87 protein-coding genes (2 of these 87 running past the window's edge) are annotated in these 115,343 nt (G+C 48.0%); 25 read left to right on the top strand and 62 right to left on the bottom strand.

Going from position 1 to position 115,343, the window contains the following annotated elements:
- Positions 1 to 482, top strand: partial view of a class I SAM-dependent methyltransferase gene (locus tag WBG78_RS08115; protein WP_337325901.1) — the 3' portion only. 328 nt of this gene lie to the left of the window's left edge; the window shows 482 of its 810 coding nt (coding positions 329-810); the start codon falls outside the window, past its left edge; the stop codon is at positions 480 to 482.
- Between the two features lie 151 nt (positions 483 to 633).
- On the opposite strand, the gene WBG78_RS08110 is transcribed toward WBG78_RS08115, so the two are convergent.
- The gene (locus WBG78_RS08110; protein WP_337325900.1) at positions 634 to 1,194 is read right to left on the bottom strand and encodes a DUF4142 domain-containing protein; all 561 of its coding nucleotides are present in this window, start codon (positions 1,192 to 1,194) and stop codon (positions 634 to 636) included.
- 206 nt (positions 1,195 to 1,400) lie between these two features.
- Complete coding sequence (locus tag WBG78_RS08105) at positions 1,401 to 2,141, bottom strand: NIPSNAP family protein (RefSeq protein WP_337325899.1); 741 nt, start codon at positions 2,139 to 2,141, stop codon at positions 1,401 to 1,403.
- A 489-nt stretch (positions 2,142 to 2,630) separates the two neighbouring features.
- Here WBG78_RS08105 and WBG78_RS08100 point away from each other — a divergent pair, with 489 nt between their 5' ends.
- Positions 2,631 to 2,930, top strand: a complete 300-nt coding sequence (locus tag WBG78_RS08100; protein WP_337325898.1) for a DUF983 domain-containing protein — start codon at positions 2,631 to 2,633, stop codon at positions 2,928 to 2,930.
- A 101-nt stretch (positions 2,931 to 3,031) separates the two neighbouring features.
- Here the strand turns inward: WBG78_RS08100 and WBG78_RS08095 are convergent, their stop codons facing one another.
- From WBG78_RS08095 to WBG78_RS08025, 15 genes are all read right to left on the bottom strand, one after another.
- Positions 3,032 to 3,916 carry a helix-turn-helix domain-containing protein gene (locus tag WBG78_RS08095; protein WP_337325897.1) on the bottom strand — a complete coding sequence of 295 codons (885 nt, stop codon included), beginning with the start codon at positions 3,914 to 3,916 and terminating at the stop codon, positions 3,032 to 3,034.
- 108 nt (positions 3,917 to 4,024) lie between these two features.
- Positions 4,025 to 4,738, bottom strand: a complete 714-nt coding sequence (locus tag WBG78_RS08090; RefSeq protein WP_337325896.1) for a 2OG-Fe(II) oxygenase — start codon at positions 4,736 to 4,738, stop codon at positions 4,025 to 4,027.
- Positions 4,739 to 4,911: 173 nt separating this feature from the next.
- Positions 4,912 to 6,669, bottom strand: a complete 1,758-nt coding sequence (locus WBG78_RS08085; protein ID WP_337325895.1) for a chloride channel protein — start codon at positions 6,667 to 6,669, stop codon at positions 4,912 to 4,914.
- 93 nt (positions 6,670 to 6,762) lie between these two features.
- Positions 6,763 to 7,164 carry a DoxX family protein gene (locus WBG78_RS08080; RefSeq protein WP_337325894.1) on the bottom strand — a complete coding sequence of 134 codons (402 nt, stop codon included), beginning with the start codon at positions 7,162 to 7,164 and terminating at the stop codon, positions 6,763 to 6,765.
- A 95-nt stretch (positions 7,165 to 7,259) separates the two neighbouring features.
- Positions 7,260 to 7,508 carry a hypothetical protein gene (locus WBG78_RS08075; protein WP_337325893.1) on the bottom strand — a complete coding sequence of 83 codons (249 nt, stop codon included), beginning with the start codon at positions 7,506 to 7,508 and terminating at the stop codon, positions 7,260 to 7,262.
- Positions 7,505 to 8,131, bottom strand: coding sequence for a sigma-70 family RNA polymerase sigma factor (locus tag WBG78_RS08070; protein WP_337325892.1), 627 nt, complete (start codon positions 8,129 to 8,131; stop codon positions 7,505 to 7,507). The genes WBG78_RS08075 and WBG78_RS08070 overlap by 4 nt, the downstream gene beginning before the upstream one ends.
- Entirely contained in the window at positions 8,128 to 8,592 is a 465-nt protein-coding gene (locus WBG78_RS08065; protein ID WP_337325891.1) for a YHS domain-containing (seleno)protein, read from the bottom strand. Before WBG78_RS08065 ends, WBG78_RS08070 begins: the two co-directional genes overlap by 4 nt.
- A gap of 586 nt (positions 8,593 to 9,178) precedes the next feature.
- Positions 9,179 to 11,440 carry a patatin-like phospholipase family protein gene (locus WBG78_RS08060; protein ID WP_337325890.1) on the bottom strand — a complete coding sequence of 754 codons (2,262 nt, stop codon included), beginning with the start codon at positions 11,438 to 11,440 and terminating at the stop codon, positions 9,179 to 9,181.
- Between the two features lie 71 nt (positions 11,441 to 11,511).
- Positions 11,512 to 13,965, bottom strand: coding sequence for a mechanosensitive ion channel family protein (locus WBG78_RS08055; RefSeq protein WP_337325889.1), 2,454 nt, complete (start codon positions 13,963 to 13,965; stop codon positions 11,512 to 11,514).
- A 9-nt stretch (positions 13,966 to 13,974) separates the two neighbouring features.
- Positions 13,975 to 14,322 carry a lipocalin-like domain-containing protein gene (locus WBG78_RS08050; RefSeq protein WP_337325888.1) on the bottom strand — a complete coding sequence of 116 codons (348 nt, stop codon included), beginning with the start codon at positions 14,320 to 14,322 and terminating at the stop codon, positions 13,975 to 13,977.
- 157 nt (positions 14,323 to 14,479) lie between these two features.
- Positions 14,480 to 15,541 carry a fatty acid desaturase family protein gene (locus WBG78_RS08045; protein ID WP_337325887.1) on the bottom strand — a complete coding sequence of 354 codons (1,062 nt, stop codon included), beginning with the start codon at positions 15,539 to 15,541 and terminating at the stop codon, positions 14,480 to 14,482.
- 164 nt (positions 15,542 to 15,705) lie between these two features.
- Positions 15,706 to 15,903 (bottom strand): cold-shock protein, encoded by a 198-nt coding sequence (locus tag WBG78_RS08040; RefSeq protein WP_337326249.1) that lies wholly within the window; start codon positions 15,901 to 15,903, stop codon positions 15,706 to 15,708.
- A 1,390-nt stretch (positions 15,904 to 17,293) separates the two neighbouring features.
- A complete protein-coding gene (locus WBG78_RS08035; protein WP_337325886.1) occupies positions 17,294 to 18,193 on the bottom strand; it encodes a hypothetical protein in 900 nt (299 codons plus the stop codon).
- A complete protein-coding gene (locus WBG78_RS08030; protein ID WP_337325885.1) occupies positions 18,190 to 19,416 on the bottom strand; it encodes a CHASE2 domain-containing protein in 1,227 nt (408 codons plus the stop codon). Before WBG78_RS08030 ends, WBG78_RS08035 begins: the two co-directional genes overlap by 4 nt.
- Positions 19,417 to 19,432: 16 nt before the next feature.
- Complete coding sequence (locus tag WBG78_RS08025; protein ID WP_337325884.1) at positions 19,433 to 20,308, bottom strand: hypothetical protein; 876 nt, start codon at positions 20,306 to 20,308, stop codon at positions 19,433 to 19,435.
- Positions 20,309 to 20,349: 41 nt separating this feature from the next.
- Here WBG78_RS08025 and WBG78_RS08020 point away from each other — a divergent pair, with 41 nt between their 5' ends.
- The gene (locus tag WBG78_RS08020) at positions 20,350 to 21,162 is read left to right on the top strand and encodes a caspase family protein (protein ID WP_337325883.1); all 813 of its coding nucleotides are present in this window, start codon (positions 20,350 to 20,352) and stop codon (positions 21,160 to 21,162) included.
- Between the two features lie 78 nt (positions 21,163 to 21,240).
- On the opposite strand, the gene WBG78_RS08015 is transcribed toward WBG78_RS08020, so the two are convergent.
- Positions 21,241 to 22,227 (bottom strand): hypothetical protein, encoded by a 987-nt coding sequence (locus WBG78_RS08015; RefSeq protein ID WP_337325882.1) that lies wholly within the window; start codon positions 22,225 to 22,227, stop codon positions 21,241 to 21,243.
- A 68-nt stretch (positions 22,228 to 22,295) separates the two neighbouring features.
- Positions 22,296 to 23,168 carry an alpha/beta fold hydrolase gene (locus WBG78_RS08010; protein WP_337325881.1) on the bottom strand — a complete coding sequence of 291 codons (873 nt, stop codon included), beginning with the start codon at positions 23,166 to 23,168 and terminating at the stop codon, positions 22,296 to 22,298.
- A 158-nt stretch (positions 23,169 to 23,326) separates the two neighbouring features.
- On the opposite strand from WBG78_RS08010, the gene WBG78_RS08005 reads away from it, so the two are divergent.
- Positions 23,327 to 23,782: an SRPBCC family protein gene (locus WBG78_RS08005; RefSeq protein ID WP_337325880.1), complete on the top strand. Its 456-nt coding sequence runs from the start codon at positions 23,327 to 23,329 to the stop codon at positions 23,780 to 23,782.
- A gap of 181 nt (positions 23,783 to 23,963) precedes the next feature.
- On the top strand, positions 23,964 to 24,827 hold the full coding sequence (locus tag WBG78_RS08000) for a glycoside hydrolase family 43 protein (protein ID WP_337325879.1): 864 nt from the start codon (positions 23,964 to 23,966) through the stop codon (positions 24,825 to 24,827).
- Positions 24,828 to 24,902: 75 nt separating this feature from the next.
- Here the strand turns inward: WBG78_RS08000 and WBG78_RS07995 are convergent, their stop codons facing one another.
- The 5 genes from WBG78_RS07995 to WBG78_RS07975 all read right to left on the bottom strand — a co-directional run bounded on the left by WBG78_RS07995 (position 24,903) and on the right by WBG78_RS07975 (position 32,316).
- Positions 24,903 to 25,907, bottom strand: coding sequence for a GRP family sugar transporter (locus tag WBG78_RS07995; RefSeq protein WP_337325878.1), 1,005 nt, complete (start codon positions 25,905 to 25,907; stop codon positions 24,903 to 24,905).
- A gap of 81 nt (positions 25,908 to 25,988) precedes the next feature.
- On the bottom strand, positions 25,989 to 27,635 hold the full coding sequence (locus WBG78_RS07990; RefSeq protein WP_337325877.1) for a sulfatase: 1,647 nt from the start codon (positions 27,633 to 27,635) through the stop codon (positions 25,989 to 25,991).
- Positions 27,636 to 27,647: 12 nt separating this feature from the next.
- Positions 27,648 to 29,219: an ADP-ribosylglycohydrolase family protein gene (locus WBG78_RS07985; RefSeq protein ID WP_337325876.1), complete on the bottom strand. Its 1,572-nt coding sequence runs from the start codon at positions 29,217 to 29,219 to the stop codon at positions 27,648 to 27,650.
- A 156-nt stretch (positions 29,220 to 29,375) separates the two neighbouring features.
- Positions 29,376 to 30,341: a ribokinase gene (gene rbsK / locus WBG78_RS07980; protein ID WP_337325875.1), complete on the bottom strand. Its 966-nt coding sequence runs from the start codon at positions 30,339 to 30,341 to the stop codon at positions 29,376 to 29,378.
- Between the two features lie 229 nt (positions 30,342 to 30,570).
- Positions 30,571 to 32,316, bottom strand: coding sequence for a glycoside hydrolase family 127 protein (locus WBG78_RS07975; RefSeq protein WP_337325874.1), 1,746 nt, complete (start codon positions 32,314 to 32,316; stop codon positions 30,571 to 30,573).
- Between the two features lies 1 nt (position 32,317).
- Here WBG78_RS07975 and WBG78_RS07970 point away from each other — a divergent pair, with 1 nt between their 5' ends.
- Complete coding sequence (locus tag WBG78_RS07970) at positions 32,318 to 32,614, top strand: hypothetical protein (RefSeq protein ID WP_337325873.1); 297 nt, start codon at positions 32,318 to 32,320, stop codon at positions 32,612 to 32,614.
- A gap of 123 nt (positions 32,615 to 32,737) precedes the next feature.
- Here WBG78_RS07970 and WBG78_RS07965 read toward each other — a convergent pair whose 3' ends face one another.
- Together WBG78_RS07965 and WBG78_RS07960 are read right to left on the bottom strand one after the other, a co-directional pair.
- Positions 32,738 to 34,312, bottom strand: a complete 1,575-nt coding sequence (locus WBG78_RS07965; RefSeq protein ID WP_337325872.1) for a RagB/SusD family nutrient uptake outer membrane protein — start codon at positions 34,310 to 34,312, stop codon at positions 32,738 to 32,740.
- 28 nt (positions 34,313 to 34,340) lie between these two features.
- Entirely contained in the window at positions 34,341 to 37,487 is a 3,147-nt protein-coding gene (locus WBG78_RS07960) for a SusC/RagA family TonB-linked outer membrane protein (protein WP_337325871.1), read from the bottom strand.
- A gap of 292 nt (positions 37,488 to 37,779) precedes the next feature.
- On the opposite strand from WBG78_RS07960, the gene WBG78_RS07955 reads away from it, so the two are divergent.
- Positions 37,780 to 38,796: a LacI family DNA-binding transcriptional regulator gene (locus WBG78_RS07955; RefSeq protein WP_337325870.1), complete on the top strand. Its 1,017-nt coding sequence runs from the start codon at positions 37,780 to 37,782 to the stop codon at positions 38,794 to 38,796.
- Between the two features lie 136 nt (positions 38,797 to 38,932).
- Here WBG78_RS07955 and WBG78_RS07950 read toward each other — a convergent pair whose 3' ends face one another.
- Positions 38,933 to 39,715: an acid phosphatase gene (locus tag WBG78_RS07950; protein WP_337325869.1), complete on the bottom strand. Its 783-nt coding sequence runs from the start codon at positions 39,713 to 39,715 to the stop codon at positions 38,933 to 38,935.
- A 314-nt stretch (positions 39,716 to 40,029) separates the two neighbouring features.
- On the opposite strand from WBG78_RS07950, the gene WBG78_RS07945 reads away from it, so the two are divergent.
- From WBG78_RS07945 to WBG78_RS07930, 4 genes are all read left to right on the top strand, one after another.
- Positions 40,030 to 40,527 carry a (2Fe-2S)-binding protein gene (locus WBG78_RS07945; protein WP_337325868.1) on the top strand — a complete coding sequence of 166 codons (498 nt, stop codon included), beginning with the start codon at positions 40,030 to 40,032 and terminating at the stop codon, positions 40,525 to 40,527.
- Positions 40,520 to 41,539, top strand: a complete 1,020-nt coding sequence (locus tag WBG78_RS07940; protein WP_337325867.1) for an FAD binding domain-containing protein — start codon at positions 40,520 to 40,522, stop codon at positions 41,537 to 41,539. The genes WBG78_RS07945 and WBG78_RS07940 overlap by 8 nt, the downstream gene beginning before the upstream one ends.
- A 45-nt stretch (positions 41,540 to 41,584) precedes the next feature.
- Positions 41,585 to 43,849: a xanthine dehydrogenase family protein molybdopterin-binding subunit gene (locus WBG78_RS07935; RefSeq protein WP_337325866.1), complete on the top strand. Its 2,265-nt coding sequence runs from the start codon at positions 41,585 to 41,587 to the stop codon at positions 43,847 to 43,849.
- Between the two features lie 678 nt (positions 43,850 to 44,527).
- Entirely contained in the window at positions 44,528 to 45,307 is a 780-nt protein-coding gene (locus WBG78_RS07930; protein ID WP_337325865.1) for an NAD(P)H-binding protein, read from the top strand.
- A 1,021-nt stretch (positions 45,308 to 46,328) separates the two neighbouring features.
- Here WBG78_RS07930 and WBG78_RS07925 read toward each other — a convergent pair.
- Positions 46,329 to 48,032 carry a serine hydrolase domain-containing protein gene (locus WBG78_RS07925; protein ID WP_337325864.1) on the bottom strand — a complete coding sequence of 568 codons (1,704 nt, stop codon included), beginning with the start codon at positions 48,030 to 48,032 and terminating at the stop codon, positions 46,329 to 46,331.
- A 162-nt stretch (positions 48,033 to 48,194) separates the two neighbouring features.
- Here WBG78_RS07925 and pbfA point away from each other — a divergent pair, with 162 nt between their 5' ends.
- Positions 48,195 to 49,559, top strand: coding sequence for a (R)-1-hydroxy-2-aminoethylphosphonate ammonia-lyase (gene pbfA / locus WBG78_RS07920; RefSeq protein WP_337325863.1), 1,365 nt, complete (start codon positions 48,195 to 48,197; stop codon positions 49,557 to 49,559).
- A 12-nt stretch (positions 49,560 to 49,571) separates the two neighbouring features.
- Here the strand turns inward: pbfA and WBG78_RS07915 are convergent, their stop codons facing one another.
- Both WBG78_RS07915 and WBG78_RS07910 read right to left on the bottom strand, forming a co-directional pair.
- The gene (locus tag WBG78_RS07915) at positions 49,572 to 51,422 is read right to left on the bottom strand and encodes a metallophosphoesterase (protein WP_337325862.1); all 1,851 of its coding nucleotides are present in this window, start codon (positions 51,420 to 51,422) and stop codon (positions 49,572 to 49,574) included.
- A 125-nt stretch (positions 51,423 to 51,547) separates the two neighbouring features.
- Complete coding sequence (locus WBG78_RS07910; protein ID WP_337325861.1) at positions 51,548 to 52,414, bottom strand: hypothetical protein; 867 nt, start codon at positions 52,412 to 52,414, stop codon at positions 51,548 to 51,550.
- Positions 52,415 to 52,913: 499 nt separating this feature from the next.
- Here WBG78_RS07910 and WBG78_RS07905 point away from each other — a divergent pair, with 499 nt between their 5' ends.
- The 3 genes from WBG78_RS07905 (at position 52,914) to WBG78_RS07895 (ending at position 59,178) form a co-directional block, all read left to right on the top strand.
- On the top strand, positions 52,914 to 56,210 hold the full coding sequence (locus WBG78_RS07905) for a SusC/RagA family TonB-linked outer membrane protein (RefSeq protein ID WP_337325860.1): 3,297 nt from the start codon (positions 52,914 to 52,916) through the stop codon (positions 56,208 to 56,210).
- A 14-nt stretch (positions 56,211 to 56,224) separates the two neighbouring features.
- Positions 56,225 to 57,757 carry a RagB/SusD family nutrient uptake outer membrane protein gene (locus WBG78_RS07900; RefSeq protein ID WP_337325859.1) on the top strand — a complete coding sequence of 511 codons (1,533 nt, stop codon included), beginning with the start codon at positions 56,225 to 56,227 and terminating at the stop codon, positions 57,755 to 57,757.
- Between the two features lie 167 nt (positions 57,758 to 57,924).
- Positions 57,925 to 59,178: a YdcF family protein gene (locus tag WBG78_RS07895; RefSeq protein ID WP_337325858.1), complete on the top strand. Its 1,254-nt coding sequence runs from the start codon at positions 57,925 to 57,927 to the stop codon at positions 59,176 to 59,178.
- Positions 59,179 to 59,268: 90 nt separating this feature from the next.
- Here WBG78_RS07895 and WBG78_RS07890 read toward each other — a convergent pair whose 3' ends face one another.
- The 7 genes from WBG78_RS07890 to WBG78_RS07860 form a co-directional block, all read right to left on the bottom strand.
- Positions 59,269 to 60,189 (bottom strand): helix-turn-helix domain-containing protein, encoded by a 921-nt coding sequence (locus WBG78_RS07890; RefSeq protein ID WP_337325857.1) that lies wholly within the window; start codon positions 60,187 to 60,189, stop codon positions 59,269 to 59,271.
- 50 nt (positions 60,190 to 60,239) lie between these two features.
- Complete coding sequence (locus WBG78_RS07885; RefSeq protein WP_337325856.1) at positions 60,240 to 61,097, bottom strand: SDR family NAD(P)-dependent oxidoreductase; 858 nt, start codon at positions 61,095 to 61,097, stop codon at positions 60,240 to 60,242.
- Positions 61,098 to 61,202: 105 nt separating this feature from the next.
- Positions 61,203 to 61,955: a DUF1835 domain-containing protein gene (locus WBG78_RS07880; protein WP_337325855.1), complete on the bottom strand. Its 753-nt coding sequence runs from the start codon at positions 61,953 to 61,955 to the stop codon at positions 61,203 to 61,205.
- A 57-nt stretch (positions 61,956 to 62,012) separates the two neighbouring features.
- Complete coding sequence (locus WBG78_RS07875; protein ID WP_337325854.1) at positions 62,013 to 62,885, bottom strand: DUF6929 family protein; 873 nt, start codon at positions 62,883 to 62,885, stop codon at positions 62,013 to 62,015.
- A gap of 316 nt (positions 62,886 to 63,201) precedes the next feature.
- Positions 63,202 to 65,832, bottom strand: coding sequence for an ABC transporter permease (locus tag WBG78_RS07870; RefSeq protein WP_337325853.1), 2,631 nt, complete (start codon positions 65,830 to 65,832; stop codon positions 63,202 to 63,204).
- A gap of 2 nt (positions 65,833 to 65,834) precedes the next feature.
- Positions 65,835 to 66,176 carry a PadR family transcriptional regulator gene (locus tag WBG78_RS07865; protein ID WP_337325852.1) on the bottom strand — a complete coding sequence of 114 codons (342 nt, stop codon included), beginning with the start codon at positions 66,174 to 66,176 and terminating at the stop codon, positions 65,835 to 65,837.
- Between the two features lie 215 nt (positions 66,177 to 66,391).
- Positions 66,392 to 67,510 (bottom strand): WD40/YVTN/BNR-like repeat-containing protein, encoded by a 1,119-nt coding sequence (locus WBG78_RS07860; RefSeq protein WP_337325851.1) that lies wholly within the window; start codon positions 67,508 to 67,510, stop codon positions 66,392 to 66,394.
- A 513-nt stretch (positions 67,511 to 68,023) separates the two neighbouring features.
- Here WBG78_RS07860 and WBG78_RS07855 point away from each other — a divergent pair.
- A complete protein-coding gene (locus WBG78_RS07855) occupies positions 68,024 to 69,040 on the top strand; it encodes a hypothetical protein (RefSeq protein WP_337325850.1) in 1,017 nt (338 codons plus the stop codon).
- A gap of 111 nt (positions 69,041 to 69,151) precedes the next feature.
- On the opposite strand, the gene WBG78_RS07850 is transcribed toward WBG78_RS07855, so the two are convergent.
- The 4 genes from WBG78_RS07850 to WBG78_RS07835 form a co-directional block, all read right to left on the bottom strand.
- Entirely contained in the window at positions 69,152 to 69,634 is a 483-nt protein-coding gene (locus WBG78_RS07850) for a hypothetical protein (protein WP_337325849.1), read from the bottom strand.
- 42 nt (positions 69,635 to 69,676) lie between these two features.
- Positions 69,677 to 72,991 carry a glycosyl hydrolase gene (locus WBG78_RS07845; protein WP_337325848.1) on the bottom strand — a complete coding sequence of 1,105 codons (3,315 nt, stop codon included), beginning with the start codon at positions 72,989 to 72,991 and terminating at the stop codon, positions 69,677 to 69,679.
- A gap of 288 nt (positions 72,992 to 73,279) precedes the next feature.
- Complete coding sequence (locus tag WBG78_RS07840) at positions 73,280 to 75,646, bottom strand: ABC transporter permease (protein ID WP_337325847.1); 2,367 nt, start codon at positions 75,644 to 75,646, stop codon at positions 73,280 to 73,282.
- Between the two features lie 115 nt (positions 75,647 to 75,761).
- Complete coding sequence (locus tag WBG78_RS07835; RefSeq protein ID WP_337325846.1) at positions 75,762 to 76,535, bottom strand: hypothetical protein; 774 nt, start codon at positions 76,533 to 76,535, stop codon at positions 75,762 to 75,764.
- Positions 76,536 to 76,715: 180 nt separating this feature from the next.
- Between WBG78_RS07835 and WBG78_RS07830 the strand changes: the two genes are divergently transcribed.
- Positions 76,716 to 78,053, top strand: coding sequence for a hypothetical protein (locus tag WBG78_RS07830; RefSeq protein ID WP_337325845.1), 1,338 nt, complete (start codon positions 76,716 to 76,718; stop codon positions 78,051 to 78,053).
- Between the two features lie 163 nt (positions 78,054 to 78,216).
- Here WBG78_RS07830 and WBG78_RS07825 read toward each other — a convergent pair whose 3' ends face one another.
- The 4 genes from WBG78_RS07825 to WBG78_RS07810 all read right to left on the bottom strand — a co-directional run bounded on the left by WBG78_RS07825 (position 78,217) and on the right by WBG78_RS07810 (position 85,257).
- On the bottom strand, positions 78,217 to 78,603 hold the full coding sequence (locus WBG78_RS07825; protein ID WP_337325844.1) for a hypothetical protein: 387 nt from the start codon (positions 78,601 to 78,603) through the stop codon (positions 78,217 to 78,219).
- Positions 78,604 to 78,790: 187 nt separating this feature from the next.
- Positions 78,791 to 79,345, bottom strand: coding sequence for a peroxiredoxin-like family protein (locus WBG78_RS07820; RefSeq protein WP_337325843.1), 555 nt, complete (start codon positions 79,343 to 79,345; stop codon positions 78,791 to 78,793).
- Positions 79,346 to 79,510: 165 nt separating this feature from the next.
- Positions 79,511 to 84,070 carry an RCC1 domain-containing protein gene (locus tag WBG78_RS07815; protein ID WP_337325842.1) on the bottom strand — a complete coding sequence of 1,520 codons (4,560 nt, stop codon included), beginning with the start codon at positions 84,068 to 84,070 and terminating at the stop codon, positions 79,511 to 79,513.
- A gap of 173 nt (positions 84,071 to 84,243) precedes the next feature.
- Positions 84,244 to 85,257: a hypothetical protein gene (locus WBG78_RS07810; protein WP_337325841.1), complete on the bottom strand. Its 1,014-nt coding sequence runs from the start codon at positions 85,255 to 85,257 to the stop codon at positions 84,244 to 84,246.
- Between the two features lie 197 nt (positions 85,258 to 85,454).
- Here WBG78_RS07810 and WBG78_RS07805 point away from each other — a divergent pair, with 197 nt between their 5' ends.
- Together WBG78_RS07805 and WBG78_RS07800 are read left to right on the top strand one after the other, a co-directional pair.
- Entirely contained in the window at positions 85,455 to 86,549 is a 1,095-nt protein-coding gene (locus tag WBG78_RS07805; protein WP_337325840.1) for a nickel-binding protein, read from the top strand.
- Positions 86,550 to 86,717: 168 nt separating this feature from the next.
- Positions 86,718 to 87,893: an acyl-CoA dehydrogenase family protein gene (locus WBG78_RS07800; RefSeq protein WP_337325839.1), complete on the top strand. Its 1,176-nt coding sequence runs from the start codon at positions 86,718 to 86,720 to the stop codon at positions 87,891 to 87,893.
- A 44-nt stretch (positions 87,894 to 87,937) separates the two neighbouring features.
- On the opposite strand, the gene WBG78_RS07795 is transcribed toward WBG78_RS07800, so the two are convergent.
- Together WBG78_RS07795 and WBG78_RS07790 are read right to left on the bottom strand one after the other, a co-directional pair.
- Positions 87,938 to 88,648 carry a pirin family protein gene (locus WBG78_RS07795; protein ID WP_337325838.1) on the bottom strand — a complete coding sequence of 237 codons (711 nt, stop codon included), beginning with the start codon at positions 88,646 to 88,648 and terminating at the stop codon, positions 87,938 to 87,940.
- Between the two features lie 40 nt (positions 88,649 to 88,688).
- The gene (locus WBG78_RS07790; RefSeq protein ID WP_337325837.1) at positions 88,689 to 89,234 is read right to left on the bottom strand and encodes a YceI family protein; all 546 of its coding nucleotides are present in this window, start codon (positions 89,232 to 89,234) and stop codon (positions 88,689 to 88,691) included.
- Positions 89,235 to 89,354: 120 nt separating this feature from the next.
- On the opposite strand from WBG78_RS07790, the gene WBG78_RS07785 reads away from it, so the two are divergent.
- Positions 89,355 to 91,835, top strand: a complete 2,481-nt coding sequence (locus WBG78_RS07785; protein ID WP_337325836.1) for an ABC transporter permease — start codon at positions 89,355 to 89,357, stop codon at positions 91,833 to 91,835.
- A 39-nt stretch (positions 91,836 to 91,874) separates the two neighbouring features.
- Here the strand turns inward: WBG78_RS07785 and WBG78_RS07780 are convergent, their stop codons facing one another.
- The 4 genes from WBG78_RS07780 to WBG78_RS07765 form a co-directional block, all read right to left on the bottom strand.
- On the bottom strand, positions 91,875 to 92,336 hold the full coding sequence (locus tag WBG78_RS07780) for a hypothetical protein (RefSeq protein ID WP_337325835.1): 462 nt from the start codon (positions 92,334 to 92,336) through the stop codon (positions 91,875 to 91,877).
- Positions 92,337 to 92,365: 29 nt separating this feature from the next.
- Positions 92,366 to 93,034, bottom strand: coding sequence for an SdpI family protein (locus WBG78_RS07775; protein ID WP_337325834.1), 669 nt, complete (start codon positions 93,032 to 93,034; stop codon positions 92,366 to 92,368).
- 21 nt (positions 93,035 to 93,055) lie between these two features.
- Complete coding sequence (locus tag WBG78_RS07770; RefSeq protein WP_337325833.1) at positions 93,056 to 93,319, bottom strand: autorepressor SdpR family transcription factor; 264 nt, start codon at positions 93,317 to 93,319, stop codon at positions 93,056 to 93,058.
- 210 nt (positions 93,320 to 93,529) lie between these two features.
- Positions 93,530 to 95,914 carry an ABC transporter permease gene (locus WBG78_RS07765; RefSeq protein WP_337325832.1) on the bottom strand — a complete coding sequence of 795 codons (2,385 nt, stop codon included), beginning with the start codon at positions 95,912 to 95,914 and terminating at the stop codon, positions 93,530 to 93,532.
- Positions 95,915 to 96,356: 442 nt separating this feature from the next.
- On the opposite strand from WBG78_RS07765, the gene WBG78_RS07760 reads away from it, so the two are divergent.
- Entirely contained in the window at positions 96,357 to 97,235 is an 879-nt protein-coding gene (locus tag WBG78_RS07760) for a glycoside hydrolase family 16 protein (protein ID WP_337325831.1), read from the top strand.
- A gap of 165 nt (positions 97,236 to 97,400) precedes the next feature.
- On the opposite strand, the gene WBG78_RS07755 is transcribed toward WBG78_RS07760, so the two are convergent.
- The gene (locus WBG78_RS07755) at positions 97,401 to 97,952 is read right to left on the bottom strand and encodes a YceI family protein (RefSeq protein WP_337325830.1); all 552 of its coding nucleotides are present in this window, start codon (positions 97,950 to 97,952) and stop codon (positions 97,401 to 97,403) included.
- Between the two features lie 111 nt (positions 97,953 to 98,063).
- On the opposite strand from WBG78_RS07755, the gene WBG78_RS07750 reads away from it, so the two are divergent.
- Positions 98,064 to 98,408 carry a winged helix-turn-helix transcriptional regulator gene (locus tag WBG78_RS07750; RefSeq protein WP_337325829.1) on the top strand — a complete coding sequence of 115 codons (345 nt, stop codon included), beginning with the start codon at positions 98,064 to 98,066 and terminating at the stop codon, positions 98,406 to 98,408.
- Positions 98,409 to 98,482: 74 nt separating this feature from the next.
- Here WBG78_RS07750 and WBG78_RS07745 read toward each other — a convergent pair whose 3' ends face one another.
- Complete coding sequence (locus WBG78_RS07745; RefSeq protein ID WP_337325828.1) at positions 98,483 to 99,358, bottom strand: DUF808 family protein; 876 nt, start codon at positions 99,356 to 99,358, stop codon at positions 98,483 to 98,485.
- A gap of 631 nt (positions 99,359 to 99,989) precedes the next feature.
- On the opposite strand from WBG78_RS07745, the gene WBG78_RS07740 reads away from it, so the two are divergent.
- Positions 99,990 to 100,751: a hypothetical protein gene (locus tag WBG78_RS07740; protein WP_337325827.1), complete on the top strand. Its 762-nt coding sequence runs from the start codon at positions 99,990 to 99,992 to the stop codon at positions 100,749 to 100,751.
- A 67-nt stretch (positions 100,752 to 100,818) separates the two neighbouring features.
- Here the strand turns inward: WBG78_RS07740 and WBG78_RS07735 are convergent, their stop codons facing one another.
- The 5 genes from WBG78_RS07735 to WBG78_RS07715 form a co-directional block, all read right to left on the bottom strand.
- Entirely contained in the window at positions 100,819 to 101,211 is a 393-nt protein-coding gene (locus WBG78_RS07735; RefSeq protein ID WP_337325826.1) for a hypothetical protein, read from the bottom strand.
- Between the two features lie 37 nt (positions 101,212 to 101,248).
- A complete protein-coding gene (locus WBG78_RS07730; protein ID WP_337325825.1) occupies positions 101,249 to 102,790 on the bottom strand; it encodes a family 43 glycosylhydrolase in 1,542 nt (513 codons plus the stop codon).
- A gap of 91 nt (positions 102,791 to 102,881) precedes the next feature.
- A complete protein-coding gene (locus WBG78_RS07725) occupies positions 102,882 to 104,183 on the bottom strand; it encodes an amidohydrolase family protein (RefSeq protein ID WP_337325824.1) in 1,302 nt (433 codons plus the stop codon).
- A gap of 345 nt (positions 104,184 to 104,528) precedes the next feature.
- The gene (locus WBG78_RS07720) at positions 104,529 to 104,867 is read right to left on the bottom strand and encodes a hypothetical protein (protein WP_337325823.1); all 339 of its coding nucleotides are present in this window, start codon (positions 104,865 to 104,867) and stop codon (positions 104,529 to 104,531) included.
- 89 nt (positions 104,868 to 104,956) lie between these two features.
- Entirely contained in the window at positions 104,957 to 106,303 is a 1,347-nt protein-coding gene (locus WBG78_RS07715) for a sulfatase family protein (RefSeq protein ID WP_337325822.1), read from the bottom strand.
- Between the two features lie 239 nt (positions 106,304 to 106,542).
- Between WBG78_RS07715 and WBG78_RS07710 the strand changes: the two genes are divergently transcribed.
- The gene (locus WBG78_RS07710) at positions 106,543 to 106,887 is read left to right on the top strand and encodes a hypothetical protein (RefSeq protein ID WP_337325821.1); all 345 of its coding nucleotides are present in this window, start codon (positions 106,543 to 106,545) and stop codon (positions 106,885 to 106,887) included.
- Between the two features lie 97 nt (positions 106,888 to 106,984).
- On the opposite strand, the gene WBG78_RS07705 is transcribed toward WBG78_RS07710, so the two are convergent.
- Positions 106,985 to 110,527, bottom strand: coding sequence for a BamA/TamA family outer membrane protein (locus WBG78_RS07705; protein WP_337325820.1), 3,543 nt, complete (start codon positions 110,525 to 110,527; stop codon positions 106,985 to 106,987).
- Positions 110,528 to 110,902: 375 nt separating this feature from the next.
- Positions 110,903 to 111,277 carry a hypothetical protein gene (locus WBG78_RS07700; protein WP_337325819.1) on the bottom strand — a complete coding sequence of 125 codons (375 nt, stop codon included), beginning with the start codon at positions 111,275 to 111,277 and terminating at the stop codon, positions 110,903 to 110,905.
- A gap of 288 nt (positions 111,278 to 111,565) precedes the next feature.
- Here WBG78_RS07700 and WBG78_RS07695 point away from each other — a divergent pair, with 288 nt between their 5' ends.
- The gene (locus WBG78_RS07695) at positions 111,566 to 113,041 is read left to right on the top strand and encodes a hypothetical protein (RefSeq protein WP_337325818.1); all 1,476 of its coding nucleotides are present in this window, start codon (positions 111,566 to 111,568) and stop codon (positions 113,039 to 113,041) included.
- Positions 113,042 to 113,130: 89 nt separating this feature from the next.
- Here the strand turns inward: WBG78_RS07695 and WBG78_RS07690 are convergent, their stop codons facing one another.
- Positions 113,131 to 114,243, bottom strand: a complete 1,113-nt coding sequence (locus tag WBG78_RS07690) for an acyltransferase family protein (protein ID WP_337325817.1) — start codon at positions 114,241 to 114,243, stop codon at positions 113,131 to 113,133.
- Between the two features lie 200 nt (positions 114,244 to 114,443).
- Positions 114,444 to 115,343, bottom strand: the 3' portion of a protein-coding gene (locus WBG78_RS07685; RefSeq protein ID WP_337325816.1) for an LLM class flavin-dependent oxidoreductase. It continues 123 nt past the right edge of the window; the window shows 900 of its 1,023 coding nt (coding positions 124-1,023); its start codon lies off the right edge, out of view; the stop codon is at positions 114,444 to 114,446.

Genomic DNA, 115,343 nt, shown 5'->3' with positions numbered 1-115,343 from the left:
CCAGCAATGCGGTAAAGCTTGCTAACAAGATTCACGTTGTACCTAATCTTAACTTCATTCAGGGGTCAGCCGAATCAATTCCTTTTGCCGACAATTCCGTTGACGTAGTGATCAACGTTGAATCGTGCCACGGCTATGGCTCCGTACCAAAATTCTTATCCGAAGCTCATCGTGTTCTTACTCCTGGTGGCCACCTGCTGCTTGTAGACTTTAGAAATTCCGAAGAGAACATGAGGATTTTTAAAGAACAACTTAAAGAGTCGGGGCTCGAGTGCATCGAAGAAGAGAATATCAGCGAAAATGTTGTGGCTGCAATTGAAGCAGAAGATCACTCCAAGAATGAAATGATTCGCAAACTCGTCCCTGAGCGCTGGCGTAATTTATTTTGTCAGTTCGCCGGCACGGTAGGGTCGCCATTTTATGAAACCCTCAGAAGCGGGAGCAGGAAATACTATCGGTTTGTACTGCGGAAGGCAGCATAAAAAATTAAGAATTAAGAGTTAAGAATTAAGAATTCGCTGTTACGATCATAGGTCGTGCAATTCAACAGCCGCAGGCTGGCTAACTAATTCTTAACTCTTAATTCTTAATTCAACTATCACGTACCGATTCTGGTCTGATACTACTACCGATTTACTTAATTGAATTTGCCGGCGCCTCGACCAGTTTTTGCGCCATTGAGAGGTGATGCTCAAGAGTCGGCAATTTTTCTTCTGCCCACTGCTTAAGTTCGGCATCCTTGCCGTTGGTTGCCTCTGATTTAAACAGTTCGACTGCCTCCTGATGATCGCGCACCATCGCCTCAGCATAGGCCTTGTCAAAGTCTACTCCGGATTTAGACGACAGAGACTTTAACTTCTGCTCACTGGCTGTAGAAAGATTCGAACGAGGCGTCATTGATTTTTTCTTTGCGATGGCCATCAATTCACCGTTTGCCATGCCGTGATCCTTGATCATTGCAGCAGCAAACGACTTTATTTCAGGATTAGAAGTGGTCTTCGAAGCCACCTCAGCCGCCTTGATTTCAAGAAGGCTCGCATCCGCGGCTTTCATTACAAATTCTTTATCGTCGATCGCTGAAGCCGAAGAACTGCGCGAAACCGGCATTGTCGGGACCTTTGGTGTAGTGCCTGGAAAGTTTGCCGATGTGACAGCGATCAGGATGATAATGAAACTAGATGTTACAGTTGCCATGATCTTGTTTTTTTGGTTCAGCATTAGCAACTGGAAATATTATGCCAAACGCAGCGGTGCTGGCGAGGACGGTAATCGCCCGTGATGATGAGAAATTAAGAATTAAGAATTAGCCACCACGACCTTTGGTCGTGTCATTGGCGGCCAAAGGCCGACAGCTTAATTCTTAATTCCTAACTCTTAATTCTTAATTTCCTCGGCCCTGCTTACTTGATCTTCGAGAATCCCGTCGGAGTAAGATAAACCGACTCAACCTTCTCAACAATCTTTCCGTCTTTCTCAGATGCATCTCTTGCCTCCACCCAAACCGGATCACTTCGGAAGGCGTCCCAGGATTTCTTAGCATCGTCCTTACTCTTGTGAGCGAGGAGATATACCAACTTAGGCTGAGATCCATCCTTTTCAACGGTAGTGAAGTAAACGATATTCTCCATACCATGCTTCTCAAAAAGCTTCACCGTATGATCCTTGAATCGTGTGATCAGATTCGGCAAGCGACCTGGCAAACACGTGTAGGTCCTTAACTCAAACACCCTGTTCTTGCCTGATCCTGGTTTGATCTTCGGCATGATGTCCGAAGCATTCATGAACACAGAAGCAACGGAGTCGACAATCTTGCCGCTTTCTTCTGATTTCGCCTGCACCTGTTTCCATTCAGGATCAGATGAAAACGCGGTCCATGACTTGTCACGAGCTTCCTTGTTCGGATACGCCAGAATATAATACAGCACTTCCTGATTGCCCTCTACCGGCAGCCAGTATCCGATATTCTCCATACCATGCTTTTCAAAGATCTTTGTCGTGTGATTTTCAAAGCGACTCAGCAGCGCATCCATCCGACCCGGATACGTGTAATAAATACGGAGTTCAAAATAGCGTTTGTCAACCTTTTGGGCCGACAAGGTTAACGCACAAAACAACATTGACAGGGCGAGTAATGATTTCATAGGTGTGTTTGAAAAGGTGGCTTTGACGGAAGCTACAGTTAAATGCTTAGGAACGTTAAATGCTTAAGAACGTCATAAGGTAGTTCGTTCTGGAGACTTCGACAACTGTTCACGTAATGAACGGCCGCCGGTCCGTTTCAGCTGCCGGACCAAATTGCCCAATTGAGGTCCTGCGCTGCTCACTAAATAAAGGCCGCCTGGGCGAGCGTCAGAATCCCTGTTTAGTCCTGTTTAATCATTAATCCGTCCGGAAATTGTGCGGCTTTTAACTGTTAGGTTTATGAAACCGAAAGATGAAGCAACCCGGCCGGCAAACGGTCAGGCGTCATATAGGGCAAACTGGGTGCGGTTGCAGGCAGCATCAAAATACAAGATTCAATAATTGCCATGAAAGAAAGATCAGCAATTAGCGGCATAATGAGCATGAGATGTCCCAAATGCCGTGAGGGAAGAATGTTCCCCGGGCATACACTATACACCGGCCGCTTCATGAAAATGAATGAACGTTGCTCCTGCTGCGGACAGTCATTTGAGCCGGAACCCGCGTACTACTTCGGAGCAATGTTTATCAGCTACGCATTAAATGCTGGCTATTTCATTGCTCTATGGGTAGCGTTGCTTACCCTGATGGATAACATACCTGATTCTCTGATGATCGGAGGCACTGCTGCATTGGTGATCGGCTTATTGCCTGTTACTTTCCGGCTTTCGAGGGTATTGTGGATCTATATCTTTATCCGATACCAGGGACCAACTGAAGCCAAAGCTGAGGCGATTCCCCAACACTAGGTCAGGCATAACATTGTCGCCTGCCAGCGGATACCAGGTGCTTCACGCATTATTTCGTCAATGCTATTACGGTGCTTCCAAAATTTCATCAGACTTGTTTCCTAAATTGTCTTCCTGAATTCTTCAGGCGTGCTTCCATTTTGTTTCTTAAACCATCGAACAAAATAAGATGCATCCTTGAAGTTGAGGGCTTCAGCAACTTCGTTAACGTTCTTATCCGAATAAGCAAACATGCGCTTCGCCTCCAGTGCGAGCCTTCCCTGAATCAGGTCCGATAAAGTCCTGCCAAGTGCATCCTTACATATGCTGTTCAGGTACGCCGGTGCAAGATTCATCAGCTCTCCGTAATCTGAGGGCTGTTTTAAGGTTAAAAAATTCTCCTCGATCAATTGTTCCAGTTTCCTTATCTTAAATGATAGCGTATGAGTTGTAGTCTGGCGTGAGTCGTTATAGTACCTCGCCGCCTCAAGCAAAAAGATCTCAAGATATGCCCTTAGGATCCTCGTGTTTGGCTTACTCGAAGCCTTGTATTGATCGTATAATTGGCGCACTGCAAACTTAAAGGCATCACCTTTCCCGGGCCTGACAACAGGTGTCGGGACGAGTGAATGATAGAAAGGAAACTCTAACAGGCTGTTTTGACTGAGGTGCATCTCATAAAATTCTCTGGTGAAGAAGATCACCCACCCCCGCGTATCAGGCGACATTGTCCATGAATGCACTTGCCCTGGTGTCATCAGAAAGATGCTGCCAGCCTCAATCGGATATTGTACAAAGTCTATTGTATGAGTACCTCTCCCCTTCTCGACAAAAAGAATGAGGTAAAAATCATGTTTGTGCGGCTTCTCCACAAAGGCATGTTCCTTAACATGGTCCCTGACATTCTCAATATAAAACTCAGACCACGTTGCCTTTTCGCTAAAGGCATGTAGTTCGAACACGGGGAGATTTTTTTCAATCGACTTTGAGGTGGTCTTCTTACTCATTTCCAGATGCAGCAAGTTAATCGTCAAAGTTAACAATACTGAATCAAGTCACGCCCAAAATTGCTGACATCTCAATGCTGTCCAGCGCACACCGAGTCAAAAGCAGGATCAACTGAGGGCGTCATGAAAGATGATCCCGAGACTGTGCCTGTTACCCGAGTGAAGTGGACTCACACCATGCTTCATACTGACGCGATAGTACCCCTTGCTTCCTTTGACCGGCCGGAAGTTGGTAGAGAAAATAATCATGTCGCCGCGGTCAGGCGTTAGGACATTTGCCTTAGACTGAGCTCTCGGTATTTGCTCTGTGATCACAAACTCACCACCCTTATAGTCCTCATTTACCTGGTCAAGCATAAAGACCATTTGCATCGGGAAATATACTTCACCGTAAAGATCCTGGTGCAAAGTATTGAAGCCACCCTCACCGTACTTGAGAATAAGAACAGTAGGTTTCAATTGTCCATGGTCTTCACATCGACGCCTCATCAGTTGATGTGTGGCAGGGAATCGTGTATCAACATTCAGTTCCTTCATCCACTGATTGGCTACCGGACTAATCTCGGCATAGACTTTTTCCCTCAGTGTAGCAATCAGCGTGGGCAAAGGATATTGAAAGTATTTATATTCACCTTTTCCAAAACGATAGCGTTCCATGCTGATTGTCTTCCTATACGTGTTATCAGCATCGTACTCCGCGATCAATGCATCGCATTGCTGTTTGTTCAAAACATCGGGAACAATTACGAAACCGACATCATGTAGTTTTTCCCTGGTCGCATTCCAGTCCCTGGAAGCTAAGCGCAATTCTATGCTTTCCACTAGTTGAATTTTGAGGTAAATTAGCAGACGGGTTGGCACAGGGAGAACCGAAACTTGCGCTTTTATCAAGTCAGTGCTAAATCAGACCGCTTGCCGTTTAGACGAGCGAACTGCTATAGTCAGCAACCGAGACCAAATCTGGATCTCTCCAAGTAGCCATACAATCTTTAGAGTCAGGAAACATCCATTAATTCCTTCCGGTATCGCGACAGAATTGTCGACTTTGAGAGAAAACCCATATACCTGCCGTTGTCAATAACAGGAAGGTTCCATTGGCCCGTCGATTCAAACCTGGACAGCACTTCGTAGATGTTGTCATTTAATTCGACAATGGCAGGAGGTTTCACCATAAGCTGCCGTACGGTGGTTGTCTCATATTTCGACTGGTCGAACATAATACGCCTGATCTGGTCAAGGTAAATCAGTCCTACAAGCTTGTGATCATCATCAATAACCGGAAACATGTTCCTCGAAGATGACGCAATCTGGCTAACGAGATCCTTCAATGATGCGTTCACATCTACAGGGGCGAAAGTCGTCTCGACAAGCTCATGCAGATCGATTCGGCTTAATAAGAGTTTGTCTTTCGTCTCAACGGTAAGCTTTAACAACGTGGACAATTTCTTACCCTCCATCGAAAGAGGTTCAAACAGGTGCACAGTTACCAGACTTAAGGACGACACGATCATCAACGGAATGATCAGACCATAGCCACCCGTGATTTCAGCGATAAGGAATATCGCCGTCAACGGTGCATAAAAAATTCCGCTAAGTATCCCTGCCATGGCAACGATGGTGAAATTGCTGACGGGCAAGGTTGTCAGCTTTGTCAGGTTGGCAATGCGTGAAAAAAGGAAGCCAAGATAAGATCCGATAACCAGTGATGGAGCGAAGCTCCCGCCGTTCCCTCCACTGCTCAGAGTTACGGCGGCCGCAACAGCTTTAAAGATAACCAGCAGGCCGACAAATGTAAGGATGGCTGGCTCTGACTTGATGAAGCCAGCTAGCAGGCTACCGTGGAGCATGCGTTCAGGATTACGAAGCTCCAGCAGCTTTACTCCTTCATAACCCTCACCAAACAGCGGTGGAAATATCATGATGAGCATAAAAAGGATCAGACCTCCGATAATTGCTTTAAGCCACCGGTTGTTTATCGTTTCAAACTGAACTTCAATACCATGAAATATTCGCCGATACACTATTGAGACGAGGCCACACACGATCCCAAGCAAGACATAGAAGGGCACGTTGTAGTAGTTGAAAGGCTGTTGAAGAGTAAAAGCCAGAGTGATTCCCTCGGAAAGAATGATCTTTGAAACAAGAGCGCCGCATGCGGCTGAAATAATCAACGGTATGAACGACGATGCCGATATATCAGTTAACAATACTTCGATCACAAATAAAACTCCTGCAACGGGCGAATTGAATGCGGCAGCTATTCCTGCCGCCGCTCCACATCCCAGCAACACCGTGCGTTCTTTGTAAGACAGCTGGTATGTCCGGGCATAGTTTGAACCGATTGCCGATCCCGTACTTACCATTGGAGACTCCAATCCGAGAGAGCCGCCTAACCCAACCGTTAGAGCGCTTGTGGCCAGGTGACCGTAACATTCCGTGAATCTGATCAAACTCGATTTCTTGAGAATGGCATAGACGATCGCAGCACTGCCCTTATTTAAGTACCCTTTCAAATAGCGACGTGTGAAATAAATTGCCAGTATGATGCCCACAAAGGGGAATACTGCGACAATCGCGAATTCGTCAGAGCCCTTTGCAATTGACGGCAAGCGTCCCATCAGGTGGACCGCGTACTTCAATACAACTGCCAGCAGGCCTGAAGTTAATCCCACAAGGATGCTGCTTGCAATAAGAAAATTCTTATCCGACAGGCGGCTCTTAAGCAGGAGAAGTGGCCGATGAATGAGTTGCATGTGTTTGGATAGTATCAACAATCATACTACTTAATCCGGGTAGTGACTTCGCACTCGTTCCGCGCGCCGCTGCAGGATAACTTTAGTTAAAATTCATCTTGAAAATGTTGAATGAATAACGGTCTGAACTTTCTCCCGCTCCATCAGCAATAAGATGAGGCAGCAGGCCGCTGTGATCAGCGCATAGATAAACAGTTGCCCTCCATCATTCATCACTTCGATCCCAAGGCTGGTGAGGTGGAAGAAGATTGCACCACTTATCGTTCCGAGCCCAAGAGCTGCACCGAGCCATGTGGTACGCGGTATGATCAGCAATACAGAAGCAATTAACTCAGCTACTCCCGTCCCAATTCTTCCCCAGGGCTCCATTCCAAGCTTTGAAAATATGTAGACCGACTCCTCGGCTCCGGAGAATTTGAAGAACAGACTTTGAACCATAATAAATGCCGCCGTCAGACGCAGCAGCCAACTAAGGATTACTTTGATGTTTGACATATTGAATTGTGTTTGCCCTTATGACGAACAAAGGGACATGACCTTACAGCTTCATTCAATAATATTTCGCCTTACGCCTCATCTCTTCCCTATCTTCATTTTACGCCATCGTCGTCCAGCACCTTTCGAATGATCTTCTCCTTGTCTTCAGCGGATAATGTGAGTTGGTCAGCACCCTTCCTGCTCATCGCACTATTTATGTGACTATTCTGTAATGAAAAGATACGACAGAGACTGCAGATCAGCAGGTGACGAGACAAACTGATCCGCTGAAAGAATGTTATCCTACCCTCCTCTTTCTTCAGAATCAACTCAACTGCTTCTTTGCACGATATGCGCTTCATACGCCTTTCAAGATATACCAATGCTTTTCCAGGCATGCCCTCAGCTGAACCTTGGCACGATGAAGTATCGTCCAGTAGTTATTGGAAGTGATAGACAATTGCATGCAGATATCGTCGCTCTCCAGATCGTCCATATATTTCATGAAGAACACTGCCTTTTGAACCCTGTTCAACTTTGCCGAACATCCCTCCAGAACTTTGTTTAGCTCCACCGCGTCCGACGAATCCGCGGGATCGATCGTTAGCTCTTTAGGATAAGCCCCCTTTGCCCAATGGTCAGCATCGTCGAAATGCGTATCGTACTCAGAAATGAATGTATTGACATGAGCGGCTGCCCTACGGTACGAATCTGTTATCTTGTTCTTGAGGATCACAAACAACCAGTTCTTAGCGGATGCTTTGCCCTCAAATCCATCCATGTTTTTCCAGGCTGAAAAGAACGTATCCTGTACCAGATCTCTTGCACTACTGCGATCAAACCCGCGTATCACTGCATGACTGAACAACATGTCCGAATAGTCTCTTACCCAGGTCCTGAACTGATCCTCCTTTTCGGCGTTTGACAACATCGAACTCATTGAACGAATAAGATATCGATTGGTGCTGTCAGAAACAAGAATCACTGATTGGTTAATTTAACCCAGTTTTTGTCGGCATTTGCTTTGAGTTCCGCTTCATTCTTATTCCACGTGTCAAGCGTATTGTTGAAGAACCTGTTGTAAAAAAGGTACAGTTTGCCGTCCAGTATTTTGAAAGTTTCAGGGTCGATTTCAACCTTCTCTCCTTTTGCACCCATGGCATAAGCACACCATCCGCCATATTGAGGTTCGAACAGTGCCGGAGACTTTTGAAACAGTTCTTTGTGTGCCGCCGAGGCAAACTGATATCGTACTCCTTCATACTCCGCTGCAATGGAGGCCTGGCCTTTCACCGCTTTGGCGTCTTTAAAATAAGCCACCGGATCATAGCCCGACAGTGCCAGGTGGCTTTTGGGATCGACGTTCCATTGAGCTGTTTGAGATTTGGACTGCGAGTAGGATGTCTCACACATCAGAAGAAATATCAGGGGAAGTATTCGTTTCATTTTTCCTTTAGAGACGGAGGCGAAATCAATTCCTTACGAATTACTCAAACTTTTTTATCGAAAACAGGCGCGTTGGAAGAATCCCTGTCATCGGCATGATTTGTGATCATCAATGCGAACCGGTGATCATTAAATGCAAATAGAATTACTGCGCTGCTTATATAGCAACGAATTCGTTAACTCAGCAGATCTTAGGTGTTACACTATTCAGGGCAATTTCAGGTACTTCACCTTCACTGCATAGACCCTGTGGGTTGCGTCATTTGAATCAGCAACGACCTTAGTCTGGTCCAGCTTGATAACGATTCGATAAGAATAGGCGTTATTGTCGACAACTTCGCTGCCTGGCCAATGGTGTATGCAACGACACCTGGATAGTTGGGGCAAGTAAAAGAAACCATCTGTTGTATCGAATAAGAAAAGACCATCTTCCTGAGGCGACTGCGGCATAGCCAGCGTTGAGCGGTCGTTAACTGCGGCACCAGCAGACCCTGATTCTTGCCCGGCGGACTCAGGAATAACAGAGCATTAGGCCGATCCACTTTCAAACCTATGATGACCGAACTCCCGGTTTGGGCAAGGTCCGTTAATAGTAGAAACCGATCGCCAATGATGCCTCCCAGGAGTTTCGGTCAGGGTCTTTCGCCAGGTACACCTTCAGAGGCCCGATCGGCGAGGCGTATCCTAAAGACGCGGCAAAGGCCTGGCGAAAATTCTTACCCGAGAACACAGGCTCGTCATCTTTTGGATTGGCGGAAAGAAAATTATAATGCAGCCCGGCAAATAACTTACTCAATATCTGATAGTGCAATCCAACGCGTCCATACAGATAAGATGCAGCGATAAACTCCTTCGGTTTGGCGCCGTAATACTCCTGCGAGTTTATAAGGTTAGGAATGAACCCTCCGATATAATCCTTATTGTCGAAATTGATGGCGTCGTCTGGCAGCGACGAAATTCTGTATCTCAATTTTGACAGGATTGTAAAGCGATGTGATAATGGAATGAATGGTTCAATGGTCGCTGCTGCAGAATATATGTCATCGGAGTAAAAAGCGTCGCCGAGATCTTTTAATTCCGCATGAATGCTATCGGCAAATTGAAACGAGCCATAGGCTCGAGGTGTGGCCGCCGCGCGAATATCAACACGCATGCCCTTCACGGGAAAATAGCGATCGTTGGTGTTATCAAATTTGTAGTACAGAGCAAACGTCAGATGGTTATAGTTTATCCAATTGATATCGCGATAAGGTACATCAGCTACCTTTGGTTTCAGATAAAGGTGTGTCAGCATGCCTTCAATGCCAAAAGTGCCATTTAGAAATGTTGCTGTCTGTAATCTGGCCGTTGCCGAGTAGTATCGCGAGCTAAAACTACCAAGTTCATCGCCTCTTTCGGTGAGGATGGGCAACTCGTTCACATTAAAAAAACCCGTGATCTGCGCCGCTAAGTTTTGCCGCTTTCCCAAATACTTGAAATAGTCCAGCATGACACGAGGGAACGTTGCAAGATCAGCCTCGGCAATCAGGCGACTTCGCTGAAGGAGCTTGTTGCGTATCGTGGCGTTAAGCACAATGCCACCTTTATTTTCAGAATCATAGTGATAACTGAATCTGAATTGTGTCTGCGGATTTTCTGTTGCGTGCACGAGCAGTATCCGGTGGTCTGCAGTTCCCAGGATCTCGTACCAGATCCGTTGGTAGTAACGGGTGGCATACAGTGTGGCGAAGCGATGTTCGAGCTCCGTAATGCTGATGGCGCGCTGAGGGGAGATATTCAGTTTGCCGGCAATGAAATTCTTTTGCTGGACATCGTCAACACCATCGACCTGTACTTCGGCAAACTGATAAGTTGGTTCACTTTTCGGATGGACCATCTCACGGGAAGGACCAAAACGGTTAAGTGAATCAGCAAGTCTTTTGAATTGTTGAACGTATTTCCTGCCTGCGTCGTCACCCCGATCCAGGATTTCAGCTGCCATATTAAAGCTTCCGGTAGAGAATCCTGTGAGGTCGGGTTGAATGAGTATATTGGCCTTCTTCGCTTCCAGCTCGGCTTCGTGTGCCGCGGTAATAAATGCCGTTTGGGTGATGATCGATATCGGTGTATTAAGCTGATCCTCGGCTTCGAGACCAAGGCTTACATTTACGGCAATAACAATGTCGGCACCCATTTCGAGCACGGTACTAACAGGCAGATTTTCCAGAACGCCACCATCAACGAGTAGTTTTCCGTCGATAGTGACAGGTGTGAAGATCGAAGGTATCGACATGCTTGCGCGCATCGCCATGGCAAGCGATCCCTTTCTCAGCACGACCGATTTTCCGTTTACAATATCGGTGGCGACGCAGGCAAATGGAATTGGGAGCTGATCGAAATCCAGCCCATGAACACCACGGGTGAGTTCGGAGAAGAGGCGAATCAAACGTTCGCCTTCGATAATACCTTTAGGAATGATCAGCTTGTTTTTTTGAAAGTAGAAGTCCAGCAGATAACGGTTAGCAAAATGCTTTTCTTCAAACACCACTTCATTCATCGGCACTTTGTTCGACAACAATGCGTCCCAATCCACGTCGGCAATGATGTCGTGTAATTCATCCGCCTTATAGCCAGCGGCGTACATGCCACCGATGATGCTTCCCATGCTGGTACCTGCGATGTAATCTGGCGTGAGACCTGCCTCTTCCAGGGCTTTTAAGATACCGATGTGTGCAATGCCTTTAGCACCTCCCCCACTTAGCACCAAACCTACTTTCGGCCTATGCTGCGCAAGCAATGACCTTTGCCCTGCACATGACAACACAAGGACGAGGATCAGAAGATAACAATGGGTACGTTTACAAAGCATTTCAAACTTCACTAATTATCGTCTGCCAATCATCGTATGGCCAGGTGCAATCACAGCGTATACCTTAACCTCTAGAGAAGGTTATACTGATCCGGTGCATCATCATTTTTAACACGAACGTCACGCCGCGGGACGGGGATAACAATTCCGTTCGACCGGAAAGCGGCATCCAGCGCTACAATTACACGGCTGCTCGTCCCTCCTCTTTCTCTGAAATGGCTTACCCAGAACAATATCAGCACGGCAATACCATTATCATTAAAGCCCTTGAACTGCACCACAGGTTCAGGATAGGCAATAACACCAGTGTCGTTTTTCAGCACCTCCCTAATCACCCTTTCAACTTTCGTGAGTTCGGATCCGTAAGCGACAGTCAAAGAAAGATCCATTCGACGTCGCGTATCACCGCCGGTCCAGTTGACGAGCTTACCCGACAACAAATCACCATTGGGCATGATGACGTCGGCACCTTCCCATGTAGATATACGGCTGCTTCGAAATCCAATTGCTTTCATCACACCCTCCTGTCCGTCGATCTCGACAATGTCGCCGACGTTTACCGGTCGTTCAAAAGCGATGATGAGACCGCTGACAAGATTATTAACAAGAGTTTGCAATCCGAAACCTATTCCAACGCTTAGTGCGCCCAGAATGATCGTCATTTTATCGACAGGTATTCCAGCGGCGGCAAAGGCAAGGAAAAGCCCGATGCTGAAGATGCCAATGCGTACCAGCAACAACAAACTACCCAGGCCAGAGCCTTCCGACTTGCTCTGAGGTCGGTCCGAAGCAAAGAATGAAACAACGCGCGAAATCACTGCTGCCGCAAACATGATCAGCACAAACGTCAGGATACTTCCGATACTAAATGTGTAGTCGCCTATTACGCGCGGTTGTAGTATAAAATCGCCCAACGGTTCGGATAACAGTCGATAGATATAAAAATTCCGAAACACCATAATGAGCCATCCTGCAATGAGAAGTACATAAAGCCACAGGGGAGCACGCGTTCCCACCTTTTCAAAGTTGATGCTAAAAAGTTGTCTGTCTTTCAGCGTGTACACATGAAATGACAGCTCTAAACCTTCGTTGATAAATCTCACGACCCATAAGAATACGACAGCAACTACTAAACTCAGGTAACCTGTTGTCAGCAGGTTTTTAGACAGGTTATATCTGCCCAGCGCATTAGTTCCAACGGAGAGCAACTCCATGATCATCACCAGGACCACAAAATACATCAGGCGTTTTTCCGTTAAATGACTTCGATCACTGAAGATCGAGTTAATTGCCACGACGATGCCCGCCACAGCCAGAAACAACATTATCCAACGCTCAAACAGCGAACCGACAAGCGTAAGATTTATTGCACTGGAAATGAGAAACAACAATAGAAACAGGATCCAGTTTCGCATCCACTTAGGATGGATCAGGTGCCGGAATATCGCGGTCAGTGCGAGTGCACTGATTGTGTTGCAGAGAAGTGTGAACACCATCGGCGGATCGGGAAAAATAAACTGTAATACGCTGACCGACAATATTACTGCAGACAGGACCGGATAACGAAGCACAAGCTGTCCGGTCAATGGTTCATGCAAGAGATGCTCTTCTTCGAGTATTCTTCTTAACGCACGGAGGAAGACAGACGATATCACGATGGCCGCAAACAATATCGCCAGCGCTCCCGCATGGTTACGCAGATAGAATTTCAATGCCAGCACGGCGCGTGCCGATGAGTAAGCGAACGTGTTATGCGATGGGTGATGATCTCCGAAAGTCTCCCAAAGAAATGGGACTTCCTTTGTCCAAGTCTCACCTGATAATAACTCTTCTCTGTTCAGCACGCGAATCAGATGAGACGAAACCGCAGCCTGCAGGAGATTAGTCCGGTTACGTAGTTCCTGTACACGAAGCGATACTTGTGAAAGCGCTGAATCCACGGGCAAGACAGTTGCAGCAAGGAGTTCTAATTTTCCTGCATGGGCAGCAACCGCCGCGGAGTCACCTGTCGGAAAAGTCAACAGGATTGAATCACTCCTCAGTGAATCGAGGTGATATTTCATTCCATCGATCTCTTCATTAAGACGGCGTACTGTTTCTCCTGTAACAGCAACGCGTTCATTTAAACCTTCCCACACCCTCGAGAGCGTGACCAGATTTCGGAAGGTCTTACTACCGGGTGGGCTACCCGGCATCTCTGCCTCAAGCAATGAGTCCCATGATTCATACTGCTCAAGCCTGACGCGAATTGAAACTGTATCAACACCTTCTCGAAGAAAACTTCTTGTATCCTCAAGGGTGTGCCGTATCCTTTCAAAGTGTCGCTGCTGTCTGAGAAGCAGGCGCTCGCGAATAAACTCGTCAACGTTCCTCCGGGAATGCAGCTCAGCCTCCCTGAGCACCCGTGAAACATAACTACTATCACCTGGTTTGGACGACGGATTAGCCTGCGAGTAGACCGTTAGTGGCAGCAAAAGGCCTAAAGCGACAGATCGTAAATAACAAATGATAGACGGGCTTAACATACTCCGAGGTCATTCGGGTACTTTTTCATACTCCAGCGTGCCGAGCTGATCGTTGCTGATCACTCGTTTTTGCGCATCAAAGTATTCTACCTTGAACTTTGCAGTGGCAATACCGATCTTAACTTTAAGTTCTTTGTTGTCCTCTGAAAGCGTCCACTTGCCCTTTCCTGTTTTACCCTCAGCGATACCTTCGAACTGACCGCCTTCTCTGAAAATCTGGTAAGTATTTTCGGGTTCTTTTACCACTCCCTTTTTGGTCTGCTTAACCAGCTTCCATTTACCGATAAGTTCGTTTGCCGTTTGTGCCTGAGCGGAGATAGCAATAGCGCACATGAAGATGATGAGGGTCAGTTTCATGGTGTTTTTCTTTTCAAGATAGGCAAAAATCGTATTCTGAATAAGAAATAAAAACCGCGTCCACCGAAGCTTGCTTATCAGTAGGAACAACAAATAAAAACGATTGTGATAATGATGACGACCAAGCTTCGTGTAGCGTCACGTTGTGACCTGGAGTTTATCCTCTCCCCAGCTTGTGCAGCAGCATAACATGCGAGACGATAGCGCCCATCATGGTGCGGTGTTCGTGATATGCGATTCCCGCCTTCTTACACGCCTCCCTCACGAATACGCTGATCGCGGGATAATGAATGTGACTGACACGGGGAAACAGGTGATGCTCGATTTGAAAGTTGAGTCCACCGAGGAACCAGTGAAGTAATCTACTGGAAGTCCCAAAGTTAGAAGTGGAAGCAAGCTGATGCACAGCCCACTCACAATCACTGGTACCACCTTCTGCTGAATGAAATGACGTGCCGCCTACCACGTGCGCCAGCTGAAATACAATGCTTATAGCCAGACCACAAACGAAAGTGACGATCAGAAAACCAACCAACCATGACGCCCATCCTACGAAGATTATTGGCACAACGATATAACAGAAGATATACATCAGCTTTGTAAACCAAAAGATGACATGCTCGCGCGGCGCCATCTTCTTAGCCTCACTGTTTGAGTTTATCTTCCCGCTCACGTATTTCTGAAAGTCTTCATAAAAGACCCACACGAGATATGAGATACCATAGAGAAAGACCCAGTATATGTGTTGGAAACGATGATACCAACGGTGCGGCTGGCCTTCGTGCAAACGCATCAGCGGTTTGACGTCAATGTCTGAATCCATCCCCTCGATATTGGTATAAGTATGATGGTTCTGATTGTGCTTAATTTTCCAATAATATTGGTTGCCGCCGAGTATGTTGAGAAAGTATGACGAAAGTTTATTGAGCCAGGCGTGCCTGGAAAAGCTTTGGTGTCCGCCTTCATGCATTACGTTAAAACCAATGAGGGAAAGTAGGATTCCGAGTACAACGCATAGGCCCACCGATATCCATGCCGGCGGCGTAAAAAAGACAAGCAGCACATACAAAGAAATGGCCATCCCTACCTGCAGCGACGCTTTTACATAAAGCTTCTGATTGCCTGCCGGATGTCGTACGCCGCTGAAGTACTCGTCGACCTTTTTTTTGAGGGGTGGAAACAGCTGCTGGTGACTATTATCGAACTTGTACTTGAGCATAACGCCGATCAGAGTTTAAAAGTGAAAATGAGTTTTATAAATAACGACCGGCCAAAGCGGTGCCATTTAGTGATCGAGAGATTTATTGTCTGCTTCAAAAAACTCCGAGGCTAACAAATAAAAAAGGCCACTCTTTCTAAGTGGCCTCTTGCACCGGGTGATGATTAGTTCAATAGTCGAACGTTCACCGCGTTAAGGCCTTTTTTGCCTTTCTGGACTTCATATTCGACTTCGTCGTTTTCGCGAATCTCGTCTGTAAGACCACTAACGTGAACAAAAATCTCTTGTTCGTTGGGGTTAGCGGGCTTGATGAAGCCAAAACCTTTGGCCTCGTTGAAGAATTTTACTGTTCCTTCCATGATAATATGTGATAAAAGCGCATCGGCTGATAAAATGCCTATTCTTAACTACTGCGGCGCCCTGGAATTCGTAAACGAAAAAAGGAAACTGTACAGGTGAGAATTATAGAAAGAAGTGGGCGCGATGCAATTGGCCCTCTTCTGCAATGGTACAAAGGTAGCGCCTAATTCCGGGGCAACCTAATTATCTCTGTTTAATGTTTTAAATCAGAACGCAGCAGGCATTTTGGTTCAGCACTTCGACATAAAAGAGCGCCAAATGCCCGGTTTGAGGCATTTTCTATGCACGTACGGTTGTTTCTACCGCTGATCGGGTAACGGCGGCTTTTGCTTCCCACGCGTAAAGTCGGTTGGGATTCTCAAGTAGTGCAGCTCGCAGGGCTGCCGGGGAAAATGCAGGATCGGGAGGAATGGGAGTTTTAGAGTTTTCGGGAGGTGCGTTGATTTGGAAGGTTCGTTCGTTTACTATGGTTTCATTTTGAACGCTCAGTGGTTGTTGCCGGGTTAATTCCGAGACAAGGGAGACTGCGCCTTTGCTTTCCCACGCTTTAAATTCGTTCGATGTCTTTTTCCAGTCAATGTGCAGTGGCGCCGTTGATATTCTGATGCGTTACAGTGTGTAGGACCGCCGCGAATAAAATGCAGGGTCGGGAGGAATGGGAGTTTTAGAGTTTTCGGGAGGTGCGTTGATTTGGAAGGTTCGTTCGTTTACTATGGTTTCATTTTGAACGCTCAGTGGTTGTAGCCGGGTTAATTCCGAGGCAGCGCGGAGCGCCGCAGGAACGGGAGACTGCAGCTTTGCTTTCCCACACTTTAAGCTCGTTTGCATTCTGAGATTAATTCTGCGTGTAGGGGTGCCGGGACGTTTTATAGTCGCGTGGGATTCTCAAGTAGTGCAGCTCGCAGGGCTGCCAGGGAAAATGCAGGATCGGGAGGAATGGGAGTTTTAGAGTTTTCGGGAGGTGCGTTGATTTGGAAGGTTCGTTCGTTTACTATGGTTTCATTTTGAACGCTCAGTGGTTGTTGCCGGGTTAATTCCGAGACAAGGGAGACTGCGCCTTTGCTTTCCCACGCTTTAAATTCGTTCGATGTCTTTTTCCAGTCAATGTGCAGTGGCGCCGTTGATATTCTGATGCGTTACAGTGTGTAGGACCGCCGCGAATAAAATGCAGGGTCGGGAGGAATGGGAGTTTTAGAGTTTTCGGGACGTGCGTTGATTTGGAAGGTTCGTTCGTTTACTATGGTTTCATTTTGAACACTCAGTGGTTGTAGCCGGGTTAATTCCGAGGCAGCGCGGAGCGCCACAGGAACGGGAGACTGCGGCTTTGCTTTCCCACACTTTAAGCTCGTTTGCATTCTGAGGTTAATTCTGCGTGTAGGGGTGCCGGGAAATTCAATTCTCAATCCTCAATTTCTCCATCAGGCGAGTCAAAGTATCACCATCGATGTTCCCGTAGTATTGCTCAACGTGAGACCTCATTTCATTTTTCATTCTGTCGCCGTCTCCTTTGGTGTATTCGACGAGGCCGTAACGAAGTGCGCGCAATTCCTCAAGTATTGCCGGACTGCCAAGAGATGTGATTGAAAGATTGATCAGTGTTCTGGTCATGTCAAACTGCGTGTCATGAAGGGCGATTGAGATGTCTCGTAAGTGCGACGGGTCCCAGTATGTTTTATCTACGGTAAAGGTTTCGCGATTAAATACGAGGAATGGATATGATCGTCTTGGAATATAGTCTTTTGCTACATCGCGGTTGCCTGCGTGGTAAGAGATCCTGAATGTCTGATCATCGTTCATGTAGGCAGCCGACAGCGGTACCACGAGCGAGTCCAGCATGACCCATCTGCCGTCGCGCAGGTAGTCACGAACGTCTTCTTCTATTCCGCGACTAAAAAGAGAATTTACTTTGGGACAGGGAACGAGGTTGTCCTTGACGAATAGCCAAAGATGATTGTCAGTGCTGGATTTTCTTGCCGTGGCGCTTCCCTGCGAGGGCGAAACAACACAGCGCCCCTTCTCGGCACTGATCAATACGACGTAGTCCTTTTCAGAGGCAAACTCAAAAGCGGTGGCATCTTTGAGCGGCACCTTGTCGCCGACTTTAAGTGGAACCTTATCGAGGTTGACGAGGCCCTGTACCTTACAGATGTACAAGTCCTGTGCAAAGGCGGCAATGTTCATTGCTACCAGGCACGCAGGCATCAGCCATTTAATCATTGTTATCAATGAGCTGCGTTTGCTTACTTTGTTCGTATTGATCACGGTGGTGTAAGATTGCTTGTACCTGGTCATTGATTTACTGCCTCTCCCACAACTTTACGCCTTTTGCGTACGATCTTCCTGAGCGGCGCCTGACCTTTACGACGGATCAGGGATACCATGCTTAGGTAGGTTGCCATTGGAAGAATGTCGGTATGAACGTTAAATACAAAATAACAAATAATCGAGACAATGTACAGGCCGAGTGAAAACCCCAGCATGCGCGAACCAACGCTTCCGACCAACGGGTAGGATATTCGCGTGATCCGCTCCTCAAGTGATCCGGGACCGCCCTCATAATACAGAACGAGATAGCTCAGCACGCCGTAACATGCCAGCAGATAAAATAGCATCAGATAGCTGAAGTTTACTTCGCCGGCGATGAGCGACTCCAGTACATTCACAATAATCAAGGCTCCGGGTATCTGATCGTAAATCGACGTGTGCATCTCTGTTTGAAAATCCCCTATGACCACGATCTTATTTGAAAAGAATTTGCCAGCAGCCTCATCGTTGTTCAGCACGAGTAAGTCTTCAAGTGGAATGATACGACTAAACTGCTCGTCCGACAGTTCTACAGGAAGGATCTTGATGTCAGGGATGACAGTATTCGACATCGGCCTCCCTCCTCCCCATAACAGCCCCGCGCGCTTCCTTAATTGTTTATGGCTGATCCATTCATAAGTGCGAAGAGGAATAGACTTCATTGTATCGCCCTCGATCAGGTGAAATTTCAGAAATGAATCTTTTAGTCCCACGCCCGACGAAGAGTAGTATGCAGAATAGGCGGACGGGATACCCGGTACTGCAGGAAGCACGACGCTGTCGCCACCGAAACTGTAGGGGAATACGATACCCGGAATCCTGTTGATGGACTTCTGCAGTTGCAAGTCCTGATCAGTAGCGCGGTCGAAGAATACGTCGCAGATTACGGCGTCCGGGCCTGGCGTTGCACGGCTGATGATCTGCAGCAAAGAGTCCAGTTGACGGCGATCCGTGATGGCGTCCTTACCAAGTCCGGCCGGTTGATCGGCAAGCATCCTGGCACCGCTGATGTCGACAAAGGTATAGGCCGATAACCTCCCGGGATCATGTGTTGAGGTGAAAGGAAGTATTCTTTTTACCAGTGATGTCCATCGAACGAGATTGTCTTCAAGCTCGAGATTGTAATTGAGACTTAGCCACCACCACGACAGCAGCAGCATGAAGAGCGCATGGCCCAGGCAAACAACATATACTAGCCACTTGCGCTTCATGATTGTACTCTGTGTCTTACTTTTCCAGCATTGTGGCTATTCGAGCATACCGACGCTGAAGTTCTATCAGTCGCTTGTCGAGTTCCGACGTATTGTATTCAACTGTCCGAAGAACTTTGTCGCGTGCCTCTTTTTCATTCTTACGACCGTTGATGTTACCGGTTCCCAGATCTCTCACTAACATGAGTGCTTCGTTCAACGCCAGCACATTTACACTGTGCAGGTCGCCGAGGGCGTAATCATCAATTCCCTGCACGGCAGTATGTGCCTCAGATCCCCAAAGAGTCAGCACCTGCTTCTCTATTGAAGTCCGGTTGGTATTTAGTCGCTCATAGACGTTGTTGTAGCGATATACTGACTCTGTAACTCTCTTTGCCGTGGCAGGGTCGTCGAATATCTGCTCGCGTGCCTGGCTGAATGCACGAACGAGATTACGCCCTTCATTGATATAATCATTCATTGTCGTGGAGAAGTCATGATAAACAATCGCCTTCTTCTCTTCAGGCGTTTGAGCGACGACAGCCGTCCTTCCGACAGAATTGGCAGGAGCCTCCGACAATATTGCCTTCACCGTAAACGAAACGTTGCCCACCAACTCCTTGCGGTCTCTGAGAACGTCCCAGACAATCGTCTTTTCGCCATTGCCGGCAATGTCGGGGCCTACACCGTTGCCCGAGACTGCAGTCAGAGATTTCTTGAACCCGTCGTCGGAGCAGAACAGAGCCACTTCCAGCCGTTGGTTGGAGGCGAGTCCCTGCACATCGTAGTTCACGATGATCTTCTGATAAAATGGTTCGTGCCGTACTTCACCGATAATTTGCGCCGACATATAATGAGCGCAGCCCAACTGAATCGCTAACAGGAGTGCCGTGGCTGCAAAAACATTTTTCATGCATGGGAGTTATTCACGTAATTTAGGTAAATATCCCCCGCATGAAAAGCGCGTTGGTCATAACTCTCATCCTATGTTTGTTTCAGGCGAAGGCACAACAGAAGCTTACTGCCACGAGTGAAATCGTCCGTTACGAGATCCGCCCGGGAAAGGCCGACAGCCTTAGGGAGTATTCATCAGAAAAGCGCGTGGCGCTGGTGATCGGCAATAAGAACTACGCAATTTCTCCTCTCACAAATCCGGAGCACGACGCGAGCGACATGAGCGATGTTTTGCGCCGCACGGGGTTCGATGTTGAAACGGTTGTGAATGGAACGTACCTCGAGATGCGCGATGCGGTAAAGCGCTTTGCAGAAAAGATAAAGGACGGTGGCGTCGGTCTCTTCTACTATAGCGGCCACGGCGTACAGGTTGACGGTGACAATTACATGATCCCGATCGATGCAGTGCTGGAGGAGAAAAGTGATGTTGCCAGCCGCTGTGTAAGAGTGAGCGCTGTGCTCAACTATATGGAGGCATCGAAGAACCGTCTTAACATATTGATCCTTGATGCCTGCCGAAGCAATCCGTTCAAAGCCTTTACGCGATCGGGAGAAAAGGGCATGGCAAGGGAAGACGCACCGACGGGGTCGATCATTGCCTTCTCAACGGCGCCCGGCCGTACCGCTTCTGACGGCACGGGAAGAAACGGCATTTACACGGCAAAGCTCATCAAATACATGAATGTGCCCGGACTGTCGATAGAACAGGTGCTGAAGAATGTGAGGCGCGAAGTGATGGAGGAGTCGAAGAACCAACAGGTTCCCTGGGAGAATACGGCGCTGGTGGGAGATTTTTATTTTACGCTGAATTGAGAGTGAGTTCAGAGTGAGGAACAAGAATCAGAGTGAGGAACAGTGTGAGAGTGAAGAACGGTGTGAGAGTGAAGGAGCTTAGAATAAATACCTGACCCCTACATTAAGCTGGTTCCATTTCGAGAAATTGTGTGCCAGCGCTACCGTTGTGTAGCTCACATTAGCGAAGAAACGCTTACTGAACGTTCGCTGATAACCGCCCCCCACTTCCAGAAAGTCTGTGTCAGCTCCTTCAAATAGAGTTCCGATATCCTTGTTTGATCTGCTATAGGAAACTATTCCAAAGAGGATGTTCTTCCGGATAGGAATGACGCTCAGGGTCACGCCAAAATTGTACAGGAACTCCGTGTCATTATCTTCAGCAGGTGTTGAAGCAGACGGCATCATTACCATGCCGCTTGCATTCGCCATGATGCCAACGCTTGGATTAAAATACTTGTACCAGAACAGTGTGTTGCCCCACACATATTTCGTCGTCCTTAGCTGCTGTTGCTTGTCCTTGCTGCCCAACGGCGCCCACAGGAAGGAATGCCAGGTGAAATTATACAATTGCCGAAACGGCTGAACGCGCACCCGTGCACCAGCGTACGTGAAGTTCTGCAAAGTTGTTGTGTCGTTTTGCAGGATAGAGAACATGTCTTTATCACCCTGGAAGTCGTAGCGATAGCGGCGATACATTCCTTCGAGACCAACGTTCACCCTTCGCTTCTTCGAGACGCCGATATTCACCTGAAGGAATGAATTGAATATGTGTGCCCTACCCTGGTAGTTGGCGCTGTTGCCGTCTTTGTCGAACTGGAAGTCGGTGGACTGAAAACTATTGGAACTGTACAATTCAACCTGTCCCAATTTCACAAGCGTTGCTGAAGCACGTGTGTTGGCGACGAGGAGGCGGTCGAGGGAGTCGAGCATTTTAAGCAGTCTGGCGTCGCTCAGGTGGCGGTTCTGTTGAGCGATGGAGTTGACAGGCGCTAAAACCCAGACGACAACAATCAAAGCAGCAATACGTGCAAGCCTGGAGCGCGAAGGGAGCTCAACACAACGAGCGGTATGGGGGCAGAACATGGTGGTGCGGGTAGTGGGATGATGAATTTATAAAATAGTTTGAGAATAAGTAATCAGGTGATTGATATTTATGTCGGAAGCCGTAACATGAACCCCCTGACGAGTTCCAGCACTTCGCTAAAGTTAGTCTCGAGCGCCATATGCCCGCCTTCCAGTATATGAACTCCCGCGTTCGGCAAGTCACGTTGATAGCAATAAGCTTCGGCCACGTCGAAGAATGCATCGTGCCGGCCCCAGATGATCAGCGCCGGACGCTGATGCCTTCGAAAGTACTCCTGGAAGGCTGGATACATTTCCAGATTGCTTTTGAACGTACAGTTCAGAGCGAATTGCATGTCGACGTTGCCGGGACGACTCATACGCTCCCAGTCGAGGATACGCAACTCCGGGCTGATGCGATCAAGCATTTCTCTCGGCAGGCCTTCCGTGTACTGTGCTGCGACGCCATCGGCACTTAAGAAAGCAGCAACCTTTATCTTTTTCTCGTCGGTGGGGCGCTCCCAGTAGTCGCGCGTTTCGTCCCACTGTGGTCCGATGCCCTCGATGTATGCATTGCCATTCTGAATGATCAAACGCTCAATCCGCTCCGGGTTCCTCACCGCCATGCGAAGTCCAATAGGGCAACCGTAGTCGTGGAGATAAACACTGAAAGTTTTCAAACCGATTGCCTCTGTAAACCGATTCATACAGACCGACAAGTTTTCAAACGAATAGTCAAAAGTATTTATTGATGGAAACGAGCTGAAGCCGAAACCCGGATAATCCGGCGCAACGACGTGGATACTGTCGGAGAGAGAAATCATCAGGCTCCTGAACATCACCGACGATGTGGGGAATCCATGCAACAGCAGTAATGAGGGATTTGATCTGTCTCTGGCCTCCCGGTAGAATATATCAATACCATCGACGGTAACGTTTCTGTTGAATATCTGGCAATCCACGGATTATGCATTAAGGAATCACTAGCAGCTATCCTCGCCAGTTTCGTGCCTGAGATTCATCGTGCGTGAGAAGCAAAAACGATGGAATTAATTGTTATCTTCCTCTGGCATGATATTTCGATGGAGATATTGTGATCAAACTTCAAATCATTCTGAACATGCATTCACTCAAGCGGAAGCAAATATTGAAGACTGATCTTGCGGGTGCGTGGCGATTCTTTTCCGACCCAACGAACCTTGCGACCATTACTCCTGCGTCGATGAACTTCAGGATCACGTCACCGCCGCATGAGGGAGAAATGTATGCAGGACAGATCATCCGTTATAAGGTGACCGTAGCACCCACGATAACTGTCCAATGGATAACGGAGATTACGCACGTCCGGAAACCTTACTTCTTTGTAGATGAACAACGCCGGGGTCCCTATGCCTTCTGGCATCATCAGCACCTATTCCGCGAGATCGATGGCGGCATTGAAATGACGGATGAAGTGAACTATGAAGTGCCGTTCGGTCCTCTGGGACGACTGGTGAATCGGCTTTTTGTGGGGCCGAAGCTCGAGGGAATATTTGAGCACAGAAACAAAGTGCTAAGTGGGATCTACCCCGTTTAGTTCTACATTTTACATTCAGAGTTTTACATTTTACGGTTACGAACTGGAATGCTGAATCTACTGCAGGATGAAAGACAGATGACAAGAATGCGGTTATGTTTGTGTGTTATGGGAGTTAACCGCAAAATGTAAAACTCTGAATGTAAAATGTAAAAGTAGCGAAACGAAAAAGGCACGACGCATGGGCAACCCAATCATACGACACAAGTTCACATCTGATCCGACGGCCATCTCTTACAACGGAAGAGTGTACGTCTATACCGGGCACGATGAGGCTCCGAGGCACTATCCCGGATATGTACTAACGGAGTGGCTATGCTTTTCATCTGACGATCTCATCAACTGGCAGGAGCACAATGTCAATCTTAAGCCGACGGACTTCGCCTGGGCTCACAAGGATGCGTATGCCTCGAAAATGATTGCGCGAAATGGAAAGTTCTACTTCTACTTTTCAACAACTCATAGCTCCATTGACGGTGAGGCGATCGGCGTTGCCGTTTCTGATTCTCCAACTGGTCCATTCTCTGATGCGAGCGGATCGGCACTCATTACCAGCCGCGACCTTACCAAAGGCGGGCGCAACTTCGATCCATCGGTTTTGATTGATGATGACGGACAATCGTATCTGTTCTGGGGGAAGAGTACGTGCTATTACGTGAAGCTAAAGGAGAACATGATCGAAACAGACGGCAGCATCAGACCTGTTGCTCTCCCCGACTTTCAGGAAGGCGTTCATCTGCACAAACGCAATGACTGGTACTATTTGTCATTCGGCTATGACTTTCCGGAAAAGTTTGCGTACGCCATGAGCAAAAGCATTCACGGGCCCTGGGACTTTAAAGGCATCCTGAATGAAGTTCCCGGCAACTGCGAAACCAACCGTGGCGCTATTGTCGACTTCAATGGTTCATCTTACTTCTTTTATCACAATGGCTGTCTTCCCGAGGGCGGCAGTCACAGACGATCTATTTGTGCTGACAGACTCTTCTACAACAACGACGGTACGATTCAGCGCGTCATTATGACGACGGAGGGTATTGGATAACAACACCCATACTGTGCTTTCCCTACTTCCATCGCCTTGGGATAATTTTATATCAGGACTCGTGTTGCTTTGCTTCTACAATCCTGCATAGATGATTGAAACAATCCCTGCAAGGAACAACAGCAGCATAATGCTAATCAGTTTCGACACACCTTGCGGCGCGTTCTTAAATTCCTTCCAGATAAATACGCCCCAAAGTGCTGCGACGAGTGTAGCGCCCTGTCCCAGACCGTAAGACACTGCCGCTCCTGCTTTTCCTGCTGCGATAAGATTCAATGAATTCCCAACACCCCAGACGATTCCACCGAACACACCAACCAGGTGTGTGCTAAAGCTTCCTTTGAAGTATTCTTTATAGCTCGTGGGCTCACCGCTGATTGGTCGACGGAGCAGGATCGTGTTGAATATAAAGTTGCTTATAAAGATCCCTAGCGAGAATACAACGACGGCGGTATACGGTGTCATCAGACCAGGCGCCGGGTCCTGGAAGTTTTCGAGATCCATGCTGGAGGCAATGAACCGGTAGAAGAACGACATCAGCACGCCGGCAAGAATCGACACGACAAGTCCTTTGGTAGAGACCTTCTGATTGGTACCTGTAGCGAGTCGCTTGTAGGCGATAGAGTTCACGATGATGGCAATGGTGATCAGGCCTACACCCACAAACAACCAAGTAGGATCGCCTTTCTGCGAAGCCGCATAGTTGATGATCACACCAAGCACCAGCGCGATACCAATGCCAACGGGAAAGGCCACTGACATGCCTGCAATAGCAATTGCTGTAGAGAGCAAAATGTTCGCGGCGTTAAATACAACGCCCCCTATAAACGCACTGATGATATTGGCCCCTTCGGCCTGAGCCAGATCGTTGAGGAAAGGTCGCCCGTTTTCTCCGAAGCTCCCCAGCGTAAACGCAAATATCAGTGAGAGCAGGAGAATGCCGATGACATAGTCCCAGTAAAACAACTCATAGCGCCAGGTCTTGCCTGCAAGCTTCTGGGTGTTGCCCCAGGAGCCCCAGCAGATCATGGTGATGATGCAAAAGAAAACAGCGGCGGAATAACTCCCTACGATATACACGATAATTATGAATTAAGAATTAAGAATTAAGAATTTTGAGTACTCAGGGCAATCAGAGTGGTTAGTGTGATAATAAAGTTACTAGTGGTTGCCGCTTTTTGCGCCGGCGGGGATGTCGTACTTGAAACCTTTCCAGGGTTCGCGGCCGGCAACGTAGTCAGGGTTAGGTGCCATCATTTTAGCACCAACACTTTGTCTCCAGGCGTGTAGCATTGCCGTTAGCTCTTTCGTCTTCGCGGGATTCTGCTTCGAGATATCATTCAACTCACCGAGGTCCTTTTCGAGATCGTACAGCTGTACCGTTCCGTTCTCATAGTATTCGATCAGCTTGTATTTGCCGGCGCGCACTGCGCCACCGGGACTCTGCATGCCGTGATTTGAGTAATGCGGGAAGTGCCAGTAGATCGCCTCTCTCTCAAGCTTCTTTTTGCCCTGCAGCAATGGCTTGATGCTCACGCCATCGACGTGCTGCTGCGGAAGCAGCGGCAATCCGGCCATGTCGAGCAGCGATGGAAAAAAGTCCATCGATACGACGGGAACGGTACAAGTTGATCCCGGCGACTTCACTCCTGACCACTTCACGATCATCGGAACCCGGATTCCTCCTTCATACATCCAGCCCTTTGCTCCGCGCAATGGCAGGTTGGAAGTCGAGAAATGTTTATCGGGTGTGCGAGGATCGAGTACCTTACTCGGTCTTCCAAAGTTTCCGGCAGACATGCCTCCGTTGTCGGAGACGAAGACCACGATAGTGTTCTCTTCAATTCCCAGCTGCTTTAGTTTTTCCATGACGCGACCGAGGCTTTCATCCATCGCTTCAACCATGGCGGCGAATTGAACATTGTCCTGGCGCTGCTTCACTTTCACGGTGCCGCGTGGCAGCTGACTGAAGCCTTTGTAGGCGCTGTCTGTTAACAGGGTAACCCGTTCTTCGATTGTAAGGGGATCGCTATCGGGATTTCCTTCCAGGATGTAGGGAGGCCGCTTGTCGGCCGATTTGGCAGCAAGCTTCTTCTTATACTTTTCGACGAGGTCCTTGCGGCCTTCAATAGGATCATGTACGGCAAAGTGAGAGAAGTAAAGAAAGAACGGCTGATCGCGGTGATCTTCGATGTACTGCAGCGCATCCGTTGTAAGACGATCAGTAAGGTACTCGCCCGGCTTGCCGTCGTAGTTTGGAAGCTTAAAAGGAGCATCATAAGCGAGTGGCCAGCCTTTGGACCAGCCGGCTGGAATGTGCATGTCGAAGCCGTGCTTCGTTGGATCAGAAGGTGCTTCACCGAGGTGCCACTTGCCGACGATTGCCGTGCTGTAGCCTTTCGCCTTCAGCGCTTCGGCAAGAGTAGTTTCCTCATACGGGATCTGCTGATTCACTTCTACATTCTGAAGCTTCTGATAAGCGAAGTCATTTCTGCCCGGTAGCCAATCCGTTAGATTGATACGAGCAGGATACTTTCCGCTCAGGAGGCTTGCCCGTGTAGGCGAGCAGACGTGACAGGCGGAATAAGAGTTTGTGAACTTCACGCCATTTTTAGCAAGCTTGTCGATGTTGGGGGTTTCGTAGAATTCACTTCCGAAGCAACCGACGTCGCGCCAGCCGAGATCGTCTACCAGAAAGAATACGATGTTTGGCGGCTTGCTGGCCGTCGGCTTCTTTACCTGGGCGATGCTCACTGTTGCAGTGACGGCCACTGCCAGGAGCGTTGATAGGATTCTTTTAATGGTCATGTCTGCGGCTGATTAAAATGATACTGTAGAGGGTGTGTCGTTGTAAACAATTCCATAGTTGATCTCCGGTTGCGCAAAGTCTACCGGATTCAGTATACGGATCTCGACGCTGTGCTTTCCTTTGGGAAGCTGATACTTCCAGAAGGGCGTGAAGCGGCGACCGTTTTCGGTTGTGGGGAGCTTTACCTTATCAGTAAGTTTCCCATCGATATAGACTTCGGTGTCGAACACGTGGCTCCTGTCACCAAGGTCTTTCAGGTTCGGAGGACTTACCAGCGCAAAACCTATTCCTTCAAATGAGAAGGTGATCGTATTGCGTGTAACCACGGGGTTAATTCGCTGAACGGGGTAATGTCCCTGGAAGCTTACCTCCAGTGGCACCGTGGTAACCGCCTGGCGTTTGATCACAACGTTGTCACCCTTGAGTTCCCCTCCGTTCTTAGTTATTATTTTCTCTGCGTGCTTAAATGAGATGTCGTATGCCTGATTGAGTGAGATGGAGGTGCCCATGAAGCTGATATCGGACACTTTGTCAAGCCCCTTCTTCCAGAAGTCGGGGATTGCATCAAATCCGACGATTGCCGCGAGGATGCCACCCGCAGAGGCAGGGTTGCAGTCTGCATCGTCGCCGCAGCGCGTGGTGATCTCGAAGGTGCGTGTAAAGTCACCGTTGCCATACAGCAGGCCAAGTACTACCCAGGCTGAGTTGATCTTCGCGTCGATGTTGAATGGCTTGAAGATTCCGAGTGGTGAACCGGTATCGGTGCTCCACTTGCGATTGACTCTATACCACGTCGACTTCCAGTCGTCCGGGGCTTCCTTGTGCCAGGCAATAACGTCCGAAATACATTGCGAGAAACGGCTCTCTGCAGGTATAGCTTTAAGGGCTCGTTCAATGATCGCGGGGAGTTCGGCTGATGATTTTGACACAAGCGCTTCTGCGTACATGGCAGCAACGAACACTCCACCGTAATAACCATCGCCGTAGTTCATGATGTGACCTACGCGATCACAGATCTCAATTGCTGCATTGGGCATACCCGGTGACATCAACCCGGCGAAGTCGGCTTCGATCTGAAAGTCGATGTCGTCGGCGCAGGGATTGTTCAGCCAGTGACCTGAGGCTGGCGGCTCGAGGCCGTTCTGTACGTTGTACCGGGCCATCTGATTGGCAAACCAGAGTTTGTATTTGGAGCGACCGATTGCCGCGGCGTATTGCGCGGACGTTGCGTCAATGCCGTTGTCTTCGATCACCTGCATGAACGTGAGGTCCATGTAAATGTCGTCGTAGAGTCCGGGCTTGTGGGCAAATGCGCTGGAGAGTGTTGAGTCTGACCATTCGATCACCTGGTTGTCCTGCACCATGGTTGAGTTGTACTGAAACTCGATCGGTCCGCCGAACGTGACGCCGATCGTTTGTGCAGCCCAGGCTCCTTTGATCTTGTCGCGGAGTGTAGTTTGTTTCATCACAACTGTATCCTGCAGCCTTTGTTCAGAAACAGGAGTTGAAGGTGAGCTGCAGGAAAATAGTAACAGCGATGCTGTAACGTGAAAGGCGTTGAGGATGTAAACAGTGTGCTTCAAGGTCTGAACTGATAATGTTTTTTAATTATTGATGCACCCCACTTTAGCCGGGCGCATGAGCTTGCCTCGTCCGATACTCCCACTAATCTTCACCCGCGCTCCGGACTTCGTTGTTTTGTTCCGGACTTCGTTGTTAGCTATAGTTGAAATCACAAATCAAAAGATGGAACGTGAACCGGACTTTCGCTTCAGCGCAGGCATGCCATTGCTTTCGGCCTGCAAGAATTCCTTTACCTCGTTTTCGAAAGGAATGGATGGCTGAGCCCCTAGTCTCGTTACACAAATCGCTGCCGCGGCTGTCGCAAAACGAATGGCGTTCTCCAGTGTCTCGCCTTTGCTGAGTTGTGCCACCAGCGCACCACAAAATGTATCACCGGCCGCAGTAGTGTCAACTGTTTCCACCTGGAAGGCATGAATCTCGTGACGGAAGGTGCTGCTCTTCACGATGCATCCGCGACTCCCAAGCGTGAGGATGACCGTTTTCGCGCCCATACTCAGGAGGTGATCGATAACTTCATCTTCTGCGTGTTTGTCGAGTGAAAGCTTAGTGATGGATTCAATTTCCGTTTCGTTCACGACGATGTAGCTGATCCTGCTTACGAGAGATTCACTGATCTCGCGTGCAGGCGCCACGTTGAGCATAACGGGTACGTTGTGTTCATTGGCCAGCTCGCATATGCGTATAACCGTCTCCAGCGGGATCTCCATCTGAAGCATCACGATAGATGCGTCACGAATCGTTTCCGACAGGCGGGAAACGTCGGCCGGATGAAGCTGATGGTTTGCGCCTGGGTTCAGTACGATGATGTTCTCCCCTTCTTCGTTCACGAGGATCACGGCAGTGCCTGTAGGGGCGTGATCCACCTGCAACGCGCGGGATATATCAAGGCCCTCCTGTGCATAATATTGCAAAGCACTGCGTCCATTTGCGTCACTACCCAAACAGGTTACAAAACTAACGTCGCCTCCCGACCGGCGTGCAGCGAGGGCCTGATTAGCTCCCTTCCCTCCCATTGCCTGTGTATAAAGCTGACCCGTTATTGTTTCTCCCGCCAAAGGAAACCGCTTCACCTTGGTGATCAGATCTGTATTTGAACTTCCTATTACCAGAATTTTACTCATTCAATTCCTGCGCTCCGTTTTATCTTATACTTCATTCTGCTCATCAATCGACAAATCATTGAGTCATTTAGCCTCCGGGTCATTGAATTGCCGACCCGCTAACCATTGAATCACTTTCATCGATTGGCTCATTGAGTATTAGGTTAGGTTAAACTGGAAATACAATGAACAAACCTGTAAACCATATTCAACCGCACTCACCCAATTCATAATTCTTAATTCTTAACTCTTAATTACTTATTGTTCCCATCAACCACGTCAATCTCCACCCACCCTTCGTCATTCCTCCAGCTGCGTAATACGGAACAAATTTCAATTCCCGCTTTCCGTCCGGTTTCCACACGTAGGCGGGAGCTCCGGGAACAGGCGATGATGGCAATACGCCAAGTTGTGTTACGTCCTTAAGTGTAGTGTTGAGGTTTACCTCACGTTGGGTTCCGTCGATAAGTCCATCTACTGCGTACACCAGAGGGCCGCGAGTCAGGGCAAACCAGCCCGCGTGATAGATCTCACCCGCGTTCTGAGGACCATCGAGCTCTTCCAACCTTGTGGCTACGCGCAACTCCACAGGAAATGAGATCTCCACCACATCCTTACTGGTCCACATACGATCGATGGTGGTATACGTTCCGGCCGTCAGTACCTGTTGAATTTTCTGACCATTCACGCTGATGGTTGCACCCGTGGCCCACTCGGGAATCCGGATCATAAGCGGAAAGGCTTCCTTCTTCGAAGAGGCAACAGTAACATGCACGTTGCCATCGAATGGATACTGAGTCTTCTGCGCTACCTTCACCGTGTTCTTGCCGCGTTTGATCGTCGCTTCGCTTTCACCAAAGAGGTTGAGCGCGATTCCATTGTTGCGCTTGCTGTACATGATGTCCGGCAATTCTTCCAGCGCCATCGCACCGCTCGACGGGCAACAGTCGTTAAAGTTGGCAACGGACCAGTTGCCGTTGTTAAAGGAGTGATATGACCAGTCGACCCCGTTAGAGAACCTTGCTCCAGGCAGTGCGTTGTATGCCGAGCGCTCCAGCTCCTGTGCGTACTTTGCTTCGCCCGTGAGACGAAGCAGCTCTTTGTTCAGCTGGATCCACGACATCGTGCTGCAGGTCTCCACCATGCCATAGGGGCTCCAATAGTTCTTGCGGTTGAAACACTCCATATGCTTGCCTACGCCGCCCCATGGCCCGCCCGTGATGTTCAGGTGCTGCTCGACGATGTTCTGCCAGATGTTCGTGGCCGCCTTCAGATAACTGGCGTTGCCCGTAACTTCGTACAGCTTTACTACGCCCGTTACGTTCCAGATGATCTGATAGATCTTGCCGTCGCCCACAAACTCCATGTCGACGTTGTTCAACCCGGCCGTTATTATCCGGTGATCGGGATTCGCTTCAGCTTCTTTGATGACGCGCTCCGCCAGCTGAAGATACCGTGTGTCGGCCGTTGCCTTATACAATTCCACCAGCGGATCGAGGATCACCGTTGCCGACGTGCCTCGCCTTGTGCCGTAATCGATGATGTTTCTTTGTCCATCGCCAAACTGTTTCACGAACAGGTCACCGATCGACTTTGCTGCCTTCAGGTAGGCAGGTTCAGGATAGTACTTGTTGGTTTGCAAGAGACCGAGTACCATGTAGCTCAGGTTCCAGGTGTCCCATGAGCGCTTGTGATTGATGGCGTCGTTGGTGATCCTTACGGTCGGACCGTAGTTGCCGAGATAACCATCGGCGTCCTGCTGCTGAACGAAGTAGTTAGCTATCCGCAGCACTTCCGCTTCCAGCTCTTTGTTGCCGCTGTGCTTTGCCGCATGAGATGCCATGTACAGCCATTTGCCACCGTGTTCACCGTACCAGTCCATCTTGTCGTGGTGGTCTTTGGCTTCCTTGCCAAACATGGTGATGAGCTGGCCATTCCTCCACTTCGGAAGCTCAGTGATGCGGCCGGCGCGATCTGAGGTGATGAATTGCCCCAACGTGCCCCCTACTGTAATTTCTCCGGGCTCCAGCCAGGTCGTAGATGTCGGTACCTTTGTGACTGATGAGGATGCTGATGAAGTCGAGCCCGATGAAGGAGATGCTGATGAAGAAGTCACTGCAGACGCAGGAGTTGATGAACTCTTAACTGACTGGCCACTTGCCGTGGCACTCATCATCAGGGCCGTTGCAAATGCAAGTGCCGTCAGCCTGAAAGCGCTTTCTGATAGGGTAAACTTTGAGTCGGTCTTTGTTATAAACATTACAGCTGAAGGAAGAAAGGTTATATCAGGTTGAATTAATTGATTACTTGACGGCCAGGTCAGGTATCAGGTTTGGCTATTCCAGCCTGGAATGCTCCCATCGAACATTTCCAGGCTGGCTTGGCTATGTGATCCTGCCAGTTTACCAAAGGAGTTATTACCAGTTGGGATTCTGTCCAAGTTGATCGTTGAGATCGCGCTCCTGCTGCGGCACGGGCCACAGATAGTTACGATCGTTCCATGTGTTCGTCCAGGCAGGCACCTCTACAGTCTGAAGGTTGCCCTGAGCATTCTTGTAAGTCATACCGTACACTTTGCCCGGCATCACGTCACCGGCAATCTCCCAGCGGCGGATATCGAAGAAGCGCTGACCTTCGAAGGCCAGTTCAACCATGCGTTCGTGACGAACGATGGCCGTCATCTCCTCCTGTGATTTGCCAGAAGCAATCGCTGGCATGTTCACATCGGTGCGCTGACGTACTGAGTTGATGGCATCATACACTGACTGGTCGATCTGATTCTGCGCGATCTTTGCCTCAGCATAGATCAGCTTCACCTCGGCATAACGCAAGAGGATAAAGTTGATACCTGCGTTGGTAGGCGCTGCAAGATCTTCTGCGCTGATATACTTCTTCACGTTGTATCCTGTAGGAGAAACGAGAAACGTTGAGCCGACTGCATCGCCCGTCGTACTCGAAGGTTTCGGATCGAACACCTTGCCGTTCGGCAGGATATCGCCCTCGACATACACCGAGTACTTCAATCGCGGATCGCGGCCTGCATAGGGGTTCATCGGGTCGAATCCGCTGGCGGCATCGCCAATAGGCAGACCGTTGGTCATCTCGTATGAGTCAACCAGAACTTTTGTAGGCACGAAAAGGTTTTTACCATTTACGCTGCGCTGCGCCAGCACGCTGAACACGTCGTTAGGTAAAGTACCCTTTATGAATTGAATGTCGAGAATGACTTCAGCATTGTTTTCTCCATTATAGGTGAAGAGGTCTTTGTACGAAGGAATGATCGAGTACACGTTGAGGTCCATCACCGCTTTGGCTGCATCAGCAGCCTCCTGGTAACGCTTCGCATAAAGCGCGGCGCGTGCCTTCAGTGCGAGGGCCGTTCCTTTAGTTATGCGTCCCTTCTCCGTTTGCGTATTGGGCAACAATGTTGCCGCCTCAGTAAGTTCTGAAGAAATGAAATCCCAAACCTGAGAAACAGGAGTACGGGTAAGCACCTTGCTTTCTTCCAGCGTAACTTCGCTTGTTAACAGCGGAACATCACCATAAAGGAAAGCCAGCGAGATGTAATAGTTCGCGCGCAGTGTACGCACCTCACCCTTGAGGCGATTGATCAGCGCGGTGTTGCTGGTTTGTACTTTGTCGACGTTGTCGAGGAAGGCATTCGCAGAGCGAATACCCGAGTAATAACCTTTCCAGTCGCTGGCTACGCGACTGTTCAGCTGATCAAACGTTCCCTGGAGAATGAACGACTCCGGCGATTGAGGAAGGTTCGTATAACCGATGTCGGTCATGCCATCCCAGCTCGCGTAGTGCGTAGCCGTTTCAGTCAGGTGCGTGTACACAGCATTCGCAGCAAGCTGCGCATCCTTTTCCGTCTTCCAGAAAATCTCGGTCGATATGCGGTCGGTTGGGGTTGTGTCCAGGAGATCTTCACAAGCTCCAAAGGTCAGTCCCAGCACGATCAGCAGAAGGGGTTTATATATTATTTTCATTTTGTTGCGTCGTTAATTTCAAACATCATCAGAATTGCAGGTTCACGCCAAGTGTGTACATGGACGTTTGCGGATAGTAGTTCTGCCATCCTGAAGTAGATTCAGGATCGAGATGCCACTCATTCAGTTTAGAGAACGTCAGCAGGTTTGTTCCCGACACATAAACACTTGCGTGCTGGATGAACGCCTTTTGTGTAAGCGCAGTCGGAATCTGATAAGAAAGCTGAATGTTCTTCACCCGCAGGTAAGAAGCGTCGACCAGCATACGGTCCGTTGATGCCTGGTTGCGCAGGTCCTGCTTTGTAGGACGGGGAAAACGCGCATCGGTATGCTCAGGAGTCCAGTAGTTGTTCGTATAGATGTCCGGAGTAAAACCTTCGTAGTTGCCCTGCTCGCCTAACGCTCTGGCTATTCGCATGTAGTAGTCGGCAGCGCCCTGCAACATGATGTTCAATGAGAACGCCTTGTATCCGAGGTTGATTGAACCACCGTAAGTATACTTCGGCAGAGAATTGCCGAGGAAGGTCATGTCGTTTGGATCAATGTCGCCGTCGCCATCGCGGTCTACCATGCGTACGTCGCCGGCCTTCGCTGCTCTCATGAATATAGGATCAGCAGAAGCCTCGTCGTTGGTTTGATAGAGACCATCGGTCTTGTATCCCCAGTAGCCGTTCATAGGAAGACCCTCCTGGATGATGAAGCGGGGGTCGATGTCGTTACCGGTAATAAATGGTCCGGTGCCCGCAAGGTCGACCACCTTGTTGTTGTTCAGTGCGAAGTTGAGGTTCGTGCGAAGTGTGAAAGCGTTCCAGGTATGATTGTTTCCTACTGCGAATTCCCATCCTTTGTTCTGAACTACGCCGGCGTTCTGTGTTCCGGCCTGAAGACCTAACGCACCGGGTACCGGAAGCGCGAGAAGAATGTCGCGGTTCGTCTTGTCGTAATAGTCCATCGTGAAAGTGAATCTTCCTTCGAAGAATTCTGCATCAAGACCGATGTCTGTTTGTGTTGCTGTCTCCCACGTAATGTTTGGATCGGCAATCTTTTGCTGTTCATATCCCTGTACTACGGTAGAGCCAAACACGTAAGTCACAGGATTCAGCTGAGGATAGAAGCTGTAGAGTCCTACGTTCGTGTTGTTACCTGTACGGCCCCATGAACCACGAAGTTTCAAATCAGATACGATGTTCTTTGCATTGGTGAAGAACGATTCCTCGGACAAACGCCATCCGGCAGAGAACGAAGGGAAGAAGCTGTATTGATTATCACCGGTAAAGCGTGAAGAGCCATCAAAGCGCCCGTTGGCTTCGAACATATACTTGTCTTTAAACGAGTATCCCACTCTTGCGAAATACGAACGAAGTCCCCATTCAGAATCACTACCGCCGTTGTCTTTTGTGGCATCGTTCTGCCCCTGACCGATCGACGTAACATCGTTGTTGTAGAAGCCCTGTCTTGAAGCCCAAAGCGTAGAGTACTGGTTAGCGATCTGCGAATATCCAAGCAAAGCCTTCAGGCTATGATCGCCGAACGTCTTTGAGTAGTTCAATAAGCTGTTGACAGTTACTTCGCGAAGGGACGAACGTGTTTCGGTGTCCTTGTTGATGAGGTTCGACTTCTTCACGACCGTTGAGTCGCGCGCCTCCCATGTATTAACGAAATTCTTACCAACCACATCGTTGGTACGGAACGCTACCTGCGTGCTGAACTTAAGGTCCTTCACAATTTCCCATGAACCGGTAAGGCTACCCGTCAGGTAATTGCTGATCACACGGTTGATTCCTCCTTTCTCTGCGAGGAGAAGGGGGTTGTTACCCTGTGTACCTCCTCCATAGTCACCGTTGGGATATTTAGGCACAGCCCAGATGGAGTTCTGCATCAGCTGTCTGAAGATCTCGTTGATGCCGTTCGTAGAGAAAGGCGCCTGTACCGTACCCGTTGGTTCGGTGGTGTTCTGGTTGCGATAGTTCAGGTCGGCGGCAAAGCCGATCTTCTTCGATGCTTTGAAGTCGGTGTTGATCCTGAAATCGTTCAACACTGAATTTGTATTGGCGATGATACCGTCCTGGTTCTGGTTGCGGTAGCTCATGCGGGCCTTAAAGTTTTCAGAACCACCGCTTACCGACAAGGTGTTGTTAAACATCGGTGCGTTCTTAAACATCGCATTGTGCCAGTCGAAAGGCAGTGGATACTTCAGTGGGTTAGTCTTTGAACCTTCCACATAAGTGTCGATCTGTTGCTGCGTGTATAAAGGGGCAGTTCCCATGTTGGTGCGTGCGATGTTCTGCAGCTCCATATAACTTCTGAGGTCCATATGCTCAGGCTGATTTGTTGCCTGCTGGATAGCATAGTAGCCGCTATAGTTCACCGCGACACGTCCTTCTTTAGCACGCTTTGTGGTGATGAGAATAACGCCGTTGTTGGCGCGTGAACCATAAATAGCAGAAGAGCTCGCGTCCTTTAAGACGGAGATCGATTCGATGTCTGTGGGATTGATCGTATTGAGTGGCTGCTCGATACCATCCACGATGACCAGGGGCTGGTTGTTGCCGATATCGGAAACACCGACTGACTGCTGGCCGGGAGGAGTATAAAGAGTATTTGCACCACGAATCACCATTTGCTGGTTAGGTGAGCCGGGGCTACCACCCGCATCCAATACCGTGAGTCCCGGTACCGTTCCCTGCATTGCCTGCTGCAACGTAGTGACTGGGCGACGCGTGAGTTCTTCAGGACGCACCTGCCCTACCGCGCTTGTTACGCTCACCTTTTGCTGGGTGCCATAACCTACGACGACAACCTCCTGCAGGGAGGTTAGGCTGGATTTCAGCACCAGGTCTATGCTTGTCTGGCCACCGACGATAACCTCCTGGGTTTCGTATCCAATGGATGTGAAAACGAGGACAGACTCAGGGCCGGGTACTTCGAGAGTGTACTTGCCGTTGTAGTCTGTAACGGTACCCATACTGGTTCCTTTTACCAGGATGCTCACGCCGGGAAGTCCACCTTGTTCTTCCTCAGACGTAATAGTACCGGAGACAACGATTGACTGAAGCGGCGCGGCCGTGGCAGCGAGGCTCACAGTTCCGGACAGTATAAGGAGTGCCGCCAATAATAGAGGCAACCCCTGGGATACTGGCGGGACAATGCGTTTGATTAGTAAATGTCCTTTCATGGGGAAATCTTGTTGTAAAGTTGTTCGTGCAATACTAGGCAAAAGGGTCAATGATGAACAAACGTTTGTCCTATAAATCATAGAAGAGGACATTTCAATAAGTTACTATACTGATTATTAATCACTTAACTGTGTTCGTTTGTCGTTGAGCGGCGAAAAAAGCGCAAACCGTTTAAATAAACGTTTGCGCAATCCATCAAAAGTATCTGATTTATTACATGTGTGACTCGCACGTGATACAAGCATGAACTATTTTTGAGTATCTTTAAGATAAACGTTTGTTCTACCCCCAATGGCCACCAACCACAAAGTGAGCATCGTAGATATCGCCGAAAAGGCAGGTGTCTCCATTACCACTGTCTCGCGCGTGCTAAATGGCAAAGGCGAGGAGTACCGGATCAGCGAAAAGGCACAGCAAAAGATCCGGGAGACGGCGCGCAAGCTGAACTATGTTCCTAACCAGTTTGCTGCCTCGCTCAAATCCGGAAAGACCAACACTATCGCGCTCATCATACCATCCTTAAGCAACCCCTTCTTTGCCGACATCGCCAGCGAGATCAACGTCGAGGTGCGCAACCGCGGGTATGCGACCATCATCGGCGATAGCGACGAGAAGATAGACATCGAAAATGAAGAGCTGCGGCAGATGGTGTCGCGCAACATTGAAGGACTTATCATCGTGCCTTGTACCCAGGACTGGGCATCGATCAAGAAGATGTACGACCAGGGACGACCAATTGTCTGCATCGACAGATACTTCGAAGATGCAGATATCCCATACGTTTCAACCGACAACTACGAAGGCGCTGTGATGGCTACACGCCACCTTATCGACAATGGTCATAAACACATTGCCTGCATACAGGGTGTGCATGAGTCTGTTCCGAACAAACTCCGGATACAAGGTTACAAAGATGCTATGATCGCTGCAGGACTCAACAAGTATGTGATTGTTGGTGATGAGTTCAGCATTAGGAATGGTTATAAAGAAACAAAGCTACTCCTCCAGTCGAAGCAGCGACCGACGGCTCTATTCACCCTCAGCAATACGATAGCGATGGGAAGCATGAAGGCATTGCGGGAGGATAACGTTAGCATACCTGACGACATGTCGCTGGTGACTTTTGATGATCACCCTTACCTGGAGTATCTATCCACCCCGTTGACGTGCGTTACCCAGCCCACCCGTGAGATCTGCCAGCTGGCAGTGAAGCATTTATTCTTTATGCTGGGGAACAAGGAGATTAAGTCTAAGCAGGTACTGCTCAGGCCGGAGCTGACCTATAGAAAGTCGGTTAAAAAATTATGAATTAAGAATTAAGAATTAAGAATTAAGAATTAAGAATTAAGAATTAAGAATTAAGAATTAAGAATTAAGAATTGGCAGTCACGACCTACGGTCGTGATTAACATTCTTAATTCATAACTCTTAATTCTTAATTTCTCTACTGGCCTGCAGCGTGCTCACTATTTATCTTGACGATTTCCTTTCTCACTGCCTCCATGTCGCGCTGGAAGTCCTTATTAGCGTGAAGGCGTGCAACCGTTGCAGCTCCGACTACCCTACCCGCTTCAACGTCGCTATGCCAGTGGACATTACAGATGACGCGGCTTTCACCAAACTCGTATCCGCGCTTCAGAATATCATTCGTCTTTGCAGGAAACAATTCCGTGAACACCAGTGACCACGCCCAGCCGATGGCAGTGTGACCCGACGGATAGGAACCATCCTTTCGTAACACTTCCTCATCAGCGGGAGTACACGTGGGCGTGTTGTTCACCATGAAGGGACGCTTACGCTTATAGTGGTGCTTGGCTGCAGAAGTGGAGAGCGCGGCGTCGGTCAATACGCGACGCATGAGCATGTACAGATGCGGCGTCTTTGTCTCGCTTATCTCCACTCCTACCGTCGACTGAAACGACGACGCTGCTTCCGGGAAGTACAGATAAGCATCGCGCGTGGCGAGGCTCAGTCGGGTGGTGTCTGTAGTTCTGGATGCTACGGCCTTTGAGGCGAAGTCCTGATCGAGCGCATAGCCAGGTGTTCCTTCCTCCGGCGGTGGTGGCACAAGGGTAAGGCTATTGGGAATCTCATCCTTCGACAAGTAACCCTGAAGAAGTCCCGGGGCAATCTCCTTTACTTCGGTCTTTGATTGGTTGGCTGTCTGGCAACCGGTGATGAAAACTACCGACAGGATGACAGCGAGTTGAAAGGGGCGGATAATCATAGGGAGAGGGATTTAATGAAAGATAGTCGGTCAGATTGAAATTAAGAATTAAGAGTTAAGAATTATGAATTGGCTGTCACGACCTGCGGTCGTGGAATTGGCAATTAATGAGTGGGCACTTTTTTAATGGTTGCATTCAATTCTTATTTCTTAACTCTTAATTCCTCATTTCTGATTTGCACTCAATTCCCCACCACAGAATAGTTAATGCGGAATTACTGTGGACAATAGTCGGCAATACCGGGCTACAAGGTCATTAATCGCATGGCATGATTTTTTGAACTCATTGCAAGAGCCCAAAAAATACTAGCCTTATGCTTATCAATCTAATCGTAAATGAAGAACGACGCACGCTGGAAGTGATGCCGTGGGTGTCGCTGCTGGATGCACTTCGTGACAGACTTCAACTCACCGGAACAAAAAAGGGTTGTGACCATGGACAATGTGGCGCCTGTACAGTGCTCTGCGATGGCAAGCGCATACTCAGTTGCCTTGCGCTGGCTGTAATGAAAGATGGATCATCTGTTACGACTATCGAGGGTATTGGCAGCGAGGGAAATCTGCATCCTATTCAAACAGCGTTCATTGAACACGATGCGTTTCAATGCGGCTATTGTACGCCAGGACAGATATGCAGCGTAATAGGAATGCTTGAAGAAGGAAAGGCAAACACCCGTGATGAAGTTAAGGAACTGATGAGCGGAAACCTCTGCAGGTGCGGCGCGAATGTGGGGATTATTGATGCCATCATGGACGTAAAGGGCAGTACGACTCAGACGACAAAGTCTCACACGACGAAATCTTATGAATAACTTCATCTACCAGAAAGTGCATAATATCGCGGAAGCTACTGCGTGTTGCATGAATACGCCCGGTAGTCAGTACGTAGGAGGAGGCACCAATCTCATCGACCTCTGGAAGTACAATCTCATTCATCCGACTTCGCTTATCGATCTCACCCATATCGATGTCGGGCATGACGTTCGCGAACGCGATGACGGAGGTTTAAGAATCGGTGCATTTGTCACAAATGCCGACACTGCTTATCATCCATTGATTGAGCAGCGTTATCCTTTACTGTCAAGAGCAATACTTGCCGGCGCTTCAGGACAGATCAGGAACATGGCCACCAACGGAGGAAACCTGCTGCAGCGGACAAGATGCTACTATTTCTATGATCACGATCTCCCCTGCAATAAACGCAATCCCGGTTCGGGATGCCCGGCTATCGAAGGATATAATCGCATGCACGCCATTCTTGGCACCAGTGATGATTGCATCGCCGTGTATCCATCGGATATGAGTGTCGCGCTGGCGGCACTCGAGGCGTGGGTAAATGTGACTGGGCCAAACGGTGAACGAAGCATTGCCTTTGAACAGTTTCACCGACTGCCTGGAAATACACCGCATATTGAGAACGATTTACAGGCTGGCGAGATCATCACCTCGATCGATCTGCCCAGTGAAGGGTTCGCTGCAAACTATTCGTACTTGAAGATCCGGGACCGGAATTCATATGCCTTTGCGCTTCTTTCGGTCGCAACAGGATTGACGCTTAGGGATGGCGTTGTAACCTCCGCGCGAATCGCCTTAGGAGGCGTGGCGCACAAGCCGTGGCGAAAAGTGGATGCCGAACAATTTCTGCTGGGTAAAACGCCGGATGAAGACAACTTTCGGAAAGCGGCCACCATTCTGCTGGAAGGCGCAAGAGCCTTTAAGCATAACGGTTTCAAAATAGAACTGGCCCATCGGGCTATCGTACGCAATGGACTGATGGCGTTGCAACCATCATCGCAGTTGCCCGGAGCACAACCCTCGGTGTAGGTATAATACATACGTGATAACGCGTGATCATAAACCAATTGAATCATGACTAAAGAACCAACGGGCAGACTACCTGTAAACACCGACAAAAAGGGACAACCCATAAGTCGTCTGGAAGGAAAAGAGAAGGTGACCGGTGCGGCAAAGTATGCCGGGGAGTACAACGTGCCCGATTTGTTGTATGGTTATGTCGTGGGCAGCACCATTACAAAAGGAAGGATCCGCAGACTTGATGTCAGTGATGCAATGGCGTTTCCCGGGGTGAAACAGGTTTTCACTTATGAGAATCGTCCACGCCTGGCGTGGTTTGATATGCAATACGCTGACATGGATGCGCCCCCTGGTTCCGTCTACAAGCCTTTGCACCATGCAGAAGTTAAGTTCAACGGCGAGCCAATAGCGCTGGTGGTGGCTGACGATTTTGAAACGGCGAGATACGCATCTACGCTTGTGTACGTGGAATACGAAGAAGAACCGTCAAAGACCACACTTGAATCCAATCTGGGGGATGCGCGCGACCCAAAGAAAGGAATGGCGACCATCCTCAGGCCACCGCCACCGAAACCGACCGGCGACTTTGAAAGCGCTTACGACAGAGCGTCTGCAAAGACATCGGGAACGTTTAAACATGGAACTGAGCATCACAATCCCATCGAGTTGTTTGCCACCACGACGGTTTATGAAGGTGACGGCAAGCTCACCATCTACGACAAGACACAGGGAACAGTTAACAACCAACTGTATGTTGCCAACGTCTTCGGACTTAAATACAGGAACGTGCGTGTAGTGGCACCGTTTGTAGGCGGCGCGTTTGGATCAGGATTGCGTCCGCAGTATCAGCTATTCCTCTGCGTAATGGCCGCGCTGGAGCTCAAGCGCAATGTACGTGTGACTTTGGAACGAAAACAAATGTTCTCCTTTTGTCATCGTCCACAAACCATTCAGACCACCAGGTTTTGCGCCGAAACAGACGGACATATCACCGGACTCAATCATTCCGCAGTGTCGGAGACCTCAACGTATGAGGACTACACAGAGACCGTATCGAACTGGAGTCACCGCTTATATCCATCGCCTAACACGCTATTTGAATATCAGGTCGTGCCGCTGGATGTTCACTCGCCAATCGACATGCGTGCGCCCGGAGGCAGTACCGGCATGCACGCCATTGAATGCACCATGGACCAGCTCGCCTATGCGCTGGGCATTGATCCGCTCGAGTTCCGGCTCCTGAACTACTCCGACAATGACCCATCCGAGCAGAAGCCATTTACCAGCAAAGCGCTCAAAGCTTGTTACGAACAGGCAGCCGCGAAGATCGGATGGGATCAGCGGAATCCACAGCCCGGCAGCATGAAGACTGGCAACAAGCTCATTGGCTACGGTATGGCTACCGGCATCTGGGACGCGTACCAGTTTCCCTCGCGTGTCGAGGCATATATCGACAAAGAAGGCAAGCTCCACGTGAACAACGCCACTACAGATATTGGGACCGGTACCCTTACCGTGATGACGCAGATCGCTGCTGACACGCTTGGCCTGCGGCTCGAAGAAGTGAACTTCAGCTACGGTGACAGTAAGAAACCGTTTTCCATGTTCCAGGGCGGATCGTCGACGACCGCATCTACGGGCGTAGCGATCGTTACGGCAGTGAATGCATTAAAACAAAAACTGATTAAAGCAGCGAAAGCCATGAAAGGGTCAGTCCTGACGGACGCAGATGAAACCAACATTATTTTCCGCGATGGCTTAATGACAATGAAGGACAATCCTTCGATAAGTATTCCCTTAAAAGACATTGTTGCTGCCAACAAGGGTCGCGCCATCAAAACCACCAACCTCGCGAAGCCCAAGGCCATCAAGCTGCGCAAGTACGCGAAGGCCACGCATAGTGCCGCGTTTGTGAAGGTCGAAGTCGATGTCTCCCTACGCACCATCAACGTTGTCCATGCCGTGACTGCAGTAGCCGCAGGCCGCATCATAAATCCCAAGACGGCCCGCAGCCAGATCCTGGGCTCCATGGTGTGGAGCATCAGCAAGGCGCTGCGGGAAGAGGCCATTATCGATGAACGATTCGGCAAATACATCAATCCGAACCTCGCCGAATATCATATACCAGTCCACGCCGACATTCATGATCTCGATGTCATCTTTGTGGAAGAAGAAGATGCCCTGATCAACGAACTTGGAGTGAAGGGCGTGGGAGAAATCGGAATGATTGCCATGCCTGCCGCGATATCCAATGCGATCTTTCACGCGACGGGCAAGAGAGTGAATGATCTGCCGATTCATTTTGAGCGGCTGCTTTGAGGAGAATTAAGAATAAGAATTAAGAATTGTGCCCAGTCCAAATTCAAAAAGACTGTATAGTTAAATCCGGATCGGACAGTGACACACATTCATCAGAAAGTGTGGAAAAATATAGGACGGATATAGGAAAAGTATAGGACGGGTATAGGAAAAGTATAGAGCGGATATAGAAAAAGTATGGGACGAGTATGGAAAAGTCGTCAACCGATCGTCTAAAAGTATAGGGCTACTATAGTGCTACTATAGTCCTTCTATAGGAGAACCCGAGCACGATTTAACACGTGTATCCGCTACAATTATTAGTGATCAATACAAAAACGCTTAGACAGGAGTTTCGGGAAGGTCGGAAAAGTTGCTAAAAGACATGGGGACACCTTTCTGAGTCCGGTCTAATTGCCCGGCAGGCGAAATATCTTTCCCCCCAACCCCTCCCAACGATCACCCTTTGGAGCAAAATCAAATGGGTTGAGAACCTGGAAACTCATGATCGTCAGATAGTCCGGATCAGCGAAAAGTATTTAGCACGCTCACCAATTTATGGGTAAGTAAAACGCGTTGAACTTTTCTAATTGTTTACGGTGATCCAAATGATCTTGAAATATTCGTGCAGCGGTTCGCTTCGTTGGAGTAAATTGGCACTGAAACTTGTCGCGGCGAAGCAACACGCAAACGTATCTAATGGTAAATCGAACGATCAGCATTTTGGGGTGCGGGTGGCTGGGAAAACAATTGGGCGCATCACTGGTAAATGAAGGTTATACGGTGCTCGGATCGACGACTAAGGTTGAGAACGTGGACGGACTCAAAAGCACCGGAATCATCCCGTTCGTTTTCAGCGCAGGGAATGTTCCGGATGAAGCGCGAGCGTTCTTCCATGCCGATGTACTCATCATCAGTCTGCCCCAACGAATACGGGCTCAGAAGGGCGAAGAGTATGTTATGCAGGTCAGCGATGTCGTGAGTGCTGCACGTAGCGGCAACGTCGGAAAAATAATCCTATTCAGCACAACGTCAGTCTATCCCGATCTTAATCGCGTTGTCACCGAGGACGACGCGGATGCTGTTCATTCTGTAGTGCGCGCAGAGCGAATTGTACAGCTATCGGGAATTGAGTCCACCATCGTGCGCTTCGCGGGATTGTTTGGCCCAGGACGAGAGCCTGGCAGATTCCTGGCGGCTAAGAAGGATGTGCCCGGAGCGATGGCACCCGTGAACCTTATACATGCCGATGACTGCATCGGTATCGTGAAGCGTATTATTGAAGGCAATGCGTGGGGCCATGTGCTGAACGCGTGTGCGGATGAACATCCTACAAGAAAAGACTTTTACACTAAGGCAGCGATCGCCTTAGGCATGGAACCTCCTGTGTTTTCAGATACGACAGGGGATTATAAGATTGTGAGCAATGCGCATCTTAAAACAGTGCTCAATTACAGAATGACCCATCGCTTAAACTGATCGGTCGTTTGCTGCCTTTTAAAATCAGCCGCGCCCGAAGGCACTGAATATTCCAAAAAAGGCTCCATTCTCTGGGGTTCTCACTTTCCATCCACACGGCTAAGCTAGATGCTGCTTTTTAACAAACGAGTAGTCGGCTAAGCGCAAGTGTGGGAAAGACTGGGAGAAGTGCGGCAAGAGAGCGTTGAAAGAGCGTAGCGAGAGCGTTGAAAGAGCGACAAGAGTGCGGAGCGAGAGCGTTGCAACAGCGTTGGCACTGCGTAATAAGTCTTACCTCTGGTAAGTCCCTGGTAAGTCTCTGGTAAGTCGAGCACTTGTAATGAGCGAGTGGCAGAACATCTAATGAATGCCCAGCACTGAAGCACCCAATTTTATAAAGTAAATGGGTCATAGCGCGTCGCGCTGACGTGTGGCCAGGTCTCTTTCCTTGTTCGGGGCGAACCTGCTGTAGCGATTTAACAGAATTTGACAGTAATTAATAATAGCAACGCGAGTTTGCAACGATTGTGAACATTCGCAAACAAACAGAAAAGTGATCATTTACCCCGTTGCACCTTTGTCGTTAGGAATTGGTTGTGAAATGTGGAGCAGTAAGCCAAGTGTACAGCAAGTGTACGCCAAGTGTGATGGATTAAGCATAAAAGTGTGGAGCGGGTGTTAACAACGTTTCAAGACTGTACTTAGAATATTAGCAGGGCAGCGTCGTTTTGGCATATTCTGCTTCTCTGAAGCCTTACGCTACTCATGACTATCTAACTAAACGCAGGATATTGACTGGATATTGTCGAACTATTGTGGTTAAAGGACGCTGCATGGAGAAAATGCCAACGTTAAGGACAACAGCAAGCGACAGTGAAAATCATTGGTCATACAAATACTAACGTATCACTGCCAGTCAAGACGAATAACCAAAAAAGAATCTGCCAAACATGTCGAAAAGCCAGGCTGAGTTGTTTTTCATCTATAAGGGCCAAAGTAGAAAAAGATTTTGCAAGTGGAGTATATAACGGGGTAAGTAGAATCAGGGACAAGCCCGGTGCTGCTCCACTTTACGAACAAGCTCGTGAACATTCAGATCATACTCATCCATAAATCTGAACGCAATAACATCATTTGGTAAAAAAATTATATAGTTTCCGCCATAGCCCCACATATAGGTTGCATTTACAGTGCAATTGCCATTGTGAACCGTGGTCGACCAAAATGAGTGTCGATAGTTTTCTCCCGAATCATTGCCGGTAGAGTGGCCAACCCATTGTGTTCTTCCCAGCGCTTCCCGTGTTTTTTGCCTGTGAAGCAATTGCTGCCCGTTGTAATTTCCTTCGCTGTAAAACAACATGGCAATCTTCGCCGCCTCATCCAGGGTCGGAAAGGCGCCATATGCCAGCACAGGAATACCTAATGAATTGTCTTCTTCGACAGTCCGTCGCAGTGTAAGGTCTTCGGCACCGATTGGCACCAATACATTTTCGCGGACCAGATCCCAATAGTCAGCTTTGGTACCCTCCTTACCGTTCACATAGTTCTGCAATGCGTATGATAAAACGAAAAAATTTGTGGACGCGTAGTTGAATTCCTGTCCGGGTAGACTTGGCGCATCACCCAGCTTAGCAATAACATTGATTGATTCTTCCGCTGTTCGTGCCTTAATAAAATCAAGGATGTGCTCCATGTCCTCGCTTCCCACCGTACCAGTAACCATGTTGAGTGCATGAGAAAATGTTACACCTTTCCAGCCTGCATGGTTGGCTAAAGCGGGTACATGGTCTGTGATAAGTTCATCAAAGATATCCGGGCTATACCGCTGCGCAAAGTACATCAGAGCCAGCGCGCCTGCCATACTTTTTGTTACCGAATATACTCCATGACGCATGTCAGCAGGATAGGGATACAGACCATGACGCGTCTTCGGTGGATGCAAATACAGTTTGCCACCTGCCAATACCGCGCCGATACTCGTTGGAGAATTAGTTGACATGGTTCTATCGAAATATTCGGCAACCTCCTGGTGGGCGTCAATGTCACGTAACGGATAAACCGGAAGTCTCCGTTCCCCGGATTGATGATGTTGTTGTATTACCTGAGCTGAGTCAACATAACGTTTGGGTTGGTAGTTGGCTTTTAACATCACCCGTATATCGCCTACACGATGATCCTCCAGGCTGGCGGTCTCCTGACTACACTGAACACAAACATTACTCACTGTGATGGAATTGTAGACAAAGGTAGCTACACAATTTCTGGCTTGTCCAACATACCTGTCTGTCAGCGTCAGGGGAAAGGATGCACGACTCCATCCATTATCTCCGTCTTCGTTCCAAACGGCTCCCGTGCCTATAATCACATCCCAAAAGCTATTGGTATGTTTTGTGGCAACGACCAAACCTTTTTGAACTGGTATTAGTTGTGTTCCATCGGCAATGAAGTCCATGGTTATTGCTGGAAAAGTATCCTCCCCATCATATGGTTCACCTCCCCTGGGATAGTTCAGTTGGGTATCACCAACGACAATTGAACCGGAAAAATGATAGCCTGCGTTGCCTGCCCAATCGGGTCTGGCATAGTAACTCAAATCCACTAAGGCAAGTGTATTATCAGTTTGTAACTGTGCAACGGTTATCTGATCACGCTTCCTGCTGAGCCGTTTACCATTCCATTGTTCTGGTATTTTATTACAGGAATTGCCGATCAAAAGGATAAACGGAAATATCAGAAAAACTTTCATTGATCAAATATATAATAAGTAAGTATGGTGGTTAAATCTAAGTTCATCTACCAGAGGTCCTGATCTTCATAAAAATGAGGAAAACAATTTTCACAATTCACATCCGTGTATCACCTTTATGAACATCGGGCCGCTGGTGCCACATAGAACATTATCATATTCATGGAACGAAATCAAAACAACGTCTCCCTGGAACAGGGGGACGTAAACATAAGCGAACAAAGGACAGCTTTCATCAATGCACTTGGACCGGAGACAAGAGATCTTATTGAAGAAGACGCGCGCTATTTTCTTCACCAGGCATTGTCAACACCTGTGATGAATGCGCTACGGAAAACAGAAGGTGCATGGATCGAGGATTTTGATGGAAATCGGTATATTGATCTGCATGGCAACGGTGTCCACAATGCTGGATTCTCAAACCCGGAAGTTATTCAGGCTGTCATTGCCCAGCTTCAGGCAGGTCTGGCATTTACGCCACGGCGCTATACAAATATTCCAACGATAGAACTTGCCAGGAAACTAGTGCAGATTACACCAAAAGATCTGACGCGCGTTTTGTTTTGCCCTGGTGGATCCGAGGCTATAGAAATGGCAGTGTCCCTGGCAAAACATATTACCGGAAATTGGAAGACAATATCCTATTGGGACTCTTATCACGGCAATGGCTTTCAATCTTCATCTCTTGGAGGTGAAGAACATTTCTCTACAGGACTTGGTCCGATGATGCCCGGCGCCTTTCATATTGAATTTCCAAACTATTACAGGAACCCGTGGCGATTGACCAACGAAGAAGAGATTGACCATTTGTATTTACGACAGCTGGATCTGATTCTTCAACGAAACCCGGATATCGCGGCCATTGTCGCCGAGCCCATATCCGCGACACCTGTGATACCGTCCAGGACCTACTGGGAGCAAATCCGATACACTTGCGATAAGCATGGAATATTTCTCATTTTCGACGAGATCATTGAAGGGTTTGGCCGAACAGGAAAGTGGTTCGCCACTGAGCATTTCGTGACACCAGATGTGTTGGTGCTGGGTAAGTCACTTGGCGGCGGTATTCTTCCCGCGGCAGGCATTGTTACCCACGAAAAATATAACGTCCTGCAACATCGGTCGATCGGTCACTTTACTCATGAGAAAAATCCCATGAGTGCTGCGGCAGGTCTTGCAGCAATAAACTACATCGAAAAAAACGGATTGGTTCAAAACTCGGAAGTATTAGGCAAATATCTGGCAGACCAATTGTCTACGTTGAAAGAACAATTTCCTGTAATTGGCAACGTGGCTGGTAAAGGACTTCACCTTGGGATCGATCTGGTACTTGATCCAACAACGAAACAGCGTGCCGTTCAATACGCTGAGCAAGTAATGTATGCGTGCATGAAGCAAGGCGTAGCGTTGAAAACTATCGAAGGCAATATCCTCACCATCCGACCTTCGCTCGTGATCACAAAAGATGATTGCGATTTCATTGTCAGTACGCTATCGAAAGTGCTTTCCAGTCATACTCCGCGTTGAATTTCAACTCAACTATTTAGTGAGATCCAGATAATCCTTCAGTCGCCCTTCCGTATCATACATTTTAAAATTGAGTGATTGATAGTGGATGGTGACAACGAAATAATGGTGCCCCCGATAAGTCTTTGCGCTAAACCAGGCGCGAGAAGGTGCGAAGTCTTCAAGGTTCCCTCCACCGCCACCGCCCTGTACATAGATAACACCTCCCTGCTTAACCACTTTATTGTTGGCAATGGGCAGCGTGCGTTGATAAGTATGGAGGTGACCAAAGAATACCATATCTACATGATACTTCTCATACAGATGAACAATCTTTCTAATTCGCAGATCGCCCAGATCACCCTGGCCTTTCCATGAATCGCCGTAGTCATCCTCGTCGGCAGAATACGGCGCGTGGTGATGAGCAACAAACTTCCATTTTGCAGTCGACTTCTTCAATTGCTCTTCAAGCCACACATACTGTGCTCCCCCTTCGGCAAAGTCTTCCGCCTTGTTGCTGTTCAACATGAAAAATTCCGCATTCCCATATTTGAAATTATAGTATCCTTTTGATGGATAGGTATGGTATTGGTTATACCAGAAGAGATCCTCCTCCCCATTGCCCGGAACAGGAAATACTGCCACCCTGCTGGCCAATTGATTCACGCCCTGAAAATATTCATAATTCCATTCGAACTTATGGTCTTTCATACCTCCATCGGTAAGGTCACCGACATTCAACACAATATTGGGGCGCTCATCCCAAATCAGTTTCGAGATCCGGTCATTGATATGCGGCCTTGCTTCGGTATCACCCATAACGGCAAAGCTATACGAACTTGAATCTTTAACGGCAGTGCTAAATGTAAGCACACCCGTTTCAATAGATTTGCCGTCACGGGCAATTGCTTTAATGTTGTAGAAGTATGGAGTTTCGGGATTGAGGTCGCGCAAGGTGGTCTTATAGATGTGCGTCTGTTTGCTGCCTGACTCACTGGTTACTTCCTGTGTAATCAAATCCTGCTTCTCAGTCAATGGCACGGACGTTCCGTACTCGATGACAAAATCCGCCTTCTGATCAGTCTCCCACACAATGTCGACACTATTTCGAGTAGCATTGTTCAGGTAAGGACCTGCGTTGAAATGAAACAGATCCGGAAAAAGCTTTCCTTCCTCAACCATGGACTGTAGTTCCTGAAACCTGCGCTGCACCGACCGTTCATCCAGTGAGTGGTCATACAAATGAAACATCTTCACCAGGTTGCCCAATACCATATACGGCTCCTTTGACGTATATGCTGCCGCCTCGATTTCGATCGCTGAAGGCTGACTAAGTTCCATAGGAGACGCAGACCGCTCACCAACCTTCTGTCCATTAATATAAAGTTTCATCGATTGATCGTCTGTTACGGCAACAATGTGCAACCAGTAGTTCCTCCAGCCACGCTTTGTCAGGTCGTGCGACAGCAATTTTGAAAAGCTGACGTCCTGAGGTTTCATGCTGAAAATCACATTGCGTTGATAAACCCCTAGAAGCCACAGCGGCTCAGATCCACCGAATTTTTTTTTCACTGTAACAAGCGCTCCTACGGGCTGGTTAACATGGTTGACGATCCATAGTTCGGCGCTGAAGGTCTTCGATGGCAACTTATCAGCTGGAACGAAGTCGGTGATGCGTTGTGTGGGATCCTCACCATGAAACAGGATTGGTGTGCTTTGCGACTTAAAATCAGCGGCCGGCGCTGTTGGTGCGTCGATACGGGGGCCGGGATAATTTGCTGCCTTTTGTCCCAGAGTATACTTAGGCCAAAACCAGAACTCCTGTGCTAGTAGTGAAAACGTCGTTACTAAAAAACAAAACGTGAGGAAAAGGCGTGGGATCATAAAGACAGGGCTTAATCTGAACGGACCCGGCAAAGTTCACAACAGAAGTGAACTCAAAGGTCGTTGAAAATTATGGTTGTGTTATGAACTGACCCGGCGGAATGAAGGTAGACGGCATCTAAACTCTACCAGTCAATCTTAAGCAGATGCCCGTTCGAGGTACGTGATGAAGTCACGGCAATGGCCTGTTCATCATTTTCAGTAAATGAAAAACCCTCGAGTTCATCGGACTTGTCGAAATCCTTAGTGTAACGTACAACGGAAGTGCCCGTCTCGACCGAATTTTCCAGGTCAATAAAACTGAGTCTCCATCGACGGCCTTCGATTTGATTCTGAACGAGCACCAGCATGCCTGACTTGTTATGCCAGCAGAGGTTTTGCACCCACGGCCCACAGTTGAACTTATAAACGAGAACACCTTCATCGGATGTCCGGTTGGCAGTGGCAAGCTTCTGCGGTTCATAAAGTCGTACTTCGTTGCGCACGCCACCATAGTCAGCGGTAGCTACATACCACTTGCCCTTGTACCTGACATACTCAGGACGCGTTCCCTGAACGGCGGCGTCATCGTCTATTGTTTTAATAAGATTCCCATCAAGTGTTCTACTATTAAGCAGTCCCTTCCAGTCGATACAATAGATCACAGCCTTCCATTGCGTGCCTTCCGGATTAAGGCGTACGCTGTTTCCCATGAAAAACGGTAATCCTTTCTGATGGGCAAACCCGGTGGGATGGTTAATAACATCCTTGTTATTAATGGAAAGCTTCCACTGTCTGTTCTGATAATTCAGCGAACCCTTATTCCACGAATACTCACGCACGACACCAGTCTCTGCATCCCCGTATGCGTAGTGCCTGCCGTCGATCAGGGAGATGCCCTGACAGGCACCCAGTGAGTCGAGCGTAAACGATTTGGTGATTTGAATGTCCTTAACCGAAGCCACGTACAGGGAGGAAAGAATAAAGGTGGCTATACTCAGGATACGTATCATATGCAGACTTTATTTGGAATAATCGATTTAAAATGTTCCCGAAATGGCAGATTGTCACTTATACTCCAGCCATTCCGTTAATAGATTTGCTTCTCAAAATGTGTTTTCATCTGATAAAAAGCATCTAACGCAAACAGCGGATCCCGAACCACTCTCCTGCTCCAATTAAAATTGTAAGCAGCAATTCACGCATGTTAACCAATTGTGAAGAACATGTCATCACTCCGAGTAATGTACGTTCCGCTAACGTTTTACAGGCTATGAAACAAACATTGAGTGCTGTTGAATCAATGGCTTTACAGCGAATATGAATTGTGTTGAGTGGTCAAAAAGCGAGATGCGTGACGTGGGGTTGTTGCAAAGTCTATAAACGGCACTGTCATTTTTAACCAACACTTAACAGAGCCGTGCAGGTACCCGTGCCGTGATTTTTTCAATTTCGCCCCGAAATACAAAACATCTAAGCGCTATTGAATGAATCTACAAACAAACTCTGGGCATGAATAAAACATCTACTCGCAAATTTATTAACGCTACCCTATGCCTGTTCCTGGGCGTATGGTGTTGCCTGTCGGCCAACGTGGCTGTTGCTGGTTCTCCTGACTTTAATCAGCAACAGAAGGAAGTATCCGGTAAAATCACTGAGGCATCGACCGGCGAACCGCTGCCGGGCGCTACGGTACAAATCAAAGGAACAACGTTGGGAACGATTACCGATGCGGAAGGCGCGTTCAGCCTGACCGTTGCGGACAACGCTACGACGCTTGTGGTCTCTTTTCTTGGCTATAAGACAGTTGAGCTGGCGATTGGCGCCAATACGACTTTCAATGTGGCACTTGAAAACGATGCAACGTCACTCGAAGAAGTTGTGGTCGTGGGATACCAGACGATGCGCAAAAGCGACGTCACCGGAGCGATCGCCAGCGTAAAGGCGAGCGAACTCAACCGCACTACCCCGACCGTTGGGCAGGCACTCGTCGGTAAGGTTGCCGGTGTACAGATCTCACAGGTAACGGGTGCTCCCTATAAGAGTACCAAGATCCGGGTGCGTGGTACCAGTTCTATCAATGCGAGCTCCGATCCTCTATACGTGATCGACGGCTATCCGCAGAATGGTGACCTCTTTATTAACATGGAAGATGTTGAGTCTATCGAGGTATTAAAGGATGCGGCATCGGCGGCCATCTACGGGTCACGCGCATCGGGCGGTGTTATTCTCATCACTACGAAGAGAGGAAAAGAAGGCAAGCCCACCGTTACCTATGATTACCAGTTTGGTGTGAACCAGCTGTCGCGCAAAGTTGATCTGCTGAACGCACACCAGTTTTATAACCTGTTTGTGGATGCACACAACAAAACCTATAAAGACCTTGTTACCTCACAGGGCAAACCGTGGAACGACAACATGGTGCATGACGATAACGCTACCCGAACAGCGTATACGAATAACACCAACGCCAACACCATCAGGATCCCCGAGTACATGTACGATTTTGCTTCAGGCACTATCAAGGAACCTGAGTTCGACACCGACTGGCAGGACGAGCTGTATCGCAACGGTATCAACAATCGTCACAATCTTAGTGTGATTGGTGGCCGTGATGGTGTGCGCTATGCGGTATCGGGAGGATTTCAGGACCAGCAGGGAATTGTGCGGAACACTGGGTTGAAAAAATATAACCTTCGTTCGAATGTCGACATCGACTTATCTAAGAAAATCGCGGTTGGTGCAAGTCTTGCGTATACCGATACTGAATCCAGGGAGGTTACGGAAGGACGCTTTCAGCAGAGTCCTGTTATGGCGGCGATGATTTATCTTCCGTTCCTGAGAGCATACAACGATGATGGCACTCCAACACAATATGGAATGTCGTCGCAATCGGCAGATTACGCTTTCCAAAGCGACATCGAAAATCCCGTAGCGTACGTGCAGCAGGTAAAGAACTACCGCGAGACCACGCGTGCGACCTATAATGTTTATGGCCAGTACAAAATCATTGATCCATTGGTAGCCAAACTATCTTTTGGTACTTACAACTACACTGATAACTGGGAGTATTATCGTCCAACGAGCATTACCTCAGGTACATTTGCGCCTTATTCACCGCAGGCCATCACCGCAGCGAATGCGCGTAACGTGAGAACGGATGAAAGGGATTACCTCACGGAGTTTACGCTGAACTACAACAAAAAGATCAATGCGTTCGGTCTCAGCGGAGTTATCGGTGCATCGACGCAATCACATAAGATAGATGTGATGGATGTAACGGCGAATGGATTCACCGATGACAAAGTGCCTTATGTATTCGGTGGCGGTGCTGACCCCAGCAACTTCACACGTAATCCTTATGTGAGCAGCACCAATGGTACCGGAATTACCGAGTATGCCATGGCATCAGCTTTCGGTCGTGTTAACGTAAGCTATCTGGATCGCTACCACATCACGGCAACGTTCCGCGGTGATGGCAGCTCGCTGTTCGGACCTGAAAACCGCTGGGCATACTTTCCATCAGTATCAGGCGGATGGACTGCATCCGATGAACAGTTCTACAAGAGTCTGTTTGGCGAGCGTAGCACACTGAAGCTACGTGCGAGCTGGGGCCGGAGCGGGAACAACGGAATTGGTGCCTACAACTATCAGCAGGTTATGGGTAAGACCGGCGTCGTGATCGGCAATAGTGTTGTTACGGCAACTTATCCCGGTGCCTTTCGCGACAATACCCTTGGATGGGAATCAACATCACAGACGAACGTCGGTATTGACCTCGGCCTTTTCGATGGTCGTTTGTCACTGATCGCGAACTGGTACGACAGCTATACGTTCAACCTGCTGTTCTCGAGGCCGATTACCGCGGTGTCAGGCTCTACAACCATGCTGACTAACCTGCCTGATTCACGAATCAACAACCGTGGTTTTGATATCCAGTTGGACGGTGTGATCGCTTCAGCGAAAGACTACGAGGTTAAAGCCAGTGGAAACTTCTCGGTAAACCGAAATGAAGTACTTGATCTCGGCGGAGCATCGACCATTATCACCAACGGTGCCGAGCGTTCTTACCTGACGCACATTACGCAAGAGGGACAACCTATCGGTATGTTCTATGGATTTAAGGTTGCAGGCATGGTGCAGACGCAAGAGGAGGCCGACGCTATGAATGCTGGTACCGGTCATGCGCCTTCGGCTGCTCAGAGCACCAAGGTTCAACCCGGTGACCTTTACTTCGAAGATACCGATGGCAATGGCATTGTTAACGACAATGACAAGACGGTGATCGGCAACCCATATCCGAAATTTATCTATGCGCTTAATCTTTCTGCGCGTTACAAGAACTTCGACATCTCTGCTTCTGCCAATGGCGTGCAGGGAAACAAAGTACTCGACGGGCAAAACTATTACAACCTGAACATGGAAGGTTCAGGAAACCAGTATGCTGTAGTAGACGAACGGTTCCGCACTCCCGACGATCCGGGCAACGGAGACATCTACCGCGCCGCGCGCGGAGGTACTCAAAGTAACAGCACGCGTCTTTCAACTTTCTATCTGAACGACGGATCGTTCCTCAGAATTACCAATGTAACTCTTGGCTACAACTGGAATACGGCCGCGATTACCAATAACACAATAGCAAACATCCGTTTCTATGTATCCACTGATAACCTCTACACCTTCCAGAAGTACAGAGGATATAATCCGGAAGTCGATTATAACAATGGCGCGAACCTTACACCCGGTGTGGACTACGGGAAGTATCCGCTGATGAGGTCTTTTAACGCAGGTGTAAGAGTTCAATTCTAAAACAGTCTGAAGCAATGAAAAAGATAGCAATACAACTTATAGCCCTGGCGTTGCTGGTTTCCTCCTGCAGTGATTACCTGGATGTCCCCAACCCGAATGCCATACCCAGCGACAGCTACTTCGCCTCCGAGACGGATGTAAACAATGCGGTGGCGGGCATTTACAATGCCATCAGAAGCAACAACTGTCTCGGTGAGACGAGTGATCTTTTCAGTGAAGAGCGCTCTGACAATGCAGGTCGTCTCGACAATCAATCGAACGCCGGCGAGCCGTTCCAGTTCACGAACTTCTCACTGCTGCCAAGCAACACTTATCTGAAGACTCACTGGAGTGCGTTGTACGTTTCAGTGTCACGCGCCAACTATGTGTTGTCGTACATCGACGATCCCGCGATCAAGTTTTCGAACGAAGCAAACCGCGCTATCTATAAGTCTGAAGCGTTGTTCCTTCGGGCCCTCACCTACTTTCACCTGGTGCGTAAATGGGGTGATGTTCCATTGGTAACTGAAAACCTCGTCTCTTACGATCAAATTGTCGAGAGTACTTACCGTTCGCCGAAGGAACAGGTGTATAACCAGATCGTTGCCGATCTTAAGGAAGCACTAAACTCTACAATTCCCAACCTGCAGGCGGCATCTGGTAAAGGGCGTGCGTGCAAGGCGGCCATCAACGGCCTGCTCGGACAGGTATATCTTACGATGGCTGAAGTACTGTCGAGCGGCAACTCAGATAACCTGGCCAGTGCAAAGACTTATCTGGAAGCCGCATATGCAATGCGTACATTCGGACAACTATCGGATGTACCATACGCAGATGTATTCGATGTTACGAAAAAGAATACGTGTCCCGAGATCATCTTTCAGATTGTTTACAAACAAGGCGATCAGAACTACTTTTCAAACGTCGCTGCACGGAATCAATCCATCGGTGAAACGATCAACTCGCTGAAGCCGGCTGCTGGTCAGGGTACCTATGTTAATCCTGATCTCGTGAATGACTACGAGACCGGCGACATCCGCAAAGACCTTTCCATCAAGTTTGCAAACAACGCCAAAGCACAGGCATGGTTTATCACCAAGTACCGTGATGCCAGCAGCACTGCGGGAACCAACGGCTGGGGAGGAAACGATTTTATCCTGATGCGCTTTGCAGACATCATCCTGTTGCTTGCCGAAGTAAACGAAAGGATAGGCAATCAAGCCGAGGCTATTGGCTATCTCGATCAGGCCCGCAAGCGCGCGGGACTCCCTGACTATGCCACCTCGAACGCAAATGCCGCTTATCATGACAAGTACAACACCCTGCGTGCGGCCATACTTCATGAGCGCAGAGTTGAGCTTGCTTTTGAAAATCACCGCCTGTTTGATTTGCTGCGCACCTTCGGTTCCAATCCCCAGGAGTTCGTCAACTATATCACCAGCAAGAAGCAGGCTGACTACGGAATCTCAGATCTGCACAATGTAGGCACGAAGGATATCTATTATCCGATACCGTTTGATGAATATAAGCTTGATCCCGAGAAGATGTATCAGAACCCCGGATACTAGCACGTCTATAAGGCACGCAATTGCAAGTCGATAACAGACATTGAATGATCAGAGGGATGGATCTATCTGTGCCCTCTGATCTTCATAAACGTTATAACACGTCAGCATTAGTGCTGATGCTTTCAGAATAGTATCACCCATTACATCTGGTCTTTTAATATCCAATCTTGAAATATTTATACACCATCGCCTTTTCCGTATTCGTGTTCTTTCACCTTGCAGGACAGGGATACGACAAAAACTATCAACGTGTCTCGTCAGGTGACCTTACCGTTGACAAGAACTTCTACCTTCTTGCGGTGATTGATAAGGCGCCTGAGGTAAAGTCGATACTCTCTGACAATGCGTTGCTTAAAGGTTTCCTGCAGAAGAAATTGAACATCCTGAAAGCACATGTTACGGATACCTGCTCATTGCCTGTCACTCTCGTGAGTGACTTCATCTGGAAGGATGACACTGCCGCGCTGGCAAAAGAATTGGGTCAGGTGTATCTCGCCAACAAGAAGGCATTCGATAAAGTAATTGACGGTCATCTACGGCCATCCGGCTATTATCAGCGCTTTGCAGGGATGTCCAATAGTGTGCTGCTTGCTAAGGCGTGGAACCAGTGTTTCTATGGCATGGACTATATCGTTAACCAATATGGTTTAGGAAAGAGAATGCGCTATCCGCATATCGACTCCGTTAGCTATGTGGTGACCTCTCGCGTTTATCGGATAGTTTTGAAAGATATTATGGCTTCGCTGGACGAGGTCAATGCGGGTTTCGATGTATTCTATAAACCGTCGCTGGCCGTGGCCATGCAGCTCATGCAGGCGAATGATCGCGATGAGCCTGCACGTCTCGAGCCTTTGGAGAAGGGCATCAACAAAATGGCCTTTGATCAGATTAAGAAAACCGACTGGAAGAAATACCGCTACGCAGTCATTGTGCTACCCGGAGCGGGACCTTCGTTATCAACAACTCCCGTAAGTCCTGATGGAAAAATACACTGCGATGTAGCCGCGCGCCGGTACCTGGCAGGCGATGCACCGTTTATCATTCCGACGGGAGGATATTGCTATCCGTTTCAGGGACCATATAACGAGGCTGTTGAAATGAAGAAGTACCTGATGGAGAAGTATGACATTCCCGCCAGCGCGATCATCGTAGAACCACAGGCAAGACATACGACGACCAATATCCGTAACAGCATTAGATTGATGGTGAGATATGGCATTCCTATCGACGGGCCCTCGCTGTTCGTTACGTCGATGTCGCAGACGAAATACTCAGCTGCGGATGCGTTTGATGCCCGCAACAAGCGCGAGCTCGGATATGTGCCGTATACGCGCAAGAAGCAATTAAGCAATCATGTGATTGAGTTCTATCCTATGATGGAGAGTTTGCATATGGACCCCTATGATCCGCTTGATCCGTAGGTAAGGACTGTTTGTGCGTAGTTGAGGTGGTGAATTAACCGCAAAATGTAAAACTCTGAATGTAAAATGTAAAAGGATGTCTCGCCATAATTAATTGAAGCTTCTTCGGAATTCCAGTGGTGACAGATTCGTTTTTGTTTTGAATAACTTGCTGAAAGACTGCGCGTGTTCAAAGCCCAGTCCGTAGGCGACTTCACTTACCGACAAGCTGGTAGTTGATAATTTTTCCTTTGCCTTTTCGATCAGCTTGTCGTGGATATGTTGCTGCGCGCTTTGTCCGGTAAGGGAACGAAGCATGTCGCTCAAATAGCCCGGTGTGAGATTCAGTTGGTCCGCAAGATATCCTACGGTTGGCAGGCCACCGTCGACGGCGGCCTCATTGCTGAAATAGTCATCCAACAACAACTCCAGTTTCCCGAGCAATTCATTGTTAACAGCTTTCCGTGTAATGAATTGTCGTTTATAAAAGCGGTTGGAATAATTTAACAGGAGCTCAAGTTGCGCGATCACTACATGCTGACTGAATTCATCGATACGACTGTTTAGTTCGGTTTCGATCATTCTGAAGATAGAGATAACCGTATCTCTTTCGTCATCCGACAAATGCAATGTTTCATTGGCAGAGTATGAGAAGAAGCCATATTTTCTGATTTCCTTGGACAACGGAGAGCCTAACAGGAAGTCCGGATGAATCAACAGGGTATATGCGGAGCAAACACTGCCGTCGTTGTCATTGCTTCCGATAATCTGTCCAGGTGCGGCGAATAACAAACCGCCGCCATCAAAGTCGTAATAGCTTTGGCCGTATTTTAGTTTGCCACTAAGTTTCGGCTTATATGAGATCTTATAAAAGCTTAACACATGGTTCTGGCGAAATCCATGCATATCGACCTGGTTATGCGCACCATTGATAACCGTGATCAGCGGATGCTTCGGTTTTGGCAAGCCAAAGACCTCGTGAGCATCAGATATCGATTCAAATTTGAGCGGAGGATTTTCTTCCTTTTTCATCCGGTTGTGATAATGGTTATTCGTCCTTTTGTTTTACCAAAACAGCATTCTCAATGATAACGTTCGGCAACAGTTCCCTGTGCAGCATTCGAGGCTGATTCCCAGGCTTCCCAAGTTGCCAGGCGTTCAGCATACGCCGAGCGAACGCCCGGGAGTGAATGACTTCCCAGGAAGAATCGCAGCGGAGGATTCTCCGCATCGACAACTTTAAAGAGTGACTGTGGTGTCGCCTTCGGATCGCCGCGTTCAAGGTTCTTTAAGGTGTCAAAGAATTCAGCCTTATAATCGTTGTAGATCTCCATTCCGGCTGCAAACTTCAATGACTGCGCACTACCAAACTCTGTTGCGTATGCACCTGGTTCTATGATCGTCACCTTAATACCAAACTGCTTTACCTCCAGTGCAAGACTTTCATGAATAGCTTCGAATGCCCACTTGGACGAACTGTAATACCCGATGACAGGCAATGTTACATGGCCAAGATTACTTGATACACCCAGAATATGCCCATTGCCCTGTTTGCGCATGATGGGTAATACAGCCTGAATAACCGCGAGTGTCCCGAAAATATTCGTTTCATACATTGCGCGAACATCATCGGCCGTCGATTCTTCGATCGTGCCAACCAGTGAATAGGCGGCATTGTTAATAACGATGTCGAGTCTTCCAAAGTAGGCATGTGCCTGGGCCACTGCATTTTTAACCTGGTCCAGTTTCGTGACGTCGAGTTGAAGTGTCAGCAGATTATCTTTATACTGTTCCCTGAGCTCTGCAAGGCTTTCGGGATTGCGTGCCGTAGCAGCAACTTTATCTCCGCGCTTAAGTACGGCCTCGGTCCATACGCGTCCGAATCCTCTCGAAGTGCCCGTGATAAACCATACCTTATTGGTTTCTTTTTGATGTGCCATTGTTCTGTTATTGTTTGTTAACAGAACAAAGGTCTATGGATGAGATTATTGGGATGTAGGCAAATGAAGGCTTTTCGTAGCCGAAACCCGGATTTGAGGAGCCTCCTAGCGCTCTCGCATCACTTTATCATACAGGCTTTTTAATTGTGTGTCGCCGAAACCATAAATGCTTTCACGACTCCAGAATTCTCTGAACACCTTATTAAAATCCGTAGAGATATTAACTGTGATGTCCTCAATAACTTTTTCAGGCCTTCCTTTTGTGCCGTCTTTTGGGAAACGGTCAACATGTGCCTTTACGACTTCCCGCAGATACGGGAATGCAACAGATTGATTTTTTGCAAGCCGGATTAATGCATCAGTCTTGTTATCTTTATAGGCAGCCCATAGTTCCTGCGCCAATTGTAAGTCAGCATCACTTAGAATAATTCTATCAGCATAACTGACCTTAAGCTGATCTGAGTTCGCTGGTCCGAAACCATTCCAGAAGTGTTTGCTATCCCTGTTCAGGTAGGAAGAATAAACCACATAAACTTTCTTCCTGGCCGGCACACTTTTGATGATTGAAATAACAAACCACATGTTTACCTGACAGAACAAGTCATACTCAAACCAAAGATTGAATACAGAGTCGTCGGGCGAATTTATTATCTTATTGAATTCATCTACAATCTTATCCTTATACTCATTGTCAGTTACTTTCAAATACTTAGCTCTGGAATGCCAGAAGTCCCGCAGTTCGTCGCCAGACAAATCTCCATCAATTAGCGCTTCTCTTATAACGATTAATTCACCTTCAATCTCCGCTTCCGGGAAACTGTAAGCGAGCGAGTCACCATTCAAAACATTGTAGATCATAACCGTAATGTTAGCGTTACCACCAGATAGCCCGGGCGTAATCCCTGCCCTGCCCTGTCACTTCGATTTCACGACAACCTTAAAAATCTTAGTTCCGCCGGAATCGTTGTCTGCAACCAGATGCAGCAGCAGTTTGTCGTCTTCCGACGCCTCTGCGCAGACACCTTCTATCTTCTGACCTTTAAAGTCAGGATGAACGTCGGACAAATTCACCATGGTAGTTAACTTGTTCATTGGATTGTTTGATGGCGATATAATCCAGCCGATGTAACTGTCACCAATCGTACCATCATCAATCGGGTTGGATGTCGCTTCGGTTGTGAAGGTAAACAGCAACAGATCTTCTGAAGGAACAAAATGGATCTCAGAAGCGCCTTTAAAGAGCTCTTCATTGTTTGGAAGTACTATTTCCGCAACCACTATTGAACATTCTTCCTGGTTCTTCCAAAAATCCTTAGTGGTTGTGATCAGGTGATTCTTCCTGTACGAATTATTTCCACGGTTAATGAGCGACAAACGATCTCCAATCAGCGTGGCTCCCTCTATATTGACTTGTTCTATTCCCCTTTCCCGGAGGCGTCGAACAAAAACACTATAGTCAATGATCGTCGGTCTTTTGGATCCATCTGCAGGCAATGTGATGATGACCTTCCGTTTCACGTCGGAAGCTGATCCAAAGGCCATCAAATGAGTTTCATTATTGATATTCATCATGACTGAGGCCTCCAGATCGGTCTTTTCGCTCTTAGGAATCCGATCGCCGGGATAGTCAAACATTTTTATCCGATCAATCTCACGATACTCCTTATCCAGCACCAGAATGTCGCTGGCATCGTCTCCCACAAGATAGAGCTTATTGTTATCAAAGAGAATCGAAGAAGCGGATGAAAAATCAGGGAAGGAATGAGAACGGATAAGTTCGAATTGCAATGCTGAAATGTTGATTAGGATTGAGACTAAAAGGTTGTTATAAAAAGTCATCACGACTAAAGATAGGGATTAATCGCTTAGCATTGGGGGCAAGAACTATGAGGTTTTGTGGTCGAAAGCTGATATCATTAGTCTGCAGAATATCAGAACAATTCGATCGATGGGATTGCGTGCGTTGCGCGCGGCGAGAAAATGCATTTCATTGAAGATCCTACGCGTCGCGCACAGCGATAAAACATCGCTCAGTGCTATTAATCAATGATCCCTAACGGGATCAAATGCTCAATTAACGGGATCGAATGCCAAATGCCAGCACCTACTCGTTCCTCAAACTATCCACCGGATTGGCCAACGCAGCTTTGATTGTCTGGTAGCCGACTGTGATCATGGCAACGGCAAAGGTCGTCACAATAGCCGTGGCGAAAATTTCCGTTCCGATCTCAATCCGATACTGGAAGTTTGCCAGCCAATTGTTCATCAGCCACCAGGCCAACGGGGCGGCTAACATGAAAGCCACGATGATCAACCGCGTAAATTCACGACCAAACAGCCACAGGATACTCTGTGCGCTTGCCCCTAGCACCTTGCGCACACCTACTTCCTTTGTTTTTTGCGCGGCCATGAACGACACGAGTCCGTACAGACCGAGGCAGCAAATGAAAATGGCAATGGCAGCAGACACCTGTATGAGACGCAGGATCATGCTATCCATTTCATAAAACCTGCCGATCTGATCATCAAGGAACTCGTATTCATATACCTGCTCCGGGAAAGTTCTCTTCCATAAGTCGCCGATTGCCTCTATAGAAGACGGCAACCTTGCCGCATTTAACTTAACTGCGAAATCGGAATACCATTCATTCGACGACACGATACAAAGCGGCTCAATTGCCTCATGAAACGACTGGTTGTGAAAATCTTTAACTACTCCTACGACAATTCCCTTGCGATTATTGAGGCCAATCTCAATCTTCTTTCCGAGGGCGTCGTCAGGAGTCTTTAAACCGAGCTTCGTTACTGCTGTTTCGTTGATGAGAAAATCGCGCACGGTATCAGAATGGTCGATGTTGCGTCCCGCGATGACCTGCAGGTTGAACGTTGGTACGTACTGATCGTCTGCGGCCTTCACAACAATATCGAAAGTCTCCTTCTCAGGCCGTGAATCGAAACCGAAACTTACGCTGGCCCAGTTGACCGACGCCGGGGCACGACTGCAAAACGTAACGGCCTCTATACCCGCAATGCGCGATAGTTCATTACGAAGTGAATTGATGACTGCCGTCTCGCGTTCAGGTACAGGAAACATCACTATGGCATCTTTCGTGAATCCCATGTCAGCTTGCCTGGCATAACGCATCTGACTTGCAATTACGATAGTTCCGATGATCAGCAACTGAGAGATGGCGAACTGCCCGACGACCAATCCTCTTCTCATTGTAAAGCCACCTGTGTGTTTTTGCGACAGTTTCCCTTTTAAGGCGAGCACGGGTTGAAATCCTGCCAGCACTAGCGCAGGATAGAAACCCGCGAAGAACGTCACGACCAGGAGCAGAACAGGCAGAAAGATCAGCAGCTCAGTGTCTTGAAGAATGTTATCGAATCCAGGAGGAAGTTTGAGCAGGCTGATCACGTAGGGTATGGCGAGTTGAGCAATCGCATAACCCGTCACGAGCGCCATGGCTGTAATCGTAATCGTCTCCGTCATGAACTGCCAGAAGACCTGGCTGCGCTGACTTCCCAATACCTTTCGCACTCCGATCTCTTTGGACCTCTTAAGCGCCTGAGCAGTCGCCAAATTTGTAAAGTTCACACACGCGGTAACAATCAGGAAGAGGCCAATCAATGCCAGCGCCCACAGATTTCCCTTTGATATATAGCCTCCCATCTCCGTATTGAAATGGAAGTCGGAAAGATGCTGAAGTTTAAACTGGAACATCTTTGCGTCGCGTTCATCATAATACTTTTCCGATAGTGCGGGAAACACTTTATCGACGTCGGACGCTGTGATGTTTGGCTTCAACAGAATAAAACAGTTCATTCCTCCGGCAAGTCCGGTCCAGCTGTCGCCAGCCAGCCAGTTGCTGTAATCTTTAAGGTTTCTATACGAAAGATAGATCTCATCGGTGCGGTCCGTATTGACAGGCATATCCTTGAGGACACCGACTACTTTATAGTCCCACTTGTTACTAACGCGAACCACCTGATTGATAGGATTCTCCTCTCCAAAAAACTTCCGGGCTACGCGCTGAGTGATGATGGCAGTATTGGGTTGTGCAAGCAGAGAATCTTTGCTGCCCTCGACCAATGGAAAGTCCATGATATCAAAGAAAGCTCCTTCTGCATAAGCGACATGCTCTTCAAATCGTCGGTTGTCTTCGGATGACGGGATAGAAACGAGCGTTTCGTCATCACTAAACACCATCGCTACCTTCTCGGCAAACGTGTAGTCGTTGCTGAACGCCTTGCCCATGGGTTGTGGCACGTTGGCTTCAACAGTCACTCCATCCTGATGAAACTCCGTAGTGATGCGATAGATACGGTCCTTCTTCGTATGGAACGTGTCAAAGCTCAAATGATGCTTCACGATGGCGAAAATGAGGATAGCACAAGCCAGACCCAGCCCCAGTCCCGTAACGTTTATTAATGAATATGTTTTGTTCCGATAGAGACTTCGTCTTGCGATTTTGAAATTGTTGCGTAGCATGTCGGTAAGGGCTGGTTGGGTGAATGGAGAAGGTTGCCGTTGAAACACTACCGTCCGGAGATACCGAAGCACCTCCCAGCTATACTGTCTCCTGGCTTTTGGTTCGCCGTCTCGTTGAACGCGCATACTGTATCGTTCATGCAGATCACCGAGGACTTCTTCCAGCAAGTGCGGCGGACAGTACTTCGTGATCAAACGATCCAACCAACGGGGAGGCTGAGGGCCTGGCGTATTCAACGACATAGCTATGCGATGTTTACGTTGGGCAATGAATGAGGAGCGATGCGGTCCCATAAGTTATTCCTCACGTCGCGGGCTTCACGCAGAACACGACTACCGGCAATCGTCACGGTGAAGATTCGTTTTCGCCGCCCGCCACGCTCGGCGGTAGCGTCGCCCATCTGTGAGGAGACGAGCCCTTTCTGTTCGAGTCGTTGCAGGGCAGCATGAACTGCTCCGGTGGTGATGGTCTTACCCGTTTGTTGTTCGAGTTCTTCGGCGATGACTACACTGTATGCCTGCGGGGTGAGCACGGCAACGGCAAGCAGCACCACTTCTTCAAACTCTCCAAGGTCGCTTCTTCTCATAGGTTTAACGGAACTAATTGTGGGATGACAGTATTACTTCCGTTTCTGTATGACAAATGGCTTGCCACTCTTAAAAAGCCCTAATTCGCCTGAAATTGGGGCTTTTGTTCTTCCTTTCTTAATGAGTGGTCTTTCGATTACGAACAGGAACGTCCGTTTTCAAACAGGTGAAAAAAGTCAGCTGAAATAACAGTTAATAAAAAGCCGACCCGTAATCAGCATCCGGCACGTCTCGCAACAGCGTAAACTACATTTCCGGAAACATAGATAGCAAACACTCTCGGATTTTGATTTGAAGAGCCAATAGTCAAAGGCATAATCGATGCTGTCATTGAATTGTCAACGCTGCCGTGAACCTTAACCCACGTTCTACCCATGTCAGATGACCTGAATATGCCATCCGGATGACCAACTATTAGATAGTTTCCAATTTGTTTGATGGATGAAATGTTGGGCGAAGGTAGAAGACCCGCATCAATGCGGTTCCATGTCTTCCCGGTGTCAAACGAGACATGTATACTTCTCGATTTGGTTTTTGTGTTGTAGGATATAGTGGCAAACCCACCATCGATACGTTCTACTGCGATACCAACACCACCTTCTCTGATCGCCCAATACCAATGTTCACCGTTGTCGGTGGAACGAATAATGCCACCTGAACTTGTTGCTATAAGCACGCCTTCCGATTCCACCAAATTTGAAACCCAGCCGTGCTCCATAACATGTTTCCAGCCTTTTCCTTTGTCGGCTGATTTGTAAAGTCCGCCTCCGCCACCCACGAGTATTGTACCATCAGATGTTTCAAAAACGGTTCCGATCCAGTTGCGTCTACTCTCACTCATTACCTCCCGAAAACCTGGATATACCGGCGACCACACTTCTCCCTCTGCAGGGTTCATCTTTTGATAAACCTGCACATTCCAACCGAACGCAGTGACGCCAGAAGGATTGAAGGCAACTGAACCATCAAAGGGATGATCTCCGGTGTATTGCGGATCAACATCGTTCTCTTTTTCCCAAACAGGAGTTTTAAGATTGCTTTTGCTGTAATACAGCTTATCGTTATAACGGAGATAGAGACCAGACTCGCCGGCGAAAAGTGCCGGCTCTTCATTTTCAGGCAAAGTATAACTGATGTCCTGCCACGTCTTTCCTCCGTCCATAGATTGGTACATAAGGTTCGTTGCTGCGGGCGTGGCATTAGGTTTATCCGAATGGCTTGCTGTGCTTGATTTTACATCCTTTGCCGGTGTTACCCGCGAATTTTCCGGGGTGGGTTCACCTGAAAAGAAGATCAGCAAAAAAGGTAGAAATGTCAGATGATGTAGATGCATAGTTTTCAGCTTTTGGTGAGCCGGCAGAACAAAAATATCGGTGCATCGGATCAGTTTTGTAATACGATTGTAAAACGATGTTAACGATTTGTAAAAAGATTGGGGGCTGGCAGCGGTGCGCTTTCACAAAATCTTAAACGCCATGTGCCCGTCGTTATCGTCATCAGTTTACGACTCCGGGAAGTAGCTTACTCTCCTTCTGAAGATTCTTTACCCTGGCCAATACCAGTCTTTTCAAGCCACTGTATGTGCATGTAGAAAGTTTTTACCGTTGAAGGCAATTGCTATCTTTAAGTCTGAACATGTTTTACAAAAGACTGTTGAGGTATTTAGGTTATGAATAGTGGACTATTGGGGGTAAGAATTGTTCTGTTAATACTTGGCAACTTGTCAGTATGATTCGGGCACTGAAGTACCAGGATAGCTTGAGATACTTCCACAAAAAAGCATGAGTATGATACTGAGAATGTGCTCATGGGCAGCATGATTCGCCAGGAAGCCAATCAATCTTAGATGAAGAAGAGTAATCAAAGCCCTTTTAAAGGAAATCCCCTGAGGAGTCATTTGGCTGGGATGACCTTTAAACTGCTGTTGTGCATAAGTCTTCTGCCTTCCTCTCGGTGCAGCAGTCCAATTGCTTCGGAGCAAGAAATTCCATATCAGGTTGACTCGTTAATTAATGTCTTCAAGCTGGAGGCGCTTAAGCGCGGAATAGTTTTAAATACTTCCCGCGAAGAGCTGAAGGTCGTCTTTGGAGAGTTAGGTACCAAAGGAGGAAGTTGCAGGCCAAATGACCGCCCGAAACTTGTTACACTAGACGCTTTGGCATGGAAGCTTGTTTCAATTCAGGCAAAGGAAATGCTACTCTTTCATGAGCTTGCTCATTGTCTCATTGGACGGCATCATGATAACGAGCGCCTGTCAACTGGTGAGTGCAAGAGTTGGATGCGAGAAAGCGATAAGGTGTGCATGATAAATGTGGTCAACCGGGATTGGCGAGACTACTATCTGAATGAGTTGTTTTCAAAATCGAAGAATGTCCCGGCCTGGTTCAATCCTGACCATCCGCCAGCTGCTGCCTGTGAATTGCTGTCGTCCGTTCCGTTGAAAGGCAATAGAGTTCACTTGCCAGATAGCTTAATGTTTTTGCAAACGTCGACCTGGAGGGCCGTCCTTGATTTGCCAGATATCGGGCCCAATGGCTACCTCTCCTTGCAAATCAACGAGTACTCTCTTGAGTTCTCCTACATCCATGCGTGGCCCGGCCATCCCGCAACAAGGCATGAGACTATAATGCTAAACCAATTTAAAACTCCAGAACATAATACCTTTACGAAGGACGAGTATCAAAGAACAGGTTGTGGCCGTCGGATCGTTATAGAAAAACTAAACTCTGCTGTTTATGTATTTTTTGATGAAACGCTGAAGCTTTGCATACCTATTCAACCTGGAAAATTCAGGTTGCAAGCATTCACAAACTTTCCAGATAACGAGCTAATGATTGAATTTTACCGGGTTAAAGAAATCTGAGCTGCGGAAATCTTCAGCCAGTTATAAGTTGGGAACGACTCGGTAAACAGGCGCGGTCGGTCAGCTCACTACCTTCGTGAAGGAATGATTAGCGCGTGACCATCCGCGACTTTAATTCATCGACGTTTGGAGGCTACGGAACTGAGCAATGATCTCCAGCAGGTCTTTCTTAACAATGAATACATCTTCACTCTTCGACGAGTTGTCCTGAAAAGTGAATTCAAGCCGGTAGATGCCTGGGGCAGGCACCAATAAACCAAAAACGCTTGGTGCACGGGATAGAGACGAGAATCCGACACGCTTGATTGAGTTGATTGGATAAGTTTTCGTGCTATTGAGAATTGAGAACAATGACCGCTTTATGAAATGCATTCCACTTTGATCCAGGGCAAGATCGTCAACTGGCAAGCCGATGAAGAAAAGTAGAAGTGGAATGATACATACAAGTAAAAGGTTAAACCCGTTTTGCATTTCGTGCAAATCAACGAGGTACAATACAAATACCGCTATCGAAAACTGAAGACATCGAAATGTCCATGTTTTTGTCTGCTCGAAATAGTTTGTTCGCGCAATAGATTTTGAGGTATTGTTCATAGGCAAAACGGCAAAGATGAATATACGACATTAAGCTCAATTTTAAAAGAGCCTCACCCTCACCGGACCCAACAGACCAGAAGGTAACAACGGACTGTCCGGACGATAGAACGGCATCGTTGTGTAGGTAGTCTTTGTGGCGCCGGGCTGTGCGTCACCGATCAAACGGTTAACCCATAGATTGGTTACCCGGATCTCGAGCGTGTTTTCACCCTTCTTAAGATCCTTAATTCGTAAAGAAAAGGGCGTCTTCCACGCGATCCCCTGCGACTTACCGTTCACCAACACTTCTGCTATATTCTTTACATCACCAAGATCGATGTATCCGCCACCAGCCTCAGGAGAAACAAAGGTGGTCTTGTAGGTTGCAGTGCCTGAGAAATATTTGATTCCGGGATCATTATTATCTGTAAGTGACTTCAGGTCCTTTAACTCGGCCTTTGCAGGTGCTCCTTTGCCGGCTGGGAAGCTGACCTGCCAGCTTCCATTGACTTCGATGCTGTGACGTTCCTTTACTTCCGGCTTTTTGTAAGACAGGCTGGTAGTTGGTGCACCGAAGACAATAAACATCGCATCCCATGACTCAAACCTCAACGGTACCACTGTACGTCCGTCTTTGATCTCATAGGAAACTTTGGAAGTTTCTCCCGTCATTGGATTCCACAGTTCAGGTTCTTTTCCTGTAACCCGAAAGCTGAGGGTTGCAGTGGTGGGTTGTGCGCTCCGGCTATTGAGCCAATAGATTTCCTGGTCGGCCGTGCGCCGGTGGACGTACAAAACTTCTGATGATGCCCCATCAACAATTACATCCTGGGGAATTTTTAACCGCTGCAACGTCTGCTCTATGGGCCCGGACGAAACATTGGGAAGAGACCACACCTCCGCAGCCATCGACTGAAAATCGGCATCGCTATCGGACAGGCTGGGCGAGCCAACCGGCTTCGCTCCTATCACGCTCACGCCGGCCCTAGCCAGGTCGCGGACCTTCTTTAATATGGGAAGCGTCATCAGCCTGGCGCTCGGGTCGAGGGCCAGCACGTTGTAAGTCATTCCCGACGGGGTCACCAGTTTTCCTTCCTTAACAACAATAACTTCTTTGAGCGCCGTGGCGTTTACAAAATCAAACTCATACCCACGCGGGATAACGGGTAACTTTTCGCTGCAAAGCTGCGTGATGTTGTTATTCTCGCCATAGTAGTAAAGTATATCGGCAACGCATTTGCCCTGCTGCAGCATCTGCGAACTTCGCGACAGGTAGTCGATCCATGGCTTCGCTTGTCCGGCCCAGGTCTCATGGCGTGTGAACCATTGTCCGAAGGGACCGAGCCCTAGTCCCGGTTGTTTATCATCCAGCGGTTGATGCACCGAAGTGTGTATGATGAAGCGATTGACGCCTGACGCCAGCTCCATGTCGGCGGTCCGCTTCAATTGTTCGGGTGAATAGCCAAATGTGTTCCTGATTGCCGTTAGAGACTCCGCTGCTACAATATTTTGTCCGTAGATGTGCGCGACCGATGCTGATTCCCGAATGTCAGCACGACTTCTCACCTCTTCATCGGGACCTTCTGCGAGACTTCCCGGTGTCCACATAGCCGACATAGGAATATCGGCATTGCGTTTTACGTCCATCCCATCGGCGAGGTAAATACGTTTGTCTTCGTGTGACTCCGTATACCGTTTCATGCCGCGACTATGAAGTATGTCTCCTATGGCATCGTAATGATTTTGAGCAATTAATTCACCGATGGTTTTTCTAAAATCCCAAAGAAACTTTTCGCTCTCAGCACCGCTCTTCACTACTCTGCCTGTTAAGACCGGTAGCCATGTCGTGATATCATAGCCGCGTCTCTTTTTGAATTCCTCTGGTAATGTTTTAGTCCAGGTCATGTGACCCGCTTCATAACTATCGAGCACCATATGGGTTAGTCCTTTCGTTCCCATCATGCCGCCGGAAGCGTCCTTGTACATGTCCAGATACGTCTCCATGTAACGTGTCACCGCTGGCTTATCCAGCTTGTCAACCTCCAGTCCCGTTGCCTCAGGTGAGGCCGGATGATTTTGGCGGCCGGTCAACGAGTATCCGAATCTCAGTATACACCAGTTGCCCGGAGGAGCGTCCCACGTCAGTGTACCATCGCTTTTCATTTTGCCCGTAAGATCAGTTACTACCATGATGTTCTCTTTGTCGGAATAGTTAGCGGTATTGATCATACCATTTTCCTTCCAGGGGGAAAAACCTGCTTTGTCTTCGAACTGATCAATCCGGTCTGTCAGATATATAACAAATTCAGAAACCTGTACCCCTTCCGGTTTCGGAGGAGTTGTTGTGCCACCCATCATGGCAGCAAACGGGTTGGGAGCGCTCATCAGCGTTTTATACACCAACCGAAAATACTTTGACGTTGTCGGCTGGATGCTCACCGTATTTTGTGAGACGATGCTCCCAGACACCTTAGCCACTTCTTTGAAATTAACGCCATCATCACTTGCCTGAAGTGAGCGGTTTAAAGGTCCGCCACGGAAATCTTCGAGAGGCATGTGATAAGCACCTGACACCGTAAATGCCTTCACGGTTTGTGGCGTATCAAACGTGTATTGAATCCAGATTTCCTCGCCGTCCTTACCCGGCGGCAGCTCGTGACTATTTATCAGATTGCCATCAGTGAGATCCTGCAAAGAAAACGAGCCACCACTCGAAGTGATCTTCGGATTCAAACTGGTTATGAGTTTGTCATTGGCTGTTAGTTTGAACGCGATCACTGCAGCATCTTCATAAAACGTTGGAAGTGGTCCACCTGATCCACCGAGGATAGTAGAAGCAGTAGCTTCATAATTTTGAATTTTGCCGGTCGTGTGTGATGGCTCCGGCAATTTATTATTGAATGTTTTACCACCGTGTACGTAGGTTTCCGTCCACACGTACTTCTTCATGCCGTCCGCCGGCTTGACCCAGGGTCCGCCCGTCACGCTCCATCCAGGCGATCCGGCAATCGCCAATTCCAGCTGGAGCGAATCGGCAACTTTAACGGCGTAACGAAATGCGTCTTTCCAGGCCGGCGTCATGAATGTGAGCCTGTCTTTAACAATCTGAGGTGTGGCGAGGCTTGCATCAAAATTCTGTGCTCCTGCCACGCCGATCTGCTTCAACCAGGAGAGATCTTTTCTGATACCATCCTTCGTGATGTTGCCATTCATCCAATGCCACCATACGCGAGGTCTCGCCGTGGATGGCGGACTGACAAATCCATCGATCAATGACTGTTGATTTACGGTCTGACTATGCGCGTCAGCAAAGAGAAAGATCGCATAAATACATAGCAGATACCGAAGAGGTGTTGGTCGAAGCGGGAGGCTCATTTATGAAATGGTTGTGAGTAAGTGCCCTTTGTGTCTAATGGTTTCGGAAGAGTTTTACTTCCGATTCCATGAACAAGATTCCGAACTGCATGAGCAAAACTGTCCTGATCCGTGCTGCGCGGGGGAATAAATATCGATCGATCTCGTTGCGTGCTTTGCGCGTCGGGGATGAATTGTGTTTCATCGTTGACGTCAGCGCGAAGCGCGGGAATATCGAAAACAATCTGTGCTAATGATCTGTGATCCCTACGGGATCAATTGCTACGGGATCAATTACTACCGGATCAATTACTCGTTAGCAAGATTCTCTACCGGGTTTTCCAGGGCCGTTCTCAAGACCTGAGACATAATAATCGATAACCCGAGCAGAAAAAGTCCGGCGAAGGACAGCAATGGAATCAGCACGCCGAGCTGAATGCGATTGGCAAAGTTCATCAGGAACAGCTCCGATCCTATCCAGGCGATAGGAATAGCAATTCCTCCGGCAATGATGAGCAACGATGCAAATCCCTTTGACAAAATATATAACAGATGACGAACACTAGCTCCGATTACTTTTCTGATACTGATTTCCTTTCGTCTGGTCTCTACGTTATAAACCACCAGACCCAGCAGTCCCAGACAAGTAATTGAAATGGCCATAAAAGTAATCACGCCAAGCATGCTGACCGATCCCATCTCTCCGTATCGTTGCTGATGTCGTTCCTTTAACCAAAAGATATCCGGTACCGCTTCTGGTGAAATACGTTTAAGTATTTGCCTGACACTGGTCTCTGTGTTTGCCCGCGCCTGTTTGTCGACCACAAGGTTGACGACTCTATTTGAATTCATCCGATGTCTCAGCACGAGTGGCCGATAGGAAATTCCCACGCCTTCACTGTAAAAATTCTTTATCACGGCCGAGATCGTAACCTTTATCGAATCGTCGAGCACGACCCGCTCGCCGACAGCCTGCTGAATATCCCTTATTCCAAAAAGATTAACGGCTGCCTCGTTCACAATTATTTCACGTTCAGCAACGGGTTCGATGACGTCGAAATTTCTTCCGGATAAGATCTTCAAATTCGAAACTTCGACAATACCTTCGTCGACGAAGAAGTAATTTATAGTAAACGGAGATTTTTCTCTGACGTTTACCTGTACCCTACCCGTTGCGTGACCTCCAAAGTTATCAGACGCGGCGGCGACAGCCTTTACTCCATTAATCCTCACAAATTCCGACTTCAGAGCAACATAATCTTTTCTGTTTGTCGCTACGCTGAGCACGTCGTCCATCCTGAAGCCCGGGTCAACGCTTTCCATAAATGAAAACTGCGAGTGAAAGACCATCATAAAAATCAGTACGATCAGCGAGATGCAGAACTGGAAAACGATCAAGCCTTTCCTCAACGACATGGAACCCATGATTTTCTCAGTCGTCAGCTTACGCAACATTTCTATTGCCTTAAATGATGAGAGTATCAGTGCCGGCAGTAATCCACCCAGGACTCCCACGAAGGTTGTAAACGTTACAACAAAAATAATTTCGGTCACATCCAACGGATCTTCAGGTGAGCTAAAGATGGCAGCGTCGTATAACAGGCTTTCAATGATCAGTGCAAATCCCAGCGCCAGGTATGAAACCAAAAGTGCTTCGGCTATTTGTTGTGTAAATACCTGCTTTCGGCTTGCGCCATTAATTTTCCGGACGCCAATTTCTTTGGTTCGTGATAGTGACCGTGCCAGCGTAAGGTTTGTATAGTTAAAGCAGGCTGCAACTACGATAACCAGTCCGACTGCAATTTCCGCCATCAGTTTTCCCCAGGTGGTTGGAGATCCTATATCGTTCCCAATTTCATCCGAACCAGGAGAGACCGATGTCAGCGGCTGAGTCTCAAATGATAGTGTTCCGTTGTTTGAAGAGCTATTGATTTTCTTGCCAATGGATTCCAGGACTGAGTTCAGCTGCGAGATATGTGCGTTCGGGCCGAGCAATACGTAAGTGTACGCCGATTGAAATGTGTTCCAGCTAGTAAGATTTTGCGGTAGCAAATGGACGTTCTCCAGCATTGCAATTGTGGCTTCTGACAGGAAAACGTCAAATCGAATATGCGTACCGTAGTCCGGCTGTTTGATTACACCCGATACGATAAAAGATCCCAATGTTTCGAAGGTTAACGTCTGGCCTACCGGATCGATGTCGCCAAAAAACTTCTTTGCCGTTTCGCCGGAAATAATGGCTGACCTCGCTTCAGAGAGCGCTGCTTCATTAACACCAGATTGTAAAGACAACCCCATTGTCGACAGAAATGAAGGGCCTGTAAAGGCAGTGGATACGGTTATTCTTTTCCCCGCTGCTGAGGCCTCCTCTGTTACTGAAGGGTACAGGCGAACAACTCTTTCAATGCCTAACTGGCCCTCGAGTGATTCTTTAAGAGGTAGCGGAGTGCTCGCCAGTGTCCAGTTGCCCTTTTCGCCGGATTGTATGTGTGATAGTAACCTGTAAATGTCATGCCGGTTGGGATTGAATGTTTCAAAGCGCAAGACGCCAATAACATGTCGCATAATCACAAGTCCCAGGGCAATGCTCAGACTCAGACCAAACACGTTGATAAATGAGAACAATCTATGGCGCACAATGGATCGCCAGGCAACGAGGAAGTAGCTTCGAATCATGTTGGCAGGGACAATGAAAATATCGTTCCAAGATAACGCTTCGTAATGAGCAATTTTACGGCATTGTGTAAGAAGCCCATCCCACATTTGAACATAAGCGGCCGTTGGTGGACAGTTATGTTTTTGTCTTCTCCTGAGAAATAGCCAAAGCTGTCCCACAGAAACACATACAAGTGAGCGAGCCAACGAAGTTTCCACCCTCGTTCCATTCCGGATAGAGGATCGTGTAATACAGGTGAAGCATCAGCAACCAGATGAAAAGATTTAAGGATAGCAGCAGCATGATCGTCCTTACTTTGAATCCGCTGAAAATACTGATCGCGGAACCCATCAGTGCAACGCCGCCGATATAGGTCCAGAATTGCGGAAACGGAATATACTTTGGAACGATGTTGCTGATCCCTTGCAGGTTGTTGTAATGACCGATCGCGAAATTGTATAGCATGATTGCGAAAAGATATTTGCCAAGCGGGGCCAGCCTTTCCAGCCATTGCATCAGCCTGTTATTGTTATTGTATGGTGGTGAATTGATTGTGGAGATCACCAGGAACCCGCCAGCCAGGGCGATCATTTTATTGGTGTCGACCCAGTAATTATTGAAAGAGCCACTAGTTAAAGACCACGGCAAATGCCCGAAGACGAATAGTCCGGCAAACACCACTCCCATCACCAGCGACAGGGTATTAAACTTCCTTCCGATTGTTATCAGCACACCCGACGCTGTCAGCATCAGACCGGTTGCGTATCCGATAAATGAAAGGCCTGGCGGAATGTCTGTTAGTTCGGGAAGAATAATTGGGCGGATTCCGGGGAAAAAGAAGTGCATGATTCCGAGTCCCGCTATGCCGACTCCGAAAAAAACGCGACCGATGGTAAGGTATGTATTCATGTGATTGTGATTTAACATTCGTAAAGAAGTTGTGGCGAGGCTGGAATGCACGGACAAAAGCCAGGCAAAAGCCAACAAAGTCCAGCAAGTGTGCATCCTTCGCGCGTCTTTCACTGTCTATGGAAAAGGTTGACGTAACTTTCTTTTGTACGAAGTCGCTGATTAGTTTTAATGGTAACTATGGACGAGCAGGGTTTAATAAAGGCAGGGATCCTCGAGATTTTCGGCGACAACGGATTCGCGGATGTTACCACCATGACGCAACGGGATTTCGATCACATCAGCGAGCAGCTGAGGCAGAAATCGGGGATCCTGATCAGTGGAACGACCATCAAGCGACTCGCCTACGGAGAGTTCAGCAGGTTGCCACAAATAGCTACTCTCAATGCGATCGCGAGCTACTTTGATTACAAGACCTGGCAGGATTATAAGTCAGACAAAATCAGAAATGAGCAGGTGAACACGCCTGCAAGGGAGGCGGTAGATGAACCAGCGGAGGCCGTCAGCACAAGTCGACAAAGTATAACGAGAAACAAGGCGGGCAAGGCAAGGGCCTTAATGTTTTTAAAATATTTGCCGGCCTTTCTTTCTGTCATCGTCATTGCCGGCCTTTATTTTTTCGGGGCCACGAAAGCACCTGTTGAGCATGCTGAGAAGGCGACATTTTCGTTTAAGAAGAACACCTCGAACGATATTCCCAATTCAGTAGTATTCACATATAACATTGATTCGGTTAAGGCCGACAGCTTTTTTATTCAGCAATCATGGGATATAAATCGCAGGGTACGAATTTACAAAAACAAATACACGATCACCGATATCTACTACGAACCAGGTTATCACGTTGCAAAACTTATTGCTAACGACTCGGCTATACGGGAAGTCGATGTCAGTATTCCGACGGATCGCTGGTTTCTTTATGCAATAGATAACGTGGCAAAGTATACACCCGAGTATGTCAGGACAGAACGTTTTGCAGATCATGGCACCCTTGGTCTTGAGATCAGCCAGCTGCTGGAGAACAAAATTGATATCACCAAAGACAAACGGTACCATTACGTCTACTTCCCCAGTCACGTTGATATACCAAGCGATAATTTCAGTTTCAAGACCAGAGTTCGTATGCGGGACGTGAGACCAACGACTTGTCCATACATAGAACTGGAACTCTTCTGTCAGAGGTCGTTTATGGTTTTGAGGAGCACGACAAAGGGGTGTGCGCACGAGGCATTCATGACGTTTGGCGAGCAGGTGGTTCGGGGAAAGGATACTGATCTGGTGCCTATAGCGTTTGACGTGAGTCAATGGACGGACATAGAAATATTGGTGAACAATAAAGTAGTAACTATCAAGATAAATGACAAGATCGCGTATTCGACGCACTTCACAACCGACACAAGGTATCTTACCGGTCTCGGCTATATTTCAAATGGCTTAGTAGAAGTAGACGCCACGGAATTGGCAGGCCACGACGGAAAAGTGTTGTATGAAAGCACCTTTGAAAACACAGAACCTTAAACAGGTCAGCCAGGCACCGCGTGGACGCCAGGTCACGTTGGTCACCGGCATTTTAAGTCAATGTGACGGACCATCATATAGAGGTCATGATTGGGGAGAATGAAAACTGAAAAAGGGACCATTTCGGTCCCTTTCCCTCACGCCCAGGTGTTGTATTCTTACATTATCTATTGTCGCGCGGATTGGTGCCGCCATGAGGATCCTTCATTGCTTTACCATCTTTATCGAAATAGTAATTCTTAGTCGACGTACCAGTACCGGTACTCAGGTAATAACCGTTGCCATTGTTCTGGCGATAGAGTTTGCCATTTTCCCAACCTTTGTATTGGTCGCCCTGGAGCGTGGTCCGAAGCGATGCAGGAAGATCTGATGACTGCACCTGCGAATAGTCTTTTACATTGAACTGATCGCTGGGTTGCTGATTCGGAGATTGAGGCTGCTGGCTCTGTGATTGAGGTTGTTGTTTTGTGCTCGTTGTATCCTGCTGAGCGAAAGCAGCGGCAGAAGCACTTACTATAAGTGCTGCCGTGAATAGATGTTTGAATTCCATGGTTAGTCTTTTTATACAACTAACCAAAAGGTATGCCCTGGATTTCAAAGGCCTTGCCATTAGGCATGGGTCGTAATGCAAGGATAAATTAACATGCTAAGCCAAATGTCGTGGTAGAATTGGGGAATTAACAAACTATGGTGCCGGTATTGTTCTACAGGGCGACTGCATCATCCACACCTGGATTTCAATCACGCGTATCGGCAAACGATCGTATCGCCTCGACACTTAACCTGTCGTTCAGGCGTTCAGAATAGTGAACACTATCGATTATCAGTCCTTCACGGATGAGAAACTCTGCCGGCATCGTGCTGAATGATTCTCCCGACTTCATCATGTGTATCGGCACGCCCGCCGATGATGCCTTCATCGCTGTCTGCACGAAAGTAGTCAAATGACTTAGAGCCGATTTTCCTATTGACGGCTCTAACCCGTACGTTTTATACCATTTCTTCTCCGGATCGGCAATTAATGGGATTGGCGACACCTCCTGATGGAAGGTGCTTCTCAATAGCTGACTGCTCTTCGATTCAAAGAAGAATATCATCTTCAATCCTTTGCCGAGCATCTCAGCGTGGACCTTAGTGAGTGCGTGTACCCTCAAGTTGCAAAAAGGACACCCAGCATGCCGAAAGAAACCAATCAGGATTTTGTTGTTCCGATACTGCTCCAGGTCGATTGTCCGGCCATAGATGTCAGGCAGGTTGAACAACGGCGCCGGAAGATTCTGTTGTAGCCTCATGGATCGTTACTATGAATTGTTAATATCGATGTTCCCAGAGAGTGCCTGATCTGTGTTCCTCACTTCTGGTTACAAAGACCATAATACTCTGCAAGATAGCTGGCACCTCGCGCTTTTAGCTGGACAAATCGATGACTGACCTAAGTAACGGACAAAGGATATCCGCTAGTTGTTGATCACAATCCTCAAACCCGAGGTCTTACCTGTTCCCGAAACAACTAGCATGTACACGCCATTGTTAAAATTACTGGTGGTTATCGACATCTCAGACGAGTGCGTGTACTCCTGATAGATAATCCGTCCATCCTGTGCGATGATTTTGATATCGGCGCCATCGGAAAAGTCAGGAGGCAATTTAAGCATGAAGTTCTCTTTCGCCGGATTCGGATAAAGCTTCAGGGCGTGCTCGCTTTCGTCACCAATGGCCGTTATGGAACCGATTTCTAACGTACGGCTTACTGGCAACGCAGCGCTGTACGTTGAATTCCCATTCTGCGCGGCAGTGATGGTTGTCGTTCCTGCTCCAACGATGATCACCCGGGAGCCATCAACTTCAGCAACATCTTCATTACTGCTCGTAAATACAACGGGCAATCCTGAACTGGCTGACGCATTCAGTTGAAATGAAGGATCGCCTACCATTTTCGAAGGAAGGTTTTCGAAGGTTATTGTTTGCGCTGACTTTACAAGTTCAACGGTAACGTCCAACCTGGCTGTCGACTCGCATCCATCCACAGCCTGAGTTGCAAAGTAATGAGCACCATTGATGAGCACTGCCGATGTCACTAGTACCGAGCCCTCTGTAGCTGCATCGTACCAGACAATTTGATTTCCGGTGGCCTTAAGGCTTGCCACGGTGGCACCGACGGGTAGCTGTTGCGTTGCATTTCCTGTTGGTGGCTCAGTTGCACAGATCACAACGGCGGGCCTTGTCGAGAACAACCAGCTTTTGTCGGAGATGCCTGGAACAGCGTTACCGGAAAGGTCCACAAACGTTCCATTATCGAGTTGTACGTACAAAGAAGTATTGGGTGGTAATGCTGAGGGCAGCGTGATCGTTACCGGTGCGTCAGTTACCGAGGTGTTGTCGGCGGTGAGTTGTAGCGAGGTAATTTCTGCGTCTGTCGTGGCATTAAAGATTCGAAAAGTACCGGTATTCAGCAGTACAGCCTCTGAAAAAACAAAGCCGAATGTTGTTCCGGTGCTGACTTCCGATGCTCCATTCGCGGGAACTGTTGATATCAATACGGGTTCTTCGACATCCGGAGTGGTCAGCTCTACCATAACAGCCAGCCGACTACCTGACACGCACGCTCCCACTGTCTGAGTGGCATAGTAAATCTTGCCATCGACCAACTCGTGGCCTACAGGCAGAGGCAATCCGCCATTATCTTCTTCAAACCAGGAAATTCCAGGACCTGACGGAACCAGATCTTCGACCTTAGCTCCAGTTGCAAGTATCTGCAAGGCATCGCCCGCCGGTGGTCCCGGATCGGTTAAGTTAACAACTACGCTTAAGCTGGTGGATTCGCAATCTCCCACCAACAACGAAGCAAAGTATTGCTTGCCGTCGATCAGGCGATCGCTGATATTTAAAGGTGCTCCACCGGAAGAAGACTCATACCAGGACACTCCATCAAATGATGGTTTCAGGTCTTCAACCGTTGCACCGATACAAAATGTTTGCTGTTGACTTCCTGCCATCGTCGCCGACCCTGATTCACCCACGACTTCGGCTCTCTTACACGACTCCACACCATTGATCGTCTGTGTAGCATAAAAGCGTGAACCGTCGTTCAACAGATACGACGAAGGTACCTGTTCACCCGTAGTCCAGCTGTACCATTTGATGTTTATGCCTTGCATAGGCAATTCAGCCAACGTCAACTTTCGGCCGCATGTGAATTGCTTTGCGGGAAGCGGAAGCGGATCATACTCGATGGGCAGTATTTTGTTGATGCCTAACTCGCCCCGGTCGTTGGAACCCCAGAGCCATAACCTTCCGTCCTGCGCCAGCGCGACGCTGTGACCTCCTCCTCCATGAACGCTCTTCCAGTTGGCTGCAGAGCCTGCCTGTTTGGGTGTTAAAATATTACCGCCAATATAACGTCCGGCGCCTGTGGCACCCGTTGCGTCATAGCCCCAGCCCCAAAGAGTACCATCCTGCCGGATCGCCAGGGTGTGCATTCCTCCTACGGCCGCTGTCTGCCACAATGATGTACCAATCTTTACAGGCCGGTTTTTTGAAATAGTGGTACCGTCACCCAATTGTCCAAAGGCGTTATCACCCCAGGTCCACAGCGAGCCATCGTTCTTAATAGCGACAGAACTTGAACCCCCCGAAGAAACGAAGGCCCAGTCTGTGTCAGACCCGACCCGCGTCGGAACGCGCGTATTGTTGTTAGTGCCATTTCCCAACTGCCCCTTATCATTCAGACCCCAGGCCCACAGCGAACCATCGGTCTTGATAGCTATTGTAAAACGATACCCGTTCGAAACGGATTTCCAGTCCGAATCCGTACCCACGCGAGTGGGTGCAGACATCGCCGTGAACGTACCGTTACCTTGCTGGCCTACACTGTTATCGGATCCCCACATCCAAAGTGTGCCATCATTTTTGATTGCTCCCGAGTGGTACGTTGCTGCATAACCGTAGGTCGTGATCGACGCCCAATCCTGAGCCGTACCAATTTTTACGGCAGGCAATTGCCCCGTGTTCCAGTAGTACATTTCACCGTCGCGCTGCAAACCCATACTCCACTCACCTCCGGTTACAACTGTAAGCCAGTCGTCGGCGATCTCGGTACGCCGGGGCACGTAGCGATATGTAGGACTCGAAGGATTGACGTACTCGTCGCCCCACACCCAGAGTGTTCCGTCTGAGCGTATAGCCATGGTGTTGCCACTTCCCGCGCTCGCGGACAGCCAGGATTCACCAAGCAGCGGAACCGGCGCAGGCGTAGTTTTAACGGTGAGTACCACTGGCGTACGAACCGTAGATTCCCCACATGCAGCGAGCTGGGACGCATAGTAAGTAGTGCCACTGATGATCGTTGTATTGAGAGGTAGCTTCGTACCTCCGCTGGGAGCTGAATACCAATTGACGTTGGCCACCAGATAGCCAATGGGGGTTCCCTCACAAACGGGAAAATCATTGAGTGCCGGAGCGGGTATTACAATTTGTGAAAAGGTCACCTTCAACCGATCTGAAGACTCACACGAACTTGCAGTCTGTGACGCGTAATAATGCATGCCGTCGACAAGCACCACGTTCGGGTTCAACAGCGCGCCGCCAACGGCCGCGCTGTACCATTTGATGTCTGTGCCATCCACGATCAACGCGCTAAGCTTGCTGCCTGCGCACAGCGTCTGCACTGCATCGCCTAAAGGTGCAGGCGTAATGGTGGTATTAATTGAAACGTTGACATCGAGCCTTACGAAAGACTCGCATCCTGCGATTGTCTGGCTGGCGTAATAATGTGTTCCGTTGGTCAATGCCATATTTTGGGGAACGGGTGTGCCGCCTGATGGGGTAAGATACCATTGGACTGATGTGCCGGTTACATCAAGGTTAGCAACGGTAGCGGTACTGCAAAATGACTGGTCCGAAGCGCCTGCGGGCGCAACCGTCGTCACACTCTTCGGAACGTCTATTGCGCCCAGCTCGCCATTGCCCACCTCACCCCAGTTATTGTCTCCGAAGCCCCATAGGGTCCCGTCTGTTTTGAAAGCAAAGGAGTGGCGTTCTCCAGAAGCAACACTTGTCCAGTCTGACGCGAGCCCGATACGCGTGGGAAGAGAGCGGCTATTGTCACTGGGACCGAAGCCGAATTTTCCGATAATCCAACCCCAGGCCCACATGGTGTTGTCGGATTTTATGGCCACCATGTTGTCGATACCAGTGTCGACAGACTTCCAGTTGTTTCCCGTGCCGACCTGCGTAGGTATATGGCGTTCGTTATAGTCGCCGAGACCGAGTTGACCCATCTGATTGTTACCCCATACCCACAGGGTTCCGTCTGTCTTGATGGCCGCAGAAAAATCGTAGCCTGCATACACGAGTGCCCAATTGGTATCAGTACCTATCCTTGCCGGCGTACTTTTATTGTCGATCGTGCCGTCGCCCAGCTCGCCATAAAGGTTGGAACCCCATGCCCAGAGAGAACCGTCGGTGCGTATAGCCAGGGTGTGATTTCCACCGCCAGATACCAGTTTCCAGTCCGAGGCTGCGCCAACACGGGTTGGAACAAATGCTGTTCCTGCAAATCCAAGCTGACCGTAAAAGTTGTCACCCCAGGCCCACAAACTTCCATCAGTCTTAATTGCCAAAGAGAACGTGCGTCCGGCGGTAACAAGCTTCCAGTTCGTCTCGGTTCCCCGGCGCGACGGTATGATTACTTTCGATGATACAGTTCCAGTGCCGATCTGTCCCCATTGGTTTTCGCCCCACGACCATAAGGTTCCATCGGTCTTGATGGCAAGCGTATGATTTCCGCCGGCGTCGATCAACTTCCAGTCGGAAGCAGTGCCTATTCGAATGGCAGCCTGCGAATAGGTGATAGAGCCATCGCCCAGCTGAGAGCTTCCATTAAAACCCCAGCCCCACAGGGAGCCATCGGGCCTTAGTGCAACGGTGTGGCTAACACCGGCGGAGACGCTTTGCCAGCATTGGGCATGAACGTAACAGCTAACAAATAGCAGGAGGAGAAAGAGGGAGTTTTTCATCACAACGTGATTACAGGCAAGTTTACACTGCAAAATCCGTATTCACCAACAACAAGTCTGCCATCGCGCGTATTAAACGATACGTCGCGTTGCAGTACTTTTGATTCCCACAATCATAGCTTGAATTTCCCTGAATGGGACCAGTGAGCTTATCGCGTATGGCGATAAGGTTGTCATTGTGCGGGCGCTATGCAGTCAATATGGAAACCATTGCCAATTCCTTTGAACGGTTCTTGCAGGCGACCCTCTTTCCATAGAAAACTTCCATCGTAGTGATCACTGTAGTTCCTTCCGCTGATGATCACTTCGCTGTTAATGATAACCATTCCACTAACGTCCGATCTGGATACCGCACCCGTCTCCAAAGGAGTTATGTCGCCGTTCTTCCAATAAACGGCTTGTGTGCCGTTCTGCCCTGCCAGATAGATGTCGCTTCCAACTACTTCCACTTCTGTTGCAACAGAGGCGACGCTACCGCGCGTCAGTACTGTACCCACGCCGTTCTTCCAAACTTTCGCGTGAGCACGACGATCACTATCGAATTTATATCCGGCGAAGTAAACATCGTTCCCCGACACTGCAATGTCTTCCGCCATTTCATTGGCATCCTCAGGGATATGCTTTATCCGTTCTCCGTTCTTCCAGTGCGTGATCAGAATCGTATCATTATCAAAAATTTTATTCAGCGCTCGTCCTACAATGTGGACGTCTGAGCCAGAAACAGCTATTGCTGTGGGACGGGAATAAGGTTCTTTCCCTGGCAGGGAGTGCAGCTCTCCATTCTTCCAATAAATCGGAAACGACTTTTCACCCACATCTTCAAATCCGGCGATGTACATATCGTTGCCGGCAAATGCAATGGCTGTTGGCGTCTGATTTGCGCTGATGTTTGACAATTTGAACATCCTGCCATTCTTCCAATAGACAGGACCGCGATAAGTTTTGTCGTCGTTGAAATATCCGACGGTATACGCATCCCCTCCCGAAGCTGCGCCATCAGTAAAGTACATCAGGTAGCCTTCAACGTCGTGCATCTTTCCGTCTTTCCAATACACGGATGAAAGGTCGTGACTGCCAAATACAAAGAAACCGTCCTGACGAAGGAAATCTTCGTCGCGATCGTTACAACCTGCAGAGATCACCAGTATAAAAAGGCAAGTTCGACTGAGGTGTTTCAAAGTGATCATGACTAACGGAGGTCATCGTGGCAACCGGATTAACTTCACAGGATTACCCAGGAGTACTAAGATACCAAATCTAATTTCAAAAGGCGAGCATTCAACACTTCCCAATCGGCGTAATTCAAGATCATAGCTATTTCCCGGCCGTGCCTTGACGCCCACCGCAAAAAACTTTAGATTACCGGATACAATACCCACGCCGCATGCCCATTTACATGGATCGCCATGACATCTCCGACGAGATCACCGCAGAACACCTGGCGCGGATGCATCAGGCAGATCTCAAAATCGAGCACCTGTACGGTTGCCGCGGGATGACCTACTGGTGCGATGAAAAGAGAAAGCTCGCCTTCTGCCTGGTGGAGGCGCCAAACAGCAAGGCCCTCGAAGACATGCACATTCACGCGCATGGCGGCTATCCGCACAAAATCATCGAAGTCGATGCCTCCATTGTCGAGACGTTCCTGGGCAGGATCGAAGACCCGGTCAACACCAAAAACACAGAACTCAACATTATCGACGATCCGGCCTTCAGAACGCTGATGGCAATCACAATAGAAAAGACACCATCGAAAAAGACAGACAAGGAAGTACTGGCCGAAGCGATTAAACAGACCAATCGATCACTTGAACAAACGATTACCAAGTTTCAGGGTCGGATCGTCTCCCATAAGGACGATTGTATTTTAGCTTCATTTGAATCGGTAACCAACGCGGTGTTATGTACCCTCGAAAGTCAGGCGATACCGGACACTACGTCGCAGGGCCGCCATCTAAAAATGAAGATGGGATTGAGCGCCGGTGTACCGGTTACTGATAAAAAGAACCTCTTTGAGGACACGATAAAGATGTCGAGGTACCTGAGTGAGATCGGTCGGGGAAACATCACGGTGACATCGGAGGTGAAAGACATTTTTGAGGGTGAAAACTTTAATAGAACTATTGATAAGTCCATCGTTGTGCTTGATTTAAACAGTGAAAAGTTTCTCAAATTATTGATGGATTATTTTGAGAAAGAATGGAACAATCCTTCGCTGAGTGTCGAAAAGTTGAGTGCGGAATTAGGTTTGAGCAAATCCCAAGCGAACCGGAAATTAAAATCGTTAACTGATAAGTCGCCAAATCAATTCATTCAGGAGATCAGACTTCAAAAGGCACTGGTTTCGATCAAATTAAACAATCAGACCATTTCAGAAATCGCATATGAGTCGGGGTTCACGAGCCCCACCTATTTCTCCCGCGCGTTTAAGAAACGATTCGGGCTCTCACCCAGCGAATTTGTCCTAAGTCCGGCGTAGATACTGATGTCACCTCGCCCATGGCTCATTTGTACTAACATTTGAATCAAAAGTGAACGACAACCATATGGAGATGTTCTAAGTTTGTTTAATCCAAACGGCCCCTAACCGATGTGAGAACGTCATGGCCGGATGCCTCAGATTCAATAACCGTAAATTCACTCAATCATGACGAACAATATGAATCTCCAACACAACGTGTCTGAGTTAGCTGACATGGCAACTGAAAAAATGAATTTAAATAAGATCCTCGCGGAGATCGGTCCTGAAATTGAAAAGGAGGGTTTAGTCTGTGATGCAGAGAACAAGTTTGCCGAAAAAAACTTTAGCCTCCTGAAGTCAAAAGGCATATACAAGGCCCTGATCCCTACCGAACTCGGAGGAGGCGGTGTACCTTATTCTGAACTTTGTCATTTCCTGAGAGACCTGGCTCAATATTGTCCCTCTACATCGTTGGCCCTGTCGATGCATATGCACCTGATTTCGGTGCTGGTATTCAAACATATGAACGGTGATGCGGCTGCAACGAAGACGCTACAGGCCGTGGTAGAAAAGAATCTTGTCCTCTTAAGCACCGGCGGCGGTGACTGGGTTTCATCCAATGGATCAGCGCGAAAAGTCGATGGCGGTTATCGCATTACCTGCGTGAAACCCTTTTGCAGTGGATCGCCTATCGCCAACGTTGCAGTGATGAGCTGCGCTTACGATGATGGAACGAAAGAACATGTTATCCATTTTTCTGCTCCCATGAATTCTGAAGGCATCGAGATCATCAACGATTGGAATGCGATGGGCATGAGAGGCACCGGATCCAATTCGGTTCGATTTTCAGATGTATTTATTCCGGACGAAAAGATCACGCTCATCCGTGAGAGAGGGAAGTGGCATCCTGTGTGGGATGTAGTTGCCACGTTGGCCTTTCCGGTTTTCATATCTCCGTATGCAGGCATCGTTGAAGCAATTGCAAAAAAGACCATAGCGATCGTTACCAATAGAGGTAAACATGATCCCTATATCCTGTCAAGTCTGGGTGACATGCATAACCACTACCAGATCACGCGTATGGCCCTTGATACGCTAATAGACAATGCGAAGAACTTAGTCTTAAAACCGAACAGCCATTCGGCGTCCGTCGCACTTCAGTCAAAATCCATTATCACCGAGCACGGTCGGCAGTGTGCGCAGTCGGCGATGGAGGCTTTAGGCGGCTATTCCTATTATCACAAAGCGGGTATTGAGCGCCTTTATCGAGACTTGCTGGCCGGTGAATTCCATCCTATGCAAGCGAGCAAACAAAGAGAAATGCTGGGCAATTTTCTCGTTGGAAAAACGCTGGCAGGGTAGCTAAGAACGAAGCGCCCACGATCTTATCTGCGTCGAAAGGCCGCTTAATGATTGATCGGTGCTTCGATCACCACAAACCGCGAAGTCTCAAGTGTCTTGATTTCAATTGCACCTTCATCCCAAATTCCGATGCTGGTTCGCTGGCCGATTCGTTTCCCATCAATTTCCAGACTTCCGGTCATTACAAAAATGAAAACACATTTGTTAAGCGGATTGAGTGCGTACGTAAGAGACTGGCCACCATCATAAGATCCAAGACTTATTCTTGCGTTCTGATTTATCCAGCAATGTGCCTGTCCTTCTTCATTGCTCACTACTGTTGCGAGACTGTTCTTTCTTTTCTCCTCCGGAAAGAACCGTCTTTGATATCGGGGCGTAATATTCTGTAGTTTAGGTTCGATCCATATCTGCAGAAAATTCACCTGATCCTCACCTACATTGTGCTCTTCATGTCGCAGTCCACTTCCTGCGCTCATGATCTGCACCCAATCTTTTGTAACGACTTCTCTATGACCCATTGAATCGATGTGATTCATTGTTCCGGCCAGCATAATAGAAATGATCTCCATGTTGCTGTGAGGATGTAGACCAAAACCATTTTTGGGTTCAACGAAGTCGTCGTTAAAAGTATGCAGGAGACCAAATCCATTCTGAACCGGATTATAATAGTTAGAGAAGCTGAACGTGAAATTGCTTTTCAACCATCCCTGATCCTTAACTCCCCGTTGCTCCGGTGTGATTACAACACTCTTCATCTTATTCGATAATTATGAATGACCCAAATGATCCTACGCACTATGCGCGGATCAATTGTATTTCAGCAAGCAGCTTAACTTCTTCACCAACCAATACCCCACCGGTTTCTAGTGCAGCATTCCAGTTAAGTCCAAAGTCGGTTCGTTTGATTTTACCGCTTACTGTAAAACCAGCCTTTTTATTTCCCCAGGGATCCTTACCAATACCTCCAAATTCAACATCAAACTTAACGGGCTTAGTTACCCCAGCGAAAGTAAGATCTCCGGTGAGTATATATTCATTTTCGTCTTTAAGCTCAAGCTTACGGGAGATGAACTTTACCTGGGGATTCGCTTCACCGTTAAAGAAGTCTGCCGACTTCAGGTGGTTGTCGCGATCGGTGTTGCCGGTATTTATTGAATTGATATCGGCAGTAAATGAAATTTCAGATTTGGTAAAATCTTCGCCTTCTGTTTCAACATCAGCGGAGAATTTCTGAAAGGATCCTGACACATTGCTGATCATCATGTGTTTTACTTTGAAAGTCACCTCGCTGTGCGCGGTATCCAGGTTCCATTTTGTGGTCGTTTTTGTTGCTGTTTCCATTGTGCTAAATGTTTAATGATGAATCAAAACTAGGCACCTGCGTGATCAGGCGCCTTGAACCAGGTTAAGAAATCAGGTGATTATTGACGAATTTAGCTGGGCTCCTTCCTGCCATCACCTATGATCCGGAACTACTTCCTCGTCACCTTGCGTTCGATGCTTCGAAACAAGGTATTTTCAATTATTACAGTGTGCGGACTGTCGATTGCTATCACTGCGTCGTTCCTGCTGTATCAGTATGTGTTGTTCGAATCTGGATACGACCGTTTTCAAAGCGAACACATCTATCGTGTTGCGCTGAAGCAATTTCAAGGTAATTCTTTGGATGGAGGATTAGCCGCCAATACTTCGGCCATGGGTCCGGCGCTCAAGCGAGAGCTTCCTGAAGTCGTAAATTTTACGAGACTGGTAAAAACCTCTCTGTTCACTTCTTCCTTAACGAAGGCAGTCACCAACGCACTCGAGTTCTCGCATGACGCAGACCACACGCTGGTCGCCTTCAATGAAGAAGGTGTATACTTCGCCGATGCGCCTTTCCTCACGATGTTCTCGTTCCCCCTACTGGCAGGTGATCCACAAAAAGCTCTGGCTGAGCCCTACACCGTTGTCATTACCGAATCGATGGCAAAGAAGTATTTTGGTTCAGAGCCGGCACTCGGCAAGACATTGCTACTTAACCGCGAGTTGTCGCTGACTGTTACCGGTGTGTTGAAGGACATTCCTGAAAACTCACACCTGCGCTTTGACATCCTTATTTCGTACCCAACCATTATGCGGACATACGACGGCGATGACTTCTGGGGATGGACAGTCTTCTATACCTACGTGCAGCTCGTTCCCGGGAGCGACATTGGCGCGCTCGAGTCGAAGATTAATGAGTATGTAAAAAAGCGCGCGCCAGATTTTTCAGACTATCTGGATTATCACAGGAGGGTATTCTTCCAGCCCGTAGCCGACATTCACCTGAACTCACGTTTTTGGAATGAACAATCTCCGGCAGGCGATTCGCGAACCATTTATTTCCTTTCACTGCTGTCAGTGTTGATCCTATTCATCGCCTGGATCAACTACATCAATCTTTCCACGGCGAAGGGTCTTGAGAGATCTAAGGAGGTTGGTTTGCGCAAGGTCGTTGGAGCGTCCCGTGGTCAGCTCGTGATCCAATTCCTTACCGACGCGTTTGTGGTTAATCTGTCTGCGGTACTCACGGCCATTGCTTTGGCGGGATTGTTATGGCCGTTCTTCAAGCAACTAGTTGGCAAAGATATTCAACTTGCTTTCTTTACATCGCCAGCAACATGGGGCGTGGCGGGCATATTCCTATTGGTAGGTGTTCTTGTGATAGGAAGTTATCCGGCAATGATGCTGTCGTCGTTTAATCCGGCGCAGGTCCTCAAAGGAAAATTCTTAAAGTCGAGTCGGGGAGCATCGGCAAGAAAACTAATGATCTCATTTCAATATTTCGTCGCATTGCTGTTGATCGCGGGGACGCTACTCTCGTCGCGTCAATTGTCGCACCTGTTGTCGCAGGATACGGGATATGTCAAGGATCAGATCGTGGTGATTGAAGGTCCCGCAGTTTACGATTCAATGACCAACACCAAAGTGAATCTCTTCCGTAAATCGCTTTCGGAGATTCCCGGTGTAACCGGCATGACCGCATCAGCTAACGTGCCCGGACAATCAATTACCGAAGGGAGTGGGTTCATCAAGGAAGGTGGCAACTGGGACGACGCTATGGGTGCAGCGGTACTTGGTACGGATACCAGCTTCTTCAATACGTATGGAATCAGGATAACGGAAGGAAGACGATTTAATGAAAATGAGTCGATGGACTTTCGCAGAAAGAAAGATGCTGCCGAAAATATCCGGCTGGTGGCGAACCATGAATTTGTCAATCGGCTCGGACTAACTCCACAGACGGCGCTAAACCAAAAAATCTCTTTCTGGTGGGGCCCTGACCAGCGCGATGGTGAAATTGTGGGAGTAGTTGCCGACCATCATCAGCAGTCACTCAAAGATCCTTACGAGGCGATCGTTTACATGCAACCGCAGTGGTCGACCTGGAAATATTTTTCCATTCGCATGAGTGCGGACCGACGTCAACAGAAGATCGAAGCAATTGAAGAGGTATTCAAAAACGTTTTTACGGATAATCCCTTTGTCACCTTTCAACTGGACGACTATTATGATGAACAGTACGACGTCGATAAAAAACTTGGTTTGCTTGTTCGCGTGTTCACTGTACTGGCCATCATCATTACCTGCCTGGGACTCGTCGGACTCACCGTCTTCACGGTCTCCCAAAGAATGAAAGAAATGGGGATAAGGAAAGTGCTTGGTTCGTCCACAATACAGATTCTATACTTGTTTTCCCGTGACCTGGTTAGAATTCTTGTTGCGTCCTATGTACTGGCCATACCGTTGATTATTCTCGGCGGGCGTCGGTGGCTTACGCAGTTTACGAGTTCCGTTGGTGTGGAGTGGCAGGTGGTCGCGCTGCCCGTGATCATTCTTTTCATGATCACCGTACTGGTGGTGTCCGCGCTGAGTGTTAAGCGTGCGTTGGAAAGTCCGGTGAAAGCGTTGAAGTACGAGTAATAGTATCTGCGCAACCAGTTAATGCGTGCCGTTAACAAATCACTTACTGCCAAACAGCTTCTCTACTTCCCTCTTTGTAAATTGGATTCTTCCACCTTTGTCGGTGGAGAAGACGATAGCCTTTGATTCTATCATTGCCGATTTGTAAACGGAAACTTTTTCCTCGCCAAGGCGGAACACCCGGATGTAGTCCTTGTTCTTCCAGTTCTCTTTCTCAAAGAACGATAACAAAATTCCGTAAAGGCTGTGGAGCGTGTTGCCCTCGCTGCTGAACTTAATGGAGAAGTAGCTTTTTATTTCGGGACGCTGGTCCCACATCATCAGGAGAAATGTACTGTCACTTTCATTGGCAACGTACTGCAAACTAGCCTTCGAGAAGCCCAAGGAACTCAACTCACTGTACGGTATCCACCCTTTATTGGATGAACTGTATTCAGTGAGTTGTCCGCGGGTTGCAGTTGTTCCTGCAATTATGGTAACAAGTATCAATAAGCATTTCATTGGTGAGCACGGTTTGAGGATTTCCAGTTTCAGTCAGAATGACTTCCACTGGTCGACTGCCTGAATATAACAAATGAATAAATACCCGGCACCAGAACCAAAGTTGCCGTGATACTCATGAAGACAATAAACATAATCTTTGGCTCTATAAACATCGCCAGTGTTGCAGAAACTAACCCACCCACGAACCATACTGCACCCGCCAGCCGATGCGTGCGTCTCCAGTTGTCATCACTTTCGAGGGTCCATGGCAGGCGAATGCCGATAAAATAGTTGGGTTTAATATTATACATCAGGTTCCCAAGAAAAGTATAGAGGAGGCTAACCATAACCACTAAAGTGGTTGTCATGTTAAACTTACCCAGGCCCGGTGCCAGTATAAGGCAATTGATGGCACACATGAATACAACTATTCCAAAGCCGATCCTGGCAGCAGTTGTCTCGCTGACTCGAGCAGATCGCTTCGGATCTAACTTCTTCATAAATCGGGTGAGCAGATATAACGCGAAACCCAATGCCGCCATAGTGCCCAGAAACATTGGAAGCTGATCCCTGGAGGTCCACCCATCAACATCGCCGGAAACATTCCAATGTATCGGAATTCTATCGGGAAGAGATGGCCGAACGATAGCGTATACAGCGAAGGGTATCAGGGAAACAACTATTGCCAGGATGTCGATAAGCTTTATACGTCCCATACACTCTGAATTTAAATGGTACTATTTCTTAGAGGAGAGTTTTATTGTCCATTGAAGCAGTTCGTCAACTATAGTAGTATTAAGAGAGTAATACAGGAATTGTCCTTCACGCATCACTTCCACAAGTCCAGCCTGTTTTAAAAGGTCAAGATGGTGAGAGATACTGGGCTTGGTAACATTGAACTGGTCGGCTATTTCGCCGGCAGACATGTCCCCTTTCTTCTTCAACAACTCGAGGATTTTCCTTCGGATAGGATCGTTAAGCGCTTTAAATACCAGATTCAAAATTAGATATTTAGACAACTATCTAAATATACGGGAAAAAGTTTACGATGTTTCATTTACTAACGTGAATTCTTGATTTGGCTTTGACAACTTTTTTAGCCGGGTAGTAATGAACTTAAAACCTCAAAACGATATAGTGTAAATGTTCGCCAGTGAATCTTATCGAAAGCAGGGTATGACTTCTAACTCCTGGCCTGGCGCGACGAGGTTCTACTCTGTCCTCAGTGTCTTAACCGGATTAAGCCTGGCCGCCTTCACGATCGTGATACTGGTAGTGCCAATACCAATCGCGAAAATAGCCAGCGCGCACAGCGCTACTGGTACAATACCCACACCTATCCGGAACGCATAGATCTCCGCCAGAAGCCACTCCATCGCGTAGTAACCTGCGGTGGATCCTACCGCCGCGGAAATGAACAACACAATCCGGAACTCACGGTTCAGCAGTCCAACGATGTTATTTACAGAAGCACCTAATGTTTTACGCACCCCAATTTCTTTGGTACGCTTCGCAACATTGAGTGATGCGAGGGCAAAGATGCCTGATCCTGAAAGAAGACCTGCGAGGACGGTGATGAACAGGAATACTTTTTGAAGATTGCCGTTTGTTTGCCGCGCGTTGCCCATCACAATTTCCGTCTGATAATAACACTCGAACGGTTCTGTTGGGAATACTTCCTTCCATTTGGTTTCAAGGTACTCGCGGGTTTCGGTGAGGTCGGCAACTTCAGTCTTCACGACCATCGTTACATATTGATTTTTGCCGGCAGGATAGAAAACGAATGGCTCCGGATCTTTCGAGCGATGCAATGCGTCGACGTGGTTTTCAACAACGCCAAGGATGACGCGCTTCTCATTGTGCAGGTAAAGAACGGCCTCCAGTGGCGACGTTAACCCGAATTTTGTAAGATAGGCCCTGTTTACTATGACTCCCTCCTTCTGATCCGACTCATTCTCAAGATTGAAGTAGCGGCCCTCGACTAATTTGATACCCATGGTTTCAAAGTAGTTTTTGCCGATGCCCAGCGCACGCACCTCATAGTTGAACGTATCCATTCGAACCGGCGTCTGATAACTATTGCCCAGTGTGCCATCACAAACGCCAACGCTCAGAATCTTCCGGTTGGAGGCGATGGCCGTCTTCATAGCCTCATACTCGCGTTCGCCGGAGGTGTGAATGGTGATGATCTGATCCCGGTCATATCCAAATTGAATCTTCTCCTGGTAGCGTGCATTGCGAATGAAAGTAACTCCACCGATCAGAACTAATACCGACAATGCGAACTGAAAGGCCACTAACGAATGACTAAGCCAGCTGGCGCCGTCTGTCTTCACCGTGCCCTTCAGCAATGCTGTTGGCTTAAAACCACTTCCGGACAAAGCCGGGTAGATTCCGGCAATCAGCGAAGTAACGAACACAAGCAGCAACAATGCTATCAACGAATTCATGCCGCTCAGCTGGTTCATGCCATATTCGCCGAGCCACATCGCAGAAAAAACAGGTACGATCAGCTGTGCGATGGCGACTGCCACGACTACTGACAGGCAGATCATGATAAACGTTTCGAGCAGGAATTGCTGGATGATATTGCGTCTAGCCGCACCGATAGCCTTTCGTATGCCAACTTCCTTGAGTCGTTTAGTGGTCATGGCAATTGAAGTATTGGTCAGGTTGAAGCAGGCAATCAGCAATATCATGGCGGCAAGTCCGCAGAAGACGAGGATCGGTGCCACGTTCAGTCTGGATTGTGTCCAGCCATACCGCAGATCGTTGTCGCCATAGACATGAGGCTCCTTAAAAGGAACAAGCGCGAAATTGTCGATAACCATATCTGTGCGCGCTTTATTCCTGACGGGAATGTATTTGTCCATTGCCTTTGACACGCCAGCCGCACTCCTGGCGGAAGCAACCTGGAAGAACGTGGAGGGATTACGCCAGTCGGTCCAGTCGTCGTTGCTGATCTTGTTCATTGCCATAAAGTGCTCGAACCTCATCATGGCATCGAACGGCAGGGTGCTATTGATAGGAATCTTCTTTACCACTCCGCCAACAAACAACCTGAACTCCGATTCATTTGGGCCTTTGAAAGTCATCATTTTGCCGACCGGGTCGTTGTCGCCGAAATACTTTTTGGCCAGCTTCTCTGAGAGGATGATCGTATTCTTCTCCTTGAATGACTTTGAACTTCCGGTCACAAAAGGGAATTCGAACAGATCGAAGAAAGTGCTGTCTGAGAAGCAGATGTACTCGCTGAAAGCTTTGTCTTCATAGCGGAGCGCGCCGCCTCCCGAAATAAAGCGCGTATAATTTTCAATGCCGGCGATGTCCTCGGCAGCGATTGGCGCCATGATTGTGGGCGCCTGGAAGTCGCGCATAGGCTTACCGTCGAGGTCCTTCGACAATGTGTGCACGGCAAAGATGTTTTGTACTTTAGCATCGCTGTGGAAGTTATCGAACTCGATGTTGAAGGCGATGAAGAGATAGGCGGAGATGCAACAGGCGATTGATACTCCCAACCCCAGGACGTTGATGATAACGTAGTTCCTATGCTTCAAAAGGTTTCTGAAGGCGACGAGGAGATAGTTTTTGAACATTGCCTGGTGATTTGGTGATGCACTGTACATATCTAAAACGCAGCCAAACAATAAGCATTTAATTATCAAATGATTACAGTTTTTAAGGCCGTACGAAAGTGGGAAGGGATGACCGGAAGCGGACGGTTAAAATTAAGAATTAAGAATTAAGAATTAAGATTTGCAGCCACGACCTGCGGTCGTGGTCTTTTGGGTTTGCAGGACTGCTTCGTGCGGGCTCTCAAGTAATTTGCAATTATTTGGTTTTCATTGGTAGCACATGTTGGCGTGTCCTACTATTGATGTCTTGATTCATTAGTATCTCGTTGATGTCTTGATTCATTAGTGTCTCGTTGATTAATGTCTTTGATTTCTTCCTCGAGTAGCGCGTCGTATAATTTAGTTTTTGAATCGGTGCGGGATCCTATATATTGAATAAGAACTCCTACATCGCCAGGAAATCATGAAATCACAAATACCAATAGCCATAGCGTTGTTCCTGTGTTTTACTGCAGCTACAAAAGAAACCGCTCATCAATCGTTCCGTGAAGACTTTGACAGCAACTCTCCGAAGTATTTCACTTATGCGTCGACGGGCAACCGCGCAGATTTTACACGAGCGTTTGGTGTGCGTTCATCAATAGAGTCTGCTACAAAAGTCCTATCGTTCAAGATTGATCCAAATGATCCGGCCGGTGCGGGAAGGGGACCTGAAATTATTTCAAACGACTTCACTCATTACGGACGGTACTCGGCGCGAATCAAGGTACCTGATGTGCGTAAGGAACAACCTAACGTTGGTGCCGTTGTGGGTTACTTTACTTACCATATGGACTCCATCCCAGGCCTTAGCGAAATCGACTTTGAATGGCTTATTGCCGATCCAACCGTAATCTATGTTGGAACCTGGACGGGGCCGCAAGGTGCGCTTAAGCGAATTGGACGTACGGTCAACCTGGCAAATGGAATGATCTATGAGACGACTTATCGTGAAGGCCACCAGGGCGCACGATATCCACTTTCGGGATTTCAGAACCTGCCCGAAAAAATAAAAGCTATCGAGGGTTATGATGCGTCATCCCGATTCTACACTTATGGTTTTGACTGGCATCCGGATCGTCTGCGCTGGTGGATGTTGCATCCGATCAGTGCCGATACCGTTGTACTATGGGACTACCGTGGATCGGAACGTGGGATACCACAAAACAAATCGAAGTACCGGCTCAACTTCTGGCATACCAAGGATTGGTCGGTGGTTACTAATCCTAATGCACTGGAGAAGCCAAAGAAGCCATTTGAGCTCGAGGTGGATTGGATGAAGTATGAGGAGTTTGAAAAATGATGGAACACCTGAATTGGGCGTATTGGAAAAAAAGCAAACCTCGTCATTTGACAACGAGGCTGCTTCTCTTCCGGAATAACTGAAGGTTATTTCGCAATAGCCAATCGCGCCAAATAACACTACTCACTGGGACAGTAACAATAAAGACTGACTTGTTATATGACACTAGTGTGCAACGGCCTCGACCAATTCAGCAACCTGGATATTGGCGATAAGCTTAATGTCTTCGCCCAGGCCCAGGCCGCCAGTGTCGGTTAGCTTGTTCCACGTCATTCCAAACTCCATACGATTAATAGTACCGGTAATTTCAAAGCCATGTTTGACCACACCGTGTCCGTTATTTTCAGAGCCTCCGTATTCAACGTTCAATTCGACAGGTTTGGTGACTCCCTTTAAAGTAAGGTCGCCAGTCATTTTATAGTCACTGCCACTTTTCTTTACGAAAGAAGTTGAATCGAAAACGATTTTCGGATAAGCGTCGGCGGAAAAGAAATCGCCGGCCTGGAGGTGTTCATCGCGCTGAGGTTGATTGGTGTCAATGCTTTTGACATCTATTTCGAAATGTACTTTAGCATTATCGAAACCTGCACCATTTGTAATGGCTTGTCCTTCAAATTTTCTGAATGAACCGGTAACGGTTGAAATCACCAGGTGCTTGATTTTAAATAGCACTTCTGAATGCATTGGGTCAATTACCCACGTTGTTAAATTCTTCATGTTGCTCTTCATTTTGATTACACAACAAAACTACCGTTCTTTACTATCCAAAGTATAGTAGTTACCCATAGGTAAGTAGTTACCCGGAGGTAAGCAATCAATGCAACCGATATGAATCAGAAGGATCAGGTGTGTCAGCAAAAGCTTATGGTTTCGCGCGATGCGCTGGAAGTAATTCAGGGCAAATGGAGATTGCCAATCGTTCTGGCGCTAACGTTTGGTGATAAGCGATTCGGTGAGATTCAACGCGATATCGTAGACATTTCACCAAAGATGCTTTCGCAGGAACTCAAGGCACTCGAGGAAAACAAGATTATCACTCGTACACTTTATGATAGCATGCCCGTCACAGTAGAGTATTCATTGACACCATTGGGACGCTCAATGAAAAAGATGCTTGACGAATTACTGAATTGGGGCTACCACTTTCGAAAAGAAATTCTGGGAAAACAATAGGCTCGTATAAATGCGGAACCTGTTGCACGCCATCGATCTCTTAGCGATCCGTTTTTTTATAAACTGCTCTTCTTTTAATCAGCAGAAATCCTGATCCTCCTCCCAATCAAGCCAACACCCTTCACTACTGCAACAACGATTAGTCCGCAGACGAGGCCTGCCAGAAACTCCTTTAGGATGCCGGGCATAGATGGAAACAGGTGTTCCAGATATTTAATGTTGTGAACGAAAATACCGCCGGCAACAAAAAGCAGCGCCAGCGTTCCCACCAGGCGAAGAAGTTTTATGATCAGCGGCATCAGCCACAACAAGCCCTTGCCCATCAAATCGAGAGGTCCCTTCCCTCCTGCCCGTTTAACAAGTTTGTATCCGATGTCGTCCATTCTCACGATCAGCGTAACCAAACCATATACCCCAACCGTTGCAAGCAGCGACACAACGGACACCGTCAGTATTCTGACCGTCAGACTTTGTTCGATCACCGCATATAACGCGATGATGACAATCTCTGCAGACAGCACGAAGTCCGTCACTATGGCCGACCTAACCTTCGCCTTTTCATCTGGTGGCAATGTCTCGGCCTCTCGCGTGGCCTCACCTTCCTTTTTACCAATCCTGTGAGCAATCAATTCTACAATGCTCTCCACGCCCTCATAAGCCAGGTAGCAACCGCCGGCCACGAGGATGACCGTAATAGCAACAGGCCATATTGCCGACAATGTTAATGCGATAGGTACGATAATCAGCTTATTGATCAGCGAACCCTTGGTGATCGCCCAGAGAACTGGCAGCTCACGGTTGGCGAGAAAACCTGTAGCCTTCTCCGCGTTGACGGCGAGGTCGTCGCCAAGGATGCCCGCGGCCTTGCGAGTGGCGATCTTGCTGGCGGATGCAACATCATCCATTAGTGCGGCGACGTCGTCGAAGAGTGAGAGGATTCCAGATGCCATAGTTGATATTCTGCAGCGAAAGCTGTGGGCCAATATACGCAGAACCACAAACCATGCCGGACGACGCGTGGCCAACGTTAGCTGCATTTGGGACAGGGGGCTGAGCGACTGGATTTTACTCGGCAGTGGGGTCGAAACAGTTCTGCTCGTATATACAAATTATCTGTAACAGAGGGTGTGTCATTCTATCCGTAAAATAAGGTCGCTCAGCCCCCTGTCCCAAATGCAGCTAACGTTGACTTTAATCTTACCCCAAGGTGCCCCGGCAGAAGGATTTGCAGCTCTCTTCAATTACAAACAAAAAGTAATTCTCGTTTACAGCAAGAAGTAATTGTCTCGTCGTGCGCTGGCGCTTCTCGCACATTTTTCAAAACCACGTAGCCGCTTCGTTGCACTCGCGCGGGACGGCGCAGGCGCCGGCGGCAGCGCAGGCGAAGTGAACCAGCGTAAGCGCGGTATTTTTCGCTTCTGATCTTTGTCGCTTCTGATAAAATGCAAGCAGGAAATGCGTATCTTCATAAACGCCGAACGGTCACATTCTCAGAGACGTAATCTTATAATGTGCATACATCGGAATCAAATGCGTTCATTAACATGAATGATAACACCAGTTGTTTGAATGTCACCCCGTATGTTACTCATCGAAATTGCAGTCTTTAAGAACAAGCGATTTCCTTTCGTGAAGAAAGGTGGCCGGCGAATATCCCTTATCCTGTTAGTGCTTACGATAAGTACTGTAAGCGCGGTTTCGCAGACATATATAGGTCCATCCTTAAATCTTGGCAATCTGCTAAAGTATACTCCAGTGTCGCCGGGACTGGGGACGCCGCCGATGCCGTCGGGAAGTATTGTAGTCAACGTCAGAAAAAATCTACAAAATGATTGGGCAATTGTATTTGGCGCAAGTGCTGGCATTATTGGCTATTCCATGGTTGTTACTCCGGAGGACACGCTAAGTGCGAATTCTTATGATAATAAAAACCGCTTCTCCGAATACAGCACATTCTACGGCGGACTCAACGTTGTAATCGGAAAAGATATCACGATTGGAATCCGAAAATTGCTTGTCGGAATCGGCGGAGGCGGAGTCTATTCCTACTCCATTAGTCCGGCCAGTTATGGCGTGGCAGCAGCGGGTTCTGACGGTTCATTCGCTACTACCTTTTATGCGAAGATCAATCCTGTAAACAAGTTCAATGCGTTTGCAAAAATCGTGGCGCAGTTGCCTGTTAGTCCGCGTGTATCCCTGGCGTTTGAGGTTTCCAGGCATTTCTCCTCTGTGATCGACGGTACATATGACTTTTATCATACGAACTGGGATACCACTTCGGGGAAAATATCGCTTTATCAAACTGAAGCTAGTATGGCGTGTCTGTTCAGAATCTCCAGGTAGCAGGCATTGTGTTTTCAACACTAAGGTTATCTCACCCTTTGCAATTGGTGTTAGTGCTGTTTACAATTTAATCCCTCCATTTTTCATCATCTAAGTCTGATAGATATTCCGACGTCCCCTTGAACCCGATGCTCTTTAATTTTTCAAAGTAAGGTGTATAGTCGAAGTCATCAGTTTCCCACGGATCAAGGTCCCATATAAAATCAGCAGCCCAGGCCATCCATCTCGGAGGAGGAGGATACTTTTTCAGGTATTCTATTTTTACGGATTCAGTCTTCAATACATCCTCAGCCCATCCACCCAGAACCATAATGAATGTTTCGCCGCCACCCATTCTCCATCGAATACTGTAAGGATGTGATTCAGGGTCGAACACCCAGGGCGGAGGAACCAGGGAATATTTGTCGATGTACTTCTGTAACTCTTTCTTAAACCAGTCTTCGTGTTTGTATGATTCCATTATGAACATGATTACCGCCAACGCACATGGAGTGACTCTATTTATAGACCAGCGTAAAGTCGTCAAAAGTAGCTGTATTATCGCCACTAATTGAATCCGTACCCACCATCAATCCAGCCTTCACGCCCCACGACCACCAGGCAAGGTTATCGCCTATTATTGATTTATCTCCGGTCTGGGTGTTCGAAACCGGGCTCCAGTTTTTACCATCCTGACTGTAGGAAAACGTGCCTATGTGCGCCTGTTCGATGTCTGCTTTCAGGAAGACATCCTTCGCGCTGTCGACACTCAACTTATTGAGAAGAACGAATTGGCGATCACGTACTTTCCAAAGTACCAGTGAGTCACCTTTCACGCCCATACCCAGGGCGTTGTCGGCAGTGGCGTAAAGGACAATCCCTTTCAAAGCACCATTGTGCTCCGTAATTTTTGTTGTCATGGTGAAGTCAGCATCATCAGGACTTATACAAATTGCTGAACCGGCCGGGCCTTTGCGTAGAACTTCAGCAATGGTGAGTTTGCCGTTGTTGATGGCTGTTTTGATTGTATAAGCTGGTATGTTAAATCGCCATCGGGGAGAGATTGCTACTGAATCGAACGAATCCATAACGTTATCTTTAAGAACTGCACTGGATGAATCACGTGCTTCAGTATTAAAGCGCGGCCATCCCGAATCACCATCCCAGAACATCTCACTGAGCAGAGTTGTACGTCCGAGATAGGGAAAGCCAGACTTATTGTACGCATGGTAGAGGTAATACCATTGATCACCCGTGCTGAGTGCCGTTCCATGCCCCGGACATTTCCAATCTGCGTTGCCTTTAATCAGAGGATTACCATCATATTTCTGCCATGGTCCCCTCATTGTCCTGGAACGGGCTACTCCTACCTGGTAATTGCATGATCCTCCGCAGCACGAGTTACCCGAATAAAGCATATACAGATAGTTGTCTTTTTTTACAATGCATTGCCCCTCCATGCCGCCATTTTCCCAGGAGTCTTTCCCGGCAGTCAGCATGACAAAAGGTTCCCCCTGAACAGCAAGGCCATCAGAAGTAAGTGCCGCACCCATGATCTCTATCGTTTTGCCGTGCGTAAGTCCATTGGCCTTCCACGTGATATACAATGTGCTGTCTTCATCGAACACAAAAGCATCGATAGCTTCGTTGCCCCATTCCAGTATCATTCCCCGGTCCTGAAAGCCTTCTTCGATATTTTTTGTAGTAGCAACGCCGATACAGGAGATACCATCTTTTCTTCGTGCTGTGTAATAGCAATAGAAGGTACCCTCACGATAGAACAGCTCAGGCGCCCAATAACTTCCTACGGTCCACGATGGAGGTTCGCTAAAGACAAAATTTACAAACGACCAGTCGGTAAGATTTGAAGACTTATAAACAGGATAGACAGGCCCCCAGTCGTTAGAGGATCCGGCAGCGTAATAGGTGTCGTTTACTTTGATGATTGAAGGATCTGGTAATTCGCCTGCGATAACCTGTTGCTGCGCGATTTCTTTTGAACGATTAGTACAGGAGACCAGTAATGACAATGAAATTGCCAGCGTGATAATAACCTTCATCCGATTTGTGAGTGAATGGCGAAGATAGCAAAAATGACAGCACACTTCGTTATGCTCGCGCGAACCAATACAGCAGAGGACAGGCCACCACTTACTTCCTTAATGAATCAATCTTTTTGAACACCTCACCCTGCTTCATTACAAAAACCACTTTTTCAAGAGTTTGTATATTATCCAAAGGATTATCTGTCACAGCAATAATATCGGCAAAGTATCCATTTTCAAGTAGTCCGATCTTTCCTTCTCCCGCAACGAGATTCCCCGGATGCATCGTGGCCGACTGCAAAATCTGGAGATTTGTCATTCCTGACTGCTTGTAAGCTCCGTAAGTACTCACTGTTACCTGTCCGCGGTTGCGTTGATCGTCGTAGTAATACATATCTGAACCGAAGGCTATCTTGACTTTCGCATCCAATGCTCTCTTAATTCTTTTCTGATACCGCTCAACTCCAGCCCTATCTGTTGGCACCAGGTATATGTCCTTTTCAGCCATCAGCTTTAACACTTCCTCAGAAATAGTATATCCGTGTTCGATAGAATTAACGCCTGCTTTAATTGCGAGCAGTGAAGGTTCATCGCCATTTGTAGCGTGGGCGGCTACCTTCAGACCTGCTCTCTTTGCCTCTTCAACAATAGCAGTTAATTCATCCAGGCTTAAAACAAGCCGGTTATTATTAACGATAATTTTAATGCAATCAGCGCCATCATAAATTGATTGCCTAACTGCCTCACGCGCTTCACCCGCGCTGTTGACTTCCACATACTCCTTAGGAATTATTGAATCCTTGACTTCAGGGCTGATCTTTACGAACTGGCCTCCAATAGGAGAAATGGCCCTGTTAGAAACAAACAGACGAGGACCTGTAACCCAACCGTTGTTAATTGCGTCACGCAAAGCCACAGCGGCACTTACTCCTGAGTTTCCCAAATCTCTGGCTGTTGTGTAACCTGCCAGCAACATTTCTCTTGCGTGTCTGGCACCAAGTAATGCTCTGTCGGCTTCAGTTAAAATGACTGTTTCAGCGATAGTATTTGCACCATTTACTGCATCGAGCCCGGATCGGTATTCGTGGCACAGGTGAGAGTGTGCATCAACTAAACCAGGAAGGATGTACATACCTGAAAGATCTATAAGCTGCGAGTTGCTTGGAATCTTCAGGCCGCTGCCGATCTTTTCAATCTTCCCATCCCGGATGAATATTACAGGATTGTTAATTGTCTGGCCGTTTTGAACGTCTATCACTGCCTTTGCAATCAAAACAGTTAGTCCCTTTTGATTGCTATCAATTGCCTGAGCATGTATCGATGTATTGCATAACAAAACCAGGAAAATACAACATAGCAGTCCTTTTAAGGCTGCAATACCTGTGCGATGAAAAGAGATCATGTTCATTTAATCCGTATTTAGGCGTGGTATTTGATTACCTTCATATTAGCAGAAGGTTACAAGAGTGCCACTTCAGGGAAAAGGAATTACCTCAATCCGCTAATAAATATTCAATTATCGCTATCCCTCCTACTATCCCAAAAGTTGCCAGACAGATTAGCCCGGCGGTCCGGACATATGACTTGCTGCGATTCGTGAGTCCAATGACGAAAAAGAAGCCGGCGGACAGTAGCCCTGCGAGTGTTATCAGAACTTTTATAATTAGTGAAATCATATCAGGGAACGAAGTTTGCAGAGTGCAGACGACTGATGATTGCTGTCGGCGGCTATTCAAACAACGGATTAAAGATATCACTCTTTACCTGCGAACACGCCAACAACTTCGGAAACTTTCTCCTCGTCAGCAGATTCTACCACATACATGAATAAGCCGTTTTGACCCCATCGAATGGCTGCGCTTACAAAATTACTTTTTGCTATCATGTCTGCGTCAGAATAACCGTTTACAAAGAATATCGTAATAGTTATCGATCTATCGACGCTGGCTAGTTTTACCGCGTCCTCAATTCTTCTGGACTCCTTCAGTGATTTCCAATCGAACGGCAACTGTTCGAGTTTTAGGTTCAATGCGCGTAAAAATGCTTCGACTCTATTCTTGTCCGGATGGTTGTTGCCTAATTTAATTGTCATAAAGATTGATTGGCTCTGCCTTTTGGTATTTTTGCCCCTGGTCTAATTCCTATGGGTCCGTTCAGAACGGCATGTGGATTTCTTCCGGATCAATGTGCATATACTATTTGCGCCCAGTTTAACAATTTTTCCCTGAGCTCCCTGGTAATGGCCGGATTCTTTTCCGCCAGGTTTGTAGTCTCCCACTTATCAGCATGCATGTCATAGAGCTCAACGTGAGCTCCATCTCTGTCTGACAACAGTTTCCATTTATCCCGGCGGATTGCCAGCGAGGGACTTCTGTCGCGTCCTGAAGGATAGCGAAAGCTTTGCTCGTTTCGTCCATACTCCCAGTAAAGTGCTGTATTTCTTGACGCCGGCTTTCCGAGTAAAACCTTGCTGACGTCTTCGCCATCTGACGTATAACGTCTGGGGTAGGTGCCGCCGGACAATGCACAAATACTTCGAAACAGGTCAACGGCCGAAATGACGGATGTAGAATCGACCGTTCCGGATGGGATAGTGCCTGACCAACGGATAATGAACGGCATCCTTATGCCGCCTTCATAAAGCGACAACTTGCTGCCTCTGAAACCGGCTGATCGTGCATGATCAAAATCAGGCATAGGTCCGTTGTCGCTGGTGAATATAACGATGGTATTGTTGTCTAATCCACGTGCCTCCAAACCATCAATCAATCTGCCGATCTGCTTGTCGAATTCCGTGAGAACAAATACGAAACTAACTTCGTCGTTGGGACCGCCCGGATACTTGCCGTGTTCATCATCACCGCCTACCCAAGGTGTATGCACATCGTCCGGCCACAAATTGATGAAGCAGGGCTTACCTTTATGGGTATCCAGAAACTTTAATGTCTGATCGACAAAGTAGGCAGTCCTGCTCCATCTCTTAACGCTGTCGCTATCTGCCCAGATCCAGTCTGTACTTGTAATCACAGGATCAGGATCGGGACTTTCCCAGGTGCTCTTGTATTCATCGAAGCCATAGTGAGTGATTGAAGGCGCGTCGTCTACATCGCGTCCACCACCCATATGCCATTTGCCGAAGTGTCCCGTAGCGTAACCTCCAGCCTTGAGTGCTCGCGCGAGAAAGGGGGCATCCGTGGAAAGAAAGTCTGCTTGTTCACATAGCTTGTTGTCGGCCTTCTTTTGCAGGAAGCTGGTGATATTCCATCGTGCGGGTGACATGCCTGTCATCACTCCTACCCTTGATGGTGAGCAAATCGGCGCAGCACTATAATAGTTTTGAAAGGTCCGGCCCTGTGTAGCGAGGCGATCAATGTTTGGTGTTTTATACTTTCCTCCCAGGCAACTCAGGTCACCGTATCCCATATCGTCGGTAAGAATGAATATGACATTTGGATGACGTCTCGGCTGAGCCAGAAGAGTGAACGCGCCCAATAATAGAATAACCAATCCGGTAATGAGTGATTTCATCGTTCGTCAACGAAGTTAAATGTGCGCGCTCGTGAACGACGCGCCTGTCTTTACATGAATTTCAACTAAGCTACTGCTTTTGAAGTGATGCCCAGTCGACAATTCCTGATTTCTTTGCCCAGCATCGCAGACTGTGACCTTATCGGTACGGCTATCCGCCAGGTTGGTCAACCCGGACCGGCTATCCGAAACTTCTTTTCCCTGGATTTCGTTATCGATTCTAACGAACCAAAGATCAAATGAAAGAGTTTAGTTTAATCGTGCGGGTACCCGTCACCTATTCGAAGGACCAGTCGCAAGCAGCAAACGTATTGTGGAACTCTTTGCTGGATAAATGGAAAGCGGCAGGCATTTATATCACGAGCTTTGCATTTCCCGTCGAAGGATATGTCGTATCAGGACCAGACAACACTGTTAAAAAAGAAAGTGTACTTTCCGCTAACTTAAGAGTTGTAAGCAATATATTTCTTCGAGCTGAAAATTTTGAGCAGGCCATAGAACTTGCAAAGACATTTCCTGTTCTTCCGTATGGAGGATCAGTTGAGGTGAGAGAGATCCTTCCCAGGCCCGCTGCAAATAATTAGATTCTGGCATTCTTGATGCAAAGGGTTGTTGTTTATCTGAAAAAACTGCCGACGGAGATCGCGATCAGTAGTGACTCCTCTTTTGAATGTCCGGCAGTTACATTGACGAAAGCTGCTCCCGGAATGGCGTTATATAAAACCCGCCGCCATAACCGTAGTGCCAGATGTCTGCAGAGCTGTCGTCTGAGTCGGCCCATACGCGGGCGATGTCATAGAAGGCTCGGAGTCCAACTTTCAATGGAATGAAGGTATTGCGCGTCTCGGTAAGCTGCCATCTGACCTCTGTATTCAGGAACGCCTTTGATTCTCCCGTGAACCTGTTGCGTTTGAAACCATTGAGGTTGTTTGTCTGTCCAATCGAAAAGAGTTTGTAGAAGGGCAGCTGACCGTCGGTGATTCCACCTCCCAACTCAAGCCCTAGTGTAAACGGATTTTTTGACCAGGTTGAAACGTAGTTCTCCAGATGCAACTCCGTGACGGAAGCGAGTTTCTCACTTGTCTTCGACACGTGCCCGGCATAACCGTTGAAGAAAAGTCTGAAGCCATGTTCTGGCAACGCAGTGCGGTCGCGGAAGTCGAGATCGAGGGTACCTTTCAGGAAGACTAGATTGAGTTTGTCTATACCAAAAACATCAGGATTGTCGTAGAGGAAACTATTCTCACGTTTGATGGCCTCGTCCATCTCATAGCTCGCCACTATTGCTACTCTGCTTTGTCCCCAGAATGATCGGGTAAGGCCTGCCGAGACCGAAGCCATATTGTATTGTGCCCGATAGTAGTTACTTGATCGTTCCTGGTCGTTTTCGGTGTTATTGCCTATCCCAAAGAAGTAGTTGTAGTTGAGAGGACGCGATACCACTATCTCGGAGATCCCGTCCCATTTTCCCAACAGATATCTGAATTGATTTGCATAACTCACTTCATAGTTGCCCGACGTACTGACCGAAGCCTTGATTCTGTGCTTTGCACTGAAGTCCGGTTTGGCAAAACGCTGCTGCGTGAACGTAACTCCTCCCTGAATGGCGAACCCTGTAAATGGGTTGTAAGATACCAGAGCCAGGGGAAGGTAGGTGTTGTACTTGAATGCGGTGCGGTCGTAATGGTAGAACTCCTCTTCCCCGGGGTTGATTCTCTTTCCTTCTGTGCCCAATTGAATTGTCGAATCGTCTCCCCTTTCATAGACAAGCGTATTTGCATTCCCTTTCTTAACTATGGAACGATCAGTGATGGAATCGTGTCCATCATCCCCGACCACCCGAATAAGAATGGATTTGTGTGCATCACCTTCGATCACAAACACGTCGTCGCCCTGAAGGCCGAACAATCGGACCTCGTTGGTTTCGTGCGGATAGAATGTACGTTGGAAGTACACTCTCGATGAATCGGGAAGTCCGTTGTTATCGATATCATAAACGGCCACTCGTATGGTGCCGTCCGCATTTCTCACGGCATGGAAATACTCCTTCTTGTTTGATCCTACCACATCAACCTCTCTTGAAAGCATGTTGTAGTAATGTTCCGCGTAAACCGGCAGGTCTTTGATCCTGGCTTTTAGCTTCGTTTCAATTTCGCTTCCGTCAGGATGGTAGATTTCGGCGGGCATCTTACGCACGCCTTCTTCAATGTCTTTATCGTCGATGGAGCGTTGAATTTCTTCCGCTGCATTGATCCATTGGTCTTTGGTTACGTCGCTTGTCACGAAGCGATCGAGGTGGCGAGCCTGCCACATGAGACTTCTGAGTCCTTTGATTTTGTAATCGAAGTTCTCGCCGTTTGGCATGGCCCACTCCCTGTCGCCCAGCCATGGAATGATCCCATCCCATCGTGAGAAGGCATGATCGCGATCTCGGGGAATCGGGCGATAAACCTCGCCGTGCTTGTCTTTGTAGCCAGCCCACTTCCAGTTGTCTTCGTGCTTGCTCCAGTCACCAATCCAAAGGTCGAACATGCGCGCACGCACGAACTCCGATTTTTCTACGCGATTGTCGTGGTCGCTATACAGTCTGTCAAACATTTTGAAGCTCTTCTCGATGTCTCTGGCGTGACCAAATATCTTGTCTTTTTGAATTTTATCAGTAGGCCTTATTTCGAGCATGCCGAAAAGATTTGCGTAGTCCTTCCTGAACATACCTAATGCATCATCGTCCGGTAGTACGTACAGGGCTGGCGTGGCGTGGAGGATATTGAGTTGCTCCAGCCAGTAAGCGACAGCCATCGCGCTGTAAGGCTGCTGCGTGCTGGTCTGATCTCTTAGTACTTCTGATATTATCGTTCCGCGCAGTTCGACTGGCAACGCCTTTGAAGGATCCTTGTCGACAGATCGAAAGACATATTCTCTACCGTCATTGCCTGTAAGTTTAAGAGAGGTCGTTTGTCGTCCCCCACCCTTACCGTTGACGATTAATCCGCCGAAGGCCGTGTCCATGTCGAGGTAAGGGACCTTAACCGGCACAGTCCACGACGCGCGATAGTGCTTTCCCAACCAACGTTGTTTGAAATTGCTGCTCGCGTAATGGCTGCCCGCGACGGCAGTTGCGGGATTGGGAAGGCTAACATTTGTGCTTCCCTGTGCGGCATTTACTGTAGAGCAGGGATTGTAAGACGTATTACCGGGCCGTGCATTCTCCTGGCATGGAGAGTGCATCAGTATACCACCCTTTCCTTTGTTCATTAAACTTGCGCCGGTAAAGAACTGATACTTTACATCTCCCTCCTCTCCGTAAGTGATTTCGATGAATCCCGGCTGTGATGATGTAAACAGCGCCCTGCTGTTTGAAGCGACAAATCGTCCGTCATCCAGTGCGCCACTGTTGACATAAAAATTGTCGCCGGCTTTTAAGATTGAATGATTCAGTTCGTGGGCGGATGCAAACACCAACGAAGCATAGTTATGCATTACTCCATCGAGCTTATGACGGAACGGCTCGAATTCGGAATTGCCAATGTCCTTTCCAGATCCTACGTTCTGGTGGAATCCAACCATCGCACTTCCAATGATTGGAGGAAGAAGATGTGTGGAGGCTGGAAACCGGCCGCCGTAGCTGCCTAACGACTCAAGCGGATAGTGGGACAGAACCATTATGTTTTTATCTCTGGCCTCATCCAGTATACCCTCGAGTTCTTCAATGAAGATGCCAGTGTCAGCAATCTGGCAGGTATTCGTAAATGGCGTTGGCTTATCATAAGGATGATTCCACCACTGTGAGTTAATCACCACCACCTCGAGCAATGGGGAAAACGAGAACGTCCATGGACCGGGACATCCCCGTTCAATAAATAACTGAAAGCGTTCGTGCTTCTTCTGCTGCAGTAGTTTTTCGAGTGATTGTACCTTCTTCCATCCATTCTTACCCGAGTCGTCCCAGTCGCGGTCACCCTGATTGATCAGGATTTGCAGTTTGGGAAACCGGTCGAGCAGCGCAAAGGCCTTTGATTGCCATTGCGTCACCTGGTCGTTGCTCGCCTTTTCCGAAAAGATGTCGCCATTAAGGACCCACAATACCGGCGATGCTACTTCGGAGCAGTATTTATCAATCACTTCAAACAGAGTATCCTCGTTTTTTAAGTCGGCTGTGTTACCTGTGAGAATGACTTTAACATCTGAAGCGGAACAGTAGGGAGCAAGGAGTACAATTGCCAAAATCAATAACGTGCTCCGCGCGGAACATGCGGGCAGAATATGTAACGACAAACGGGACAGCATTTAAGTCTTGCTTTTGTGATGTATATAATGCAGGCCACCTCTGTGGGCTAAAGCGGCCTATCGGATGAACAAAATGGACCTACTAAAGTTCGCAAAAATGAAAACAATATGAGCTATCCTCCAGCACAGTGCTTGATAGTCGGTATACCAGCTTTGAAACAGTAGAACTGACTGATCACTGAACCTTCAATTCTAATGTACTCAGCGAGATTGGGTGCTCCCTCCCCCTTAATGCGATATCTCCAATGGAAATACGATTGAAATCGTTCGCATAAGGAAGCACCTGAAGGAGCTCATCGGAGGTGAGGATTTTCACATGGTACTCGTTGCATTTGCTTTGGATGCGTGACGCTGTATTAAGCACGTCGGAAAGTAGTTCGACGTCGCTTTAGGGTAAAACTCTTCAACCTCAGGAAACACTGGCCCGCTAAAGGACTTTTCTGCCACAGTAGTAACGACAGTAGGAACACTAAAAAGTTTTGATGCTCCCGCAACCATTGCCGTGTTGTTTCGCAGCGCATACACAGGGATGTTGGCAACTGCAAAGGCCATCTGACTTTCGTTGTCGGTCAGCACCAAAGTGTGATTAGTTGGGGTAAGCAGCGCAGGAGAAGGACGCTGCGCGAAGAGTGTGACTGACACGAACAAGAAACATGCAGCGAACACAAGTCTGAGATTGGTTTTCATGTAGAAATAGTTTTGTTGTGAATTGATGGCCAAAACTAAATCAGGGAGAAGGACCAATAAATTGATCGATTCATCAATCCATTGTATAAATTATATCGGGCATGAAATTCGATCACCGGTTGGAGCAGTGGCGATCGATGGCAGGGCTGCTAGTTACCGGCATTCGTACCAGGGGTTAACCGCAAAATGTAAAACTCTAGATGTAAAATGTAAAAATGAGGGGGCGGCGGTTGATCAGTTTTAAGTAACTTATCCGAACATTAACCAGATACAACGACATCCTGTTTCATGCGAATAACAACGATCAGGGCAATGGGCTTCTTCTTTTTGAGCGCCATAGCCATCCAGACTGTAAATGCTCAGAAGCCAATAGCGCTGCACCCGGATAATCCACACTACTTCCTGTACAAGGGAAAACCAACGGTACTGGTATCGTCAGCCGAGCACTATGGAGCGGTTCTTAATACTGCGTTCGACTATCGCACATACTTCGCCATTCTCAAGCAACATGGATTCAATCAAACCAGAATGTTCTCGGGTTTCTATCGCGAGGGCAAACCATACAATCAGCAAACTGAAAAGCCCTTCGAGTGGGAACACATGCAGAACACTCTGGCTCCACGACCCGGCAAGTTTATAACGCCCTGGGTTGAAGTTCAGCCATCAACAAATGAGAAGAACGCGGTGTACAATCTTAATCAATGGAATCCCGAATACTTCAAGAGACTGAAAGACTATCTGACTGAAGCCGCTAAGCACGACGTCATTGTTGAGGTCGTGCTGTTTACAGCAATATACACGAAGACCTACTGGTCAACGTCGCCGCTAAATCCTAAGAATAACAACGGAGCCACTGGAACAGAGGTATCGTATATTGAATTTCACAGTCCCGAACATAAACTACTCCGGTCGAGACAGCTCGCCATGGTTGAAAAGATCGTAAAGGAAGTGAATGAATTTGACAACATTTATTTCGAGATCTGCAACGAACCTTACTGGCTTAAAGGCATTCCGGAAGAAGAACCAACGATCAAAGAGCAACTCTTCCTGCCCGAATTCGAAGAGTGGCAACGCGACGTAGCAGCAACGATAACAAAAACGGAAAGCACGCTGCCTAAAAAGCATTTGATCGCCCAGAACATTGCGAACAACTATAAGAAAGTTGATGAACTGAATCCATCAGTCTCTATCGTAAACTTCCATTACTCGTTTCCGCCTCGCGCTGTAACTGAGAACTATTCTCTTTCAAAACCAATCTCCTTTGATGAAACGGGCGATGGATGTAATGCTCCCGACAGGCGTATCGAGGCCTGGGCGTTTATGCTGGCAGGCGGAGCAGTGTACAGCAACCTTGACTGGTCCTTCAGCAACGACGACGTTACGGGACTTGGACGCAATCCCAGCGGTAAACGCGAGAGTGGTCAGGAAGTACGATCCCAGTTAAATGTGCTATTGAAAACGCTAAACTCCTTCGACTTTGTGAAATCGAGTCCTGTTACGAGTAAGATAAAACTAAAGGATGGAGTGCTTGCCTATGGTATTGGCGTGACTGCGAAAGACTATCTGATATATTGTGTCAAGCAGCATGTAGTGCCGTTTGAGAAACTTGAGGTTGAGCTTCCTCCCGGACAGTACAAGGTGAAGATTATTGATCCTATCGATGGAAAGGAAATCAGTTCTCAATCGATAACTCAGCAAGCAGATGGAATAGTTGTGCCGCTCCCGGAGTTTGCTGATGATATTTTGGTGCGGATAATGAAGTGATGGATTATAGAGCGCAACACTACATTATGAAGTTGCAGGAGTTTAACCGCAAAATATAAAACTCTAAATACAAATCTAAAAGTAAATAGTTAGTTCAACTTCTGCCGGAGCCAGGTTCGGACGGGCTCATCATACAACTTCAAGCTCGCATAAGCCAGAACTATGGACCCGGCAAAAGTAAGCAGCGCATAGGGCCAGGACTCCGAAAGCAAAACACCCTTGCGATCGCTTACCCATGCGACATAAAAGTACACAAGCGTATAATGAGTTATGTACAAAGGATACGACAGATCACCCAAAAGCCTGCAAATCCTTTTCTCACCCTCGCCCTTTACGGAACCACTGGCGCCAATGTAGACGATGGAAGGAAAAACAATGATGATGCAAAAAGACTCATAAAGTCCATTCATCCACAAGTGGTCGCTCCCTCCTATTCTTGGCATAAACAGTACGACGGACAGCAAAAGACTGCTCCATAGAAAAGCATTTCTGATATACGTCGGCCTGGCTACACGCGAGAGCAACAATCCTGCAAAGAATGGAAAAATAGTACGCGTAAGACCGACGCGCACCTGTTCGGGGGTGAGAGTCCATCCTCCGGTAACATCGCCGTTTGGATTTGTGACTGCAAAATGAACAAGTACTGCCGCCGCAAGTACCACAAACACGGACAATGCTTTATTCGACAGCCTTCTGACACCTACAGCATACAATATGTTTGCGACGTATTCGAAGAACAACGACCAGCCTACACTATTAAGCGGATGCATTTCCTGCCATCCCCGGATATCCATCGACAACGGTATGGGTAACAGCGTGTACCCTATCAGCATCACCACCAATAGCTTCCACAGCGGCACGGTATGTATCAAGGGCCAGATGGCCGAGTCAGTAAAATAAAAACCTATCGCACCCAGGGTCATCCCCAAAACAACAAGCGGCTGAAGTCGCTCTATGCGACGACGAAGGAAACCACCAAGGGTAAGGGTTGTCCAACGGTCGTCATATGCGTAACCAATGACGTATCCCGACAGAAGAAAAAAGAAATCTACTGCCAGATAGCCGTGATTAACCAGTTGTGTTATATGACTCGTTGCGTGCGGTTCACAAAGATGGAAGGCAATGACGATAACGGCTGCTACGCCACGGAGTGCATCGAGTATGAGGTAGTGCGGCCTGGTGGGAATCGAGTTGTTGTTCATCTATCAATACAGAACTTCTACATTTTACATTTAGAGTTTTAGATTTTGCGGTTATGCTCCGCGATACAAGGTAGAAGTTGAGTATAAAAAGTACTGTTATTGAGATGCGCCCTTTGTTTTGACAACCTGGCTTTTCAAATTTTAACCGCAGAATGTAAAACTCTGAATGTGAAATGTAAAAGTATAGGTCTTACCTGTGGCTAGCGCCAGCCAAGGCCAGGTGCAACATGCCTAAGGATAGAAGACAGCACGTGAATATTATACTCGACACCCAACGTATTGGGTATGGTAAGGAGCAAAGTGTCCGCTTCCTGTATGGCTTCGTCTGCTGCCAGTTCCTTGATCAGCTGGTCAGGTTCTGCGGCGTAGCTTCTTCCAAAGATCGCGCGCTTGTCAGGTTCGATGTAACCGATCTGATCGCTTCGCCTGGTCTCCTGTCCGAAGTAGTACTTATCCTGGTCAGTGACCAACGCAAATATGGACCGGCTGACTGAAACTCTTGGCTCGCGCTTATGACCGGCCTTTTTCCAGGCTTCCTTATACAGTCTGATTTGCTCTGCCTGTTGTATATGAAAAGGCTTGCCACTTTCGTCAAATTTCAATGTAGAGCTTTGCAAGTGCATTCCCTTTTCTGCCGCCCATACTGCAGTAGCATTGGAAGCAGCGCCCCACCAGATCCGATCACGCAGACCTTCAGAATGCGGCTCTATCCTTAGCAAACCAGGAGAATTCGGAAACATTGGATTAGGATTGGGTTTCGCAAATCCAACACCCTTCAACTTATCAAGAAACTCCAACGCTTTACGACGTCCCATCTCTGCATCAGTTTCCCCGTTCGCAGGCTCATAACCAAAATATCGCCAACCATCGATGACTTGTTCCGGTGAGCCCCTGCTGATACCCAGTTGAAGTCTCCCTCCGGATATGAGATCGGCCGCGCCGGCATCCTCGACCATATACATAGGATTTTCATAGCGCATATCGATTACGCCGGTACCAATCTCTATCTTCTTTGTTTTCGCGCCGATAGCTGACAGCAAAGGAAACGGTGAGCCTAGCTGCGCTGCAAAATGATGCACCCGAAAATACGCGCCATCCAA

The sequence above is a fragment of the Chryseolinea sp. T2 genome (assembly GCF_037203685.1).
Lineage (GTDB): Bacteria > Bacteroidota > Bacteroidia > Cytophagales > Cyclobacteriaceae > Chryseolinea.
Note: the sequence above shows the minus strand (reverse complement) of the source record. Positions and strands in the feature narration are given on the sequence as shown.

Coding starts and splice junctions, on each gene's coding strand:
- WBG78_RS08110 (WP_337325900.1), bottom strand. CDS start 1,194: ATGGCAACTGTAACATCTAGTTTCATTATCATCCTGATCGCTGTCACA.
- WBG78_RS08105 (WP_337325899.1), bottom strand. CDS start 2,141: ATGAAATCATTACTCGCCCTGTCAATGTTGTTTTGTGCGTTAACCTTG.
- WBG78_RS08100 (WP_337325898.1), top strand. CDS start 2,631: ATGAAAATGAATGAACGTTGCTCCTGCTGCGGACAGTCATTTGAGCCG.
- WBG78_RS08095 (WP_337325897.1), bottom strand. CDS start 3,916: ATGAGTAAGAAGACCACCTCAAAGTCGATTGAAAAAAATCTCCCCGTG.
- WBG78_RS08085 (WP_337325895.1), bottom strand. CDS start 6,669: ATGCAACTCATTCATCGGCCACTTCTCCTGCTTAAGAGCCGCCTGTCG.
- WBG78_RS08080 (WP_337325894.1), bottom strand. CDS start 7,164: ATGTCAAACATCAAAGTAATCCTTAGTTGGCTGCTGCGTCTGACGGCG.
- WBG78_RS08075 (WP_337325893.1), bottom strand. CDS start 7,508: ATGAAGCGCATATCGTGCAAAGAAGCAGTTGAGTTGATTCTGAAGAAA.
- WBG78_RS08065 (WP_337325891.1), bottom strand. CDS start 8,592: ATGAAACGAATACTTCCCCTGATATTTCTTCTGATGTGTGAGACATCC.
- WBG78_RS08060 (WP_337325890.1), bottom strand. CDS start 11,440: ATGCTTTGTAAACGTACCCATTGTTATCTTCTGATCCTCGTCCTTGTG.
- WBG78_RS08055 (WP_337325889.1), bottom strand. CDS start 13,965: ATGTTAAGCCCGTCTATCATTTGTTATTTACGATCTGTCGCTTTAGGC.
- WBG78_RS08050 (WP_337325888.1), bottom strand. CDS start 14,322: ATGAAACTGACCCTCATCATCTTCATGTGCGCTATTGCTATCTCCGCT.
- WBG78_RS08045 (WP_337325887.1), bottom strand. CDS start 15,541: ATGCTCAAGTACAAGTTCGATAATAGTCACCAGCAGCTGTTTCCACCC.
- WBG78_RS08035 (WP_337325886.1), bottom strand. CDS start 18,193: ATGACCAGGTACAAGCAATCTTACACCACCGTGATCAATACGAACAAA.
- WBG78_RS08030 (WP_337325885.1), bottom strand. CDS start 19,416: ATGAAGCGCAAGTGGCTAGTATATGTTGTTTGCCTGGGCCATGCGCTC.
- WBG78_RS08025 (WP_337325884.1), bottom strand. CDS start 20,308: ATGAAAAATGTTTTTGCAGCCACGGCACTCCTGTTAGCGATTCAGTTG.
- WBG78_RS08020 (WP_337325883.1), top strand. CDS start 20,350: ATGAAAAGCGCGTTGGTCATAACTCTCATCCTATGTTTGTTTCAGGCG.
- WBG78_RS08015 (WP_337325882.1), bottom strand. CDS start 22,227: ATGTTCTGCCCCCATACCGCTCGTTGTGTTGAGCTCCCTTCGCGCTCC.
- WBG78_RS08005 (WP_337325880.1), top strand. CDS start 23,327: ATGCATTCACTCAAGCGGAAGCAAATATTGAAGACTGATCTTGCGGGT.
- WBG78_RS08000 (WP_337325879.1), top strand. CDS start 23,964: ATGGGCAACCCAATCATACGACACAAGTTCACATCTGATCCGACGGCC.
- WBG78_RS07990 (WP_337325877.1), bottom strand. CDS start 27,635: ATGACCATTAAAAGAATCCTATCAACGCTCCTGGCAGTGGCCGTCACT.
- rbsK (WP_337325875.1), bottom strand. CDS start 30,341: ATGAGTAAAATTCTGGTAATAGGAAGTTCAAATACAGATCTGATCACC.
- WBG78_RS07965 (WP_337325872.1), bottom strand. CDS start 34,312: ATGAAAATAATATATAAACCCCTTCTGCTGATCGTGCTGGGACTGACC.
- WBG78_RS07960 (WP_337325871.1), bottom strand. CDS start 37,487: ATGAAAGGACATTTACTAATCAAACGCATTGTCCCGCCAGTATCCCAG.
- WBG78_RS07955 (WP_337325870.1), top strand. CDS start 37,780: ATGGCCACCAACCACAAAGTGAGCATCGTAGATATCGCCGAAAAGGCA.
- WBG78_RS07950 (WP_337325869.1), bottom strand. CDS start 39,715: ATGATTATCCGCCCCTTTCAACTCGCTGTCATCCTGTCGGTAGTTTTC.
- WBG78_RS07945 (WP_337325868.1), top strand. CDS start 40,030: ATGCTTATCAATCTAATCGTAAATGAAGAACGACGCACGCTGGAAGTG.
- WBG78_RS07940 (WP_337325867.1), top strand. CDS start 40,520: ATGAATAACTTCATCTACCAGAAAGTGCATAATATCGCGGAAGCTACT.
- WBG78_RS07935 (WP_337325866.1), top strand. CDS start 41,585: ATGACTAAAGAACCAACGGGCAGACTACCTGTAAACACCGACAAAAAG.
- WBG78_RS07930 (WP_337325865.1), top strand. CDS start 44,528: ATGGTAAATCGAACGATCAGCATTTTGGGGTGCGGGTGGCTGGGAAAA.
- WBG78_RS07925 (WP_337325864.1), bottom strand. CDS start 48,032: ATGAAAGTTTTTCTGATATTTCCGTTTATCCTTTTGATCGGCAATTCC.
- pbfA (WP_337325863.1), top strand. CDS start 48,195: ATGGAACGAAATCAAAACAACGTCTCCCTGGAACAGGGGGACGTAAAC.
- WBG78_RS07915 (WP_337325862.1), bottom strand. CDS start 51,422: ATGATCCCACGCCTTTTCCTCACGTTTTGTTTTTTAGTAACGACGTTT.
- WBG78_RS07910 (WP_337325861.1), bottom strand. CDS start 52,414: ATGATACGTATCCTGAGTATAGCCACCTTTATTCTTTCCTCCCTGTAC.
- WBG78_RS07905 (WP_337325860.1), top strand. CDS start 52,914: ATGAATAAAACATCTACTCGCAAATTTATTAACGCTACCCTATGCCTG.
- WBG78_RS07900 (WP_337325859.1), top strand. CDS start 56,225: ATGAAAAAGATAGCAATACAACTTATAGCCCTGGCGTTGCTGGTTTCC.
- WBG78_RS07890 (WP_337325857.1), bottom strand. CDS start 60,189: ATGAAAAAGGAAGAAAATCCTCCGCTCAAATTTGAATCGATATCTGAT.
- WBG78_RS07885 (WP_337325856.1), bottom strand. CDS start 61,097: ATGGCACATCAAAAAGAAACCAATAAGGTATGGTTTATCACGGGCACT.
- WBG78_RS07880 (WP_337325855.1), bottom strand. CDS start 61,955: ATGATCTACAATGTTTTGAATGGTGACTCGCTCGCTTACAGTTTCCCG.
- WBG78_RS07870 (WP_337325853.1), bottom strand. CDS start 65,832: ATGTCGTTGAATACGCCAGGCCCTCAGCCTCCCCGTTGGTTGGATCGT.
- WBG78_RS07865 (WP_337325852.1), bottom strand. CDS start 66,176: ATGAGAAGAAGCGACCTTGGAGAGTTTGAAGAAGTGGTGCTGCTTGCC.
- WBG78_RS07860 (WP_337325851.1), bottom strand. CDS start 67,510: ATGCATCTACATCATCTGACATTTCTACCTTTTTTGCTGATCTTCTTT.
- WBG78_RS07855 (WP_337325850.1), top strand. CDS start 68,024: ATGAAGAAGAGTAATCAAAGCCCTTTTAAAGGAAATCCCCTGAGGAGT.
- WBG78_RS07850 (WP_337325849.1), bottom strand. CDS start 69,634: ATGAACAATACCTCAAAATCTATTGCGCGAACAAACTATTTCGAGCAG.
- WBG78_RS07845 (WP_337325848.1), bottom strand. CDS start 72,991: ATGAGCCTCCCGCTTCGACCAACACCTCTTCGGTATCTGCTATGTATT.
- WBG78_RS07840 (WP_337325847.1), bottom strand. CDS start 75,646: ATGATTCGAAGCTACTTCCTCGTTGCCTGGCGATCCATTGTGCGCCAT.
- WBG78_RS07835 (WP_337325846.1), bottom strand. CDS start 76,535: ATGAATACATACCTTACCATCGGTCGCGTTTTTTTCGGAGTCGGCATA.
- WBG78_RS07830 (WP_337325845.1), top strand. CDS start 76,716: ATGGACGAGCAGGGTTTAATAAAGGCAGGGATCCTCGAGATTTTCGGC.
- WBG78_RS07825 (WP_337325844.1), bottom strand. CDS start 78,603: ATGGAATTCAAACATCTATTCACGGCAGCACTTATAGTAAGTGCTTCT.
- WBG78_RS07820 (WP_337325843.1), bottom strand. CDS start 79,345: ATGAGGCTACAACAGAATCTTCCGGCGCCGTTGTTCAACCTGCCTGAC.
- WBG78_RS07815 (WP_337325842.1), bottom strand. CDS start 84,070: ATGAAAAACTCCCTCTTTCTCCTCCTGCTATTTGTTAGCTGTTACGTT.
- WBG78_RS07810 (WP_337325841.1), bottom strand. CDS start 85,257: ATGATCACTTTGAAACACCTCAGTCGAACTTGCCTTTTTATACTGGTG.
- WBG78_RS07805 (WP_337325840.1), top strand. CDS start 85,455: ATGCCCATTTACATGGATCGCCATGACATCTCCGACGAGATCACCGCA.
- WBG78_RS07800 (WP_337325839.1), top strand. CDS start 86,718: ATGACGAACAATATGAATCTCCAACACAACGTGTCTGAGTTAGCTGAC.
- WBG78_RS07795 (WP_337325838.1), bottom strand. CDS start 88,648: ATGAAGAGTGTTGTAATCACACCGGAGCAACGGGGAGTTAAGGATCAG.
- WBG78_RS07790 (WP_337325837.1), bottom strand. CDS start 89,234: ATGGAAACAGCAACAAAAACGACCACAAAATGGAACCTGGATACCGCG.
- WBG78_RS07785 (WP_337325836.1), top strand. CDS start 89,355: ATGATCCGGAACTACTTCCTCGTCACCTTGCGTTCGATGCTTCGAAAC.
- WBG78_RS07780 (WP_337325835.1), bottom strand. CDS start 92,336: ATGAAATGCTTATTGATACTTGTTACCATAATTGCAGGAACAACTGCA.
- WBG78_RS07775 (WP_337325834.1), bottom strand. CDS start 93,034: ATGGGACGTATAAAGCTTATCGACATCCTGGCAATAGTTGTTTCCCTG.
- WBG78_RS07765 (WP_337325832.1), bottom strand. CDS start 95,914: ATGTTCAAAAACTATCTCCTCGTCGCCTTCAGAAACCTTTTGAAGCAT.
- WBG78_RS07760 (WP_337325831.1), top strand. CDS start 96,357: ATGAAATCACAAATACCAATAGCCATAGCGTTGTTCCTGTGTTTTACT.
- WBG78_RS07755 (WP_337325830.1), bottom strand. CDS start 97,952: ATGAAGAATTTAACAACGTGGGTAATTGACCCAATGCATTCAGAAGTG.
- WBG78_RS07750 (WP_337325829.1), top strand. CDS start 98,064: ATGAATCAGAAGGATCAGGTGTGTCAGCAAAAGCTTATGGTTTCGCGC.
- WBG78_RS07745 (WP_337325828.1), bottom strand. CDS start 99,358: ATGGCATCTGGAATCCTCTCACTCTTCGACGACGTCGCCGCACTAATG.
- WBG78_RS07740 (WP_337325827.1), top strand. CDS start 99,990: ATGTTACTCATCGAAATTGCAGTCTTTAAGAACAAGCGATTTCCTTTC.
- WBG78_RS07735 (WP_337325826.1), bottom strand. CDS start 101,211: ATGGAATCATACAAACACGAAGACTGGTTTAAGAAAGAGTTACAGAAG.
- WBG78_RS07730 (WP_337325825.1), bottom strand. CDS start 102,790: ATGAAGGTTATTATCACGCTGGCAATTTCATTGTCATTACTGGTCTCC.
- WBG78_RS07725 (WP_337325824.1), bottom strand. CDS start 104,183: ATGAACATGATCTCTTTTCATCGCACAGGTATTGCAGCCTTAAAAGGA.
- WBG78_RS07720 (WP_337325823.1), bottom strand. CDS start 104,867: ATGACAATTAAATTAGGCAACAACCATCCGGACAAGAATAGAGTCGAA.
- WBG78_RS07715 (WP_337325822.1), bottom strand. CDS start 106,303: ATGAAATCACTCATTACCGGATTGGTTATTCTATTATTGGGCGCGTTC.
- WBG78_RS07710 (WP_337325821.1), top strand. CDS start 106,543: ATGAAAGAGTTTAGTTTAATCGTGCGGGTACCCGTCACCTATTCGAAG.
- WBG78_RS07700 (WP_337325819.1), bottom strand. CDS start 111,277: ATGAAAACCAATCTCAGACTTGTGTTCGCTGCATGTTTCTTGTTCGTG.
- WBG78_RS07695 (WP_337325818.1), top strand. CDS start 111,566: ATGCGAATAACAACGATCAGGGCAATGGGCTTCTTCTTTTTGAGCGCC.
- WBG78_RS07690 (WP_337325817.1), bottom strand. CDS start 114,243: ATGAACAACAACTCGATTCCCACCAGGCCGCACTACCTCATACTCGAT.